Here is a 115,343-nt window from a genome sequence, read left to right on the forward strand (position 1 = left end):
CGGGGAGCGGTCAGCCGGGTCGGGTCCGGGGTGAAGCCCGCCGGGTCGGCCGGGGACGCCGCCGAGCCCGCGGCCGGACCGTCCGGGCCGTCCGGGGGCGGGCGGGCGGGGGGGGGGGGGGGGGGGGGGGGGGGGGGGGGGGGGGGGGGGGGGCGGCGCCCCCCCCCCCCCCGCGGGGGGGCCCCCCCGGGGGGGCCGCCCCCCCCCCCCCCACTGGTGCCGTGCCCAGCTCAGTCGGGCAGGTGCAGGGCCTGGTCCGCGGGACCCTGGGTGTGGCGGGTGGGACCTGGGGCAGGGCTTCCGGGTCAGGGCTTGAGGACCAGGCGGATCGGGTTGCCCTCCTTGCGCTCCAGCGCCTCGACCGCGCGGGCGGCGTCGGCCAGCGGGAAGGTGCCGCTCACCGAGCGGGCGAAGTCCAGCCGGCCGCCACGGACCAGGTTGACCAGGTCGATGACGTCCTGGCCGTCGGAGCCGTAGTGGCCCAGGATCTGCTGGCGCAGGTAGCTGACCAGGGTGCCGTTGGTGATGGTCAGCGGCTTGTCGGTGAGGCCGACGAGCACCAGGCGGCCGCGCTCGCCGAGGGTGGCCATGGCCTGCTCGCGGACCGGGGCGACGCCGGCGAAGTCGAAGGCGGCGGAGAGCGGCCGGCCGCCGGTGGCCGCGCGCAGGTGCTCGGTGAACTGGGGGTCGGCCGGGTCCAGTGCGGTGTCGGCGCCGAAGGCGAGGGCGCGCTCGCGGGCGGCCGGGAGCGGGTCGACGGCGACGATCGGGAAGGCGCCGATCGCCCGCAGCAACTGGATGCCGTGGGCGCCGAGCCCGCCTACGCCCCAGACGCCGACCGCCTCGGCCGGGCGGACCGCACCGGTGGTGGTGATGGCGGCCCAGGGGGTCGAGACCGCGTCGGGGATGAAGCAGGCCTGTTCGAAGGGGAGCTCGTCCGGGATCGGCACCAGCGTCGTGGCGGTGGCGAGCGCGTACTCGGCCCAGCCGCCGTCGTAGTCCACGCCGCGGGTGAGCACCCTGCCGTCGCGGTGCTCGCCGGCCTGCAGCAGCACCCGGTCGCCGACGGCGGCGCCGGTCACGCCCTCGCCGAGGGTGTGGACGGTGCCCGCGACCTCGTGGCCGAGGGTGACCTTGTCGCCCTTGAGGAAGAACGGCTTGAGGGTGCCGTCGATCAGGTGGACGTCGGAGAGGCAGACGCCGGCGGCCTCGACCTTGATCAGCACCTCGCCCGGGCCGGGCACCGGGACGGGCACCTCCTCGACGGCGAATGCGCCCTTGGTGACGTCGAGGCGGCCGGCGAGCATCGTGGCGGTCATGGGGAGTTCCCTTCTGCCGGGGGCGGCGGGCCGGGGAAGTGTCACGCCATCCCGAACTTGCTTGTTAGCCAACAAGCAAGTTCGACCCTAGCATGGTGCCATGCCCACGCACGATGAAGCGGTCACCCCCGGCGCAGCTCCGCAGGAGACACCATCCCGCCGCACCCAGGCGGAGCGGCGCGCCCACGCCGAGCGTGCGCTGCTCGCCGCCGCCGCCCGGCTGATCGCCGAGCACGGCAGCACCGGGGTCACCCTGGCGCGGGTGGGGGAGGAGGCCGGCTTCAGTCGCGGCCTGGCCACCCACTACTTCGGCTCCAAGGCCGCACTGCTCGCCCGGCTCCAGGAGGAGGCGCTGGCCGAGGCGATGGCGGCGGCCGCGCCCGAGCGCAGCGGCGCCGGGGCGGCGGAGGAGCTGTGCGGCTTCGCCCGGGGCTGCCTGGAGGGCGTACGGAACCCGACCGATCTGGGCCGGGCCTTCGTGGTCCTGGGCGCCGAGGCGCTCGCCGGCGCCTCCGAACTGACGGCCGCGGTGGCCGAGTTGGACGCCAGGACGCGCGACTGGGCGGCGGACGTGGTCGGCCAGGGGCTGGCCGAGGGGGAGGTGCGGGCCGGGGTGGACGCGCGGGCCTTCGCGTTCGCCTTCGTGGGGCTGCTCAAGGGGCTGGTGGTGCAGGCGGCGGCCGCGCCGGAGGCCTTCGACGTGGCGGTGGCCACGGCGGAGGCGGAGCGCTGGATCCGGCTCGCGCTGCCGGCCGGCTGAGGGGGAGATCCCGGGGGTGCCCGGAAACGCCGCGCGCCGCGCCGGAGGGCCGGCGCGGCGCGAGGTTCGCAGCGAGGTCAGGCGGCGGGCTGCAGCCGGGCCGCGAGGGCGTCGGTGTCCGCGAGGAACCAGATGTGGGAGCCCTGGTTCGACTCGAGGACGAGCGAGCGCAGCGCCGAACTGGCCTCCAGGTGGCGGGAGATGTCGCCGAGGATGGCCAGGCGGACGTGGTAGTTGACGAACTTCTGCATCACCTCGCCGGCGAACCCGGTGCTCAGGACGAAGAAGGTGTCGTCCAGCCGGTCGGCGGGCACGGCGACCATCTCGGCGCCGTCGTACGTCGCGCCGATGAGATCCAGTGCGTCCTGCACGGTGGTGATCGCGGGCCCTGCTGGGTCGCACACGAGCACCTTCACCCCGCTCAGTTCCTGCACTGTGTCTGCCATGGCGCTCTCTCCTGCCGGTCGAACGTACGCGGGCCGGATGTGATCATCCGGCTACGAGCCTCAACCTAGACCAGGCGGAGGGCCGTTCGGAAACGATTTACCGCCCGGTGGCGGCTACTTCCGCTATTGCGGCTACTTCCGGGACCGGCCGCGGCCGGTCGGCGCGGCGATGCGCACCCGCGTGGTGGGGGCCGCCTGCTCCAGATCCTCCAACTGGGCCAGGACGGTGGCGCGCAGGTCGTCGTCGTCCTCGAAGTGGTGGTCGTTGAAGAGCGTGTAGCCCGTCCACATCAGGTTGGCGCACACCCGGGCCGGCACCCGCCCGGTCTGGGCGCCCATGCCGACCAGCGCCACCGACCGGATGCTGCCCGGCGCCAGCCGGTTCTGCCGGTGGACGGCCTGGAAGGCGGCCGCGCAGGCGAGGGCCACGTTCAGGGTCTCGCTCACGTTCTGCGAGGAGGTCTGCATCGTGGGCGCGGATATCAGGAACTTCGGGTTGACGGCCCCGGACGGCACGCAGACGGCGCTGCCGACCGGCAGCACGCCCGCGTACCGGTTGCGTATCGCCCGCTGCACCTTCAGCTGGATGCCCGCCCCGAGGTGTCGCTTGATCGCCGCGTCCGTCCCGCCGTCCATCCGGCCGCGGGAGTTGGTCGGGCTGACCCAGGCGTCGACGTTCTCGGCGAGGATCGAGCCGTGCCGGATCTCGACGTCGGGGACGTCGGCGAAGGCTGCCCGCCACGACTCGACCACCGTCGCGTTGAGGTCTGTCAGTACCACCCTGAGCGGGGACTGCGCGCGGTCCGTCGTCATGCTGCCACTCCTGTCGTTCGTCGAGCTGTTTCCCGCTGTCGATCAGGAAGCTAGCGCGCGGCACTGACAATCCGTCCGCCGTCGGCCGGCCACCCCGGATTGTCAGTCCCGGCTGTTAGGAATGTGTTGTCCGCCAGGGAGCTGACGAGCCGTCATTTTGTTTTTCCGTGATCCCGATCCAGCCGGAGTACCGCCATGAGCGCTGCCGAATCCTCCACCCCCGTCCAGGCCGACCCGAACGACCCGCTGGCCCTCGCGGAGCTGTTCCAGGGCGGCGGCGAGCCGTGGCTCCCGGTGCTGAAGCCCGTCATCGAGGCGCAGCCCGGCGCGGCCTCGTTCATCGGCCCGGGCCGCAGCCCGGAGGTCGTGCCCGTCCGCGAGCTGACCTTCCAGGCGCTCAAGCCGCACGCCCCGCACCAGTGGAAGGTCGTGGTCTTCGGCCAGAACCCGTACCCGCGGCCGGAGAGCGCCACCGGCATCGCCATGTTCGACAACGCCTTCCACGACTGGAAGGACAGCCAGTTCGGCCGGGTGATCAGCATCCGCTGCATCATCAAGGCCGCGGCGATGTGGAAGTACGGCATCCCCAAGAAGACGCCGATCGCGGACATACGCGCGCTGCTGAAGAAGGAGGAGACGGTCCAGCCGCCGGAGTGGTTCCAGGCGATGCTGACCCAGGGCGTGCTGCTGCTGAACGCGGCGCTCACCGCCAGCGCCGACGGCTCGATGGGCCCGGACGAGCACACCGGATTCTGGCGGCCCGTGGCCGAGCGGATCGTCGAGGAGATCCTCCGGGCCAAGCAGCAGGCGGGGGAGGAGGACCGGGGCGTCGTCTTCGCCTGGTGGGGTGCGCAGGCGCGCAGCCTGAAGAGCGTCGTGCGGCGGCTGGAGAAGAAGTACCCCGACGTCCAGGTCCGCCACATCGACCACGCCAACCCGGCGGCCCAGGGTGACATCTTCTGCGACAACGACCACTTCGCCACGGTGAACTCCGCCCTCGCCTCGCTCGGCGCGGACGAGATCGACTGGCTGCCCAGCAAGGGCTGGAACGCCGCCGCGGCGCAGGGCGAGGGCGCGGACGGCGGCGTCGCCGAGCGGATGGGCGCGTTCATCGCCTCCACCATGGAGCTGCACCAGCTCTACCTGGACCGGCTCGCGAGCGTCAAGGACGAGGGCCTCGAACTGCCCGCGATCAGCGGGGTGTTCGACACTCCGCTGATGGACTTCCGGGAGGCCGTGGCCCCGGTCGCCGGGCTGCTCCGCGGCCTGGACCGGCACGTCGCGCTGTCGCACGACTTCGGCAAGCGGCGGGCGGACGAGTCGGCGGCCTCCGGCCTGTCCGCCGACGCGATCGCCGCGCTGTACCTCTACACCTGCGAGTCCGCGTTCTACCGGGAGATCAACGCGGTGCTGCGCTCCCCGGACCGCGGCCGGCTCGTCCCGTACCTGCCGTACCTGCGGCTGCTGTTCGCGGCCGTGGCGCAGCTGCCGGTCCGCACCGAGCCGCTCTGGCGCGGGGTGTCGCTGGACCTGCGCAAGCAGTACCCGCTCGGGCGGACGGTGACGTGGTGGGGCGTGTCCTCCTGCACGTCCGAGCTCGGCGTGGCGAAGTCCTTCCTCGGCAGCCGGGGCAAGCGGACGCTGTTCGAGGTGCGGCCGCTGCGCGCCACGGGCATCCAGCGGTTCTCGGCGTTCACGGGGGAGGAGGAGTACATCCTGCTGCCCGGCACCCAGCTGGAGGTCACGGACGTGCGGGCCCAGCGCGGCGGGCTGTGCACCGTCACGCTGACCGAGATCGCGGAGGGGCCGCTGGTGTCCTGAGACCTCACGTTCTGACCAAGTCAGAATCTTTACCAAGTTAAGTTAGATGGTTCCTCCGAACAGCAGCCGAGCCGAGCGCGGAGGAAACGATGACGTCAGAAGCCCTGGGCCTCGACGGTGAGTTGGCGCGCGAGCGGAGCTACGTCGAGGTCTGCCGGGCGGCGATGGCCCGGCAGGTCGAGGACGCCGACCACCAGGTCATCGCCGCCGAGGACGTCTCGGGCGACGGCGCGAGCGCCGAAGCCCTGGGCCGGTACCTGCGGACCCGCGCCAAGCGGATGAAGGAGCTGCCGGAGAGCCCCGCCTTCTTCGGCCGCCTCGACTTCGGCGACGCCCCCGAGGCGGGGGACCACCGGGGGCAGCGCTACTACGTCGGCCGTCAGCGCGTCTCCGAGGACCCGACCGTGCCGCCGCTGGTGATCGACTGGCGCGCCCCGGTCTCCCGGGCGTTCTACCGGGCGAGCGCCCACGACCCGCTCGGACTCGCCGGGCGCCGTCGGTTCGGCTGGGCGCCGTCGAGCCCGGGCCGGCCGGAGGACCTCACCGGACTGGAGGACGAACACCTCGGCGACGCCGGGCAGCACACGGCGAACGGGCCGGGCGGCATCCTCGCCGCCGAGATCGAGCGCCCGCGCACCGGGCCGATGCGCGACATCGTCGCCACCATCCAGCCCGAGCAGGACGAACTGGTGCGCGGCGAACTGGGCGAGTCCGTCTGCGTTCAGGGCGCCCCCGGCAGCGGCAAGACCGCCGTCGGCCTGCACCGCGCCGCGTACCTGCTCTACAGCTTCCCGCAGCGGATCCGCCGCAGCGGCCTGCTGGTCATCGGTCCCAACCGGACCTTCCTGCGATACATCGCCGCAGTCCTCCCCGCCCTCGGCGAGCTCGACGTCTCCCAGCGCACCGTCGAGGACCTGGTCGCCACCCGCCCGGTCACGGCGGTGGATGGCGAGCGGGCCGCCGCGATCAAGCAGGACGCCCGGATGGCTGTGGTGTTGCGCCGGGCGCTGTACGGCCGGATCCGGGCGGCCGGCTCCGAACCGCTGGTCGTCCCGGAGGGCTCCTACCGCTGGCGGGTGCCCGGCGAGCGGCTCGACCGGCTGGTCGCCGAGGTTCGGGAGCAGGCGCCGCCGTATGCGATCGGGCGGGAGAACGTCCGGGCCCGGGTGGTGGCGCTGGTCCAGCACCAGGCCGAACGCCGGACCGACGTCAAGAACGCCACCTGGCAGGGGAAGGTCGGCCGCTGCCGGCCGGTCGCGGCCTTCCTGGAGGCCGCCTGGCCGGCGCTGCGCCCGGAAGCGGTGGTGGCCGCGCTGCTCGGCGACCCCGCCGCGCTAGCCGAGGCCGCGGACGGCGTGCTCGACGCCGAGGAGCAGGCGGCCGTCCTGTGGCGCAAGCCGCCGCGCTCGGAGAAGAGCGCGAAGTGGTCCGAGCACGACCTGCTGCTCCTCGACGAGGTGGCCGGTCTGATCGAGCGGCCGGCGAGCTTCGGCCACGTGGTGGTGGACGAGGCTCAGGACCTCTCCCCGATGCAGTGCCGGGCGATCGCCCGCCGCAGCGCCTTCGGCTCCCTCACCGTGCTGGGCGACCTCGCCCAGGCCACCGCCCCCTGGTCGGCCCGCGACTGGGCCGAGCAACTCGCCCACCTGGGCAAGCCGCAGGCGGCCCTGGTGCCGCTGACCACCGGCTACCGCGTCCCGGCCGCCGTCATGGCGCTGGCCAACCGACTGCTGGGCGCCCTGGACGTGGACGTGCCGCCGGCCGTCTCACTGCGCCGGGACGGCGAGGTGACCGTCCGCCCGGCGCCCGACCTGGACGAGGCCGTCGTCGCCGCGGTGCGGGCCGCGCTGGCCCGGGAGGGCTCGATCGCCGTGATCGCCGCCGACCACACGCTGGCCCGGGCCACCGCAGCGCTCCGGGCCGCCGGGATCCCGAGCGCCTCCGCCGAGGACGCTGGCACCACCGCCCGGGTGACGGCCCTGCCCGCCTCGCTGGCCAAGGGCCTGGAGTACGACCATGTGATCGTTCTGGAACCGGCCGCCATCGTCGAGGCCGAACCGCGCGGACTGCACCGGCTCTACGTGGTGCTGACCCGCGCGGTGTCCCGGCTGGACCTGCTCCACTCCCGCCCGCTCCCGGGCCCGCTGACGGCCTGACCCTCCAGGGGATCAGAGCACCCGGTGCAGCCAGCCGTGGGTGTCCTCGGTGCGTCCGTACTGGATGTCCAGGATGTGTTCGCGCAGGGCGAGGGTGTGCTTGCCGGGGGCGCCGGTGCCGATGGTGAACTCGTAGCCCCGGCCCTTGAAGGCGATGATGGGGGTGATCACGGCGGCGGTGCTGGCGGCGAAGACTTCGGTGATCGTGCCGTCGGCGGCTCCGCTGCGCAACTCGGCGAGGGTGATGGCGCGTTCGACCGGGGTGAGGGCGAACTCGTGGGCCAGGGCGAGGACGGAGTCCCTGGTCAGGCCGTCGAGGATGGTGCCGAGGGCGGGGGTGACCAGCTCACCGGCGGCGGTGATCAGGCAGAGGTTCATCGTGCCGGACTCCTCCAGGCCGCCCTCGCCGCCGGTCTCGTCCAGGAACAGCACCTGGTCGCAGCCGTGCTGCTGCGCCTCCGTCTGCGCGGCCAGGCTGGCGGCGTAGTTGCCGCCGCACTTGGCGGCGCCGGTGCCGCCGCGGCCGGCCCGGGTGTACTCGGTGCTCACCCAGAGGGAGATGCCGGTGACGCCGGAGGGGAAGTAGGGGCCGGCCGGGCTCGCGATGACCGAGTAGGTGACGTGGTCGGCCGGGCGGACGCCGAGGAAGGCCTTGGAGGCGAACATGTACGGCCGGAGGTAGAGGCTGCCCTTGCCGTCGGCGGTCGGCACCCAGGCCTCGTCCGCGCGCACCAGCTCCTCGACGCTGGTGAGGAAGTCCTCCTCGGACAGCTCGGGCAGGGCCAGGCGCCGCGCGGAGCGGGCGAAGCGGCGGGCGTTGAACTCGGGACGGAACAGCCAGACGCTGCCGTCGGCGTGGCGGTAGGCCTTCAGGCCCTCGAATATCTCCTGGGCGTAGTGCAGTACTGCGGCGCTCGGGTGCAGCGAGAACGGGGCCAGCGGCCCGATCCGGCGGTCGTGCCAGCCGGTGGCGGAGGTCCAGACGGCGGTGGCCATGTGGTCGGTGAAGAACCTCCCGAACCCCGGTGCGGCGAGGATGCCTCGGCGGTCCGTCTCGGAGGCGGGATCGGTGGTCCGGGACAGCGGGAAGGCTCCGCTCATCGTCAACTCCTCGGGGCGGTGGCAGGTCCGCCGCGGGCGGGCGGGCGGACCTGCGGGCGGGCAGGCGTGCGGACGGACGGACGGACGGACGGGCGGGGCCGGTGCTCGGCGCCGCCTCGGCATGCTAACGCCCGTTCGCGTCGGCGGCGCCGGTTCGGTCGGGTCGTGGACGGACCGACCCGGCCGCCCCGGCCCCGCACGGGCGGGTCGCGTCCGCCCGGTGGCGCCGCGGGACGCGTCGACGGATAACCCAATGCGAGTTCCCCGCGAGTTGCACCCCGATTCCCCACCGGGGTGGGCCGGTTGTCGAATCGGCCCATTCAGGAGGGGGCGCTGCCACGCAGTTGGCCGATTATCGCCAACTATTGAGCGTGCTCACTCAGCTGAGGTACAGTCATCAGCGGTTGATCGGCACACAATTCATCATCCTCGATGGCAGAACCGACCAGGCGGCACAACCGGCCTCCGCAGAGCGGCGATCCAGTGGCGGATCGAATGAGTTCTGGCATCTTTTCCAGAAAGGCCGCTTCGGAGACCATGGACTTTCCGGACGACCTCGGGCCCAAAGCCGGACTTCCTGGATGGCGCCCGTGAACGGCCAGATACTCCCCGACAAATGGTTCGTTTCCCGAGAATTGCGTCCGGAGGCGCCGGTCAGGCTCGTCTGCTTCCCCTATGCCGGCGGCGCCACGGCCATCTACACCCGCTGGCCGGCCGCGCTCGGCCCCGACGTCGAGGTCACCGCACTGGCCCTGCCGGGCCGCGAGCGCCGCATCGGCGAGCCCGCGGCCGTGGACGTGGAGCAGATCGCGGCGGCCGTCGCGGCCTCCGCCGACCGGCCGTACGCGCTCTTCGGCCACTCGATGGGCGGCCTCCTCGCCTTCGAGGTGGTCCGCCGGCTGCGCCGGGACGGGGCCGAACTGCCCGTCCACCTCTTCGTGTCGGGCTGCGCCCGGCCCGACCAGCCGCGCGGCGACGACATCTTCGACGGCCTGTCGGAACTCCCCGACACCGAGATGCTGGAGCGGCTGGTCCGCGGCGGCGGCCTGCCCGCCTTGGTGCTGGACGAGCCGGACCTGCTGGAACTCGTACTGCCCGTCTGCCGGGCCGACTTCGGCTGGCTGGACGCGTACGACTGCGGCGACGAACCGCCGGTGCCGGTGCCGATCACCGCCTTCGTCGGCGCCGAGGACGCCTCGGCCCGCCCCGAGGACGCGGCCGGCTGGGCCGCGCACACCACCGGACCGTTCGCCCAACACGTGGTGCCGGGCGGCCACTTCTTCCTCGACGACAACCTGGACGCCATCAGCCGGGCGATTCGCGCCGGGATCGGGAGCCCGGTGGCTTGACGGGCGCCGCGGCGTGACGGGCCCGGTGGCTTGACGCGCGCCGGGGTGTGACGGCCCGGTGGCATGACGCGCCCCCGTGTCCGACGGGATCCACGAGACGAGCCCCGGTCCGCGACAGGTTGGAACGACGAGATCAGGAACTGTGATGGCGGATGGAACCACCGGGTCGGCCGTGCCCGGCGCGGGCGGGGAGCGCATCGCCCGCGCGGCCCACGGCCAGGAACTGGTCTGGCTGACCGGCCGCCGTTCCCAAGGCCTGCTGCTCCAGCACGTGGCCGACACCTTCCGGCTCGGCGCCGCGATCGACGAGGCCCGACTGCGCGCCGCCCTCGGCGAACTGGCCGCCCGGCACACCGCCCTGCGCACCTCGCTGCGGGTGCTGGGCGGTGGGCTGCGCCAGGTCGTGCACCCGCGGATCGACCTCCCGGTGGAGTTCACCGACCTCGGCGGGCCGGACGACGGCAAGCGGGCCGAGCGGCTGGCCGAGCTCGCCGACCAGGCGGTGGCGCAGCCCTTCAACCCGGGCCGGGCACCGCTGTGGCGGGCCGTCGCGGTCCGGCTCGGCGAGGCGGACTGGGCGGTGGTGCTGGTCGCCCACCAACTGGTCTGCGACCAGGCCTCGTTGTTCCTGCTCAACGCCGAACTCGCCGAACTGTGCGCGGCTTCGGAGCAGGGCCGTGCCCCGGTGCTGCCGGAGCCGCCGATGGACTTCGCCAGCTACGCGGACCACCAGCACGCCGGGCCCGGCGCCGAACGCCGGGCGCAGGACGATGAGTTCTGGCGCCAGCAGCTGGACGGCCTACCGCACGGGCACGGCATCCCGCTGGACCGGCCGCGCCCGGCTGTACCGGCCTTCGCGGCCGCAGAGGTCCGCTCCGAGCTCCCGCCCGGCCTGCCGGCCGCGCTGCGGACGGGCGCCGACCGGCTCGACGCAGCGCCCGCCGTGCTGCTGCTGGCCGCCTACGCGGCACTGCTGCACGACCGCTCCGGCCGGACGGACCACGGGATCGGGGTACCCGTCTCCGGGCGGCACCGGCCGGAGACGCTGTCGCTGGTCGGCGCCCTGGCCGGCACGGTGGTGCTGCGCCTGGACACCTCCGGCGACCCGGCCTTCGCCGAACTGGTCGACCGGGCCCGAGGCGTTGCGTCGGCCGCCTGGGAACACCAGGACCAGGCCTTCCGGCCCGCGCGGCAGATCGCCTTCACCCTGACGGACGGCCCGGACCCCGGCCCCCCGTGCGGCTTCGCCGAGGACGACCTGCTGCTCGAAGTCGCCGGGCGCGCCGCCCGGTTGGTCTACGACCCCGCGCTGTTCGCCCCCGCCACCGCCCGCGGCCTGCTCGACGACTACCTGGCGCTGCTCGCGGCCGCCCTCGCCGAGCCGGCCACACCGCTGTCCCTGCTGTTGTCCCTGCTGCCCGGAGCCGCCGCGACCCGGCCGCCCCGACCGGCCCACGACGAGCGGACCGCCGGTTCTCCCGCCGGCGGCCGCGGACCGTCCGGGCCGGAGGCCCCCCACGGGGGCCGGGCCGCCCCATCGGTTCTTCTGAGGAGCACGACATGACGGTGACCGGTCGGATCGTCGGCATACCGAGTGAGGTGTGGCACGAGGAGGTGCTGGCACCGCAGTTCGCGTACGAGGCCGAGCACCTGCTGCGGCACTACGTGGCGATCGAGAAGGTGCTGCTGCTGGAGTACCGGCGGATGGAGCTGGTCGACGACGCGGGCACCGCCGCGATCGCGGCCCGGTTGGACGGGGTGTCGGCGGAGACCGTCCGGGCGAACCCGCGCGAGAACATGTCGGACATCTCCTTCGCGCTGGAGCGGCACGTCGCGGCGGGCCCGCTCGCGCCGTTCGCGGCCTGGCACGTCGATCGAAGCCGCAACGACCTCCAGGTGTGCGCCCAGCTGCTGTCCGCCCGTGAGCAGGTGCGGGCGCTGGCCGCCGATCTGCTCGCCTTCGACGCGGCGGTCCGCGAGCTGGCGGCGGGCGCGGTCGAGGTGCCGATGCCCGGTTACACCCACGCCCAGGCCGCCCAGGTCGTCAGCCCGGGCTTCTACCTGGCCGCGCTGTCCAGCGAGACGCTGGCCGCGGTGCGCCGGCTGCTGGCCGCGTACGACGAGATCGACGCCTCGCCGCTGGGCGCCGGCAGCATGGCCGGCCAGGAACTCGCCTGGGACCGCACCCGGATGGCCGGGCTGCTCGGCTTCGCCCGGCCCCAGCCGCACGCCCTGGTGGCCGTCGCCTCGCGCGGCTGGGCGCTGGCCATCGCGGCCGAGGCGGCGAACTTCGCCGTCGCGCTCAGCCGCTTCACCACCGACCTGATGGCCTGGGGCGGCAGCGCCCACGGCTTCCTGGACCTCCCGGACGAGCTCTCCGGGATCTCCGCCGCGATGCCGCAGAAGAAGAACTTCCCGGTGCTGGAGCGGATCCGCGGCCGCTGCGCGCTGGTGGCGGGCAGCGCGGCCGAACTGGCGGCGGCGCAGCGCAACACCCCGTACACCAACACCGTGGAGGTCTCCAAGGAGGCCGGCGCGCACCTGCGGGTGCAGACCGAGGCGCTGCGCTCGACCCTGCGGCTGGCGCACGCCGTGGTCACCGGGCTGGAGTTCCGCACCGACCGGATGCGCGCGGCCTGCGAGGGGGAGTTCCTCGGCGGCTTCACCCTCGCCAACCGGCTGACCCTGGACGAGGGCGTGCCGTGGCGCACGGCGCAGATCATCGCGGGCCGCTACATCAAGGCCGCACTGGACAAGGGGCTGGCCCCGGCCGACGGGGAAGCCGCGCTGCTCTCGGCGATCGCGGAGGAGGCCGGGCACCGACTGGCCGGCCCCGGGGCGCTGTTGGCCGCGTCGTTGACCGTGGAGGCGGGGCTGCGCGCCAAGACCTCGGTCGGCTCGACCCACCCCGATCAGGTCCGCGCGACCCTCGCCGAACTCCTCGGCGAGCACGAGCGGTTGACCGGGCGGTGGGCGGAGCGGGACGCCGCCGTACGGGCGGCGGCGGACCGGGTCGCGGCGCTGCTCGCGCCCTCGGCGGGCACCTCGGCGGAACGGCCTTGACCCCGCCGCCGCCCCAGCCCTTGACCCCGCCGCCGCCCCGGCCCGTGACCCCGGCCGAGCCCCCGCGCCGCCCCTCCTTCGCCTCCCCCCGCCCCGGCGTCGACCTGCGGACCGGTTCGGCCCGCGCCTTCGGCACCTTCGGCGAGCTCCTCCAGGGCGCGCTGCCCGGCGGCCCGGAGTTCCTGGTGACGCTGCCGGTCGACCGCTGGGCCCGGGCCCGCTTCCGCCTCGACCCGGGCGGCCCGCTGCGGGTGTTCCCCTCGCACAAGACCAAGACCCGGCGGGTCGCCGAGGCGATGCTCGCCTCCTGCGGCCGGCCGGCCGGCGGGGTGCTGCTGCTGGACGGCGATCTGCCGGTCGGCAAGGGGATGGCCAGCTCCTCGGCCGACCTGGTGGCCACCGTACGGGCGGTCGGCGCCGCGGTTGGCCTGGACACCTCCCCGGCCACGGTGGAGCGCTGGCTGCGCCCGATCGAGCCGACCGACGGGGTGATGCACCCCGGGGTGGTGGCCTTCGAGCACCGCGAGGTGCGGCTGCGCGAGCGCCTCGGCGGCCTCCCGGCGGCGACGGTGGTCGCGGTGGACGAGGGCGGGCTGCTGGACACGGTGGCGTTCAACCGGGTGCCCAAGGTGTTCTCCCCGGCGCACTGCGCCGAGTACGCGGACCTGCTGGCGGAACTCGCCGCGGCGGTGCGGGCCGGCGACCTCGCCCGGGTGGGGGCGGTGACGACCCGCAGCGCGGTGCTGAACCAGCGCCTGGCGCCCAAGCGCAACCTCGACGCGATGCTCGCGATCGCCGAACGGATCGGCGCCGCGGGGGTGGTGTGCGCGCACAGCGGCACCCTGCTGGGCCTCCTGCTGGACGAGAACGACGCCGACCACGGGCCCCGCCTGGCCGCCGCCGTGGCGGCCTGTTCGACCCTGCCCGGCACCACCACCACGGTCCGGGCCCTGACCCTTCAGGACATGGAGCTAGCTCATGCGGCATGAATCGATCGTCGAGGCCATCGGTCACACGCCACTGGTCCGGTTACGGGTGCCCGCGCCGGAGGGCGTCGAGGTGTACGCGAAGCTGGAGCTGGCGAACAACTTCGCGATGAAGGACCGGGTGGCCCGGCAGGTCGTCACCGAGGCCCGCCGTTCCGGGGTGCTGAAGCCGGGCGCGCCGATCGTGGAGAGCTCCTCGGGGACGATGGCGCTCGGCCTGGCGCTGGTGGGCACCCACCTGGGCCACCCGGTGCACATCGTCACCGATCCGCGGATCGACCCGATCACCCTGGCCAAGCTGCGCACCCTGGGCTGCGAGGTGCACGTGGTGTCGGCGATGGGCGAGCAGGGCTGGCAGTCGGCCCGGCTGGACCTGCTGGCCGAGCTGATGACCGGTCTGCCGGGCGCCTTCTGGCCGCAGCAGTACTCGAACCCGCAGAACCCGGCGGCCTACCGCGGCCTGGCCGAGGAGCTGGTCGCCGACCTCGGGACGGTGGACGTGGTGGTGGGATCGGTCGGCAGCGGCGGGTCGCTGTGCGGGACGTCCCGGGCCCTGCTGGAACGTTTCCCCGAGCTGAAGGTGGTCGGCGTCGACGCGGTCGGCAGCGTGTTGTTCGGCCAGCCCGATGTGCCCACCCGCCGTCAGTCCGGCCTCGGCAACAGCCTCTACCCGGACAACATCGACTACCGGCTGATCGACGAGGTGCACTGGCTCTCCGACGACGAGGCCTTCGCCGCGACCCGGGCGCTGGCCCGGGAGCAGAAGATCTTCGCCGGGAACACCTCCGGCTCGGTCTACCGGGTGCTGACCCACCTGGCGGCGAACGCCGAGCCCGGCACCCGGCTGGTCGGCATCATGCCGGACCGCGGTGACCGGTACGTCGACACCGTGTACGCCGCCGCCTCCACCGCCTCCGTCACCCCCGACGCCGTCGAGCCCGCGGTGGCGACCGAGCCGGTGCCCGTCCGCTACGGCGAGCTGGTGCACAGCTGGTCGTACGCCGAGATCCCCCGCCGGGAGCGCCCGCTGCTGCTGTTCGTGGAGTCCAACACCACCGGCACCGGCATGCTCGCGCTCACCACGGCCGTTCGGCTCGGCCTGGAGCCGGTGCTGTTCGTGGTGGACCCGGCCCGCTACCAGGGGCTGGCGGAGACCGGCTGCCGGGTCGTGGTCTGCGACACCGACGACCCGCAGACGCTGCGCAAGGCCGCCGAGGAGGCGGCCGGCGACCGCGAGGTGGCGGGGGTGACGACGACCAGCGAGTACTACCTCGTCCAGGCGGCCGCGCTGGCCGAGGGGCTCGGGGTGGCGGCCAACCCGGCGTCGGCGCTGGCGGCCTGCCGGGACAAGTCGGCGACCCGGCGCACGCTGCTCGCGCACGGGGTGCGCCAGCCCCGGTTCGCCGAGGTGCGCGACCCGGCCGAGGTCGAGGCGGCCGTCGCGGCGGTGGGCCTGCCCTGCGTGGTCAAGCCGGTCGACGAGTCCGGTTCGCACGAGGTGCTGTGGTGCGGGGACGTCGCCACCGCGACCGGGCAGGCCCGCAAGCTGCTGGCGGTCACCCGCAACGTGCGCGGCCAGGCCAGCGCCGGGACGGTGCTGGTGGAGGAGTTCCTGACCGGGCCGGAGTTCAGCGCGGAGATGTTCTGGGCGGACGGCGAGGCGGTCTGCGTCGGCATCACCCAGCGCACCGTCAGCGAGCTGCCGTACTTCGTGGAGACCGGGCACCTGTTTCCGGCGGTCCTCCCCGTCGAGACGGCCGCGGCGATGGCCGACACCGCCCGGCGCAGCCTGGAGGCCGTCGGGCTGAACCGCGGCCCGGCGCACGTCGAACTGCGGCTGACCGCCGACGGACCGGCCGTCATCGAGATCAACGCCCGGCTGGCCGGCGGCATGATCCCGGAGCTGATCAGGCCCGCGACCGGCATCGACCTGCTGGGCCAGCAGATCCGCGCCGCCGCCGGCCTGCCGCTGAATTTGACCCCGGAGCGGTCGCGCTCCGCCGGGATCCGCTTCCTGATCGCCGCCGAGGCGGGCCGGCTGGACGCGGTCGAGGGCGTCGAGCGGGCGGGCGCGGTCGCCGGGGTTGAGCGGGTCACCGTGACGGCGGCCGTGGGCCGCCCGGTGCGGCCGGTCCGGGAGGCGTACGACCGGCTGGGCCACGTGATCGCGGTCGGGGACGGTCCCGAGCAGGTGGGCGCGGCCCTGGACGCCGCGCTGGCCGAGCTCGCGGTCGTGGTCGAGCCCGAGGAGAAGTAGGGCGTACGGCAGCGCCGGCGGACGGCGGGAAGCGGTCCGCCGGCGCTGCCGTACCGGGGCTCAGGACCCCTGAGCCGGGCGGCGGCGGCGCACCACGGCCGGCTCCGCCGTGTCGGGCCGCGGTGTCCGGTCGATCCGGGCCGCCAGCGCCGCGATCGTCGGGTGCTCGAAGCAGGCGCTCAACGGCAGTTCGACGCCCAGGCCCTGGTGGATCTCGGCGAGCATCCGGACCGCCGCCAGCGAGTGGCCGCCGAGGACGAAGAAGTCGTCGTCGACCCCGATCCGCTCGGTCTGGAACAGCCCCTGCCAGATCCCGCACAGCGCCCGCTCGGTGGCGGTGCCGGGCGGGCGGCGGAAGCCCTCGGCGCCCTCCTCCGGCGGGACCCGCAGCGCCTTGCGGTCGGTCTTGCCGGACGGCAGCGTCGGCATCGCGCCGAGCACCACGAACCGGGCGGGCGTCATGGCCCGGGGCAGCGAGCGGGCGCAGTGCGACCGCAGCTCGGCCGGGGTCGGCCGGGCGGCCGGATCGGCCGGGTCCACTGGGGTGACGAAGGCGACCAGGCGCGGCCCCGAGGACACCGAACCGTCCACCACCACCGCCGAGTTGGCGACCTTGCGGTGCGCGCCGAGGACGGCCTCGATCTCGCCGAGCTCGATCCGCACCCCGCGGATCTTCACCTGGCCGTCGCCCCGGCCCAGGTACTGCAGCTCGCCGTCGGCCGTCCACCGGGCCAGGTCGCCGGTGCGGTACATCCGCTCACCGGGCGCGCCGTACGGGCAGGGCAGGAAGCGGTCCGCGGTCAGGTCGGGGCGGCCCAGGTAGCCGCGGGCCAGGCTCGCCCCGGCGAGGTACAGCTCGCCGGTGACGCCCGGCGGGACGGGCCGCAGCGCCTCGTCCAGGACGAACAGCCGGGAGCCGGTGATCGGCTCGCCGAGCGGCGGGCTGACCGTCCCGTCCAGCGGGCCGGACAGGGTGCCCAGGACGGTCGTCTCGGTCGGCCCGTAGGCGTTGTGCAGCCGGCGACCGCGCCCCCACTGCGCCGCCAGGTCGGTGCCCATCGCCTCGCCGCCGCTGACCACCGCCCGCAGCTGCGGGAACGCGCGGGCGGGCAGCGCGGCCAGGGCGGTCGGGGTCAGCACGGCGTGGCTGATCCGCCGCTGTTCGAGCAGGACGGCCAGCTCCTCGCCCAGCACCGGGTGCGCGGGCGCCACCACCAGGGTGCCCCGGGACCGGAAGGCCATCAGGAGTTCCAGGACATACATGTCGAAGGTGGGGGACACCTGCTGGAGCACCCGGGGCTGCTCCCCGTGGCCCCCCGCCATCACCACCTCGTGCAGTCGCTCGCCGAGCGGGGTCAGCCCGGTGTGGGTGACCACGACGCCCTTGGGCTGCCCGGTCGAGCCGGAGGTGTACAGCAGGTAGGCGGCGTTCGCCGGGTCGACCGGGGCGGTCGCCGGGCGCTCGCCGGAGTGGTCGGCGAGCGCGTCCAGCAGGTCGGGGTCGTCCAGCAGCAGCGTAGTCGGGGCGCCGACGGGCAGGGCGGAGGCGCCGGCCGAATCGGTCAGCACCAGCGCGGCCCGCGCGTCGGACAGGATGAACGACAGCCGCTCGACCGGGAACTGGACGTCCAGCGGCAGGAACGCGCCGCCGGCCTTGGCGACCGCCAGCACCGCGAGCACCAGCTCGCCGCTGCGCGGCAGGGCGAGCGCGACGGTGCGCTCCGGGCCGATCCCGCGGGCGACCAGTTCGGCGGCCAGCCGGTTCGCCTGCTCGTCCAGTTCGGCGTACGAGAGGGTGATGTCGCCCGCCTCCAGGGCCGGCGCGTCCGGGGCCGCCGCCACCGCCCGCTCGAACTGCTCGGCGAGGGTGGCCGGTTCGGGAGCGGCCGCACCGGTGCTCCACTCGCCGAGGACCGCCTCGCGCTCGCCCGGGAGCAGCAGCTCCCACCGGGAGATCGGCAGGTCGGGCTGCTCGGTCGCGATGGCGAGCGCGAGCAGCAGCCGCCGGGCCAGCGCCTGCCCGGCCGCCTCGTCGAACCGGTCGGCGCTGACCGTCAGGACGCCGCCGATGGTGGCGCGGGCGCGGTCCTCGGTCAGCTCGAAGGTCAGGTCGAAGGGGGTGGCGGGGGTGCCCAGGTCGAAGGGCTCGGTGGGCAGCCCGCCGAGTGCCGGCACCGGCTCGGGCTCGCCGTTGAGGCTCGCCATCACCTGGAACAGCGGGTTGCGGCCGTTCTGGCGGGGCGGGTTGAGGGCGGTGACGATCTCGTCGAAGGGCAGCTCCATGTGGTCGTGCGCGGCGAGGTTGGTCTCCCGCACCCGGGCGATCAGGGTGCGGAAGCTCGGGTCGCCGGAGGTGTCGGCGCGCAGCACCGCGGTGTTGATGAAGCAGCCGATCAGCTCGTCCAGCGCCTGGTCGGAGCGCCCCGCGGTGGGGGTGCCCAGCGGGATGTCGGTGCCGGCGCCGAGCCGGGTGAGCATCGCGGCGATCGCGGCCTGCAGCACGATGAAGACGCTGGCGCCGTGCTCGTGGGCCGCGGCGGTGATCCGCCGGTACAGCTCGGGGCCGGCCTCCACCCGGGTGGGCAGGCCGCGGAAGGTCGGCGTGGCAGGGCGCGGCCGCGCCCCCGGCAGGGCGAGTTCCTCGGGCAGCCCGGCCAGCGCCTTGGCCCAGAACTCCAGGCTGCGCCCGAACGGGCTGCCCGGATCCTCGGCGCGGCCCAGCTGCTGCGCCTGCCAGAGCGCGAAGTCCGCGTACTGGATGGGAAGTTCGTGCCAGCCCGGGGCCTGCCCGGCGGAGCGGGCGGCGTAGGCGGTGGCCAGGTCGCGGCAGAGCGGGGCCAGCGAGAGGCCGTCGCAGGCGATGTGGTGGACGTCCACCAGCAGCACGTGGGAGCGCGGGCCGGTGCTGAACACGTGCAGCCGCAGCGGGACTTCGACGGTCAGGTCGAACGGGGTCTCCAGCGCGTCCCGCAGCGCCTGCTGGAGGCCGTTGGGGTGGATGGCGCTCGCCCGGACCACCTGGGCGACGGCCTCGGGCGGCTGCACCGACTGGCGCGGCACGCCGCCGTCGGCCGGGAAGACCGTGCGCAGGATCTCGTGCCGCCGGCCGAGGTCCGCCGCGGCCGCGGTGAGCGCGGCGAGGTCCAGCTCGCCGTCGATCCGCACCGCCAACGGCATGTGGTAGAAGGCCTGTTGCTGACCCAGCCGGTTGACGATCCAGATTCCGCGCTGGGCCATGGACAGCGGGAGCGCCTCGGGCCGGGGGCCGGAGGCGGCCGGGATCGCGCTGCGGGCGGGTGCCTCGGCGGGGGTCGCGGCGGCCTCGTCCAGCAGCTTGGCCAGGTCGGCGAGCACCGGGGTCTTGAGGATGTGGCGCACCGAGAGCTTGACCGACCACTGCCGCCGGATCCGGGCGACCAGCCGGGTGGCCAGCAGCGAGTCCCCGCCGTCCCGCAGGAAGTCGGTGTCCCGGCCGACCTTCTCGGTGCCCAGCAGCCGGGACCAGATCGCCGCGAGCGCCCGCTCGGTCTCGGTCGCGGGGGCGTTGGAGCCGTCGGCGGATCCCACGGCGGGGCGGGCGAGCGGGACTCGCGGGTCGGCGGCGTACTCGACGGTGCCGTCGCCCAGCACCCGGGCCCGGCGGCCGCTCGGCGTGCCCGCCAGCAGCAGTTCGCCGTACACCCCGGCGGGCGCCCGGTTGCCGTACCGGTCGCGGACCTCCGCCTCGGCGCCGTCGACCTCGGCCGGGCCGTGCGCGCCCAGCGGAACGCCGCCGACGCTGGCCGCGCCCTCGGCCAGGAAGGCCTCCAGCAGGGCCAGGTAGTCGGCGGCGAGCCGCTCCACGGTCGCCCGCTCGAACAGGTCGGTGGCGTAGTCGAAGGTGAAGCCGACCTCGTCCGCCGTGTAGCTGACCGCGAGTTCCAGGTCGAACTTGGCGGAGTCGTTGCGCATCTCCACGATCTCGACGGCCAGCCCCGGCAGCTCCGGCGGCGGAACGACCTGGTTGACGCTGCACATCACCTGGAACACCGGGTTGCGGGACGGGTCCCGGACCACGCCGAGCGCCTCCACCACCCGGTCGAACGGCACGTTCTGGTGCGACAGCGCCTCCGCCGCCACCGTCCGCACCTGGCCCAGCAGTTGGCGCAGCGTCGGATCCCCGGCCAGGTCGACCGGCACCGCCAGGGTGTTGGCGAAGTAGCCGATGACCGGCTCCCACTCGGCCCGCGGCCGGTTGGCCACCGGCACGCCGACGACCACCCGCTCCTCGCCGTTGTACCGGTGCAGCAACGCGGCCAGCACCGTCACCGCGGTGGCGAACAGCGAGGCCTCGTGCCCCGAGCCCCAGGCGGCCAGCCGCCGCTGGAGGTCCGCCGGGACGGGCACGGTGACGCTGGCGCCCTCGCCGCTGAGCAGGACCGGCCGCGGCAGGTCGGCCGGAATGCCGGCCTCCTGTGGCAGCCGGGCCAACTGCTCGCGCCAGAAGGCGAGCTGGCCGCGGTAGAGCTCCACCGTGGCCGGTTCGGCCTCCCACGCCGAGTAGTCGGCGTAGCGCACCGTGAGCGGGGCCAGGTCTGCGGGCGCGCCGCCGACCCGGGCCGTGAAGCAGGCGCCCAGCTCCTGGAAGAACAGGCCCTCCGACCAACCGTCGGTGATCGCGTGGTGCATGGTGACGGCGAGGTAGTGCACCGATGCCCCGGCCCGGATCAGCTTCGCCCGGAACAGCGGCCGGCCGGCCAGCGCGAACGGGATCCGGCTCTCCTCCTCGATCAGCCCGATCACCGCCGCCTCGCCGAGGTCGGTCAGGTCCAGCTGCTCCCAGGGCAGTTCGTCCGGGTCGAGCAGCAGTTGGAAGACCTCGTCCTCGTCCCCGGTGAAGGTGGTGCGCAGGCCCTCGTGCCGCGCCACCAGGTCGCCGACCGCGAGCCGCAGGGCGTCGGTGTCGAGCTCGCCCGCCAGCCGGAGCCGGAACGGGACGTTATAGGTGCTGTTGAGGCCGTTCAGCTGCTCCAGGAACCAGAGCCGCTTCTGCGCCAGCGACGCGGGCGCCCGCCCGTCGCCCGAGCGGGCGGTCGGCACGGCGGCGGACGCGGGGGCGGCGGCGGTCGAGGCGGTGGCCTCCTCCGCCAGGGCGCGGGCGAAGACGGCGTCCAGTGTGGCGCGGCCGACCGCATCGGTGTCGTTCAAGAACCTTCCTGGCCTTCCTGGTCGTGGGGGAAACCACACCTGACGTAACGTCAGACTGTGACGGCGGCGGTGGGGAGTTCGGTGGGGATGCCGGACACCTTGCGGACCGGGGAGAGGCCGAGCAGCAGGGCGGCCAGGCCGAGGCCGCCGGCGCACAGCACGATCGCCCACTGGGTGCCCAGCAGGGAGCCGAGCCCGCCGCCGGCCATGGCGCCGAACGGGGTCCCGGCCATCACGATCATCCGGGTGGAGGCGTTCATCCGGCCCTGCATGTCGTCCGGGGTGATCGCCGCACGGTAGCTGCGGATGTTGATGCTGCTGGAGATCACCAGTGCGGCGTAGGCGACCTGGACGAACATCAGCATCACGAAGGCGATGCCCTTGGGCATCAACGTCGCCGCGGGGATGACCAGTTCGACGGCGGTCATCGCCACGGTGATCCAGACCACCATCCGGCCGAAGGGCAGCAGCCGGCCCAGCCAGGCCGCCAGCAGGGCGCCCATCAGCGAGCCGACGCCCGTCCCGGCCAGCAGTGCGCCGACCAGGATGCCGGGCAGGTCCAGGGTGCGGGTGATGAAGACCAGGAACACCGGGTCGATCGCGATGGCGGAGAAGTTCACCAGGAAGGTGACCAGCACCAGGGTACGCAGCGTCGGGTCGCCGAAGATGAAGCCCAGGCCCTCGCCGATCTCCTTCCACATCGAGGACGGCCGGCCGTCGGCGGGCCGCTCCGGCACCGGCTCGCGCTTGCGGATGCGCAGGGTGCAGGCGGCCGCCAGCCCGAAGGCGAAGACGTTGACCATGATGACGACCGGGCCGGTGAGCAGCTGAACCAGCAGGCCGCCGAAGGTCCGGCCGCCGATGTTGGAGACCGAACTGCTCATCTCCAGCTTGCTGTTGCCCTCGACGAGATCCTCGCGCTCGACCAGGGCGGGCAGGATCGAGGCGTTGCCGATGTCGGAGACGGTGCTGCAGGCGCCGGTGCCGAACACCACCGCCAGCAGGAGGGGGACGCTCAGCAGGTGCGCCCAGGACAGCAGCGGGACGGAGATCAGGATCAGCGAGCGGACGGCGTCCGCCGCCACGATGATCAGCTTCTTCGGCCGCCGGTCCAGCCAGACCCCGACGAACAGGCTGATCAGCAGGTAGGGCAGGAACTCCGTGGCGAGCAGCAGGCCCATCTGGAATACCGAGGCGCCCAGGCTGACGGAGGCGATCAGCGGGACGGCCACCGCCACCATGTTGGTGCCCAGCATGGACAGGGTCTGGCCGGCCCAGAGTCTGCGGAAGTCCGCGTGGTCCCACAGTCCGGTGAGCTTCACGCCGCCGCTCCTTCCTGGGTCATCGCGCGGCCCATCAGGTCGAGCAGCGGCTGCGGGGCGGCGAGGAAGGCGTGGTGCCCGCCGTCCAGCAGGTGCTCGTGGTGGCGGCCGGGCGGGACGTACCTGGCCCAGCCGCCGAGCTGCTCCGGGCGGATCTCCACGTCGTGCTTCCAGCCGACCGCGTGCACGGCGCAGGCCAGCGGCTCGGGGGCGGCGAGCTGGTAGCGGCGCTGGGCCGCGAGGTCCTCCTCCAGTACGTCCAGCGCGACGTCGAGGAAGTCCGGGTCCATCCTGGTCCCGGCCGCCTCGGCGAGGATGTTCAGCTCGACCGCGAGGTCGTCCCGCTCGAGCCACAGCCAGCGGCCGAACGGGTCCTCGTGCGGGGCGAGTTGGGAGGACATGAAGAGCGCGGTCAGCTTCTTGCCGTGCACCCGCTCCAGTTCCAGCGCGGTGGCGAAGGCGGAGAGGGCGCCGCCGCAGTGCCCGAAGAAGCCGGTCGGACGGTCCACCAGCGGCGCCAGGGCCGCCGCGGCCGCCGTGGCCAGGTTCTGGTAGGTGACCGGGTGCGGCTCGCGCATGCGGTTCTCCCGTGCGGGCAGCTGCACCAGGCACACCTCGACCTCACCGATCCGCTCGGGCCAGGCGCGGTACATGGACGCGCCCGTGCCCGAGTACGGGAAGAGGAAGATCCGTGCCGGGGCGTCCTCGGATGGTTGGCGGAACAGCCATTTGCCCGCGTCGGTCTGCATGGCGCCGTGAACTCCTTGCTCCCGCCGTTGCGGTGTCGGGGTGGTCGGTGATGTGGCGGTCGGTCGGTGGGGCCGGAACGGCCGGTCAGTCGCCGAGCGCGGCGGCGCCGAGGACGCCGCCGACGGCCCGGACGTGCGGCTGCCTGATCAGGCCGTAGTGATCGGTGTCGAGCCGGTGGACCCGGAAGGCGCCGGCCACCGATGCCCGCCAGGCCTCGGCGCTGCCCAGCGCCTGGCCGTCCCGGCTCTCCAGGTAGACCACGTCGCCGGGGTGGCGGCGCGGCCGGTAGGCGTGGTGGGCCCGCAGGTTGGCGGCGAAGACGCGGTGACGGGCCGCCCAGGCCCCGCTGCCGGACTCGGCGGGCGGGGCGCCGGTGAGCGCCAGGGTGTCCCGGAGGAGCGCCTCGGTGGTGCGGGCGTCGTCCAGGCCGGCGAGCTGCTCGGGGGCGGGGAAGGCGGCGTCGATCATGCCGAGGGTCACCTCGCGGCCGGCCGCCGTCAGCAGGCCCGCGGCCTCGAAGGCCAGCACCGCGCCGAAGGACCAGCCGGCCAGGTGCACCGGTCCGGACGGGAAGTCCCGCCCGATCCGGGAAACGGCGGCCGCGGCCATCTCCTCGACGGTGGAGCCGACCGGCTCGGCGCAGTCCAGCCCGTACACGGCCAGTCGCGGGTCGAGCGCGGCCGTCAGGGCCAGGTAGCCCAGGGCGCTGCCGCCGACCGGCGGGAACAGCCACAGCGGCGCGGCGCCGGACGGGCGCAGGGCCAGCACGTCCCAGCCGTTAGGGGATTCCGGTGAGGGTGCCTCCAGCAGGGCGGCCAGCCGTTCGACCGTGTCGTGGGCGAACAGCTCGGCCACGCTCAGCCGGCGCTCGAAGTCCCGGCGCAGGCGCCCGATCAGCCGGACGGCGGCCAGCGAGTGCCCGCCGATCCGGAAGAAGCCCTCGTCGAGGCCGAAGTCCGCGGTCTCCAGCACGTCCGTCCAGGCGGCGGCGACCAGGCGTTCGGCGTCGGTGAGCGGCCGGGCGGGCGCGGTGGACTTCTCGGTGTTCGAGGGGGTGGGAAGCCGCTTGCGGTCCACCTTGCCGCTGCCGGTCAGCGGCAGCTCGGCGAGCGGCTGCCAGGCGGCGGGCACCAGGTGCCGGGGGAGCAGGCGTTCGGCGTGCCGGCGCAGCTCCTCGACCGGCAGCTCGGCGCCGGGCCGGGCGGTGAAGTGGCCGATCAGCCGGTCGCCGTCGAAGGTCACGGCGGCCGAGCCGCAGTCCGGGTGCGCGGACAGCACGGCCTCGACCTCGCCCGGTTCGACCCGCATGCCGCGGATCTTCACCTGGGCGTCGGTGCGGCCCAGGTACTCGATCGCGCCGTCCGGGCGGCGCCGGGCGAGGTCCCCGGTGCGGTAGAGGCGCTCGACGGCGCCGTCCGGCAGGGTGTGCTCGCGGAAGCGCTCGGCGGTCAGCTCGGGCCGGCCGTGGTAGCCGTCGGCCAGGCAGACGCCGCCGATGAACAGCTCGCCGGCGGTGCCGACCGGGACGGGGTGGCCGGACGGGTCCAGCAGGTGGATCCGGGTGTTGGCGATCGGGCGGCCGATCGGCACGGTGCCCGCGCCGTGGGGCCCGTCGGGGGTGTCTTCGGGGGTGCAGTGCCAGTACGTGACGTCCACGGCGGCCTCGGTGGGGCCGTACAGGTTCGCCAGCGCGGCCTTGGAGCGGTCCAGGAAGTCCCGCTGGAGATCGGCCGGCAGCGCCTCGCCGCTGCACACCACCTGCCGCAGCGCGGTGGCGGCGGAGAGGTCGGCGGCGTCCAGGAAGGCCCGCAGCATGGAGGGGACGAAGTGCGCCACGGTGATGGACTGCCGGGCCAGCACCTGTTCGAGGTAGCCCGGGTCCCAGTGCCCGTCGGGCTCGGCGACGACCAGCCGGGCGCCCTCGCGCAGCGGACAGAAGAACTCCCAGACCGAGACGTCGAAGGTGTACGGCGTCTTCTGCAGCACCCGGTCCTCGGCGGTCAGCCGGAACTCCTCTGCCATCCAGTCCAGCCGGTTGGCGATCGCCCGGTGGGACACCACCACGGCCTTGGGGCGGCCGGTGGAGCCGGAGGTGTGGATGACGTACGCCGGGTCGCCCGGCCCGACCTCGACCTCCGGGCCCCGCTCGCTCCGCGCCGGGCCGTCCGGCACGAACTCGACCTGAATGCCCGGTGGTCGGAGATCACCGGTGCCGGCGGCGGTCAGCACCAGCCGGCAGCCGGACTCGGCGAGCAGGCCGGCCGTGCGCTCCGCCGGGTCCGCCGGATCCAGCGGGACGTACGCGCCGCCCGCCTTGAGCACCGCGAGCAGCGAGACCACCAGCTCCGCCGAGCGGTGCTGGACGATCCCGACGTGGTCGCCGGGCCGCACGCCGAGCGCGACCAGCCGGTGCGCCAACCCGTTGGCCCGGCCGTCCAGTTCGGCGTAGCTCAGGACGCGGTCGCGGAACAGCACGGCGGGCGCCCGCGGGGCGGTCGCGGCCCGCCGCTCGATCGCCCGGTGCAGCAGCCGCGGGCCGGGGTACTCCCGCTCCGTCCGGTTCCACTCGCGCAGCTCGGCCAGCTCCGCCCGGCCCAGCAGCGGGACGGCGGTGGGCGCGGCCGCCGGATCGGCCAGCATGGCCCGGATCACGGACACGTGGTAGCCGAAGTAGCGGTCGGCGTCGGCGGGGGCGATCCGGTCGGCGTCGTAGCGCAGACCGAGGCCGATCAGGTCGGTCGCGGTGTCGCGGGAGAACTCCGAGCCCAGCAGGAAGTCGGTGGGGGTGTGGCTGCGCTCCTCCAGTACCTCCAGGCCGCTGGTCGGGACGGCCGACTCGTTGCGGAAGTGGGTGTAGTTGAAGAAGGTCTCGAAGGCGGCCGCGCCGGCCACCCGGCCGCGCAGCTCGGCCATCGGGAAGCGCCGGTGCGGCTGGACGGCGAGGTCCGTCGCGGCGACCTGCCGGATCAGCTCGGACCAGCTGTCGACCGCCAGCCGGCAGCGCACCGGCAGGGTGTTCAGGAACAGGCCGACCACCCGGTCCCCGTCCGGCTCGGCGATCCGGCCGTTGTAGACCGCGCCCGAGACCACGTCCTCGGAGCCGGTCAGCAGCGCGATCACCCGCAGGTGCACGGTGAGCAGCACGATCCGCACCGGGACCCGCAGCCGGGCCGCCAACGCGACCAGCCCGGCGGACAGTTCGGCCGGCAGCTCGCGCGGAACCACGGCCATGTCCGGCACCCCGGTGCCCGGGGCGGCGGGCACCGATCCGAGCGCGACGCCGTCGAGCTGCTCCCGCCAGAAGGCGAGCTGCTCCCGGTCCCGCACGGCGGCGCGCTCCAGGGCGACGAAGGAGCGGTAGTGGGCGCGGGGCGGCGGCGGCAGGGCGGCCGGGCCGCGTCCGAGCGCGGCGAGGTAGAGGGAGAGCAGTTCGCCGAACAGGACGCGCTCGCTCCAGCCGTCGATCACGGCGTGGTGGACCACCGTCCACAGCTGGACCTCGTCCTCGGCGAGCCGGGCGAGGTGGTAGCGGATCAGCGGCGGCCGCTCCCAGTCGAAGAGGTCGCGGCCCTCCCAGTCGGTGCGCTGGTCGATCAGGGCCCGCTGCTCCTGCTCCGGCAGGCCGCGCAGGTCCTCGAAGCTCACCGGCGGGTGGGCGATGCGGCGGTGGACGATCTGGAGCGGTTCGCGGAAGCCGCCGGGGGCGAAGGAGGTGCGCAACAGGTCGTGGCGGTCCAGCAGTTCGGCGACGGCGGTGCGCCAGGCCTCGGCCGAGAACTCGACCCGCAGCCGGGTCAGCAGCACGTCGTGGTACATCGCGGTGTGCGCCTGCTGGCCGCTGCGGTAGAGCATGCCGGACTGCAGGGCGGTCAGCGGGTAGGCGGCGACGGCGTCGGAGGGCAGCCGCGGCCGGTCCTCGGCGTGGACCAGCTCGAACGGCCCGGTGGGCGCGGGGCCGTCGGCAGGCCCGGCGGTGCGCACCAGCGGGGCGAGTTCGCGGACGGTCTGGTTGCGCAGCAGGTCGCGGACCCGGAAGCCGAGGCCGCGGGCGCCGGCCCGGGCGACGATCTGCACGCTGCTGATGGAGTCGCCGCCGAGCTCGAAGAAGTTGTCGTCGATGCCGACGGCGGGGTGCCCCAGCACCTCGGCCCACACCTCGGTGAGCACCCGCTCGGTCTCGTCGCGCGGCGCGGACTCCACGGTGGCGGTTGGCTGTCGGGCGGCGGTGACGGGCTGCGGGGCCACGGCGGTACGGTCGACGGCCTGCGGTGCGTCGACGCCGAGGAAGTCCGTCAGCGGCCGGTCCGGCTGTTCGGCGGCCAGTTCCAGCACCCGGGCGTAGCGTGCGGCGAAGTCGGCGATCCACTCGGGGGTGAACCGGTCGGCGCGGTACTCGAACTCGGCGACCGGCCCGTCCGCGGTCCGGTTGACCTGCAGGGACAGCTGGTACTTGGCGGTGACCGACGGGACCTCGACCGGGCGGAACTCCAACTCCCCGGCCCGGACGGGCTGGAAGAAGTCCTCGCCGACGGTGAAGGCGACCTGGAAGATCGGCGAGTGCCCCGGGTGCCGGGGCGGCCGGACCTCCTTGACCACCGTCTCGAACGGCACGGCCTGGAGGTCCTGGGCCCGTAGGACGGCGGAGCGCACCCGCTCCACCAGCTCCCGGAAGGTCCGCGGCCCGGTGAGGTCGGTGCGGACCGCGACCATGTTGACGAAGCAGCCGACCGTCGCCTGGAACTCGGTGCGGCTGCGGTTGACCGCGGGCGTGCCCACGACGAGGTCGCGCAGCCCGGTGCGGTCGGCGAGCAGCAGGTCGTAGGCCGCCAGCAGAACGGTGAACAGGGTGGTGCGTAACTCGGTCGCCAGTAACGCGAGTTGTTCGACGGCCGGGGCGGGCAGCGGGACGTCCGCGGTGCCGCCGGGGGCGGTGGCGGAGTCCGGGTCGGGCGGCGGGAGGTCCCCCGGCAGCTCCAGCACCGGCAGCTCCCCGGCGAGCAGTTCGGCCCACTCGTGCCGGGCCCGTTCGCCGGCCGGGCTCGCCAGCCACTCGTCGTGCCAGAGCGAGTAGTCGCCGTACTGGTAGTCCACCTCGGGCAGTCCGGGTTCCGCCCCGGTGGTGAACGCCCGGTAGTGGGCCGCCAGTTCGTCGAGCACCAGCTTCGCCGACCAGCCGTCGAAGACCGCGTGGTGGGCGCAGAGCATGACCACGTGGCTGTCGTCGGCGCAGCGCAGCAGCCCGGCCCGCACCAGGGGGCCGCGTTCGAGGTCGAAGGGGGCGCGGGCGTGCCTCGCCATCCGCAGTTCGCGTTCCTCGGCGTCCCGGCAGGTGGCGAGGCGCCATTCCCACCGCGGTTCCGGATGGACGACCTGGAGGAGCCCCTGTTCGTGAATGCGGAAAGTGGTGCGCAGCGCCTCGTGCCGGGTGAGCACGGCACTGAAGGCATTGCGGAGCGCCGGGATGTCGACCGGTCCCCGGACTTCCCAGAAGCACGGGATGTGAAAGGTCGGTGCGTCACCGACGGTCTGCTGCGCGAGGAAGAGTTGCTCCTGAACCTTCGACGCCGGGAACGGATCCTCGTCCGCGGCGTCCGATTGGGCGGGGAACTCGCTGTCCACGGCTCGTAGACGCCCTTTCCTCCTGGGTGTGGAGACACGGATCGGCGTGCCCCAGGAACGTCAGCATACAGGCGGGAATTGGCTCGGCAAGGGGTGAGATCTTGCCGTGCCCGTAAGGGATTTGACCTCTGTCATGATCGCATCGAGTAGGGTAGTCTCGCCGCATCTTGCAGCGATGAGAGCGGGGGATCCACCCATGCCCGACCGTGTCGTTCCCATCTCGCCGCAGCAGCGCAGGCTGTGGCTCCTGCACAGCCTGCATCCGCGGCTCCCGCTCTACAACGGGCCCGTGGCGCACGAGATCCGGGGCGAACTCGATGTCCCGGCGCTGGAACAGTCAATGCGTGCACTGATATCCCGTCACGCCGCGCTGCGGACCGGTTTTTCCGTAGTGGACGACCAGCCCGTACAAGTGGTCGCCGACCGGCTGGAGTTCAGCCTTCCCGTGCACGACCTGAGGGGGGATCCCGATTCCCTCCGGGCCCGGGTGCGGGAGGCCGCCGCCGAGCCGTTCGACCTGGAACGCCCCGGGGTCTTCGACTTCCGGCTGTTCCGGTCGGCGGACGAGGAGTGGACGCTGCTGCTGAACCTCCATCACATCATCACCGACGGCTGGTCCAACGCGGTGATCGCCGAGGAGATCGGCCGCGGCTACGCGGACGCGCTGGCCGGCCGCCCGCCCGCCGCCGGCGAGGCCGGGAACGGGTACGCCGAGTACGGTGTCGCGCTGGCCGACCGGCTGGCAACGGGCCTGGCCGAACGTCAACTCGCCTACTGGACCGAGCACCTGTCCGGCGCCCCCGACCTGCTGCGACTCCCGCTGGATCGGCCCCGGCCGGCCCGTCAGCGCTTCCGCGGCGAACTGCTGGACTTCGCGCTGGACGCCGAGCTGGCCGAGCGGGTGCGGCGGACCGCGGCCCGCCACCGGACCACGGACTACGTGGTGCTGCTGGCCGCCTTCACCCTGCTGATGCACACCTACACCGGCGAGCCGGACGTGGTGGTGGGCGCGCCGGTGTCCAACCGGGACGACGAGGCCCTCGACCGGACCGTCGGATTCTTCGTCAACATCCTTCCGCTGCGCAGCCGGAGCCGACGCGGTGAGAGCTTCTCGGAGTATCTCCAGCGCTGCCGGGCGACGTTCATCGGCGGATTCCGCAACCAGTCGGTGCCTTTCGACGAAATCGTCAAGGTGACGGACAGTCAGGGCGCGCTCGGCCACTCGCCGCTGGTACAGGCCGTATTCGGATACCACCAGGAGACCGCGCCGACCCTTCCGCTGGACGGCCTGCGGACGAGCCGCTGGAACGTGCCGACCGGATTCGTCCAGACGGACCTGGAGTTCGACCTCGCACGAGCTGCGGACGGTTCCGTGGCCGGAATCATCGCCTATGACAGCGACCTGTTCGACGAGGCGACGATCGCCCGGCTCGGCGCGAATTACCGCGCCCTGCTGGAGGGGGCGTTGGCCGATCCGCAGACACCGCTGGCCCGGCTCGAACTGCGTTCCGCGGAGGAAATTCGGTTCGACCGCGAGGTGAACGGAACCGGGGCCGAGTTTCCCTCGGACGCCTGCCTGCACGAGCTGTTCGAGGCTCAGGTCGAGCGCACCCCGGACGACATCGCCGTGGTCTCGGAATCGGCCCGGCTCAGCTACCGCGAACTGGACGCCCGGGCCGAGGCGTTGGCCCGGCAGCTGCGGGCGCGGGGCGTCGGCCCCGAACGGGCGGTCGGCATCTGCCTGGAGCGCTCGGTGGAGATGGTGGTGGGGCTGCTCGGCATCCTCAAGGCCGGTGGCGCCTACCTGCCGCTGGACCCGGCCAGCCCGCCGGCCCGGATCCGGCAGATCCTGGCCGACGCGGCCGCGCCCGTACTGCTGGTGGACCAGGCGCTGGGGGAGGAGATCGACGCGGCCTCGGTCGGCGCCCAGACCCTGGATCCGGCGACCCTGGATCCGTTGGCCCTGGACCCGGTGGCCGTGGACCCGTCGGCCGTGGATCCGACGAGCCCGTCCGGAGGCCCCGCTCGCCGCCCGCACCCCGAGAACTTGGTCTCCGTCTACTACACCTCCGGCTCCACCGGCATGCCCAAGGGCGTGGCGAGCCGCCACCGCGGCTGGGTGAACCGGATGGTCTGGATGCAGCGCCAGCACCGGCTGGCCCGGGGCGAGACCGTCCTGCACAAGACCACGCTGACCTTCGACGACTCCGCCCTGGAGATCTTCTGGCCGCTGTCGGTCGGCGGCCGGGTGGCCGTGCTGGAACCCGGCCGCCACCGGGACCCGGTGGCGGTGCTGGAGGCCGCCACCCGCTACGAGTCGGTCTACCTCCAGGTGGTGCCGAGCATGCTGAGCGCGGTGCTCGACCTGGTGGAGCAGGCCCCCGAGCAGGTGCCGCCCCGGCTGCGGAACACCACCTCCAGCGGCGAGGCGCTCACCTCGGCGACGGTCGAGCGCTTCCACCGGCTGATGCCGGGGGCGCTGCACAACACCTGGGGCGCGACCGAGGTGTCGATCGACTCGACCTGCCACACCTGCGGTTCGGCCGACGAGACCGCCGCCGGGCCGGTGAGCCTGGGCCGTCCGTTCGACAACAACACCGTGCACGTGCTGGACCGCGAGCTGCGGCCGGTGCCGGTCGGCGTGGTCGGCGACCTGTACATCGGCGGCCTCGGGCTGGCCCGCGGCTACCTCAACGACCCGGCCCGTACGGCCGGCGCCTTCCTGCCCGACCCGTTCCGCCCCGGGGAGCGCCTTTACCGCACCGGCGACCAGGGCTTCCTGCACCCCGACGGCGGCTTCCGCTTCGTCGGGCGCAGCGACCACCAGGTGAAGATCCGCGGCATGCGGGTCGAACTCGGCGAGATCGAGACCGTGTTGCTCGGCCACCCGCAGGTGAAGGACGCCGTGGTGGTGATCGCCGCGGAGGGCCCGGTCCAGCGGCTGGTGGCCTTCGTGACCGCCGTCGACCCGGCCGACCCGCCGGGCTTCGACGCCGTCCGGGAGCACGCCAAGGAGTGGCTGCCGCACTACATGATCCCGGCCCAGCTGGTGGTCGAGGACTCCTTCCCGCTCAACGCCAACGGCAAGGTCGACCGGCGGGCGCTGAAGGTCCCCGAGCCGCCGGCCGGTTCGGAGGCCACCGGGGGCGAGGCGCCGCGGACGCCGTCCGAGCAGTTCGTCGCCGGAGTGTGGCGGGAACTGCTCGGTGTCGAGCGGATCGGCGCCGAGGACGGCTTCTTCATGCTCGGCGGGCACTCGCTGATCGCCACCCGGTTCACCGCGCGGGTGCGCCAGCGGCTCGGCGTCGAGTTCCCGTTGGTCACGCTCTACTCGGAGCCGACCGTACGGGCGACGGCGAGGACGCTGGAGGAGCTGGTCGCGGAGAAGCTCGCCGAGGCCGAGCGGTGAGCGGCGGTTGGGACGCCGTGGTGGTCGGTGCTCGCGTGGCGGGCGCCGCCACCGCGCTGCTGCTGGCCCGGCGCGGTCACAAGGTCCTGCTGATCGACCGGGCCGCGTTCCCCTCGGACACCATGTCCACCCTCTACATCCACCAGCCCGGCGTGGCCAAGCTCTCCGAGTGGGGCCTGCTCCCGGCGCTGCTGGACTCCGGCTGCCCGGTGCTGGACACCATCAGCTACGACGTCGGCGGCGTCCGGCTGGCGGGCCCGGCCCCGGTGATGCCGGGCGCCCCGGCCGCCTTCGCACCGCGCCGTCTGGTGCTGGACCAGCTGCTGGTCGACGCGGCCGTCAAGGCGGGCGTCGAGTTCGTGGACCGGGCCAACCTCCAGGAGCTGGTCCACTCCGAGGGCCGGGTCACCGGTGTCCGCTTCCGCACCGCGAGCGGCGTCCGCACCGAACGGGCCCGGCTGGTGGTCGGCGCCGACGGGATGCGCTCCCGGGTAGCCCAACTGGTGGATGCACCCGAGGAGTTGAGCGACCCGAGGGCCAGCTGCGTGTACTACACGGGCTGGGCGGGGATCAGCACCGGATTCGGCTTCCACGAGAGCCCCGGCAACTGGATCGTCCGGATCCCCACCCACGACGACGTGACCCTGATCTCCACCTACTTCCCGCAGGACCGGTTCGCCGAGATCAGGCAGGACCCGTACCGCCACCACCTGGCGGCCGTGCGCAGCACCGCACCAGAGCTGTACGAGCAGATCGCCGAGGCCGAGCAGGTCGAGCAGATCACCGGCACCGGTGACCAGCAGAACTACTTCCGCCGCGGGCACGGCCCCGGCTGGGTGCTGGTCGGCGACGCCGGTCACCACCTGGACACCATCAGCGCCCGCGGCATCACCAACGCCCTGCTCCAGGCCTCCTTCCTGGCCGAGGAGTTGACGGACCGGGTGGACGACCCGGCCGCCCTGGCCCGATTCACCCGGCGCCGCGACGAGGAGCTGACCGAGCCCTACCAGAGCACGCTGGAGCTCGCCAGGCTCACCGTCACGCCCTCGCGGCTGGAGCTGCTGCGCGACATCGGCGCGTCCCCCGAACTGACCGGCCGCTACTTCGCGGTCGTCGCCGGGATGCTCGGCATCGACGAGCTCTTCGACGACGACGGTCTCGATGACGACGACGTGTTCTGATCCCACCTCTGGAGGAACCGCAATGAGTCCCGCTCCACTTTCGCTCTGGGGCGGCGAGTCCCAACCGCCCTGCCTGCTGGCCGCGTTCCACGACCAGGCCGTCGTCCGGGGACCGCAGACCGCCGTCATCGACGGCGGCCTCGGCCTCACCTACAGCGAGCTGCTGGCCCGGGTCCGGGGCATCGCCGAGGGCCTGGTCGCGGCCGGGATCGGCCCGGGGGACCGGGTCGCGGTCACCGGGCGGCGCAGCGCCGCGGTGGTGGCCGCGATGCTCGGCACCATGTGGGCGGGCGCCACCTACCTCCCGCTGGACAGCGAGTACCCGGCGCCCCGGCTCGCCCATATGCTCAAGGACAGCGGCGCCGCCCTGCTGCTGTACGCGGACGAGCCGCCGGAGTTCGAGGTGCCGGTGCCCAGCCTGCCGATCGCCGGCCTGCCGACCAGCGGGACCGTCGACGCGGTGGCCTGCCGGCCCGAGCTGTGGACGTACATCATCTACACCTCCGGGTCCACCGGCCTGCCCAAGGGCGTGGCCGTGCCGCACAGCTGCCTGGACACCATGGTCGACTGGCAGCGCAACCACTCCGTCTGGCCGTACGTGCGCACCGCTCAGTTCGCCCCGCTGAACTTCGACGTGTCCTTCCAGGAGGTGCTGGGCACCCTGTGCGGCGGCGGCACGCTCGTCGTGGTGCCGGAGCGGCTGCGGCAGGACCCGTTCGAGCTGCTGGAGTGGCTGGGCGTGAACCGGATCGAGCGGCTCTTCCTCCCCTACGTGGCACTGCAGATGCTGGCCGTGGCGGCCGCGGAGGAGGAGTCGCTGGACCACCTGGCGCTGGCCGAGGTCAACGCAGCCGGGGAGCAGCTGGTCTGCACGCCGGACATCCGCGAGCTGTTCGCCCGGCTGCCGCGGTGCCGGCTGAACAACCACTACGGGCAGAGCGAGTCCGCGATGGTCACGGCGCACACCCTGACCGGCCCCAGCAGCTCCTGGCCCGCGCTGCCGCCGATCGGCGCGCCGCTGCCGGGCTGCGAGCTGCTGATCGACCCGCTGGACGCGGCCGAGCCGAACGTCGGCGAACTGCTGGTGGCCGGTGCGCCGTTGTCGCCCGGCTACCTCAACCAGCCGGAGCTGAACGCCAAGCGCTTCATCACCGTCGACCCGACCCCGCACGGGCACACCGCCGCCTTCCGCACCGGCGACCTGGTCCGGCTGGAGGACGGCGCGGTGACCTTCCTGGCCCGCCGGGACAAGGACGTGAAGATCCGCGGCTACCGGGTCAACCTGCTGGAGATCGAGGTGCGGCTGCTGGAGCTTCCGACCGTCTCCGCCGCGGTCTGCGTGGCCCTGGACGACGGGCAGGGCTCGCGCTCGCTGCACTGCGCGGTGACGGTCGACGCCGGTGCCGAGCCGCTGGACGGCGCCCGGGCGGCGGACGAGCTGCGCCGCAACCTGCCGGACCCGTACATCCCGCGCTCCTTCACCACGGTGGCCGCGCTGCCGCGCACCCACAGCGGCAAGGTCGACCGGGACGCGGTGGCCCGTACGCTCGCCGGGCGCTGACCCCACCCGCCCGACCACACGCCGAAAGGGCCGGCCGCCATCGTGGCGGCCGGCCCTTCCGGCACGGGTACGTGCGGTCAGCGCAGCGACGGCCGGGTGCTGGTGCCGCGCCGCTCGGTGACGATGGCGGCGACCTTGGCGACGGTGTCGGCGGCGATCAGATCGGCCACCTTCAGCGCGGTGCCGAAGCGCCGGTTCAGTCGGCCGACGACCTGGATCGCGGCCAGCGAGCTGCCGCCGAGGTCGATGAAGGAGGCGGCGGCGCCCGGGACTTCGGCCAGGCCCAGCACCTCGTGCCAGGTCTCGCCGACGGCGGTGCGGACGGCCGGGTCGGCGGTGTCGTCCGCAGTGACAACCGCGGCCTCGGCGGCGAGCCGTTCGAGCTCCGGCCGGGCGATCTTGCCGTTCTGGTTCACCGGCAGCTCGGCGAGCACGAACACCCGGGCCGGGACCATGCTCTCCGGCAGGCGCTCGCGCAGGTGGGCCCGGAGGCCGTCGACCGAGGCCTCGGCCGCCTCGGCCACCGACACGTAGGCGGCCAGTGACTGGGCGATGCCCGCCGAGTCGCGCACCGGCACCACGATGGCGTCCGCCACCGCCGGGTGCTCGCGCAGGCAGGACTGGATCTCGCCGAGCTCGATCCGCACGCCGCCGATCTTCACCTGGTGGTCGACCCGGCCGATCAGCTCCAGCTCGCCGTCCGCCCGCAGCCGGGCCAGGTCGCCGGTGCGGTACAGCCGGGCGCCGGGGACGGCCGAGAACGGGTCGGGCAGGAAGCGTTCGGCGGTGAAGGCCGGGCGGTCCTGGTAGCCCCAGCCGACGCCCAGCCCGCCGAGGAACAGCTCGCCGAGCTGGTCCACCCCGGCGGGCGTGCCGAAGGCGTCCAGCACGTGGGCGCTCTGGTTGGTCATCGGCCGGCCGTACGGGATCGAGCGCCAGCGCGGGTCGACGGCGACCACGTCGTAGTAGGTGCTGTCCACCGAGACCTCGGTGGCGCCGCCGAGGCTGATGAAGCGGGCCTGCGGGAACGCCTTGCGGGTCGCCTCGGGCTGGGCCAGCGGGATCCAGTCCCCGCCCAGCAGGAAGGCCCGCAGCGCGCCGGTCCGGGCGGTGCCCCAGGTGCGCAGGAACTGCGCCAGCGAGGACGGGACGGAGTGCCAGACGGTGATCCCGGCGTGCTCGACCAGCTCGGCCCAGTGCTCGACGTCGTTCTCCCGCCCGCGCTCCGGCAGGACGAGGGTGGCGCCGGTCATCAGCGCGGCGAACACGTCGTAGACCGTCATGTCGAAGCTGGGCGAGGAGACGCCGAGGATGCGGTCGCCGGGGCCGAGGCCGTAGCGGGAGCTGAGGTCGAGGATCATGCTGGTCCGGCCGACGTGGTCGAGCAGCGCGCCCTTCGGCTCGCCGGAGGAGCCGGAGGTGAAGATCACGTACGCGAGGTCCCGGCCGGTCACGTCGACCTTCGGCAGCGCCTCCCGGTCGGCGGTCGGCAGCTCCTCGACCGGGCCGAGCGGGATCACCGGCACACCCGTGGTCGTGTGCGCGGCGCCCGCGGCGTCGGCGACCACCACGTCCACCCGGCCCAGCCGGTGCAGCACCTCGCGGCGGTGGGCGGGCAGCATCGGGTCGAGCGGGACGAAGGCCGCACCGGTCTTCAGCGCCGCGTACGCCGCCACCACCAGCTCCGCGCTGCGGGTCGCCGCCACGCCGACCCGCCCGCCGGGCCCCACCCCGTGCCCGGCGATCCGGACGGCCAGGGCGTTGGCCCGGGCGTCGAGTTCGCCGTACGTGAGGCTCAGCGAACCCTGGACCACGGCGATCCGCTCCGGGGCCGCGGCCACCTGCTGCTCCACCCGGTGGTGCAGGCAGACCGGCTCGGCGAGCGGCGGCCGCGGGCGGTTCACCTCCGCGACCAGCTCGCGTTCGGCGGCGGTGAGGTGCTCGACCTGGTCGATCCGCAGCTCGTCGGGGGCGGCGAGGTAGGCCGCGAGGTGCGCGGCGATCCGGGCGGGCGCGTGCTCGTCGTCGGGGCGGGCGGCGGCCCGCAGGCGCAGCGTCCAGGTGCCGTCGTCGGCGGGGGAGAGGGCGAACACGGCCGGCGAGGACCGCGGATCCACCGACAGCTCCAGCCCGCTCCCGAACGCCACACCGCGCCGGGCGAAGGCGGCCCGGCAGGCCCGCAGGGTGGGCGTGGAGGATCCGGTTCCGGCCAGTTCGGCGGGCTCGATCCGCCACGCCGTCCAGGCCTCCGCCTCGCCTGCGCGGCCCCACAGGGTGACCGGCCGCACCCCGCCGTAGCGCAGCACCAGCGCGCACAGCCCGGCGGCGAGGTCCGAGGGCGCGGCCGCCCGCAGGCCGCTCAGCGGCTCGGACTCGACGGCCCCGGTGCGGTCGCCCCACAGCACCGGGAGGACGGGATCGGCGTGCTCGGTCATCGGGAGGCTCCCTGGTGGGGTTGGTGAGGGGTGCGGGCGACGGCGGCGAGCAGCCGGGAGGCGCGGGCGCCGGGGCGGTCCGAGGCCGCCCGGAGCAGCCCCCGCAGCTGGTCGGCCAGGCCGGCGGCCCACGGCGCGTCGAACGCCTCGGTCGAGTACTCGATGCTGAGCAGGAAGTCCGGGCCGTCCTCGATGAAGGTCACCGTGGCGTCGAAGGCGTGCTGCCCGGGGTACAGGTCGACGTCCTCGCAGGCCACGCCCGGCAGCTCCGGGCGGCCCGGGGCGCTGCCGCCGGTGCGCAGCTGCAGGGTGACCTGGGCCAGCGGGTTGCGCCCGGGCCGGCGGGCGGGGGCGAGGCGGCGCACCACACTGCCGAACGGCACCTCGTGGTCGATGGCCCGCAGGTTGGCGGCATTCAGCCGGGCGGCCAGCTCGCCGAAGGCCGGGTCGTCCGCGAGATCGGCGCGCAGCACCACCATGTTGACGAAGTAGCCGATCAGCGGTTCGAGTTCCGGCTCGCCGCGGCCGGCGAACAGGGTGGCGAAGGCGGTGTCGGGGCGGCCGGTGCGCTCGGTCAGGGCGAGTGAGAAGGCCGCGCCGAGCCACGAGAACAGCGACACCCGGGCGGCCCGGGCCAGGTCGGTCAGCGCGCGGTGCAGCTCCGGGTCGAGCCGTACGAGGAGGCGGTCGGCGGCGAAGGACGGCCGCCGGGGGCGCGGCCGCCCGGCGGCCAGGTCGACGGCGGGAACGCCGCGCAGCGTCTCCTCCCAGTGGCCGAGCAGCTCCTCCAGCTCCGGGCCCCGGAAGCACTCGCGCTGCCACTGGGCGTAGCGCCGGTACGGCACCGGCAGCGGCGGCAGCATCGCCTCGGGGTCCTTTCCGGCCAGCAGCGCGGCGTATCCGGCGGAGAGTTCGTCGGTGAGCAGCCGCAATGACCAGCCATCGGTGGCGATGTGATGCATCACCAGGCTGAGCACGTGCTCCTCGGGCCCGAGCCGGAACAGCCGCAACCGGAACGGCCGGCCGGCGGCCAGGTCGAAGGGCTCGCGCGCCTCCCGGTGCAGCGCGTCGGCGAGTTCGGCCCCGTCGGTGACCTCGCACAGCGGCAACTCGGCCTCGGCGGGCGGGAGCACCAGTTGGTACGGCTCGCCGTCGTCCTCGCGGAACGCGGTGCGCAGCACCTCCTGGCGGCGCACCACCAGGGTCAGCGCGGCGTGCAGCAGGTCCGTCCGCAGCGGGCCGCGCAGCCGGAAGGCGAGCGGGACGTGGTAGGCGGCGGTGCCGGGCACCAGCTGCTCGAACATCCACAACGCCTCCTGACCGGAGGACAGTTCGTACCGCTCGGCCGGGTCGATCCCGTCGACGGAACCGGGCATCGTGCTCCCATCGCTGAAGGGGTCGGACGTCTGGAGGAGGGCCGGGTGCGTTCGGGGGCCGGGATGTCGCGAGGCCGCCGCGTCGCTTTCGGACGCCGGGACTTCGCTGCCCTGGAACCCGGGGCGAAAGGGCGCGCCGGCCGGCGGGCGATCACGGCCCAGTCTGTCAGTCGTACGCACTCTGCGGAAGATCCTCCCCGGGGGTGGGCCGGAAAGCTTCCGGAGCAATGGGAGTTGGTTGTCATAGATCGGCGTCTGCGGTATCCCTTGATCTCGAACCTGTCCGGTGCATGCTCACTTTCAGGAGTCGCGAATGACCGGCACACACATCGCCGGCGGCCTCGTCACGACGGCGGCCGTGGGTATGGTGCGGTTGCCGTGCGATCGGTGGCTCGCCAATCAACCGGTCCAACGCGGCAGTTCGCGTACGCATCCGCTCCCAGCGCCGATCCTGGCGCGATTCCTGAGCCTGGCCGAAGAGCCGACCGGCAGCCCGGACGCCGGGCTCGCGGCCGTGCTCGCGGTGCTGCTGCACCACTACGCCGGGCAGCAGGACGTCCGGCTGACGCTCGACCGGGCGCAGGTGCGGATCGGCCTCGCGGAGGACGCCGGTCTGCGCCGGATCTGGCAGGCCTTGGACGACCAACTGGCCGGTCAACGCACCGAAGTGGCCGAAACCGACGCCCCGCTCACGATCCGGCTGCGCCCGGACGGCACCGGTCAGGACGCCGCCCCGGATGCCGTCCTCGAAGCCGCCTACGACCCGGCCCTGCTCGACGAGCCGACCGTCGCCCGCGTCCTGGAGCACGCCGCCCGGCTGCTGGAAGCGCTGGTCGCCGACCCCGACGGACCGGCCCGGCGCGCCAGGTTCGGCTCGGCGGAGGAGCGCGAGCGGATCCTCGCGGACTGGAACGGGACGCGGACGCCGTACCCGGACTCGACCGTGGTGGCCGCCTTCGAGGAGCAGGTGCGGGCGACCCCGTCCGCGCCCGCCGTCGAGTTCGAGGGCGCCGTGCTCAGCTACGCCGAACTCGACCGGCGGGCGGGCCTGGTGAGCCGCCGGCTTCGGTCCGGTCAGAGCGACGGCTTCGTCGGCATCCACCTGGAGCGCTCGCTGGAGCTGGTGGTGGCGATCCTCGGGGTGCTCAAGGCCGGGCTCGCCTACGTCCCGCTGGACCCCGAACTGCCCGCCGACCGGGTGCGCTACATGATCGAGGACTCCGGCGCCCGCACCGTGCTGTGCCGTCCCGAGGACATCGAGGCGCTCTCCGGCTTCGGAACGGAGACGCTGACCGTCCAACAGGCCGTCCAGGAACCGGCGGAGGAGACCGCGCGCCGCCCGGAGATCACCGGCGACACCCCGATCTACCTGATCTACACCTCCGGCTCGACCGGCCGCCCCAAGGGCGTGCTGAACCGCCACGCGGGCGTGTTCAACACCGTCCACTGGCGCCGACAGCGCTTCGAACTGAGCCAGCACGACCGGGTGTTGCAGAAGACCCCGTTCGGATTCGACGTCTCGGCCTGGGAGTTCCTCTGGCCGCTGGTCTCCGGCGCCTGCCTGGTGGTCGCCCGCCCGGGCGGCCACCGGGACACCCGCTACCTCAAGCGGACCATCCGCGACCGGGGCATCACCGTCGTCCACTTCGTGCCGTCCATGCTCGACGCCTTCCTGGAAGAGGACGAACTGGCCGCGCACTGCGCGAGCCTGCGCCTGGTCTTCGCCAGCGGCGAGGCGCTCGCCCCGCCGACCATCCGGGCCTTCTTCGAGCAGCTGGGCTGCGAACTCCACAACCTCTACGGCCCCACCGAGGCCTCCATCGAGGTCTCGCACTGGCAGGCCGGGCCCGGGTTCGCCGGGCGCGACGTGCCGATCGGCCGCCCGATCGCCAACACCGCCCTGTACGTCGTCGACGAGCGGCTCGAACCGGTGCCGATCGGCGTGGCGGGCGAACTGTGCATCGGCGGCGTCCAGGTCGCGCTGGGCTACCACCGGCAGCCGGAACTGACCCGCGAACGGTTCGTCGCCGACCCCTTCACCCCGGGGGCCCGGCTGTACCGCACCGGCGACCTCGCCCGGTACCGCACCGACGGGCAGATCGAGTACCTCGGGCGGCTCGACGACCAGGTCAAGATCAGCGGCTTCCGGATCGAACCGGGCGAGGTCGAGACCGTGCTGCGCGGGCTGCCGGGGGTCGGGCAGGCCGCGGTGCTCCCGGTGGGGGAGGACGGCGCCCGGCGGCTGGCGGCCTTCGTGGTGCCCGCAGGAACCACCCCCGTGGACCCGGAACCCCTCCGGGCCGCGCTGGCCCGCGCGCTGCCGGCCTACATGGTGCCGAAGCAGTTCACGGCCCTCGCGGCGCTGCCCACCTCGACGAACGGCAAGCTCGACCGCCGTGCCCTGGCCGAGCTCGCCCGGCCGGCCGATCCGGCCCAGGCCCCCGCCGACGACGCCGGGGACGCCGACGACGCCGGGTCCGATCTGGAGACGACCCTGCGCGCGCTGTTCGCCCAGTCGCTGGGCGTCGCCGAGGTCGGCCTCCACGAGGACTACTTCGAACTGGGCGGCCACTCGCTGGCCGCCGTGAAGCTGGCGACCCGGATCCGGGCCGCGCTCGGAGTGGACCTCGACGTCTGGACCCTGTTCGACTTTCCCACCGTGGCCGAGCTGGCACGCGAACTCGCCCGGCCGCTCTGACGAAGGACGTCCCCCCATGACAGCATTACCCTCCCCCGGCCTCGCCGCGGAGGACACCGACGACGCCGAGGACCCCGTGCGCGACCTGCTGGTCGCGGGCGCCGAGCGGCTCGCCGCCGACGACCCGGTGCTCCACCGGGTGCTGGCCCGCGAGCAGGCCCGGCAGAACGCCACCCTGTCGCTGGTCGCCTCCTCCAGCGTGGTCGACCCCTCGGTGCTGGCCGCCCAGGCCTCCACCGCGGTGAACGTGACCGCGGAGGGCTACCCGGGCCGCCGCTACCACGCCGGCTGCGGCGTCATCGACGACATCGAGAGCCTGGCGATCGAGCGCGCCAGGAGCGTCTTCGGCGCCCGCTACGCCAACGTCCAGGCGCACTCGGCGACCACCGCCAACTACGCGGTGCTCTCCGCCCTGCTCGACCCGGGGGACACCCTGCTCGGGATGAACCTGGCCGAGGGCGGCCACCTGACCCACGGCAGCCCCGCCGCGTACGCCGGGCAGTACTTCGACGCCGTCGGCTACGGGCTGGACGCGGACGGGCTGATCGACTACGGCCAGGTCGCCGAGCTGGCCCGGGAGCACCGCCCCAAGGTGATCATCTGTGGGGCGACGGCCTACAGCCGGATCGTCGACTTCGCCCGCTTCCGGGCCATCGCCGACGAGGTCGGGGCCTACCTGATGGCCGACATCTCGCACGTCGCCGGGCTGGTCGCGACCGGCCTGCACCCGAGCCCGGTCGACCACGCCCACATCACCACCGCCTGCACCCACAAGCAGCTGTTCGGCCCGCGCGGCGGCCTGATCCTGGTCGGCCGGGACCACGACGCCCCGGCGCCGAAGGGCAACGGCGACCTCACCGCCTTCCTCCAGCGCGCGATCTTCCCGTACTACCAGGGCGCCCCCGCGCTCAACAGCATCGCGGCGAAGGCCCGCGCCCTGGCGATCGTGGCGACCCCGGCCTTCGCGGCCACCACCGGGCGGATCGTCGCCTTCTCCCGCGGCATGGCGGCCGAGCTCGCCGAGCGGGGCTACCCGATCGTCTCCGGCGGCACGGACAACCACACCGTCCTGGTGGACCTGCGCGCCCGCGGCCTCAGCGGCCTGGTGGCCGAGGAGGCGCTGGAGGAGTGCGGGATCGTGGTCAACAAGAACCGGGTGCCCGGTGACACCACCCCGCCGCTGGTCGGCGGTGGCGTCCGGCTGGGCTCCAACAGTGCCGCCCACCGCGGGATGTCCGGGGCCGAGGCCGCGCGCTGCGCCGAGCTGATCGACACCGTGCTGTCCGCCGTCACCCCGCTCGGGCCCCGCAGCTACCGACTGCCCGACGACATCCGCTACTCGGTCTCCTCCCAAGTCGCCGAACTGGCGGCCAAGTTCCCCCTGCCCGGCTACGTCACCACCTAGGTTCCCCCAGAAGGCGCCTAGGCTCCCTGGAAGGACATGCACATGAGCGAACTCGACGACGACCGCCGGCACCTGGTGGTCCTCAACGACGAGGAGCAGTACTCCGTCTGGCCGGCCGAGCGGGACGTCCCGGCCGGCTGGCGGGCGGAGGGCTTCGAGGGGACCCGCCAGGAGTGCCTGGACCACGTGTCCCTGGTGTGGACCGACATGCGGCCGCTCAGCCTGCGGCGGGCCATGGACACGGCCCGGGGCTGACCGGCCCGGCGCGGACGCGAAGGCCCGGGGCGGTGGGAACCGCCCCGGGCCCACGCGTCCGCCGTGGACCTCGGCTCACTCGGCGCCGCTGCCCAGCCGCAGGGCCCGCATGGTGTCGGCCACCTCGCGGTGCAGCCCCGAGCCGCTGGCGGCGAACCGGTCCAGCACCCGCTGCTGGACCTCGGGGTCCTTCTCCTGGCTCAGCTTGAACATCACGTCGACCTTGGTCACCGTGAAGAAGAAGCCGCCGACCGCGCCGACGATCTGCCGGTGGTACTCCAGCGAGGGCGCGAGGGCCATCTTGTCCCCGAACCGGTCCTCCAGCGTCTGGGCGGTGGTGTGGACGATCGCCAGGGTCTCGTCGTCCCCGGCCAGTTCGACCGTGCCCTCCAGGTGGACCGCCACGTAGTTCCAGGTCGGCGCGACCATGTCGGCGGAGTACAGGCTCGGCGTGACGTATCCGTTCGGGCCGTGGAAGACGAGCTTCGCCGGGCCGCCGCCGTCGGCGGCCAACTGCTGCCAGTGCGGGTTCGCCCGGGTCAGGTGGACCCACAGGCGCATGCCCAGCAGGGCGTCCTCGGGAGTGGCGTCGGGCGGCGCGATCACCGGGACGTGGGTGGCGTTCGGCACCGGGGCCCCGTTGCTGACGAGCACCGCGAGCGGGTGCCGCTCGATGATCCGCAGGGGCCAGTCGTCCCCGTCCACCTGGTAGAGCTTCGGTGTGAACACTCGTCCTCCTCGATGTCAGCGGGTCAGCGGGTCAGCGGGTCAGCGGGATCAGCGGGTCAGCGGGACCGCGGGCCGCGGGTCAGCCGGACAGCGCCTTGACGAGCATGTCGCCGATCTCGCCGGCCCGGACCGCGGAGAGGGACAGCAGGGTCTCGGAGAGCCCGTGGCTGTGCTCGCCGAAGCCCTGGACGTAGATGCCGCAGTGCACGCTCTCGTCGGTCACCACCCGGTGCTCCCGGTCGAGCCGCAGCCGGCCCTGGTCGTCCAGCCGGCAGTGCGGCAGCAGGCCGTCCAGGAAGACGGCCGGATCGGTGCGGGTGTATCCGGTCGCGCACACCAGCGCCTGCGCCTCGACGATGGTGCTGGTGCCCGAGGACAGCGATTCGACGTCGATCCGCAGGCCGTCCGGAGTTTCCGTCACTTCGCGTACCCGGGAGACGTTGTGGAAATTCAGCCGGGGATTTCCGGCCACCTTTTCCAGATACGCCTGCTGGAACAGCGAGTGCAGCAGATCGGCGTCCACCACCGAGTAGTTGGTGGACGCGTGATAATCGATGAGGCGCTGCCGGACGTCCTCCGGCGCGGTGTGGAAACGGTCCACCGCCTCGGGGTTGAACACCTGGTTCGCGAACGGGCTGTCGTCGGCGACGCTGAAGCCGTACCGGGCGTGCACCGAGTGGACCTGCGCCCGCGGGAAGCGCGCGTGCAGGTGCTCGATGGCCTCCGCGGCGCTCTGGCCCGAGCCCAGCACCACGAAGGAGCGCGGGTCCTGCGACGCGATCCGGTCCACCTCCGGCAGGAACTCGGCGGTGTGCCAGATCCGCGGCGAAACCGGCAGGTCGGCGGGCAGCCGGGGCGCGATCCCGGCGGCTATCACCAGGTTGCGGGCGCGCTGGAGCTGCCGGGTGCCGTCGGCGGCGACGAAGACCACGTCGAGGAACTCGACCCCCTGCTCGCCGGCGACCGGCTCGACCGACACCACCCGCGACCCGTACGAGACGAGGTCCGCGAAGCTCTCCGCGACCCATTCCAGGTAGTCGTGGAACTCCACCCGCAGCGGGTAGAAGGACTTGGTGTTGATGAAGTCCGCCAGCCGGCCCCTGGCCTGCAGATAGCACAGGAAGGAGTACGGACTGGTCGGATTCCGCATGGTCACCAGGTCCTTGAGGTACGAGACCTGCATGGTCGCGCCCTCGATCAGCATGCCCCGGTGCCAGCCGAAGCGCGGCTGCGCCTCGAAGAAGCGCGCGCTCACCGGTGCCTCGCCGGCGGTCTCCGCGATGGCGGCCGCGAGGGCCAGATTCGAGGGGCCGAAGCCGATTCCGGCCACGTCGACGATGCCGGTCCCGGCGACCACGCCGGAACGTTGCCGCTCACCCACGGACTTCCCTGCTCTCTCCCTTTTGGGGATGGCCTGTCTGGGTCGACGATCAGTCCGGTCGACCGATGGCGGTGGCCAGGGCAGCATGTTGCCGCGGCTCCTGATCACTCCATGACAGTAGGAGCTGCCCCACCGGCTGTGCAAGCAATTGGGGGAATCCCGACTCCGGGTGGGGAGTTGACGTTCCGATCGGAGATCGATCGGGTTCACCCTTGACGGCGCATCGTCACGCTGAATAGCATCCGAAGCGTTCGAGGTGGGCATAGCCGTACCCCAAGTCGACGACTCGGCAAAAGAGTTCGTTACCGGCAATCCGAACTCCATTCACTGACTTCTCGTCAAGAACTGACAAGGGCAAGGTTTCGCGCGAAGGGATCCGCGACCGCACCATGTTGGAATCATCGAGCATGACCGAGTCGGATCCCGGGCAGGGGTGGACCCTCGCGAGTCGCTTCTCCGCCGTCGCGGCGGCCTCCCCGGAGGCGATCGCCGTCCGCAGCGAGACCGGAGACCTCCGCTACGCCGAACTGGACGCGGCCGCCGACGCCCTCGCCGCCCGGCTGTACGGGCGCGGCGTGCGCCGCGGCGACCGGGTCGGCGTCCTGCTGGAACGCTCGCCCCGACTGATCGTCGCCCTGCTCGGCATCCTCAAGGCCGGCGCCGGGTACGTCGCCGTCGACCCGGGCGACCCGGTCGCCCGGCTGCGCACCGTCCTCGGCGACGCCGAGGTGGTGCTGGTGGTCACCGACGACACCCAAGGTGCCAAGGTGGACGGCGAGTTCCGGCACCTGGACGTCCAGGGCGACCAGGCCGCAGACGCCTGCGCACCCCTCGTCGAGCAGACCCCCGAGGACCTCGCCTACGTCGCCTACACCTCCGGCTCCACCGGCCGCCCCAAGGGCGTCTGCGTGCCGCACCGGGCCGTGCTGCGCCTGGTGCTGGACGCCGCCTTCCTGCGCGCCCGGGCCGACGACGTCTTCCTCCAGCTCGCCCCCGTCGCCTTCGACGCCTCCACCCTGGAGATCTGGGGCGCCCTGCTGAACGGCGGCTGCCTGGCCCTCGCCCCGGCCGGCCGGCTCGGACCGGCGGAGATCGTCAAGACCGTCCGCGACACCGGCACCACCGTGCTGTTCCTCACCACGGCGCTGTTCCACCAGGCGGTGGAGGCCGGCCTGACCGACCTGCCCGCCCTGCGCGCGCTGTTCACCGGCGGCGAGGTGCTCTCCGCCGAACTCGTCGACCGGGCAGTCACCGCCCTGCCCGGCACCGTGCTGTCGGCCGCCTACGGCCCGACCGAGAACACCACCTTCACCAGCACCCACCCCGTCCGCGAACCGCTCGGCGCACGCGGCGTCCCGATCGGCGGACCGATCGACGGCACCGGCATGGTCGTCCTCGACGAGCGGCTGGACCCGGTGCCCGACGGCACGGTCGGCCGGCTCTTCGTCAACGGAGCCGGCCTCGCCCACGGCTACCTCAAGCTGCCCGGCCTGACCGCCGACCGCTTCCTGCCCGACCCGTACGCGACCGCCCCCGGAGCCAGGATGTACGACACCGGCGACCTCGCCCTGCGGGCCCCCGACGGCGCCTTCGAGTTCGCCGGGCGCGCCGACGGCCAGCTGAAGGTCAACGGCGTCCGGATCGAGTCCGACGACATCGAGGCCCGGCTGCGCCGCCACCCGGACGTCCAGGACGCCGCTGTCGTCCTCCAGGACCACGGCCCCGGCGACCGCCGGCTGGTCGCCTTCTACAGCGGCCCGTACGCCGTCTCCTCGGTCGAGCTGCGCCGGGGGCTGGCCGAGGACCTCCCGGCCACCATGATCCCCTCCGCCCTGGTCTGGGTCGACCGGCTGCCGCTCAAGGCCAACGGCAAGGTCGACCGGACCGCCCTCGCCGCCCGGCGCGGCCGGACCCGCCCGGACAGCGAGGTGCCCTACCGCGAGCCCGGCGACCAGGTCGAGCGGCGGCTCACGGTGCTCTGGCAGGAGATCCTCGACGTCGAACCGGTCGGCGTCGACGACGACTTCTTCGACCTCGGCGGGCACTCGCTGACCGCCAGCCGGATCACCCGGGAGATCACCGCCGAGTTCGAGGCGGTGATCCGGGCCCGGGCCTTCTACCTCAACCCCACCGTCGCCGGGCTGGCGGAACACATCAGGACCCAGCGGCCGGAACTGGCCACCGATGCCCGGTCGGTTCCAGCCGCCGCGCCAACGCCCGTTGAGGCGGCGCAGTGAGGATCACCGTCCCCGGCGGCGAGCCGGAGCACGATCCCGAACAGACAGACCTGAGCGACCCCCACTTCTACGCCACCGGCGACCCGCACGCCGTCTGGCGGCACTACCGGCACAAGGCCCCGGTGACCAGGCTCGCCGTGCCCGGCGGCCGCACCTACGTCTCCGTCACCAGCCACGCCGAGACCAGCACCGTCCTGCGCGACCACGCCCGGTACACCTCGCGGCGCGGCAACATGCTGTCCGTCCTCGGCGAGCAGGACCCGGCGGCCGACCGGATGATGGTCGCCAGCGACCCGCCCGTTCACGGCTACCTGCGCCGCCCCGTCGCCCAGGCGCTCTCCGCGCGCGAACTCGCCGCCCGCCGACCGGCCATCCGCCGGATGGCCCGGCTGCTGCTGGAGCCGCTGACGGGCGGCGAACCCTGGGACCTGGCGGCGGCGATGACCGCCTTCCCGATGATGTTCACCGGCGCCCTGATGGGCCTGCCCGAGGCCGACTGGCCCGAACTGACCCGGCTCACCACGATCGCGATCGCCCCCGCCGACCCGTCCTCCCGGGACGACTCCGGCGGCCACCAGCTGGTCTCCGCCCACCACGAACTCTTCGACTACTTCGCCGAGGTGGCGGCCGCCCGCACCCCGCGCGAGGACCTGATCGGACTGCTCCAGCAGCTCACGGTCGGCGGCCGGACGATCCGGCTCGACGAGGTCATCTACAACTGCTACAACGTGCTGCTCGGCGCCAACGTCACCGCGCCGCACGTCATCGCGACCACGGTGAACGCCTTCCTGGAGCACCCGGAGCAGTACCGGCGGGTGCTCGACGGCGCGGCCACCGTCGCCTCCACCGTCGAGGAGGGCCTGCGCTGGGCCTCCCCGGCCACCCACGCCATGCGCTACGCCACCGAGGACACCCGCCTCGGCGGCGAACCGGTGCGGGCCGGCGAGGCGGTGGTCGCCTGGCTGGGCTCGGCCAACCGGGACGAGAGCGTCTTCGACGACCCGTACCGCTTCGACGTCGCCCGGACCCCCAACCGGCACGTCGCCTTCGGGTTCGGGCCGCACTACTGCGTCGGCGCGCCGCTCGCCAGGATCGCCCTGGCCGAGTTCTTCACCGAGGTCACCGGCCTGGTGGAGCGGTTCGAACCGGCCGGCCCGGTCGAGCACCTGGCCTCCAACTTCATCGCCGGGATCAAGCACCTCCCGGTGACCGCCCGGTTGCGCTGACCGCCTCCCCCGCCCGGAACACAGGCACTTCGCAACGAACGCACCACGCGACGAGAGGACCTTCCTGCCGTGATCGAGATGCGCAGTGACACCTTCACACTGCCCACGCCCGAGATGCTCACCGCGATGACCGAGGCGGAGCTCGGCGACGACGTCTACGGCGAAGACCCGACGGTCAACGAGCTCGAACGCCGCTCCGCCGAACTGACCGGTAAGGAGGCGGCCTGCTTCTTCCCCAGCGGCACCATGGCCAACCTGGCCTCGATCATGGCCCACGCCCCGCGCGGCACCAAGGCCGTGGTCGGCACCGAGAGCGACATCTGGCTGTACGAGGCGGGCGGCGCCTCGGTCTGCGGCGGGGTCGTCTACGAGCCGGTGCCGAACCGGCCCGACGGCACGATCGCGCTGGCCGACCTCGCCGCCGCCTTCCCCGCCTACCCGGACGACCCGCAGTTCGCGCTGCCCTCGCTGATCTGCCTGGAGAACACCCACAACCGCTGCGGCGGCGCGGTGCTGCCGCTCGACTACCTGGCCGAGGTGCGCCGCTTCGCGGACGAACGCGGCGTCGCGGTGCACCTGGACGGCGCCCGGGTGGTCAACGCGGCGATCGCCGCCGGGGTCGAGGTCGCGGAGATCACCGCGCACGTCGACTCGGTGCAGTTCTGCCTCTCCAAGGGCCTCGGCGCGCCGGTCGGCTCGATGGTGGCCGGCAGCGCGGAGTTCGTCGAGAAGGTCCGCCGGCTGCGCAAGATGCTCGGCGGCGGGATGCGCCAGGTCGGCCTGCTGGCGGCCGCCGCCCTGGTCGCGCTGGACACCCGGGACCGGCTCGCCGAGGACCACGCCAACGCCCGGCGGCTGGCCGAGGGGCTGGCGCTGATCCCCGGCGTGGAGCTGGACCTCGACACCGTCGAGACCAACATCGTGATCTTCAAGGTCACCGACGAGCGCTTCAGCTGGCGCACCTTCCTGACCTCGGTGGAGCAACACGGCCTGGCGGTCACCGAGTTCGGCCACGGCCGGATCCGCGCGGTCGTCCACAACGGGGTGAGCGCCGAGGACGTGGCGGCCGCCGTCGGCATCGTGGCCCGGGTGCTCAAGGAGGGCCCGACGGCCGGCTGAACCGGCCGCCGGGGTGCCGCGGGCGGCGGGTCACGCCGCCCGCAGCACCTGCGCCACGAACGCGTCCAGGTTGGCGACCGTACGGGAGACCTGCTCCTCCAGTGTCAGGGACTCCTCCGGCCGGCTCACCGAGGCCGACCGGCGCTTGCCGCGCACGTACAGCGAGCAGCCCAGGTCCGCGCAGATGTAGGTGCCGACGGTGTTCCCCTCGCGCCCGGCGGCGCCGGCCCGCCGGGCGGAGAGCAGCGCCACCCCGCTGCCGCCGTGGATGGTGATGCACAGCGAGCAGACGTTGGTCTTGGTCAGGCTGCGCCGGACGTTCGGCGCGCGGAGCGTGATCCCCACCAGGCCCTCGCCCCGCGCGGCGACCAGGTAGCCGCGGTCCGGCGCGCCCGGATCCCGCCAGCCCAGGAAGTCCAGGTCGCCCCACGGGAGTTCGGACAGGTTGCGGGGAACGCTGAGCCTGCGCGCCTCTCCCTTCGAGCAGTTGACGAAGGATTCACGGATCTCGTTCTCGGCAAGTGGACGCATCCGTCAGAGCCTAGTCGGCCGCGGGCCGGGCCGGTTCAGCGGACGGCCACCCCGACCAGACAGGTGTCGTCGTCCGTGTCGGCGCTGCTGTACTGCAGCAGATGGTCCAGCTGTCCTTCGAGACCGTCCGTGCCGGTGGCCGACCTGTGGTGGGCCCGCTCCACGAGGGTCATGAGGTTGCTCAGCGAGGCCTGGAGGGATTCGTCCCGGCGCTCGATCAGTCCGTCGGTGTACATCACCAGCGTGTCGCCGGTGCGGAGGACGAACTCGTCCTCCTGGTAGTCCGCTTGGTCCAGGGCGCCGAGCAGGATGCCGCCGACCTGTGGGAGGGTCCTCGCCCGGCCGTCCCGCAGCAGGACCGGCGGCGGGTGGCCCGCGCGGGCCCAGCGCAGCCGGCGCGTGGCGGGCTCGTAGAGACCGCAGACCGCCGTGGCGGTGACGTTGTCGGTGAGGTGGTGGGTCACGCTGTTGAGCCAGCTCAGCAACTGGGCGGGCCCGGCACCGGTGGCGGCCAGGCCGCGCAGGGCGTTGCGCAGCGCGACCATGCCGGTGGCGGCCTCGATGCCGTGCCCGGCGACGTCGCCCACGCACAGCAGCACGTCGCCGGTCGGGAGGGCGAGGGCGTCGTACCAGTCGCCGCCGACCAGGTGGTCCTTCTCGGCCGGGCGGTAGCGCACGGCGACCTGGAGGTCGTGCAGGTCCAGCGGCCCCCGGGCGGGCGGCATGATGGCCTGCTGGAGCTGGAGGGCGAGGCGGCTGCGCTCGGCGGCCTGCTGCTCGCTCTGGGCCAGTTGGTCGCGGGTGGCGGCCAGCGCGACCTCCGTCCAGTGCTGGGCGGAGATGTCCTGGTAGGCGCCGCGGATGACGGGCGGCCCGTCGTCGGGATCGTGCACCGGCTCCGCCACGACGCGGATGTGCCGGGTGACCCCGTCGGGGCGCTGGAGCCGGAAGGCGGTGGAGGCCGGACGCCGGTGGTGCAGGAGGGTGCGCAGGAACCGGCCGATGGTGTGCCGGTCGTCCGGGTGGGCGTGCTCGGCCAGCTGGTCGAGGGCGATCGGCTGCGCGGTGGGGGCCAGGCCGTGCAGCTCGAACAGGGTGTCGTTCCAGGCGATCTGGCGTGTGCGCAGGTTCTCCTCGAAGCCGCCGATCCGGCCCAGGCGCTGCGCGTGCTGGAGCAGGCGGGCGACCCGCGGGGTGCCGTCGTCGAGCCGCCAGACGACTACCAGGTGGGTGCCGTGCCGGCTGATGCTCACCTGGGCCCGGGTGGTCAGCGGCACGCCGTCGACCAGCGCGGCGAGCCGCATGTCCTGGGTCCGGAAGGGTTCTCCGGTGGCGAAGACGTGCTCGACCTTCTCGGCCAGGCCGCCCGGCTCGGCCGCCAGCGGGTACGCCTCCAGCAGGCGGGTGCCGACGATGGCGCCGGTGGGCCGGCCGGCGAAGTCGACGAAGGAGGGGTTGACGTGCCGGATCACGAACCGCGGCGGCAGCTCGACGTCGTCCGGTGCCACCCGCAGGACCAGACAGGGGTCGAGCAGACCGTCCGTCAGCTGCCGCAGCTCGTCGAACTGCGCGTCGGCGGGGTCGGTGGCGGAGAACTCCCGGTCGTCCCAGGACTCCAGGGTGGCGGCCACCACCTCCGCGAGCGCCTCGAACTGCCGTTGCAGGGGCTGGGAGCGCTCGGGCAGTTCCTCGCGCCAGCAGATCTCCAGGACACCGATCAGCCGGCCGCCGACGCCGGCCGGTACGGCCAGCCGGCCGCCGTGGATCTCGTGCTGGCCGATGGAGGGGAGCGAGGCGTCGGCGAGGGTGTGGTAGGCGACGGTCGCGCGTTCGTCCAGGGCCCGGCGGGCCGGTGTGGGGACGCCCGGCGGGACGTGACGCCAGCGGCGGGCCTCCTCCTGCTGGAAGCCGGCGCTTCCCGCCAGCGACAGGGAGAGGTCGGGGTGGGCCGCCCAGACGGCCACCGCGGCCACGCCGAGCGGCCGCAGGGCGTGCTCCAGTATGGAACGCGCCGCCGTCGCGGCGTCACCGCCCGCGAGGGTGTCCGCCTCGATGCTGCGCAGCCGGACGGCGACCGGAGCCGCGGGCCGGACCGCCGCACCGGCGACGAACTCGCGGGCGAGCGCGGAGATCCGGTCCGCCGCGACCTGGTTGACCAGGTCGGCGGCCAGCGCCAGGGTCGTCACCCCCGCCTGCTCGGAGAGGCCCTCCAGCTGCCGGACCGCCTCGGTGGGGCCGCACCGCAGGCGCTCCACCAGCACGCCGGCGGCCAGCTCGATCACGGCGCGGCCCGCCGAGTCGGCCTGGGCCTGGTCCAGTTCCTGCCGGAGCCGTTCCACCGTGCTGGCGAGCCGGCCGACCGCCGTCGCCGTGCGGTCCGGTTCCTGGCCGGCCGGTGACCGGGCGTCGGCCGGGGTCCGCTGGGCGCCGATCCTGGGGATTCCGGCGCCCGCTTCGGCCGCCGGGGTGGGGCCCGTGGCGGGTCGCTCCTGGGGGTGCTGCACGCTCATGGCTCCTGGGTGTGAACTGCGGTTCCGGTCGGCGGTCACCGGGTGAGGTGGTGGGTGATCCGGTTGATCACCTCGTCGGCGTCGACCGGCTTGGTGATGTAGTCGCTCGCTCCCGCCGCCAGGCTCTTCTCCCGGTCGCCGATCATCGCCTTGGCGGTCACGGCGATGATCGGCAGTCCCTCGTGCTCGGGCATGGCGCGGATCGCCGCGGTGGCCGTGTACCCGTCCATCTCGGGCATCATCACGTCCATCAGGATGACGTCGATGTCCGGGTGGGAGGTCAGCGACTCCAGCGCGGTGCGCCCGTTCTCGGCCTGGAGGACCCGCATGCCGTGGAGTTCCAGGATGCTGGTGATCGCGTACAGGTTGCGGTCGTCGTCGTCGACCACCAGCGCGGTCCGGCCGGAGAGCGCCGGTCCGGCGTCGGGGCTCCAGGCGGGGACGCGGTCCGCCTCGCGCGCCGGCGGCAGGGCGCCACCGGGGTGGTCGGCGCTCATGTGGAGGGCGATCCGCTCGCGCAGCTCGTCGAGGCTGGCGAGGAACTCCAGCGGTCGCTCGCCCGGCCTGCCGACGACATCCGCCTGTTCCGCGGTGAGGCCCCGGTTGTTGTTGTGCGCCAGCACCGGGACGGTGTGCAGGGCCGGGTCGCCCGCCATCTGGGAGAGCAGCGTCGAGGCCGTTCCGTCCGGCAGGTCCAGTTCCAGGACGACGCAGTGGCAGGGGGCGGTGGCGAGGGCGCTGGCGGCCTCCTGGGCGCCGACGGCGGTGACGATCTCGACCTGTCGGTGCCCGCCGGAGTAGCGGGCGAGGTCGGCGACGGCGTTCTCCGCCACCAGGGTGAGCAGGCCGTTGGGACGGCCCTCCACCACCAGGAGGCGGCGCGGGCGCCCGGGGGAGGCGTGGTCCGCGGGGCCGTGGGCCTGGGCCGTGACGGGCCGGGTGGCGCTGCCGCCCAGGGGCCCGGACGCCGCCGGGGGCTCGGTCGCGGCGATCTGGGAGTGTTCCACGGGCAGGTAGAGGGTGAAGACGCTGCCCCTCCCCAGGGTGCTTTCCACGGTGATCGCGCCGCCGAGCAGGTAGGCGATCTCGCGGCTGATGGACAGCCCCAGGCCGGTGCCGCCGTACTTGCGGCTGGTGGTGCCGTCGGCCTGCTGGAAGGCGCCGAAGACGGTCTCCAGGTGCTGGGGCGCGATGCCGATGCCGGAGTCGGTGACGCGGAAGGCGAGCATCGGCGCGCCGCGCCGGACGCCGTCGGGCAGCTCCGCCTCGACGGCGGGCTCTATGCGCAGTTCGACCCCGCCGTGCTCGGTGAACTTGACGGCGTTGGAGAGCAGGTTGCGCAGCACCTGGCGCAGCCGGTAGTCGTCGGTGCGGAGTTCGCCCGGCACCCCGTGCGCCGTCCGTACGGTGAAGGCGAGGTTCTTCTGCCCGGTCATCGGGCGGAAGGTGGCCTCGACGTAGTCGAGCAGGGTGTGCAGCGGCACCGCGTCGATGTTCAGGTCCATCTTGCCGGCCTCGACCTTGGACAGGTCGAGGATGTCGTTGATGAGCTGGAGCAGGTCGGAGCCGGCGGAGTGGATGATGCCGGCGTACTCGACCTGCTTGGCGCTCAGGTTCCTGGCGGGGTTCTGGGCGAGCAACTGGGCCAGGATCAGCAGGCTGTTGAGCGGGGTGCGCAGTTCGTGGCTCATGTTGGCCAGGAACTCCGACTTGTACTTCGAGGCGAGGGACAGCTGGTGGGCGCGCTCCTCCAGCTCCTGGCGGGCCTGTTCGATCTCCAGGTTCTTGGTCTCGATGTCGCGGTTCTGCGCGGCCAGCAGCTCCGCCTTGTCCTCCAAATCGGCGTTGGAGAACTGGAGTTCCTCCTGCCGGGCCTGCAACTCGGCGGATCGCGCCTGGAGTTCGGCGGTGAGCCGCTGGGACTCGCCGAGCAGCTCATCCGTCCGGGCGTTGGCGATGATGGTGTTGACGTTGACGCCGATGGTCTCCATCAGCTGGTCCAGGAAGTCCCGGTGGACCTGGGTGAACGGCTTCACGGAGGCCAGTTCGATGACGCCGAGGACCTGCTCCTCGACGACGATCGGCAGGACCATCAGGGACAGCGACTCGGTGCGGCCGAGGCCGGAGGAGGCGGCCAGGTAGCCGGGCGGGAGGGCGTCCACGGAGATGGTCCGCCGGCTGCGCGCGGCCTGGCCGACGAAGGACTCGCCCAGGCGGAAGCGGGTGGGGCGCTCGCCGTCGGGGAAGGCGTACGAGCCGACGAGCTGGAGCATCGTTCCGTCGCGGCTGTCCTCGGCGAGGTAGAAGGCGCCGCACTGCGCGCCGACCAGCGGCGCGAGTTCGTCCATCACGGACTCGGCGACCACCCCGAGGTCGCGCCTGCCCTGCATCAGCGCGGAGAAGCGGGCGAGGTTGGTCTTCCGCCAGTCCTGCTCCTCGTTGGCGCGGGTCGTCTCGCGCAGCGACTCCACCATGAAGTTGACGTTGTCCTTGAGGTCGGCGACCTCGCCGGAGGCGTCCACCGTGATCGAGCGGGTGAGGTCGCCGGCCGCGACGGCGCTGGTGACCTCGGCGATCGCCCGGACCTGCCGGGTGAGGTTGCCGGCCAGCTCGTTGACGTTCTCGGTGAGCCGCTTCCAGGTGCCGGAGACGCCTTCGACCTTGGCCTGGCCGCCGAGTCGGCCCTCGGTGCCGACCTCGCGGGCGACCCGGGTCACCTCGTCGGCGAACGAGGACAGCTGGTCGACCATCGTGTTGATGGTCTCCTTCAGCTCCAGGATCTCGCCGCGCGCGGTGACGGTGATCTTCTGCGAGAGGTCGCCCTGCGCCACCGCGGTGGCCACCTGGGCGATCGCGCGGACCTGACCGGTGAGGTTGCCGGCCATCGAGTTCACCGAGTCGGTGAGGTCGCGCCACGTCCCCGAGACGCCCTCGACCCTGGCCTGTCCGCCGAGTCGGCCCTCGGTGCCGACCTCGCGGGCGACCCGGGTCACCTCCCCGGCGAACGAGGACAGCTGATCGACCATCGTGTTGACGGTGTTCTTCAGCTCCAGGATCTCGCCCCGGGCGTCGACCTCGATCTTCTGGGTGAGGTCGCCGCGGGCCACCGCCGTGGTCACCTGGGCGATGCCGCGCACCTGCCAGGTGAGGTTGCCGGCCATCGCGTTGACCGAGTCGGTGAGGTCCGCCCAGGTGCCCGACACGCCCGGCACCTGCGCCTGGCCGCCGAGGCGGCCGTCGGTGCCGACCTCGCGGGCGACCCGGGTCACCTCCGAGGTGAAGTGCGACAGCTGGTCGACCATCCCGTTGAACACCGAGGCGATCTCGCCCAGCAGCCCGTGCTCGTCATCGGGCAGCTTGGTGCTGAAGTCGCCGTCCCGGACGGCGGTGAGACCCGCCAGCAACTGCCGGAGTTCCGGCTCGTTCACCAGCGCGGAGTCCGGCAAGCCTCTCGGGCGGTGCTCCGAGTCGTCGGTGGTGGTCGGGACAGCCATCGGACGTCGCCTCCGTAGAACGCGGGGCCGTGGCCCGGCATCCGGTCGTGGGCACAACCGGGGCCGACCGGCAGGACTGCTTCGGTCGATGCTCCGGATGGGTGAGTACCGCCACGGAGGCTACCCCAGGGCCCGTACCACCGGAAACGTCTGCTGCCGGGGCGGAAGGCCACCGTCCGCTCCCGGGCGGCGGCCGGGGTAGGCATAATCCCGGAGCCGCCGGGAAGCCGAGCTGCCAGAGCGTCGTCGATCCGGAAGGGTGCCCTCACATGACGATGAGCCGGGGAGCCCTGGACGGCGACCCGCACCGGGCCGGGCTCGTGCCGCCCGGCGGCGGCCAGCGGCGGCGGTTGCCCCTCGTCGGGCTGCCCAAGCCGGTCGCCCGCGCCAGGGCCCACACCGTCGGGGCGCTCGGCGACTGGTGCGCCCCCGCTCCGGAGCAGGGCGCCGGCGGCGGGATCGCCGAGGACGTCGTCCTGGTGGTCGCCGAACTCGTCGGCAACGCCATGCTGCACGGCGGCGGCCCGCTCGAACTGGTCCTCGACCTGACCGGGGCCCGGCTGCGGATCGAGGTCAGCGACCGCACCGCGGACCTGCCCGCGCCACACGAACCGCACCACCCCGCCCTGCCCGGCGGCCACGGTCTGTTCATCGTCCAGCGGACAGCCGACCGTTGGGGCGCCGAGCCGCACGCCCTGGGCAAGACGATCTGGGCCGAGTTCGACGCCTCGCGCCTCCGGGGCGTCTGACCCGGCGCTCGCGGGGGCGACGCGGTCAGGACGCCCTCCGCAGCGCCGGCAGCAGGGTCTCCCGCGCCCAGTCCAGGAAGGCGGGCCGGGGCGTGTGCCCCGAAGTCGGCGGTCCTCACGAGGGCGCGCAGGCACCGGCCGCGCTCCCGGCGGAACGTTCACGAATCGATGGCACCGGGTAGTCGGATGGGTGCGATGAGTATTCAAGTGGGGGGTGATGCAGGGAGCGACGATGCCGGAACACGAGGAGTTCGGCGCCCGGGCCGAAACGGCAGGTCCGGCGAGCCGACGCGTGCCGCCGCAGGGACGACCGGATGAGGCCGAGCGGGCCGACCCCGTCTCCGGAAGACCGCCCGGAGCCCCGGCACCGCCGCCCGGGGCCGGTACCGGCGCGGCCGGAGCGGCCGGAGCGGAGAGCGCGGGCAGCGAGGCCGACGCCACGGTCCGCTGGCCCGACCTGATGCTGCCGCTGCTGCGCACCCCGACCACCTCCCGTCCGCTGATCGGCGACTACGGCGGGGCCGGCACCGGCGCGGACGAGCCGGGGCCCGCCGAGGTGGCCGCCGTGCTGGACCTGGCCCTGCTGGTGGGCGAGCTGATGCTGGCCTGCGGCGAGGCCGCGGAGGACGTCGAGGCGGCGATGCTCGCCGTCGCCCGGACGTACGGCGCCCGGCCCTGCGATCCCCAGGTCACCTTCACCCGGGTGGCGATCTCCTACCAGCAGGGCCCGGGCGGGCCGCCGGTGACGTCCGAGCGCTCCGTGCACCACCCCGCCGGGGACTACGCGGGGCTGGCGGCGCTGTTCCGGCTGGTCACCGAGATCACCGCGGGCCGGCTCGCCGTGGACGTCGCCCACCAGCGGCTGAGAGCCGTGCGCCGGGACTGCCGCCACTACCCGGCCTGGGCCCTGGCGCTCTCCTCCGGCCTGCTGGCCGGCGTCGCGACGCTGCTGATCGGCGGCCGGGCCGACGCCCGGGCCTGGCTGGTGTTCGTCGGCGCCGTCGTCACGGCCATGGCGGGCAACCGGCTCGCCGCGCTGGTCGGGCGCCACGACCTGCCGGAGTTCTACCGGATCGCGACGGCCGCGACGCCGGCCGCGGTGGTCGGCATCCTGATGTCCTTCAACCAGCTGCACCTGCGCGGCTCGGTGGTGATCACCGGCGGGCTGTACGCACTGCTGCCCGGGTGGCCGATGGTGGCGGCGGTGCAGGACGGCCTCGCCGGCTTCTACCTCACCGCCGCCGCGCGGCTGCTGGAAGTGCTGTACCTGCTGGCGGGGGTGGTCGTCGGGGTGATGTCGGTGCTCTACGTCGGCGTCAACAACGGCGCCGACCTGGCCGCCCAGAGCGTTCCGGCGTCGCTGTCGAACCCGCCGCTCCAGCTGGCGGCGGCGATCCTGCTCGCCCTGGCCTTCGCGGTGCTGCTCAACACCGAGCCGGGCACGCTGCCGGCCGTCCTGGTCAACAGCATGGCCGGCTGGACGACGTACGCCGTACTCATCGACGCCGGCGGGGAGCCGATCATGGCGACCGGCCTCGCCGCGGTGCTGGTGGGCCTGTCCGGTCAGCTCATGGCCCGCTACCGGGGCAGCTCGGCGCTGCCGTTCGTCACCGCCGCCCTGGGGCCGCTGCTGCCCGGATCGCTGCTGTACTTCGGGCTAGTCGCCTTCGTCCGGGGCGAACCCGAGACCGGGCTCAGCGGTCTCGGGCGCGCCACGGCCACGGCGATGGCCCTCGCCATCGGCGTCAACCTGGGGCGCGAGGCGGCCCGGCTGTTCCTCCCGGCGCCGAGTGCGCCTCCGGCCGCCTACCGGCGCGGGGGCCGCCACCGCCGCCGGGGAGCGGCCGACGGGCATGAACGCGCGGGACGGGGTTAGACGGGTGGTGCCCCACTTCGACAGGTGGGGCACCACCTCGACCGGAAGGATCCGCCGTGGCCGACCTCTCCCGCCTGCCCGAAGCGCCCGAGCACGACCGGGACCCCGAGCGGGACCCCGAGCGGGACCCCCGGCCGGAGGGCGCCTGCCGCACCGTGGACGGCGCGATCCCCTTCCTCGCCGCCCTCGCTGCCCCCGAGCAGCACGGCGTCGCTGCCAGGGAACAGGAGGAGGCGGCGAAGGCGGTGTGCGTCGGCTGCGCGGTCCGGGTGGAGTGCCGCCGTCGCGCGCTCGCGGTGCGGGAGCCGTACGGCGTCCTGGGCGGGCTGACCGCGGAGGAGCGCCGGGCCCTGTTCACCAGCGACCCCGTGCCCCGGGCCGCCTGACACGGGAGGCCGGTCGGGGGTTTGCCGGGCGGATGCGGCGGTAGACGCGGCTCAGGGCCTGGCCGGAGAAGTGACGGCTCCGCCACCCGGGGACGGCTCCGGCGCCGAGCGCGCCGTAGCCGGCCTCCCCGACCGCCGTCCCCGCACCAACCGGGAGGACATCGTGATCGTCCTTGGCGTCATCCTGCTCATCGTCGGGTTCCTCATCGGACTTCCGATCCTGTGGACCATTGGAGTCGTCCTGGTCGTCATCGGCCTGGTCCTCTGGGTCGCCGGGGCCGCCGGACACGCCGTCGGCGGACGTCGGCACTACTACTGACCCGCCCCGGGCGGGCCGCGAACACAGGGTCGGGGGGGGGGGGGGGGGGCGGGCGCCGCCGCGCCCCCCCCCCCGCCCCCCCCCCCCCCCCCCCCCACCCCGGCCGTCCGCCCATGCACCCGCCGTGCCCGCGGACAACGCTCTCCTCAGGGCGCCACGGCGTCCGCTGCGGGCGGCTCCGGCTCGTCGTCGTCGCCCTCGGCCTTCTTCCGGACGTCGGCCGGGGTGGGGGCCGTGATCGAACGCTCCTCGGCGGACCGCTCCCGGTCACCGACCCGTCCCTCGGCCTTCTTCCGGACGTCGGCCGGGGTGGGGGCCGTGATCGAACGCTCCTCGGCGGACCGCTCCTGCGCCGGTTCGTCCGGTCGGGTCCCGTTCTCGTCGCGCGTGGTCATGGCTCGCTCCCTTTCCGAGGTGTCAACGGGTGGGACATCCGGCGGCTGCCCCGAGAGCCCGGGCCCGAACCGGGCGGCGGACGGAACCTCCGCCGGGGCACGGCATCCGCTCGGGGCACGCCGGCTCTCCGACCGTAACCCGGCGCCGCACGCCGTGCCGCCGGATCAGGCGACGGCGTCCGGCTCCAGGTCGTCCGGGCTCGCGTCCGGCCCCCTCACCCCTCGTGCAGCGCCCACCGGCTGCCGTCGACCCGCGCCGTTCCCGGCAGGGCGATCAGCTCGGGCTTGAACAGCGGTGGCGCGCCCATCGCGGGCTCCCAGGTGGCCAGCTTCTCGTCCTGGGGGACTTCGATCCGCCGGTCGGCGGCGAGGTCGGTGACCACCTTCAGCAGCAGCCGCACGCCGAGCGGCGCCAGGTGGTCGCGCCACAGGCTCCGGGCCGTCGAGCCCGGGGGCACGAACAGGTGCTCCTGGGCGGCGATCGGGCCGCCGTCGGTGCGCTCGGTGAGGTGGTAGACGCTCCCGCCGGTCACCTTGTCGCCGTCGCGGATCGTCCACCGGATCGCGTCCCGGCCGCGGTGCAGCGGCAGCAGGCTGGGGTGGTAGCCGATGGTCGCGACGGCGGCCCTGGCGCGGGTCTGGCGGCCGAGGAAGGCGTGCGAGTGCGCGGCGAGGATGATGTCCACCCCGTCCGGGACGTGCCGCGCGCGCAGTTCGGCCGAGTCCGTCCAGGGGATGTCCCGGGGGTACGCCCAGGAGCGCAGGCGGTCCCAGCACATCGCGTTGCCCTCATCGGACTGGCCCTTGCGCAGCCGGGGGGCGGCCGCGCCGACGATCTTGTGCCCTTCGTCCAGCAGCGCCTCCGCGACCTGCACCGCGAACGCGCCCTGCCCTGACAGGTAGATGTGCATCGTCACTCCTTCAGCCCGGCGGGATCGGGCTCGAACCGCACCGGCAGCGTGGAGAAGCCGGTCAGGAAGTTGGACCGGATCGGCAGCGCCTCGCCGGTCTGCTCGAACCCGGTGGTGAAGTCCCGCAGGGCGGTGAGCAGTTCGGCGATCTCCACCTTGGCCAGGTACGAGCCGACGCAGAAGTGCGGGCCGTAGCCGAAGGCGAGGTGCCGGTTGGGGGTCCGGCCCAGGTCGAACACCTCGGGCCGGTCGAAGACCCGCTCGTCCCGGTTGCCGGAGGCGTGCCAGAGGGTGACGATCTCGCCCGGCCGCAGCCGCACGCCGTGCAGTTCGGTCTCGCGGACGACGCTGCGCCCGAAGTGCATGGTGGGCGACGCCCAGCGCAGCACCTCGTCCACCGCGGTGTCGACGGCGACCTCGCGCTGCTTGAGGCGCCGCCACTGCCCGGGTTGGGCGGCGAGGGTGCGGACGCAGTCGATCATCGTCAGCCGGCTGGTCTCGTCGCCCCCGATGATCAGGCTGTAGCAGTTGAGCACCACGTCCTCGTCGGTCAGCGGCACGCCGTCGACGGAGCTGGCGATCAGCATGCTGATCACGTCGTCGCCGGGCGTTTCGCGCCGTTCCTCGGCGAGGTCCATGAAGTACATCAGGATCTCGTTGCGGGCCACCTCGGAGTCGACCTCGTCGACGTCCTCGTCGTCCGCGGACAGCGCGGTCTTGGTCAGGCTGAGCAGGTAGTCCTGGTCCTGTCCGGGCACGCCGAGCAGGTTGGAGATGGTGGTCATCGGGATCCGGGCGGCGATCTGCTGCGCGAAGTCGCAGCCGCCGGACTCGACGGCCTCGCGGATCCACTGCCGGGTGTTGGCCCGGACGGTCCGCGCGACCTCGTCGAGCACCCTCGGCGAGAGCACCCGCTGGAGGATCTTGCGCAGCTCGTGGTGCCGGTGCCCGTCGGTGACGGCGAGCATCCGGCCGGCCCCGGCGTCGCCGCCGCCCAGCAGGGTGACAAGGACGTTGCCGCGTTCGGAGGTGAAGTTCAGGTCGTCCCGGTAGGTGGTCATGATGTCGTCGTGGCGGGAGAGCACCCAGAAGCCGCGACGGCCGTCGACGGGTGGGTTCCAGTGCACCGGGGCGGTGTCCCGCAGGGTGCGCCACAGCTCGTTGAGGCCGGGGCCGTCGGGGTCGTGGCCCGCGAAGGTGGCCGGGTCGCCCAGGTCCAGGGTGGCCGGTGCCGGTGCCGGTGTGCGCACGGTCACCAGTCCTGACGCCAGAACCGGCGGGGCTGGAACGGGTAGGTGGGCAGCGGCACCCGGTGGCTGGTCTCGCCCACGTGCAGGGCGTCGAAGTCCACCTGCCGGCCGGTGACCCAGGCGGCGGCCAGCTCGGACAGCGCCCGCTCGTCCCGGCCGGACGGCACGATCCCGTGGTCGGTGCGGGAGAAGGCGTCGGCGTCGGTCCGCGGGGCGGCGGCGGTCGTGGTGGCCGAGCCGCGGGCGACGTCCTCGGACAGCGCCGCGATCAGCTCGGCGCGGCTGCGGACCACGGCCGCCCAGCGGCGGGGCATCACCCTGCGGCCGAGGTTGAGGCTGAAGCAGACGTCGTCCAGCCGGAGTTCGGGATTCGCCTCCAGCCAGTCCCGGAGCCGCGCGCGCTGCCGGGCCAGGGCGTCGTCGTCCAGGGCGGACAGGGTGGCCAGCCGCGGCCGGCCCTCGACCTCGGGGGCGCGCCCGGCCGCCGTCGGCGCCTCCTCCAGCAGCAGGTGGGCGTTGTAGCCGCCGCCGCCGATCGAGGTGATGCCGGCCCGGCGGATGCCCGCCTCCGGCTCCCAGTCGGCCCCTTCGAGCTGCGGCACGAAGGGGGTGCCGGGGAAGTCGAGGTCCGGGTTGACCTCGGTCAGGTTGATCGTCGCCGGGAGCTTCCGGTGGTACAGGGCCAGCGCGGCCTTGATCGCGCCGAAGCCGCCCGAGACCACGCCGCCGTGGCCCACGTTGCCCTTGACCCCGCCGATCGAGGTGGTCGCGATCTGCTTCCCGAACGCCATGCTCGCCGCGTGCACTTCGAGTTCGTCGGTCATCGGCAGGCCGAGCCCGTTGGCCTCGTACATGGACACCGTCTCGGGGGCGACGCCGCCGACTTCCATGGCGCTCGCGATGCAGGCGCTCAGCCGCTCGGGCTGGGCCAGGCCGTACGCCATCGCGCTGACCCCGTTGTTGTTGACGGCCGAGCCCTTGACCACGGCGTAGATGTGGTCGCGGTCGGCGACGGCGTGGTTCAGCGGCTTCAGCAGCACGGTGACGACACCGCTGGACAGCGCGGTGCCGGTGCCGTTGGCGTCGAACGGCCGGCAGTGGCCGTCCTTCGACAGGACGCGGTTCTCCTCCCAGAGGTGGCCGCGGGGGTGGGGCAGCCGGACCATCGCGCCGCCGGCGATCGCCATGTCGGTCTGGCCGAGCAGCAGCGACTGACAGGCCAGGTGCACCGCGTAGTGGAAGCCCGCGCAGACCGCGGCGACGGTGACGGCCTCGCCGGTGAGGCCCATGTAGTACAGGGCGTTGGAGGTCATGGTGTCCGGCGACCACGCCAGGCTGGCCTCGATCGCCTCGGGGCCGACCGACACCCGGTCCGGCGGGGAGCCGTAGAGTGCGGCGGTCTGCGGGTTGTTGGCGCCGTACATGCCGATCTCGGCGCGGAGCCGGTCCGGGTCGTAGCCGCCGTCCTCCAGCGACTCCCAGGCGCTCTCCAGGAACAGCCGGTTCTCCGGGGTCATCGCGGCCGCCATCCGGTCGCTGATGCCGAACACCGACGGGTCGAACTTGTCGTACGTGTCGAGCACGCCGCAGGCCCGGACGTAGAACGGGTTGTGGATCAGCGTCTCGTCGACGTGGATGTCGTCCTTGGCGAGGAAGGAGATGGACTCCCGGCCGTGGACGAGGTTGTCCCAGAACTGCTCCTTGGTGCGGGCTCCGGGCGCCCGTAGGGACATGCCGATGACGGCCACATCGCCCGGGTCGTAGTCGTGTTGGGGGTTGTCGGTCATGGGAGGGTCTCTCCTGCTCCGTTGTCGAGTGAGGGTGGCTCAGCGGCTCAGCGGCTCAGCGGCTCAGCGGCTCAGCGATCAGCGGCCGGCGCCGCCGCGGCCGCGCAGTGCGGCGCGACGGTTGCCGGCGCGCTCACGGGCCGACCGCACCACCTCCGGGGTGGCACCGCTCTCGTCGTCGAGCCATCTGGCGAGGGAGGAGATGTCGCGGAAGCTGAAGAGGTCGGGCACCCGGACGCGGCGCTCGAAGCGCCGGGTCATCAGCCGGGCCAGCCGGACCAGCAGCAGCGAGTCGCCGCCGAGGTCGTAGAAGGCGGACTGCACGTCGATGCTCGACGGTTCGAGGCCCAGCAGCTGGCCCCAGATCTCCGACAGGGCCACCTCGGTCGGTGTGCCGGCGGCCGTCAGCGTCCCACCGGTCCCGGCGGCCGGCGGCTCGGGTAGCGCGTTGCGGTCGAGCTTGCCGCCCGGCCCGAGCGGCAGGGCGGGCAGCAGGACGAGCGTCGCGGGCACCATGTAGTCGGGCAGTTCGACGGCGAGCCGGCCGGTGACGGCGCTCTGCAGCGCGGCGTCCAGCCGGGGGCCGTCCGGCTCGGCGCCCTCGCCCGCGGGCACGACGTAGCCGACCAGCCGGTTGCCCCGGACGACGGCGGCGGCCTCCCGGACCTCGGGGCAGCCGGTCAGCCGGGCCTCGACCTCCTCCAGCTCGATGCGGTAGCCGCGCAGCTTGACCTGGTGGTCGGTGCGGCCGAGGAAGCGCAGTTCGCCGCCGTCGGTGAACTCGACGACGTCCCCGGTGCGGTACATCCGCTCGCCGCTGCGGAAGGGGTCGGGAAGGAAGCGTTCGGCCGTGGTGCCCGGCCGGTTGACGTAGCCGTGGGCGAGGCCGACGCCGCCGAGGTAGAGCTCGCCGGACGCACCGGCCGGGAGCTGCCGCAGCTGCTCGTCGAGCACGTAGGCCCGGGCGGTGGCCGTCGGCGGGCCGATCGTCGGCTCGCCGGTCCCGTCCGCGGGGACCGGCCCGAAGGAGCAGAACACGGTTCCCTCGGTGGGGCCGTAGGCGTTGAACACCCGCTCGGCGCCGGTCTCCCGGTACGTCCGGTCCACCAGCTTGCGGCGCAGCGCCTCGCCGCCGAACACCACCGAGCGCACGTTGGGCGGCAGGGCCCCGGCGTCCAGCAGGCCGTTCATGACGGACGGGACGACGTTCAGGTGGGTGATCCGGTCGGCGTACCGGCTCTCCGCCAGGTGCACCGCGCTCTCGACCAGCACGACGGCGCCGCCGCGGCAGAGCGCGTTGAAGATCTCCATCACGGACATGTCGAAGCAGACCGAGCTGGCCGCCGAGACCCCGCTCAGGTCGCAGCCCTCCAGGACCCGGTCCAGCTCGGCGAGCATCGCCGTGCAGCCGCCGTGCCGGACGGCCACGCCCTTGGGCTTGCCGGTGGATCCGGAGGTGTAGATGACGTACGCGGTGTCCTCGGGCACCACCGGCACGGGCCGCGCGCCGGGCTCGGTGCGCACCGTTTCCCCCAGTACGACCACCGTCGGGCCGGGCGGGCAGGCGGCCCGGGAGGCGGGCGTGGTGAGCAGCAGACGGGCGCCGCTGTCCTGGACCATGAAGGTCAGCCGGTCGGCGGGGTAGTCGGGGTCCAGCGGCAGGTAGCAGGCGCCGGCGCGCAGGGCCGCCAGGATGCCGACCAGCAGGTCGGGGGTGCGTTCGACGCAGATGCCGACCGGGACGCCCGGCGCCGCGCCGGCGGCGGCCAGCTGCTCGGCCAGCACCCGGGAGCGCTCGTTCAGTTCGCCGTAGGTCAGGACGCCGGAGTCGGAGTAGACCGCGGTCGCGTCGGGGCTCTTGACGGCCTGCTCCAGGAACTCGGAGTGCAGGGTCGCGGTCACCGGTCGGTCTCCTTGGGCAGTGTTCCCCCGGTCAGTGTTCCGTCGGGCGGTGTTCCCTCGGGCAGGCCGGCGGACGTGATGTCGCCGAGGGGCAGGTCGGGTCGGGCGATCGAGTCGAACAGCACGCTGCGGTACAGCGCGAGCAGTGCGGTCACGGTGGGCCTTTCCAGGTAGCTCGGTTTGAACTGGACGTGGCCGGCCACCTCGCCGTCGATGTCGGCCATCGAGATCTCCAGGTCGAACTTGGCGAGGTGCCTGCGCACTTGGAGCGGCTCCAGCGGCAGCGCGCCGTCGGGCGTGAGGGTGGTGCCGACGCCGTGGAAGAGCTTGACGGAGCGGGGGAAGGCGTCCGAGGACAGCCAGTTCACCACCACGTCGAACCACGGCGAGCGGCCCTCGGCGCGCGGCGGCTTCAGCTGGGAGGCCAGCAGGTCGAGCGGGTAGTTCATGTGCTCCAGCAGGCCGAGCGAGAACGCGTGGACCTCGCGCAGCAGTTCGCGGAAGGTGCGGTCGGCGGCGGGGTTCGCCCGGACCAGCACGGTGTTGAGGTAGTAGCCGATGGCGGATTCCCAACCCGGCTCGGCGCGTTGGGCGATGGCGGTGGCCAGCACCGAATCCTCGGTGCCGACCGCCCGGTTGAGCGTGGCGAAGAACCCGGCGAGGACGACGGTGCTGATCGACACGCCCTCGCGCACCGCGAACTCCCGCAGCAGGCGGGTCTCCTGGGCGCTCCAGCGGAACGCCAGGTCGCGGCCCTCGTAGGTGACGCCCGGCGGCCGCTCCTTGGCGGACAGGTCGAGGTGGGCGGGCGGATCGGCGAGCTTCTCCGACCACCAGTCCAGCGCCGCGTCGGCCGCGGGGCCCGCCAGCCACTGCCGCTCCCAGGCGACGAACTCGGTGTACGGGGCGACGGGCGCGCCGGCGGCGGGGTCGGCGCCCTCGTAGTACTCCTGGAGTTCGCGGATCATGACGTCGGCCGAGGCCGCGTCCGAGGCGATGTGGTGGACGAGCACCAGCAGGTAGTGGTCGGCCGGTCCGCGCGTCAGGAGGACGACCCGCACCAGCGGCCCGTTGTCCAGGTCCAGCGGCCGGTGCCCGTGCCGGGCCAGCTCCTCGCGGGCCTGTTCGTCGTCCAGGTCGGAGCCGTCCACCACCAGGAACTCGTACACCGGCTCGTCCAGGATCACCTGGTACGGGCTGCCGCCGGCCTCCACGAAGAGTGTGCGCAGCGCGGGGTGGCGCGTCATGACGGCCCGTACGGCGCGGTCCAGGGCCTTCTCGTCGACCGTGGCCCGGATCCTGGCCGTCACCATGAAGTTGTAGGGCACGGCGTCCGGCGAGACCATCTGCATGAACCACAGCGAGGCCTGGCCGTGCGAGGCGGGCGCCAGTTCGAGGCCGAGGCCCCCGGCGCGCAGCTGGTCCAGCGCGGGTGCGTCGGTGGCCTCCAGCAGGCCGCGGGCGTGCAGCTCGTCGAGCAGCTCCTCGGCGTCCAGTTCGGACAGTTCCGCCGGGAACATCCGGGGCGGTACGGCCTCGCCGGCCTCGCCGGCCTCGCCGGCCTCGCCGGCCTCGCCGGCCTCGCCGGCCTCGCCGGCCTCGCCGGCCTCGCCGGACGCGCCGGACGCGCCGGACGCGCCGGACGAGACGGACGTGACCGGAACCGGGACGGGCTTCACCGGCTCCGGCACGGCGGCCGGTCCGGCGGTCAGCTCGACGAAGTGGCCGACGACCTCGGAGATCGCCCGGCCGTCCAGGAACACCACCGGCGACACCCGGTGCCCGAACAGCGACTGCAGCTTGTTGACGAGCCGGATCGCCAGCATCGAGTCGAGGCCGAAGTCGAGCAGGCTGGCGTTCGGGTCGAACCGGCCCACCGGCACGCCCAGCGCGTCGGCGAGCTCGGCGAGGACGACCTCCGCCACCGGCCGGCTCTCCGCCGGCTGCTGCTCCACCGGCCGGGCCTCGGACATGGCCACGGACACGGGCGCGGCCACGGTTTCGACGGCCGGGGTGCGGAGCTCGGTGTCGATCCAGTAGCGCTCCCGCTGCCACTGGACGAGCGGGGTCTCCACCACCTCGACGTCGTCGGCGAACAGCCCGTCGAAGGCCAGCGGCAGGCCCCGGACGAACAGCGAGGCGACGGCGCCCAGCAGGCAACGGAGGTCGCTCTCCTCGCGCCGCAGGGAGTTGATCGCGTGCACCCGGGCACCGCGGGTCAGGGCGATCTCCTCGACCGCGCCGCGCAGCGTCTCGTGCGGGCCGATCTCGATGAAGGTGCCGACGCCCTGGTCGACCAGCGCGCCGATGGTCTCGGCGAACCGGACCTGGTTGCGCAGGTTGTGCACCCAGTAGTCGGCGTCGGCGACGGGGTTCACCGCGCCGGACACCGCGGTGGAGTGGAAGTCGAGGCCGGGCGACAGCGGGGTGATGCCGTCGAGGGCCGCGCGCAGCGGCGGAATCAGCGGGTCCATGCCCGGGCTGTGCACCGGCCGTTCGACCCGGATCCGCCGGACGGAGATCCCGTCCCGCTTGAGCTCGGCCTCCAGGGCGTCGATCGCCTCGGGGGAGCCGGAGACCGCCGCGCTGGTGGGGCTGTTGACCACGGCGACGGCCGCGTGCTCGGCGTACGGCGCGAGCCGCGGCAGCAGCTCGGCCTCCGGCAGGTCGACCGAGATCATGGCGCCCACGGCGGCCTCGCGCTCCAGCAGGTGCGAGCGGGCGACCACGACCCGGGCGGCGTCCTCCAGGGACAGCGCACCGGCGACGCAGGCGGCCGCGACCTCGCCCAGGCTGTGCCCGACCACGGCGGTCGGCTCGATGCCGAGGCCGAGCCAGACCTTCGCCAGCGAGACCTGCAGGGCGAACAGCACCGGCTGCTGGAAGTCCATCTCCTCGTACCGGGCCTCGTCGGCCGGGGCGGCGAGCTGCTCCAGCACCGAACAGCCGCCGGCCGCGCGCACGGCCGCGTCGCAGGCGTGCATCCAGCTGCGGAAGCCGGCGTGCGAGCGCAGCAGTTCGCGGCCCATGCCGACCCACTGGGTGCCGCCGCCGGAGAACACCAGCGCCACCCGCCGGTCGACGTTGCCGGAGACCGTACCCGTGAGGACGTCGTGGTGCGGCTGATCGGCGGCGACCCGGGCGAGCCCGTCCAGGACGTCCTGCCGGTTGCGGGCGAACAGCGCGATCCGGTGGCCGTGGTGGCTGCGCCGGGCGGCGAGCGTGTAGGCGAGGTCGGAGACCCGCAGGCCGGGGTCGCGTTCGACGTGGTTGGACAGCTCCCGGCAGGTGTCGGCCAGCGCCTCCGCCGTACGGGCCGTGACGGGCACTAGGTGCACCTGCTCGTCGGCCGCCGTCCCGGCGCGGCTCGGCGCTACGTGCCGCCCCCGGTCGCCGGCCAGGAACGGATGGGCGGCGACGGGCAGTCCGGCGGTGTACAGGGCGCCGAGCGAGCCGAGCAGGGTCGCGGCCTCGTCGGCGCCGCGGCGCATCGAGGGCAGGGTGGTCGCGGTGAGGATCTCCGACGCCGACTTCAGCAGCAGCGGGTGCGGGCTGAGTTCCACCACCGCGTCGACGTCGTGGTCGCGCAGCCTGGTCAGGGCGTCGACCATCCGGATCTCCCGGCGCAGGTTGTCCGCCCAGTAGTCCGGCCCGAGTTCGGCGCCGTCGACGGCCTCGCCGGTGACGGTCGAGATCATCGGGATGCGGGCGGTCCGGGGCCGGATGCCGTCGAGTTCGACCTTCAGCGGGGCGAGGACGTGGTCGACCAGCGGGGAGTGCGGGGCGTGGCCCATCCGCACCCGGTGGTTGGTGACGCCCGCGTCGGTCAGCCGCCCGACCAGCTCGTCGATCTCCTGCGGGGGGCCGGTGACGAGCGTGGAGCGCAGGCCGTTGCGGCCGGAGAGGGTGAGCCCGCCGGTCAGGTACGGGGTGACCTCGTCGGCGGCGGTCATCACCACGATGCCCTCGCCGCGCCCCACGGCCAGTTGCTGGAGCAGTCGGCCGTGGTGGGCGGCCAGCCGGGAGGCGTCGTCGAAGTCGAGCGCACCGGCGATGTGGGCGGCGGCGAACTCGCCGACGCTCTGCCCCACCACGACGTCCGGCTCCACCCCTAGCGAGCGCCAGGCCTCGGCCAGGGCGACCTGGAGCGAGAACAGCAGCGGCTGGAAGACGTCCATGTCGTCCAACCGGCCGTCGGGGGAGAGCAGTTGGTCGACCAGCGAGAAGCCGAGCAGCTCCCGCATCCGCCGGTCCGACCTCATCATGGACCGGCGGAACACGGGCAGACCGGCGAGCAGTTGCCGGCCCATGCCCACCCACTGGGAGCCGTTGCCCGAGAACAGGAACGCCACCCGGGGCTCAGCGCCTGTCGCCTCCCCGACGCTCAGCCCGTCGGCCCTCGCACCGCTGCCGAAGGCGTCGAGGCTTGACCGGAGTTCGGCCATGTCGCGGGCCGTGGCCGCGAGCCGGAACGCGCCCTCGCCGGGCGTCCGGCCGCACAACGCGCGCAGGTCGCTCTCGTCGCGCAGTGCCCGGGCGCGGTCCGCCAGCTCCTCCCGGGAGTCCGCGGCCAGCAGCAGCAACGAGGCCTCTGGGCGGGGCAGTTCCTCGACCGCTACGTGGCAGATCGCACCGCCGAAGCCGAACGAGCTGACGCCGCCCCGGCGGGCGTCGGAGCGCCGCGGCCACGGCGTCAGCCGGTCCTGGACGGTGAGGTCGTACTCGTCGAACATGATCTGCGGGTTCGGCGCGCTGTAGTGCAGGCTCGGCGGCAGCACGCCGTTGCGCATCGACATCGCCAGCTTGACGAGGCCGACGATCCCGGCGGCCGCCTCCAGGTGCCCGACGTTGGACTTGACCGAGCCGAGCCGCAGCGGTTCCGTCCGGTCGCCGCCCAGCACCGCGCCGATGGCGTTGGCCTCGATCGGGTCGCCGAGGGGCGTCGCGGAGCCGTGGCACTCGATGTAGTCCACCAGGTGCGGTGCGATGCCCGCCCGCCGGTACGCGGTGCGCAGCATCTTCTCCTGCGCCTGGGGGTTGGGCGCCGTCATGCCGTTGCTCAGGCCGTCGTTGTTCGAGGAGCTGCCCTTGATCAGGCAGTAGACCGGCAGGTCGCGCTCCAGGGCGGTGCTCAGCGGGGCGAGCACGACGACGCCGGCGCCCTCGCCGCGGACGTAGCCGTTGGCGCGGGCGTCGAAGGACTTGCAGCGGCCGTCCGGGGCGAGCGCGCCCATCTGATCCATGGCGGTGTAGTAGTCGGAGACGAAGCTCAGGTTCACGCCGCCGGCGAGCACCAGGTCGCTCTCGCCCAGCTGGATCGACTGGCACCCCACGTGCACCGAGACCAGCGATCCGGCGCAGGCCGCGTCGATGGCCATGCTGGGGCCCTGCAGGCCGAGCAGGTAGGAGACGCGGTTGGCGATGATGCCGTCGTGCATGCCGGTCGCGGTGTGCGGGGTGATCTGGCTGTCGGGGCCGCGGTAGTGGGCCAGCGCGGCGTAGTCGCCCCAGCAGGAGGCCATGAACACCCCGGTGTCGCTGCCGACCAGGCTGTGCGGCGCGATGCCCGCGTCCTCCAGCGCCTCCCAGGACAGCTCCAGGATCAGCCGCTGCTGGGGGTCCATCTGGACGGCCTCGCGGGGCGAGATACCGAAGAACAGCGGATCGAAGCGGTCGATGCCGTCGATGAACCCGCCCCAGCGCACCCGGTCGTTGAGCAGCTCGCGCCGTGCGGCCGGCACCGGTCCGACGGCGTCGCCGCCCTCGACCAGCAGCCGCCAGAACGAGGCCGGGTCCGGTCCGCCGGGGAAGCGGCAGCCGATGCCGACGACCGCGACGGGCTCGTGCGCGCTCGTACGGCGGCCGCTGCGCCGGCCGCCGTCCGGGGCGGGCTCGGTGGCACGCGGACCGTCGACCAGCGCGCGGGCCAGTTCCTCCACGCTCGGGTACTGCCACAGCCAGGTGGCCGGGACGGGCCGGCCGACGAACTCCGACAGGGCCGCGGCGAGGGCCACCGACTTCGCGGAATCCAGTCCGTACCGGTGCATCGGCGTCCGGCGGTCCACCGCGTTCGCGGGCACGGCCAACAGCTCGGAAACACGGGAGAGCAGGAATTCCGTGACGGCGGACATGTCTCGCACTGCGCGTTCTTGGGGCATGGCGACTCCCTGGGCAGGGCGGATGGAATGGGGGGTGCGGAGCTTCACTGCCGACCGGGGCCCGGCGCATGGACGGCCCGCGGTGGCCGAATTCAGCCGCGTTCGGAATCCCGGAGCACGAGCGTCAGGACAGCTCGGGTGATCGCGGGTCAGCGGCCCACTGTGAAGTTCTCGCCGACGCGTGCGGCTCCTGCCGATCGGTCCTTCGGCACGTTCGCCTGCCGAGGATTCCGCGGCGCTGCTGTCTCGATCCGCCCCTGGGCGGAGAACGGGGGAATCACGGAAACCCCCGCCGGGGCAGGGGGGATTCGGTGTGGGTGGGCGTCGAGGTCGATAGTGTCAAGCGCAATGAAAACGCGAATCGAAGTGCATCGGATCACCAGGTATTCACCGACCAGTGGGTATGAGAGTGCCACTTGGTGAATGGCGAGACAAGCGTCGTTCGAGGGATGGGTGGGGCACTGGCGGGATCCGATCGCCAAAGTGTCCGATTCGATCTGCTTGCGAGCTCGGCGGACGAACGGGTGCACCAGCGCCACGAGTTGGCGGACGCGGAGAAGAACGATCCGCACACGACGGGCAGTTGAACCAGGCGGCCCCACCGCGAGCGCGGGGCGGGGTGGACAGCGGTCAAGTCACCCGGGCAAGCTGATCCACATGCCAGTTGCGAGCCTTGAGACGGCGTCAGTCGGTACGGACCGCTCCTTAGCCGGTCGGCACTTCCCGCAGCGCAGGGTGGTCACGCCCGCCGGTGCGGCACGGCGTGGCGACCACCCCGCCCGGACCCGCACCGGTCGCGGCAGCGAGGGCGGGCTCGTATGACCGACACCGCGGTCGCGCCGCTGACCCGACCGGGACTGGCCCTCGGAGTGCTCGCCGGGGCGCTCGCTCTGGACGTGAGCGGCCTCGGGGTGCTCAACGCCGCCCTGCCGTCCGTCGGCACGCGCTTCGACCTGGGTGACACCACACTCCAGTGGGTCATGACCGCCTACGCCGTCACCTTCGCCGGCTTCCTGCTGGTGGGCGGCCGACTGGCCGACGTGCTCGGCCGGCGCCGGGTGTTCGAGGTGGGCGTCGCGGTCTTCACCGCCTCCGCGCTGGTCGGCGCGGTCGCACCGAACATCGGCGTACTGCTGGGCGCGCGCGCCGTCCAGGGCATCGGCGCCGCCCTGTCCGGGCCGGCCGCACTGGCCCTGCTCTCCGAGGCGTTCCCGGCCGGTCCGGCGCGCAACCGGGCGTTCAGCGTCTACGCGGCCGTCGGCGCCGCGAGCTTCAGCGGCGGGGTGCTGCTGGGCGGCGTCCTGACCCAGTTCTTCGGCTGGCGCTCGGTGCTGTGGTTCTCGGTGCTGCTGGGGCTCGCCGTGCTGGCCGTGACCCGCATCGGACTGCCCGACGGCGCCGGGCACAGCGGCCGGCTGGACCTGCCCGGCGCGATCTCGGGCACCCTCGGCCTCACCCTGCTCGTCGTCGGCGTGAGCAGCGGCGGCGCGACGGCCTGGATCGTGCTCTCCGCCGCGGCCCTCTTCCTGGTGCTGTTCGTCGTCCGCGAGCACCGCACCGCCGACCCGGTGCTGCCGCTCGGCCTCTTCCGGCTCGCCCCGGTGCAGTCCGCGAGCCTGGCCGCGTTCCTCCAGTACATGGGCTCGGTCGGGATGCTCTTCTTCGCGCCGCTGTACCTGCAGGGGATGCTGGACTACTCCCCGTTCGAGTCCGGACTCTCGCTGGTGCCGATGTCCCTGGCCGTGTTCCTCACCGCCAACTTCGCCACCGGACGGCTGCTGGCCCGGTACACCCCGCGCACCCTGATGGCCGTCGGCCTGGTGCTGATCGGCGTGGGCACCGGCCTGTGGCTGGCCACCCCACATGAGGGCGGCTATGTGACGTACGTGCTGCCCGGCCTGGTGCTCAGCGGCGTCGGCCAGGGCCTGAACTTCCCCTCGATGACCTCCGCCGCGCTCACCGGCGTCCCGGCCGAGCAGCAGGGCGTGGCCGGCGCGGTGAACGTGGTGACCCAGCAGATCGGCGCCAGCATCGGCGTGGCGCTGATGGTCCTGGTGGCCGGGACCCGCGAGGACCAACTCGGCGGCTACCATCTCGCCTACATCACCGCCGCCGTCGCGTGCGTGCTCGGCGCGGCGGTCATCGCCCTCAGGCGCCAGCACTGAGGGGAAAGGCCAGGCCCCATGACCTCCCTGCTGCTCTCCCGCCGCGACCTCGACTTCCTGCTGTACGAATGGCTGGACGTCCCCGCGCTGACGAAGCGGCCGCGGTACGCCGACCATTCGCGGGAGACCTTCGACGCCGCCCTGGAGCTGAGCGAGCAGGTCGCCACCCGGCACTTCGCGCCGCACAACAAGCGGAACGACGCCGAGGAGCCGCGCTTCGACGGCGAGCGGGTCCACCTGATCCCGGAGGTCCGGGAGGCGCTGACCGTCTTCGCCGGCACCGGCCTGCTCGGCAGCGCCATGGACCACGAGGTCGGCGGCGCGCAGCTGCCCTGCGTCGTGGCCAACGCGTGCTTCGCCTGGTTCCAGGCCGCCAACCCCGGCACCTCGGGCTACCCGTTCCTGACCGTCGGCAACGCCAACCTGCTGCTGGCGCACGGCAGTCCGGAGCAGATCGACACCTACGTCCGGCCCATGGTGGAGGGCCGGTTCTTCGGCACCATGTGCCTGTCCGAGCCGCAGGCCGGCTCCTCGCTGGCCGACCTCCGCACCCGCGCCGAACCGCAGGACGACGGCACCTACCGGCTGTTCGGCAACAAGATGTGGATCTCCGGCGGCGAGCACGAACTGTCCGAGAACATCGTCCACCTGGTGCTGGCCCGGATCCCCGGCGGGCCGCCCGGGGTGAAGGGCCTCTCGCTGTTCATCGTGCCCAAGGTGCTGGTCGGCGCGGACGGCTCGCTCGGCGAACGCAACGACGTCGTGCTCGCCGGGCTCAACCACAAGATGGGCTTCCGGGGCACCACCAACACGCTGCTCAACTTCGGCGAGGGCGTTCACCGGCCGGGCGGCGAACCCGGCGCCATCGGGCACCTCGTCGGGGAGCCGCACTGCGGCCTGGCGTACATGTTCCACATGATGAACGAGGCCCGGATCGGCGTCGGGCTCGGCGCCACCGCACTCGGCTACACCGGCTACCTGCACGCCCTCGACTACGCCCGCACCCGCCCCCAGGGCCGCCCCCTCGCCGCCAAGAGCGCGGGCGGCCCGCAGGTGCCGATCATCGCCCACGCCGACGTCCGCCGCATGCTGCTGGCCCAGAAGTCCTACGCGGAAGGGGCGTTGGCCCTGGTGCTGTACTGCGGCCGGCTCCTCGACGAGGAGCGCACCGGCGCCTCGCCCGAGGACCGGGCCCGCGCCAAGCTGCTGCTGGACGTCCTCACGCCCATCGCCAAGAGCTGGCCCTCCCAGTGGTGCCTGGAGGCCAACAGCCTCGCCATCCAGGTGCACGGCGGCTACGGGTACACCCGCGAGTACAACGTCGAGCAGTTCTACCGCGACAACCGGCTCAACCCCATCCACGAGGGCACCCACGGCATCCACGGCCTGGACCTCCTCGGCCGCAAGGTCGTCATGGACGGCGGCGCGGGACTGCGGCTGCTCGCCGAGACCGTCTCCGCGACGACCGCACGCGCCAAGGCCACCGGCGGTGACGCCGCCGAGTACGCGGAGCGGCTTGACGAGGGTGTCCAGCGCATCGTTTCGGTCACGAAGCGACTGTGGGGAACCGGCGACCCGGAAACGGCTCTGGCCAACGCCAGCGTCTACCTCGAAGCGGTCGGCCACACCGTCGTCGCCTGGCTCTGGCTGGAACAGCTCCTCGCCGCCGAGAACGGCAACGAGCCCTTCCACGAGGGCAAGCGGCACGCCTGCCGCTTCTTCTTCCGCTACGAACTCCCGAAGACCGAGGCCCAGTTCCAACTCCTGGAGAGCCTGGACCGCACCACGGTCGAGATCCCCGACGACGCATTCTGAACCCGGTCAGACACCTCATTCCCGGTCCAGGTCGAAGGCGACCATGTCCCGGCAGGCGGGGTGCGGCGCGTCGGCGGGGGAGTACCAGTCGCCGGGGTGGGCGGACCGCGTCCCGTCTGATCTGCGGTTTCTGACGTGGTCATGTCCCGCCGGCGGGACGGCGGGCAGGGCCGCGGACGGGGCGTAGGGCAGGGCCGTCCGGGCGTGGCGGTTCTCGATGGCTGGTCTAGACCTTGAAGCGGCGCCGTTCCCTTCCCCAGAATGATCGACTGTTGCTGAACAACGGGGAGGCAAGGATGCGAGGGGCGGATCGGCAGGATCGTGTGAGGATCGTGGGCAGGCGCGCCGGGCGGAATTCCGAACTCTCCCGGGACCAGACCTCGCTCGCCCTCCCGGCAAGACTCCCGATCGACGTGTGGACGCGCATCGGGCAGGATCTCGGCGCCGCCGCGGATTCCGTCACCTGGTGGCTCGGCGACTGGCTCGTCTACGGCCAGGACCGGTATCCGGAGCGCTACCGGAGGGCCATCGACGAAACCGCACTCGACTACCAGACGCTGCGGAACTACGCCTGGATCGCCCGGAAGTTCCCGCCCGGGCGCCGTCGGCCGGCCCTGAGCATGCAACACCACGCCGAAGTCGCCTCGCTGGATCCCGAGATGCAGGACAACTGGCTGGACCGGGCCCAGCAGGGCGGCTGGTCGCGCAACGAACTCCGCCGCCGGATCCGCGCCGCCACGACGCCGGGCGCGGGCGCGCGACCCCTTTCCGTCGAACTCAGGCTCGCCGTCACCCAGGCCCGCCACGGCCTCTGGGAGGACGCCGCGGACCGCGCCAACTGCGACCTGTCCGTCTGGATGCTGGCCGTCCTGGACGCCGCCGCCCGCCACGGTGCGGAGGGCCGCGACCGGATGCGGATCGCCGACGCGGGCTGACCCAAGCCCCCGGGCCACCCGGTGTGAATACCGTCCGACAGCCGGACCGGAACCGGAATACGAAATGCGACGGCGGAATGCGGCCCGCCGTGCTCCGCCATGCTCGCGCGGCCCCGGCCACGGCGCATTCCACCAACCCGGACCGTACAAGGGAAAGGACCATGCCATGACAGTGAGCGCACACCTCGACCTGGTCAGTGCATTCCGGGAGGACGGATTCGTCTTCGCCGGGACCCTGCTCACCGCGGACGAGGCCGAGGCGTACCGGGAGATCTACGACCGCTTCCTCGCCGGTGAGATCGAGAGCGGCGACAAGCGCTCCGACCTCGGCTCGCACGCACCGAGGGCGGACGGCGTCCAGGCCGGCGTCGAGAACATCACCCAGATCATGTGGCCCTCCGCGCTCCACCCGCCGATCCTCGACCTGCCGCTGCACGGGCGGGGCCTGGCGCTCGCCCGCGCGCTGATCGGCGACGACGCGATGCTCGACTTCGACATGCTGATCCACAAGGCGCCGCACACCGCGGTGCCCACCCCCTGGCACCAGGACGCCGCCTACTGGATCGACCTCCCGGACACCCGGGCCGTCTCGATCTGGGTCGCCCTCGACGACGCCGGGCCGGACAACGGCTGCATGTGGTACGTCAAGGGCTCGCACACCCGGCCGCTGCGCCCGCACCGCCCCACCAGCGACGGCAAGAACATCGAGTGCGACTGCTCGGAGGACGAGCCCGGAGCGACCCCCGTGCCGGTGCGGGCCGGGCAGGGCGTCGCCCACTCCGGCAGCACCCTGCACTACTCCCGCGGGAACACCAGCGACCGGCTGCGGCGGGCGTACATCCTCAACTACCGTCCCGCGGCGATGATCCGGCTGGAGCGCGAGCAGGGGGCCGACCACGGCCTGAACGTGAACGAGCGCAAGGTCCGCAACACCGGCGCCGACCAGGCCGCCGACTGACCCGTCCGCACCGATCCTCCACCCCCCACAGCGAGGTAGTCCGATGGATGCCAGTAACGAACCGGATATCAGCACCGAACCGGCGCAGGTACGGCTGAGCGGCGCGGTGATGAGCCACCCCAAGCGCGCGGCGGAGGCCCGGCGGCTCGCCGACGCCGACCCCCGGGGCCGCGTCCGCGTGGTCATGGACCCCGAGCCGGACGGCCGCCCGACCGCCCTCCGGGTGGCGCCGCTCTCCTGGTCCTGCGTGGCGCCCGACGCCACCCACCACCTGGTGCTGCAGGACGACGTGGTGCTCGCCGAGGGCTTCTACGAGCACGCCGAACGCGCCGCCGCGGCGGCCCCCGGCGAGGCGATCGCCCTCTACGCGGGCTGGGAGGCACGCAACGGTGCCGTCGCCCGGCTCGCCGCGCTCACCGGCGAGCCCTGGGCGTACACCCTCCAGGAGCACGTGCCCTGCCAGGCGCTGATCCTGCCCGCCGAGGCGGCCCGCGGGTACGCCGCCTTCCAGCAGGAGCACGGCGGCGGCTGGCCGTACGACGTGGTGGTGCAGCGCTACCTGAACGCGATCGGCATGCCGGTGCGGTTCTGCACCCCCAGCACGGTGCAGCACGACGACCTGCCCAGCCTGGCCGGCAACACCTACCACGGCTTCCGTCAGGCCACCCTGTTCACCGGCGAGGCGGGCCGGGCGGACGCCGACGGACCGTGCCCGCGCTTCCCGGTGGTGCCCTTCTACCAGTACGGCGACGCCCGCTGCGCGGTCCTTAGGGGCACCGAGTGGGAGTACCTGGAGACCGAGCGGCACCTCGCCCGCGACGGCCTGCTGGACGCCTGCCTGGCCGCCCTCCGGGCCGCGGGCCCGGACGCCGCGGCCGGACTCCCGGACGGCGCCGGCCGGGCCGTGTGGCTGACCGCCTTCGCCCTCGGCACCGTCACCGCCGACGCACCGGAGCCGGACCCGCAGCTCGCCGCCGCCGTCATGGAGACCCTCGGGCCGGGCGGCCTGTGCGAGGAGTTCACCGCGGCCGAACTGCTCGCCATGGCCCCCGCGGTGCGCGACCTCGCGCTCACCGCGCTCGCCGCAGGCCGGCGCGCCGGTGCGGACCCGGCCGTCCGCACGGCCCGCCCGGAGCCCACCGCCCGGGTGGCCGTCACCGGCGGCGACCCGGCCTTCACCCGGCAGCTGGCCCGGCTGCTCGCCGACGCCGGGCACGAGGCCCGGCACCCGGCCGGGCGCCCGTCCGCAGAGGACCTCGACGGCGTCCGGCACGTGGTGCACCTGGGCCGCCCCGAGGAGGACGGCCTGCTGGCCGACGTACTCGCCGCCGCCGCCAAGGCCGGGGTGGAGCGCCTGGTCTACGCCGGCTCCTCGGCCGTCTACCGCGGCAGCCGCGAACGGACCGTCACCGAGGAGGCGCCGGCCGAAGCCCCGGCCGACCCGGTGGCACTGGCCTGGTGGCGCGAGGAGCGGGCCGCCCGCGCCTGGGGCGCCGACCACGGCGTCCCCGTCCAGGTGCTGCGGCTCGCCGATCCGGTCGGCCCGTACGCGCCGGCGGACAGCCCGCTGGTGCGGTGGGTCAATCTGGCCTGGACCCGGCGCCCGCTCGCCCTGAACCCGTCGGGCCGCCACCAGGTGCTGGACCACCGCGACCTCGCCGACGCGCTGCGCGCCGTCCTGGCCGCCCCGCCCGCGCAGCCGGTGTTCAACGTCGCCTCCGCGGCCTTCGACGAACAGGAGCTCGCCGGGTTCCTGGCCGACGTCTCGCGGCGCACGCCCTGGGAGTGGGTCCAGGACCCGACGGTCGATCGCTGGACCATGGCGACCGGGCTGATCGAGACCGAACTCCACTGGCACGCCTCGGCCGTGCTCCGCGAAAGCATGCGCGCCCTCGCCCAGTGGTGGGCCTGCGACATCCACGGCGACTACTCCCTCCCGGACCCACGCCGGTAGCCGCGCCGGCCGGCGGCGCCCCGTCCGGTGCCGCCGGCCGCGCGCGCGCCACCCGTGACCCCTCCCACCCGTCAACGCCCACCCCCTGGAGTACCGCATGTCCGCCATAGCCGGCTGGGTCGACTTCTCCCGCGACACCGTTGACGGGTCTGACGGGTCTGACGGGTCGGACGTCATCCGGGCCATGACCACGGCACTGGCCCGGCGCGGACCGGACGGCGAGGGCCTGTGGAGCTCCGCGCACGCCGCCCTCGGCCACCGCCGCACCGCCCGCGACCCCCACCCGCAGCCGCTGACCGCCCCCGGCGACACCGGCCCGCACGCCGTGCTCTCCTTCGCCGGCCACCTCACCAACCCGCGCCAGCTGCGCGACCGGCTCACCGCCGCCGGGCACCGCGCGGTCACCGGCGGCGACGCCGAGGCCGTCCTCCAGGCCTACCTGGCCTGGGGCGAGGAGTTCGTCACCCGGATCGAGGGCGGCTACGCGCTCGCCCTCTGGGACCCGCGCCGCGAGGAACTGCTGCTGGTCCGCGACCGGATGGGCGTCAAGCCGCTCTTCTACGCGCCCACCCCGGACGGCGTGCTGTTCGGCTCCGAGCCCAAGGCCGTGCTCGCCCACCCCGGCTTCCGTCCGGCCCTCGACGCCGACGGCCTGCGCGACATCCTGTCCGTCGCCCGGGTGCCCGGCCACGCGGTCTTCCGGGGCCTGCGCGAGGTCCTGCCCGGCGCGCTGCTGCGGGTCGGCCGCGCGGGCACGGCCGAACGGCGCTACTGGCAGCTGCGGGTCGCCGCGCACACCGACGACCTGGACACCACCGTCGACACCGTCCGCACCCTCCTGGAGGCCGCGGTCGCCCCGCACCTGGACGGCGACGAGCTGCCCTGCTCGCTGCTCTCCGGCGGCCTCGACTCCAGCTCGCTCACCGCGCTGGCCGCCGCCCTCGCCCGCCGCCAGGGCCGCGGCCCGATCCGCTCGCTGGCCGTCAACGACCAGGAGCCGGGCGCCGACGGCGCCGCGGCGCAGGGCAACGAGGACCACCGCTACGCCCGGCTGATGGCCGAGCACGCCGGCACCGAGCACCGCGAGATCCCGCTCGCCGGCCTGGACCTGCTCGACCCGGAGCTGCGGGCCTCGGTGCTCGCCGCGTACGACATCCCGATCAACAAGGGCGACCAGTACGCCTCGCTGCGGCTGCTGTTCGGCGAGGCGCGCGGGCACGCCGCGGTCGCGCTGTCCGGCGAGTGCGGCGACGACGTCTTCGGCGGCTACAACTGGAACCGGCTGCCCGAGTGGATCGCCGAACCGACCTTCCCCTGGGTGGCGGAGGGCCGCCCGCGCTTCCTGGGCACCGACGTCGTCTTCGACGCCGGACTGCTCGGCAAACTCGACCTGGCCGGTTACGAGCGGGACTGCCACAGCGCCGCCGTCGCCGAGATCGCCGCCGCCGACGCGGTCGACGACCCGGTCGAGGCCCGCTACCGCGAGGTCACCTACCTGGCGCACACCCGCCACACCCGGGTCCTGTTCGACCGGCTGGACCGCCTCGGCACCGCCGCCGGGCTCGACATCCGGGTGCCGTTCGCCGACGCCCGGCTGGTCGAGTACGCCTTCAACATCCCATGGGCGATGAAGGCGTTCGACGGCCGCGAGAAGAGCCTGCTGCGGGCCGCGATGAGGGACCTGCTGCCGGACGCGGTGGCGATGCGGGTCAAGACGCCGTACCCCAACCTGCGGGACGCCCGCTACGACCGGGTGCTGCGGGAGCGGCTGGCCCGGGTCGCGCTGGATCCGGACAGCCCGGTCGCCCCGCTGCTCGCCCCCGCGCTCCGGGCCGCGGTGGCCCGCGACGGCGCGGACGCCCTGGTCGCGGGCGTCGGCCGGGCCGCGCTGGAGACCGCCCTGCAGACCGACGCATGGCTGCGCGCCTACCGGGTCGAGCTCGACCTCTGAGCCCTGCCACGACCGAGCCCCGCCGCGGCTGAGGTCTGCGACTGAGCCCCGCGACGACTGAGCCCCGCCACGACGCCCTGCCGACGAAGGAGTCCCATGGCCGCGACCCTCGCCGCGCCGCCCGCCCCGCCCGCCCGTCTGTGGACCCGCAACTTCGGGCTCTACTTCACCGCCCGCACCGTGGCGGTGCTGGGCGACACCATGATCCCGGTCGCGACGACCGTGGCGATGCTCGCGCTCGGCTTCGGGGTGGGTGCCGTCGGCGTTGCGCTGGGCGCCTGGATGGGGGCGTTCGCCCTGTTCGTGGTGTTCGGCGGGGTGTTCGCCGACCGGTTCCGACCCCGGCCGCAGATGATCGCCGCGGACGCGCTGCGCTGCGCGATCCAGGCCGGCCTCGCGGTCTGCCTCTGGCTCGGCCACCCGCCGCTGTGGCTGCTGGTCGTCGGGTCGGTGCTCGGCGGGCTCGCCACCGCGATGTTCCAGCCGGGCCTGACCAGCCTGGTGCCCCAGGTCGCGGCCGACCCGCAGCAGGCCAACGGCGTGCTGCGGGTCAGCCAGGGCGTAGCCACGATGGCCGGCCCGGCGATCGCCGGCACCCTGGTCGCCGCGGTCTCCCCGGCCTCGGTCTTCGCGGCGACGGCGGCCACCTTCGTCGTCAGCGGGCTCTGCCTGGCGGCCCTGCGGCTGCCGCACGTCGAGCCCGACCGCACCGCCTCCACCCTGCAGAACCTGCGGGAGGGCTGGACGGCGTTCCGCTCCCGCTCCTGGCTGTGGTCGGTGATCCTGATCTGGTGGGTCCTCGGCGTCTCGGTCTGGGGCCCGATCACCCCGGTCGGCGCGGTCTCCATCGTCGACGCCCACGGCAAGGCCGCCTTCGGCTGGGCGGAGAGCTCCTTCGGCGTCGGCTGCGTGCTCGGCGGCCTGGTCGCGATCCGGCTGCGCCCGGCCCGTCCACTGTTCGGCGGGGCGGTGGCGATGCTGCTCTTCCCGCTGATGCCGCTGTCCGCCGCCCTGGTGCCGCCGGTGCCGCTGCTGATGCTCGGCTACCTGGCCAGCGGCATCGGGTGGGCGTTCTGGGGCGTCCAGTGGGCGACCTCCGTCCAGACCCAGATCCCGGAGGACAAGCTCAACCGGGTCGCCGCGTACGAGATCGCCGGATCCATCCTGGCCGTCCCGCTCGGCCAGGCGCTCGCCGGGCCGGTCAGCGACCTCGTCGGCGTGCACCGGCTGCTGTTCCTCGGGGCCGTGGTCGGCCTGGGCTGCGCCCTCGCCCTGCTCGCCGTCCGGCCCGTCCGCCGGCTGCCGCGGGCCGCCGGCTGAACCGGGCCGCCGGGATCCCCGCCACCCGCCAACTGCCGTGACGCTGCGGATCGGCGCACGGATCCGAGGACACCGGTATCTAAGCTGGCCCAGTGCGTCGGGTGGCCCGACCCGTTCGCCGCCCGGTGACTCCGGCGAGAGGTGGGACTGGCGGTATGACGACGGCCGTGGTGGTCGGCAGCGGGCCGAACGGGCTCGCCGCCGCGATTCGCCTCGCCCAGGAGGGCGTGCGGGTACGGGTGCTGGAGGCACGGGAGACCATCGGCGGCGGCACCCGGTCCGGTGAGCGGACGTTGCCGGGGCTGATCCACGACGACTGCTCCGCCTTCCACCCCACCGGCGTCGCCTCGCCGTTCCTGCGCTCGCTCGGCCTGGAGGAGTACGGGCTGCGGTGGCTCTGGGCCCAGGCGGAGCTGGCCCACCCCCTGGACTCGGGAGCGGCCGGGGTGTTGTGGCGCGACGTGGACCGGACGGCCGAGCACCTGCCGCCGGCGGACGGCAGGGCGTGGCGGCGCGTTTTCGGCCGGCTGTCGAGCCGCTTCGACCGGCTCGCGGACGACGTCCTCGGTCCCCTGCCGCACGTGCCCTCTTCGCCGCTCGCCCTGGCCGAGTTCGGCGTCCAGGCCCTGCTGCCCGCCCCGTGGACCGCCCGGAGGTGGAGCGGCGAGCAGGCCCGGGCGCTGTTCGGCGGGGCGGCGGCCCACGCGTTCAGCTCGCTGCGCACGCCGTTCGGCAGCGCCATCGGCCTGATGCTGATCGCCGTCGGCCACGCCCACGGGTGGCCCGTGGCGGAGGGCGGCTCGCGGGCGATCACCACCGCGATGGCGCGGCTGCTGGAGCGGCTCGGCGGCGCCGTCGAGACCGGAGTGGAGGTCGTCGACCTCGACCAGCTCGACCGGCCCGATCTCGTCCTGCTGGACACCGGCCCGCACGCCGCCGCCCGGATCCTGGGTGACCGGCTGCCGCGCCGGACCGCCCGGGCCTACCGCCGGTACCGGTACGGCCCCGCGGCCTTCAAGGTGGACCTGGCCGTCGAGGGCGGCATCCCGTGGACCAACGAGCACTGTCGGGCGGCGGGCACCGTCCATCTCGGCGGAACGTTCGAGGAGGTGGTCGCCGCCGAGGAGGCGACCTTCCGCGGAAGGATGCCCCGCCGGCCCTTCGTCCTGGTCGGTCAGCAGTACCTGGCCGACCCGTCCCGCTCGGCCGGGGACCTCCACCCGGTCTACGCGTACGCCCATGTCCCGCACGGCTACCGGGGCGACGCGACCGAGCCGGTCCTGGACCAGATCGAGCGGTTCGCCCCCGGCTTCCGGCCGCGGGTCCGAGCACGGTACGTCCGTACGGTGGCGCGGTTGCGAGCGGACAACGCCAATCAGGTCGGCGGCGACATCACCGGGGGAGCCAACACGGTGCGCCAGCTCGTCCTGCGCCCCCGCCCCGCCGTGGACCCGTACGCGACCGGGGTGCCCGGCGTGTACCTGTGCTCCGCCGCCACCCCGCCGGGCGCCGGAGTGCACGGGATGGCCGGCTTCCACGCGGCGGAGTCGGCCCTGAGGCACCTGGCGAAGCGGTGACGCCGACCGGGGCGAACGGAAGTCAGTCCGCGGACGCCGGGGCGGGTTCGGGGGTCGCGGTTCGGCGGGCGACGGCGGGGCCGAGGAGGAGTTGGCCGACGGCGGCGAGGAGGCCGATGCAGGCGCAGGTGAGCCAGAGGGCGGAGGAGCCGTGGTCGAGGAGCCAGGCGCCGGCGACGGGGGCCGGCAGGCCGCCGAGGGACCAGGCGAAGCCGTAGACGCCGCTGTAGCGGCCGCGGAGGTGGGGCGGGGCGAGGGCGACGGCGGTGGCCGCGCTGGCGCCGGTGAAGGCGATCTCGCCGAGCGACCAGATCACGGTGGTGGCGCTGTAGCCGAGGGGTGAGGCGGCCAGGGCGTTGAGGCCGAAGCCGAGGCCGACCAGCGCCCCGCCGATCAGGACCCCGGCGGTGTAGCCGAGGTTGACCGCCCAGAACAGCAGGCTGTAGGCGCGGGTGCGGTGCTGCTCCGGGTGCACGGCATCGCCCGCGTGCGCGAGAAGCCACGGCTGTGGGAACAGGCCGTCCTCATCGCCGACGCCTTGCGCGGTCCGGGCGGCCTGCTCGGCGACCTCCCCGGATGGGAGGAGCCCGAGCTGGTGCCCGTCCAACTCCCCTACCGCCGGAACGACCACTGGTTGGGCATGGAGTTCGCGGCGGGCACCGAGATCAAGGAGGACCGGGTGCTCTTCACGGCGCACTACGCTCCCGAGCCGATGCTGGGCGTCAACCGGCACTGCGGGCTCCTGCTCGACGAATGGACGGAAGTCGTCCCCGCACGGCAGGAGACCACCGGGATCGCGTTCCACTACAACGGCCCGGACGCGGAGCCGCCGCAGGCCATGCTTCTCGTCACCCCACCGCAGCAGACGGGCAACTGGAGCGCCGACGACCTGCTCGATGCCGTTGGCGAAACCCTCGACCTGGCCAAGATCCGCGCCGTCGAGCCCGCGCACCTGGATACCACCCCCTACGCACAACTCCTGCCCGCGACGGTGATGTCGGCGACCCGGCGGCCGATCACCATCAGCACTGATCTCGCAACCGCCAACCTGCGAGGAAAAGCCGATGCCTGAGCCAACCCGTATCGAGAACCTCCGTGCCGCGCTCGACCAGCGGCTGTTCCCCACCGTCGGACTCTGGAACCGTCTGGCCAGCGTCATCGACGGCAAACCGGTCCGGCCGCACACGAGTCTGCTCAGGGAGGGCATCGACGCGGGAAATCCCTACTTCATCAACGAGGAGGAAGTGCCTCCGACAGGAACCACGCTCGCCCTCGCCTACAGTCGCACCCGCTGGTACGACGGCCGCGTTTCCGTCTGGCTTGGCGCCCAACGCGGCGTCGGCCGCGGTGAGGGCTCCAGCGGGCTGGTCTTCGACACCCTCGTCGACACCACTTACCCATGAGGCACCGACCGTGGTCGGCCGCACCCGGCGCGGTCGTGCCTGACGTGAGAGAGGCCGGAATCGGTGTGAGACTGAGCACGGAAGGGGTGATCCCCGTGTCGGATCCACCGCACGCGTCCGGCGGTCCCGACACCGTCGTCGACGAGATTCGGCTGGAAGAGCTGATCATCGAGGCGCAGACGGCCCTGCCGGTCGACCTGCCCGTCCTGGCGAACCGGTGCGCTGCGGCCCTCGGCCTGGACACCGCGCTGATCTACCTCGTCGACCTGCAACAACGGCTGCTCGTCCCACTCGACGAGGCCTTGGAGCCGCTGCCGGTGGACCGCTCGCCGGCCGGCTGGGCGTACCGCAGGGTCTCCCCGCAGGTGGCAGCCGACGACGGCGGCGTGATCGTCTGGATGCCGCTGGTCGACGGTGCGGAGCGGCTGGGCGTGCTGCAGGTGCGGACTGCCGCGCTCGACGGGGTGCGGATGCGCCGCAGCCGGATGCTGGCCCATCTGGTCGCCATGCTGATCACCTCCAAACGCACCTACAGCGACTGGCTCGCCTCCCTCGCCCGCACTACGACCATGGGGTTGCCCGCCGAGATGCTGCGGGCCTTCCTGCCTCCCCACACCGTCGGCAGCACCAGGTGCGTCTCGACCGCGGTCCTGGAACCGGCCTACGACGTCGCCGGCGACGCCTTCGACCACTCGGTGGTCAAGAACGTGCTGCACACCATGATCCTCGACTCCATGGGTCACGATCTGACCGCCGGCCTGACCACGTCGGTCGCCATGGCAGCGGCGCGCAACGCCCGCCGCGCCGGCGGCGCCCCGGCCGATGTCGTCGGCTCCGTCGACCAGGCGCTCGCCCGGTGGCTGCCCGACCATTTCTGCACCGGCGTGCTGTGCCGGCTCGACGCGGAGACCGGGGTGCTGCACTGGGTCAACTGCGGTCACCCACCGCCGCTGCTGATCCGTGCCGAGCGGGTGCTCCACGGAGCGCTGGACAGCCCCCCGCAGCCCCCGATCGGCTTGGCCGGCCAACTCGTTCCGGGAGCCCGGCAGGTCCACGAGACGAGACTGGAACCGGGCGACCGCGTCCTGCTGTACACCGACGGCGTCGTGGAGGCACGCGACACGGACGGTGAGGAGTTCGGCCTCGACCAGTTCGCCGACTTCATCATCCGCTCCTCGGCCGCCGGCCAGCGCCCGGCCGAGGTGCTGCGGCTGCTCATCCACGCCATCCTCGACCACCAGCGCAACCACCTGCGGGACGACGCGACCATCCTGCTCTTCGAATGGCGCCCGCAGCGCCCGTGACGTGCTATCCGTCGGTGCGTGGCGCGGCCGTCGACGCGGCGGGCCGGGGGGCTCAGGGGACGATCTTCACCGACTCGGCCCGTGGGTGGTGGAGCCGGTGGAGGCCGACGTAGGCGGGGCTGCGGGCGAGGAGTTCCTCGTGGGTGCCACGGGCGGCGAGCAGGCCTTGTTCGAGCAGGACGATCTGGTCGGCGTCGCGGACCGTGAGCAGGTTGTGCGAGATGATGATCGTCGTGCGGCCGGCCATCAGCACACGCATCGGGCCCATGATCCGCCGGGCCGACTCGGCGTCCAGGCCAGTGGTGGGTTCGTCCAGGACGAGGACGGGCGCGTCCCGGATCATCGCACGGGCGATCGCCAGACGCTGGCGCTGGCCGCCGGAGAGAAGCCGTCCGCGCTGGCCGACCACGGTGTCGTAGCCGTCGGGCAGCAGGCTGACGAACCCGTGGGCGTCCGCCGCCCTGGCGGCCGCCAGGATCTCGGCCTCGGTCGCCTCCGGGCGCCCGTACGCGATGTTGTCCCGGACGGTGCCGTGGAAGACCAGGGTCTCCTGCAGGACCACGGCGATGTTCTCGCGCAGCTCGGTGAGCGACAGCTCGCGCAGATCGACACCGTCGAGCCGGACCGCGCCGGCGGTCGGGTCGTAGAAGCGGAGCAGCAGCTTGGCGATGGTGGACTTCCCCGCGCCGCTGGCACCGACCAGGGCCAGCGTCTTTCCCGGCGCCACCCTGAAGGACACGCCGGACAGCGCGGGCGTTGCCGCCTCCGGATAGCTGAAGGTCACGTCGTCGAACTCGATCCCGCCGTGGGCCCGGCCGATCGCCCGCGGGGCAGGGGGTTCGCCGACCTGCGGGCGCTGGTCGAGCAGTTCGATGATCCGCTCGGCTGCGGCGGAGGCGCCGTAGAAGGTGTTGCCGAGCCCGGACATGCCCCGGATCGGGCCGTAGAGCCGGCTGAGCAGGGCGAGGAAGACCATCAGGCCGCCGAGGGTGAGCCGGCCACGGACCAGCTCCCAGGTCCCGAGGCCCATCACCGCCAGGCCGCCGAGCAGCTCGATGAACTCGACCGTCGGTCCGTAGAGCGCTCCGATCCGGGTCGAGGCCATCGCGGCGTGGTACCGGCCGATGCTCTCGCGCTGGAACCTGGCGTGCTCCCAGTCCTGGCGGTTGTACGCCTGGACGAGGGCGATGTTGCCGAGCGCCTCCTCGGTGACCGCGCTGATCGAACCGCCGCGCCGGCGGCGTTCGCGCGAGGCCGCCCGGATCAGCTTGGCGAAGCGGCGGGCGGTGAGGAAGAAGAGCGGCGCGGCGACCAGTGCGGTCAGTGTCAGGTCCCAGCGCAGCGCCAGCAGGAGGCCGACGTAGATGCCCAGCCGCGCCACCTGGCCGATCGCGCTGACGATTCCGGAGAGCAGGAAGGTCTCGACCGCGTCGACGTCGCCGGTCACCCGGGACAGCACGTCGCCGAGCTGCCGCCGCTCGAAGAAGCCCAGTGATAGGCCCTGGACGTGCCGGAACACGTCCGATCGGAGGATGAGCAGGAAGCGCTCGCTGACCCAGGTGGAGGTCACCCGGCGGGCGAAGCCCAGCGTTCCGGAGAGCAGGGCCAGCCCGGCGTAGGCGAGGGCGACCGGCAGGAACAGGCTCAGCCTGTGCGGGATGAGCATGTCGTCGATCACGATCTTGAACAGCCAGATCTCCGCCGCCTCGATCGCCGGGCCCACCGCGACCAGGAGCAGCAGCACCACCAGCCAGTGGCGGCCGCCCTTGGTGTAGGGCCAGAAGCGCCGGAAGACCTCCCGGAGCGGGACCGGCGGTGCGGCGGCGACCAGGGCGTCGGAACTCTCGACGACGAGTAGCCCTCGCAGAGCCTCTCGAAGGGTCCGCTTTCGCGTCATCTCACGGTCTTCCCGCGTGCTGCCCGGCACCGGTCACCCCGCTGAACCCCGCCCCGAGCCCGGAACCCGCCGGGTGGCGCGGGTCGGACGGACCGGGCGGGGCGGCAACAGGCCGGGCACGAAGCATGCCCGGCCTGCTGCCGCAACGGATTGGAAGCGTCCGGCTACCGCTGACGTCAGTAGCCGAAGTCGCCGTAGCCGCCGTAGCCGCCGCGGTCGCCGTGGTCTCCATAGTCGCCGCGGTCGCCGCGGTCGCCGCGGTCGCCGAAGTCGCCGCGGTCTCCTTCGTCGAAGCCGCGCTCACCGAAGTCGCCGCCGTGGTCCTCATCACGGCTGAACTTGCCGAGGTCACGGAGGTTTTCGAGGAGTCCCATGATCAAACCTTCCTACGATTCCCCCTCAGACCATCCTCGATCCGAGCGCATGGATCAGCAAGCACAATCCGCGAAAAATTGAAGATTAAAAAAATAGGAATGATATCGCAATTGATGGCCAGTCAAGTGATTTTTTTGGCAAAAAGAATGTCAAGTCTTTGGTGAACTCAAACCAAGGTGCCGGACCGTGACCGACTGTTCGCGCCGTGCGGTCGTCGCGTGACGGGGCATTGCGCTTCTTCAGCTCCAACAGCCCGGAACAGCAGGCAGGTTCGATGAACCCGCCGCTGGCCGGCGGCGGGTGCGAATCTTCGCCGGGGTCGCTGCGATGGATTTCAGGAAACCGCGAGAGGGCCCGTGCCACGCGGATTGCGCGGGCACGGGCCCTCTCGGGTCATCCCAGTGGTCCCTGTCCGGCCCCCGGGGTGAGGGGGAGGATGGTCAAGGTCTCGGGTGTGGTACTTGGCCGAGGGGTCGGCTTAGTACCAGTGGTGGTTCTGCCAGAAGGCCCAGGCGGCGTTCGGGCTGCCGTAGCGGGAGTTCATGTAGTCCAGCGCCCACTTGATCTGGGTGGCCGGGTTGGTCTTCCAGTCGGCGCCGGCGGAGGCCATCTTGGAGGCCGGCAGCGCCTGGCCCAGGCCGTAGGAGCCCGAGCTCGGGTTGGTCGCGGTCACGCTCCAGCCGGACTCGTGGGAGATGATCTGGCTGAACGAGGCCAGCTGGTTCGCCGGGACGATCTGGGCGGCGATGGCCTGCGGGGAGGCGTCCGCAGCCGAGGCCACGGTGGGGACCACGGCGGCACCCAGGGCGGTCAGACCGGCGGCGCCGGCAAAAATCGCGGCAGAGGTACGCATACGCAGCTTGAAAGTGGGCATGTAGAGCAAGACCTCAATCGGGTTGGGCCGAGTCACACCCCGTCCTGGACCGTGGCCGGACAGGGGCCATGACGGTCGCGGGGCGTGACTTGGCAGTAAAGCCGTTCACCGGCGGGACAGGTGCCGGTGTGGCGATGCAGCAATTGAGCCAGGTGGGATCGGTTGTCGACAAGACCCCCCTTGCTACGATCCGCTGTCGTATTCGGGGGGCGGCCGGCATTGATTCGCGGGCCGGGTTGTGCGGTCGGGCACCGTGCTGAGCTGGGCAAATGTCGCGATCGGGGGTCGCGGACGGCGCTTGGAGCCGCCACTATCGCCCGTCGTGGACCCTTTCAGGTGTGAGCGGGCTCACGGTTTATGGCATGGTTTGCCCGATTTGTTCGTTACTGACCGGATCGTCACCCGTGCTCTGAGTGCAGGCGATCTTCCCGGGCTGAGGCCCGCGTCACACTCGGATGCGCACCCCCGCCGCGCGGCCTCCTCCGTCTCGGCCACCCGGACGTTGCTGTGCACCGCCGGCTGCATCCCCACGTACCGGTCGGCGTCGCGGAGGGCCGGGCGAGCCGACGGTGCATCGCCGTCCTATCGTGTTCGAAGGGGCAAGCATGCCGAGGAGCTGCCATGGCTACGGCGAAATGGTTCTTCGAGCCGGGTCACACTGCGGCGGAGTTCAGCGCCAGGCACATGATGGTCACCTACGTACGCGGACAGTTCAAGAACGTCCACGGCTTCCTGGTGATCGACCCGGACGACCCGGAGAAGGCCCAGGTGGAGGCGACGATCGACGCGACGCAGGTGTACACCGGGCAGCCCGACCGTGACGCCCACCTGCGCAGCGCCGACTTCTTCGATGTCGAGCGCTATCCGACGTGGACGTTCACCGGGTCCCGCATCCGGCAGGTGAGCGCGAACGACTTCGAGGTGACGGGCGACCTCACCATTCGCGGAGTGGCACGCTCCGTGACGTTCGATGTGACGTATCTGGGACAGTGGGACACCCCCTGGTGGGAGGACGGCCAGGATCTGGGACCAAGGCGCCGGGCCGGATTCGTCGCCAGATCACGCATCAACCGCCATGACTTCGGCGTGAGTTGGAACGACGTGGTCGACCGAGGCGGTGTCGTCGTGGGCGACATGGTCGACGTCACGGTCGATGTCGAGGCAGTCCTGGAGCCCACAGCGACGGCAGGCTGACGGCGGTCTGACGACCGCCACGTGCAGCCGCCCGGTGAGCACGCCGCAGGCCGTCCGTTCGCCGACCGGCACGGGAACCGCACAGGGGAGAACCCTGGGCGCGTTCTCAGGGAGGCGCGCGCCCAGGGTCTCGGGGGGAGGGTCAGCCGTCGGAGCCGGCCGGGGTCGAGGTGCTGGTGATACCCAGAGTCTTGTCGGCCGCCTGGGCGAACTCGTTGGTGAAGGTCTTGCCCAGGTCCACCGAGTCCACGTTCTTCACACCGACCAGCTTCTCGGTCGCCAGGGCGTTCTTCGGGCCGTCGGCCGGCATGATGCCGTCCGGGAGGAACTGGCCCTTGTCCTGGGTCAGCGCGGTGATGTAGTCGTCCTTGGTCACCGCGCCGTTGGAGGTGAAGGCGGGCGGCAGCGCGTTGGCGATGTCGGCGGCGGAGTGGGTGTTGATCCACTGCATGGTGGCGACCAGAGCGGTGACCACCTTCTGGGCCGCGTCCTTGTGGGAGTTGACCCAGTCGGTCTGGGCAAGGACGCTCGCGGACGGCCAGAGGCCGCCCACGGCCGCCTTGGCACCGTCGGTCGTGGCCAGGTCGACCGCCGAGTAGCCGATGCCTCTCTTCTGAATGGCCGTCACCGTGGGCTGCGTGGTCATCACACAGGCCGCCTTGCCGTTCTGCAACGCGGCGATCGCCGTCGCTCCGGCGCCGACGCCGATCCGGTGGTACTGGTCGGTGCTGAGCTTGTTCTGGGCCGCGATGAACTCGGTGAGGGTGTCGGTGCCCGAGCCCAGGTCGGTGACACCGAGGGTCTTGCCCGCGAAGTCGGCCGGCGAGTGGACACCACTGTTGTTGGCGCACATCTCTCTCTCACCTGGCGCGCCGGACAACTGCACGATGTCCTCGACCGCCTTGCCCTTCGCCGCGAAGTCGATGGTGTGGATGTACCAGGCACCCGCCATGTCGACCTGGCCGGAGGCCATCGCGTCCTCGGCGCCGACCGCGTCGGACTCGGTGCTGAGCACCACGTTGACGCCGTACTTCTGGTAGAAGCCGAGTTGCTGGGCGAGTTGGAAGGGCAGGTAGATCTGCTTGTCGATACCGCCGACCATGATCTTCACGGTCTGGGTGCCGCCGGCGTCCGAGCTGTTCCTGGAGCCGCTGGAGGAGCAGGCGGTGAGGGTGAGGCCGAGGGCGAGGGCGCCGACGACGGTGCCGGTGAGAGTCCGCTTGAACATGGCTGTCCCTTCGGGGAGGTAGTGCGTGGGGGATTACTCGGGGTGGCGAGCTGTGCGGACTAGATGACCGCGCTCTCGGACGGAGACGGCGGACGCCACGAGAGCAGCCGTCGCTCCAGCTTGGTGATCAGCCACTCGGCGATCAGGACGATGACCGCGATGACGGCCATCGTGGCGAACACGCCGTTGGGGTCGAACTGGTTCTGAGCGGTCTTGATGACGAGGCCGAGGCCGGCCTGCGCACCGAGCACCTCGCCGACCAGCGCACCGACGATGGCGAACCCGAAGGCGGTGTGCAGGCTGGCGGTGATCCAGGTGAGCGCCGAGGGCAGCACCACGTGGCGCACGATCTGCAGCGGCGAGGCGCCCAGCACCCGGGCGTTGTTGAGGATGTTCCGGTCGACCTCCCGGACACCCTGGAAGGCGTTGAAGAAGACCACGAAGAACACCAGCACCGCCGCGAGCAGGACCTTCGGCGTCTCACCGAGGCCGAACGCGACCAAGAAGATCGATCCGAGCACGATGCGCGGAACCGCGTTCACGATCTTGATGTACGGGCTCAACACGTCGGAGAGGAACCGGTTCTGACCGAGCAGGACACCAAGGATGACTCCCGCGACCGTGCCGACCGCGAATCCGAAGACCGCCTCCCGGAGCGTGGTCCCGATCTGCATCCAGTACGAGCCGAACTCGGTGGCCTGCTCTCCCTCGGTGAAGTAGTCGACCAGGCGCTGGGCGATGCCGCTGGGCTGCCCGTAGAAGAACGGGTCGAGCCACTTCCAGGTGGTGACCAGCTGCCAGCCGCCGATCACGAAGACGGCCAGGCCCAACTGGGCCGTCAGGACCAGCAGCTTGCGCTTGCGAACCGCGCGCTTCCCGGCACTCGCGGCAGTGGCGTCCCTGGCCGGGCTCTTGGTCCCGGTCGGAACAGTGGAGGAGACGTTGCTCATGACTTCTTCTCTCCCGTCGTGTCGGCGTAGGCGCGCTCGACCTCCTCGCGGAGCGAGGCCCAGATCTGGTGGTGGAGTTCGAGGAACCGGGGCTGGAAACGGATGTCCTGCACCGCGCCGCGCGGACGCGGCAGGTCGATGTCGTAGACCGCCTTGATCGAGCCCGGGCGGGAGGTCATCACCACCACCCGGTCGGCGAGGGCCACGGCCTCCTCCAGGTCGTGGGTGATGAAGATGACCGAAGGACGCAGCTGCTCCCACAGGCCCAGCAGCTCGTTCTGCATGATCGCTTTGGTCTGGACGTCCAGGGCGCCGAACGGCTCGTCCATCAGCAGGATCTTCGGCTCGTTGATCAGCGCGGCCGCCATCGCGACACGCTTGCGCATACCGCCGGAGAGCTGGTGCGGGTGGTGGTCCTCGAACCCGGCGAGGCCGACCCGGCGCAGCCAGTCCCGGGCGGCGGCGTTGGCCTTGGCCTTCCCCGCGCCCTTGAACATCGGGCCCATCGCCACGTTGCCCAGCACGGTCTTCCAGGGGAGCAGTGCGTCCGCCTGGAACATGAAGCTGATGCCGTCCGTGATGCCGTCGACCACCTGGCCGCCGACCGAAACCGTGCCCTCGCTCGGGCGGTCCAGGCCGGACACCATGCTCAGGGTGGTCGACTTGCCGCAGCCGGTCGGTCCGACGACCGCGCAGAACTGACCCGGCTCGACGGTGAAGCTCACATCCCGGGTCGCCGTGAAAGCCTCACCGCTCGGGGTCAGGAACCGCTTCGTCACACCCGAGATCTCGATCCGGGCATCGGTTGGTCCTGCGGCCGGGCTCGTCGCGACGTCGTTTCGTGAAGCCATCGAATCCGCCTCCTTGGTCTCCTCTGCCACCCCTTCCGTGTTTCCGGGGTGTTGCGTGGTGCCGAGAAGATATGACCGCCATGCGGGGCGGCGGGAGTCTTGCGAACATTGCGCGGCTTCATGACATTGCGGCGAGTTCTGCTCGTTCTGCGCACGGGCGCGGGGCTGGGCAAACGACGTTTCACCAGGCACACTCGCCTACACGCTCGCCGAGCCGGAAGAGCACGGCGAAGGAGGCGTGAGCGGTACGGAGGTGGCCGGATGGCCCGAAGACGTGGCCAGGGCAGGAAGCTCTCGGCCCGCATCCTGGTCAGCCAGCTGCTCATCCTGGCCATCACCAGCGCCATCGGCTTCGTCATGCTCACCTACGCGCAGCGTGACGAGCTCGACCACGAGTACCAGCAGCGCGCGCTCGACATCGCCCGGACCGCCGCCGGTGACCCCCAGATCGTCCAGGCCATGGCCGACGGAACCGGCGGGGACGTCGTCCAGACGGTCGCCAGCCGGATCGAGAAGGCCTCCGGGGCGACCTATGTGGTGGTCATCGGCCTGAACCACATCCGGCACTCCCACCCGTTCCCGGATCTCATCGGCAAGGCCGTGGAGGAGCCGATCGCCGTCCTCGACGGCCGCACCCACACCGGTATGGACAACGGTGCGACCGGTCGCTCCGCCAACGCCAGGGTCCCGCTGCGCGGCTCCGCCGGCGAGGTGATCGGCGAGGTGTCCGTCGGCATCGCCGAGAAGCAGGCGGTCGGCCAGCTCATCCGGGAACTCCCCACCTTCGGCCTCTTCGCGGCGGCCGCCCTTGCCGTCGGCTCGATCGCCTCGTACGTCCTGGCCCGGCGGCTCAAACGGACCACCTTCGGACTGGAGCTGGAGGAGATCGCCGGACTGCTCCAGGACCGCGAGGCGATGCTGCACGGCATCAAGGAGGGCGTGATCGCCTTCGACCCGCAGGGCAGGATCAGCGTGGTCAACGACGAGGCCCGCCAGCTGTTCGGCCTCGGCACCGCCCTGGGCTCGCGGCTCGACGAGATCCTCCCCGACGGCCGGCTGCGCCGGGCGCTGGACGGCAGTCTGGAGGGCGTCGACCTGACCGTGCTGACCGACAGCCACTGCCTGGCCGTCAACCGGATGCCGGTCGTGTTGCACGGCCGCGAACTCGGCGCGGTCGTCACCGTCCGCGACCGAACCGAGCTGGTCGGCCTGCTGCGCGAGCTGGACTCCGTCCGCGGCCTCACCGATGCGCTCCGTGCCCAGCAGCACGAGTTCGCCAACCGGATGCACACCCTCGCCGGCCTGCTCGAACTCGGCGACCACGAGGCCGCGCTGGAGTACGCCGTCGAGCTCAGCCACAGCGAACCCGCTCGGACCGAGGCCGTCCGGGACCGGATCGCCAACCCCTTCATGGTCGGACTGATCGTCGCCAAGACCGCCGTCGCCGCCGAGCGCGGGGTACGGATCACCCTGAGCGAGGACTCCCGGCTCACCGAGCAGCCCGGCCACCTCAAGCGGCTGCTCACCATCGTCGGCAACCTGCTGGACAATGCGGTGGAGGCGGTCGGCAACGGCGGCGAGGTCAGCCTCTCGCTGGTCGAGGAGAAACACGCGATCACCCTCCGGGTCGCCGACAACGGTCCCGGCATCCCGTCCGGCGCCGCCGATTCGATCTTCGAGGATGGCTGGTCCACCAGCCCCGACCGGGGCACCGCCCGGCGCGGCCTCGGACTGGCCCTGGTCCACCGGCTGGTGCAGCAGCACGGTGGCACCATCACCGTCAGTCAAGGGCCGGGCGCGGTGTTCACGGTCGTCCTGCCCCTGCCGGACAACGACCCGGCACCCCTCGGCGCGGTGTTCACGGTCGCGCCCGCAGTACTGGAAGGTGCGCTGTGATCAGGACACTGGTGGTCGACGACGACTTCCGGGTGAGCGCCATCCACTCCGCCTACGTGGGCCGGGTGGACGGCTTCGAGGTGGTCGGCCAGGCCGGCTCGATGGCGGCCGCCATGGACGCCTTCCGGGAGTTGCGCCCCGATCTGCTACTGCTCGACCTCTACCTGCCCGACGGTAGCGGCCTCGACCTGCTGCGCCGGCTGGTGGCCGAGGAGGCCGAGCCGAGGCCCGACGCCCTGATGATCACCGCGGCCAGCGACGTCGCCTCGGTCCGCTGCGCGATGCAGCTCGGCGCCACCGGCTACCTGGTCAAGCCGTTCGGCTTCGCCGCCCTGGAGGAGCGCCTCGGCGCCTACCGGGAACTGCGCGACCGGGTGGACGCCCTCGACCCCGACGCGGACACGGCCCAGGCCGAGGTCGACGCGCTGTTCAGTGCCGTCCGCCCCAGCACGCGGCCCACCGTGTCCGCCAAGGGGCACTCGGCGCCCACGCTCGCACTGATCCTGGCCGCACTGCGCGGCGCCCGCTGCGACCTCTCCGCAGCCCAGGTCGGCCAGCAGACCGGGGTGTCCCGCGCCACCGCGCAGCGCTACCTCTCGTACCTGGTACGGGAGGGGCTGGTCCGGCTGGAGCTCAAGTACGGCACCACCGGCCGCCCGGAGCACCGCTACCGGACGACCTGACAGATCATCCGGACGTCCGTGCGGGACGGGTTCGCCGCGGCCTTGTCATGGCTCTCCAGGCGGGGCGGGCGGAGCAGGGCGGGAACGGCACGGTCGGCGCCCTCACCGCGCCACCGGCTCCAGGGCACCAACCTGCCCGGCGGTCTGGTCGGCCCTCCAACCGCTCAGGGCATGCGCATCTCCGGGCGGGGTGGCAGCGTGGAGGTGAGACCCGGATGCGCCGGGACGGCCTGCATGCACAAAGTGGACAGCCACGCCACTGGGGGCACGGAACCCGGCGGACCGGGGGAACACCGGTCCGCCAGGGGGCGGCTGCGCTCGCGGCGGTGGGCACGCAGTGTCGCCGGGCAGGTGTTCCTGTGGTTGCTGGTCGTCGTGGTGCTGCTGGTCGGTGCCGGACTGACGGCGCTCATCCTGCAGGCCCGCGGCTACGCCACGAGTGATGCCGTGCACCGCACGCGCGCCGCGGCCGTCACCATGGCGCAGGTCCCCACGGTGGTGGACGCTCTGGACAGCGCCGACCCGACCGCGGTGCTGCAGCCGCTGGCCCTGGACGTCATGAAGAAGGGCGGCTTCGACTACGTCGTGCTCGCCGGCCCCGACGGGACGCGCTACGCCCAGACCGCCCAGCCCGACCTGATCGGGAAGCACCTCGTCGGCCCGTACCAGCAGGCCCTCAAGGGGCCGATCACCATCAGCTTCACCGTGCCCATCGGACGGGTCGTGGAAAGCAGCGCGCCGGTCACCAGGCCGGACGGCTCGGTCGCCGGCCTGGTCCAGGTCGGCTACACCGTCGCGCACGCGGGCAGTGCGGTGAGCCGGCAGTTGCCGGTCCTGATCGGCGGCACGGTCGCCGCGCTCGCCGTGGGCACCGGCGGGGCAGTGCTGGTGCGGCGGCGGCTGCGCCGCCAGACCCACGGCCTGGGCCCGGCCGAGATGACACGGATGTACGAGCACCACGACGCGGTGCTGCACGCGGTGCGCGAGGGCGTGCTGATCCTCGGCGGGGACGGGCGGGTGCTGCTGGCGAACGACGAGGCCCGGCGGCTGCTGGAGCTGCCGCCCGAGGTGGAGGGGCGGCCGGTCACCGAGCTCGGGCTCGATCCGGGGCTGGCCGAGCTGCTGGCGTCCGGGCGGGCCGCCACCGACGAGGTGCATCCGGCCGAGGACCGGCTGCTCGTCGTCAACAACCGCCCCACGGCGCCGTTCGGCGGCGGGCCCGGTAGCGTCGCGACGATCCGGGACACCACCGAGCTGCGGGCGCTGGCCGGGCAGGCCGAGGCGGCCCGGGCCCGGCTGAAGCTGCTCTACGACGCCGGGCTGCGGGTCGGCACCACCCTGGACATCGTGCGGACCGCCCAGGAGCTGGCGGATGTGGCGGTTCCCCGGTTCGCGGACTTCGCCACCGTCGAGCTGGCCGAGGCGGTGCTGCGCGGTGACGAGCCGCTCCCCGGCACGGGCATCGCGGGAGGCCCGCGGATCCGCCGGGTGGCCGCCGGCGGCGTCCGCGAGGACTGGCCGTTCTACCCGGTGGGCTCACAGATCAGCCCGCTGCCCGGCACACCGGAAGAGACCGCCCTCGGGAGCGGGCGTGCCACGCTGGTGGCCGACCTGCGTCAGGCACACGCCTGGCGGGCACGCGACCCGCAGACCGCCGACCGGATCCTCGCGTACGGCGTCCACTCGCTGATCTCCACGCCGGTGAAAGCGCGCGGCCTGGCCCTGGGCACGGTCAGCTTCTGGCGGGCGGGGCGCTCGGAGCCGTTCGGGCCGGAGGACGTCACATTCGCCGAGGAACTGATCGCCCGCGCGGTGATCTGCGTCGACAACGCCCGCCGTTACACCCGCGAACGCCGGATGGCCGAGACACTGCAGCGCAGCCTGCTGCCCCGGGGACTGCCCGAGCAGAGCGCCCTGGAGGTGGCCTACCGCTACCTGCCGGCACTGAGCAGGGTCGGCGGGGACTGGTTCGACGTCATCCCGCTGCCCGGCTTGCGCGTGGCACTGGTCGTCGGCGACGTCGTCGGCCACGGCCTGCACGCCGCGGCCACCATGGGCCGACTGCGCACCGCCGTCCTCAACTTCGCCGCCCTCGACCTGTCCCCGGACGAGTTGCTCGCCCGCCTCGACGAACTGGTCGCCCGGCTCGACCAGGACGAGGCGGGGGCGGGAGAAGGCGACATCGAGGGCCAGGACGAAGGCGAGGGCGAGCGGGCGGTCACGGGCGCCACCTGCCTGTACGCGATCTACGACCCGGTCTCCGGACACTGCAGCATGGCGCGGGCGGGTCACCCACCGCCCGCCCTGGTACACACCGACGGCAGCGTGGAGTTCGTCGACCTGCCCGCCGGGCCACCACTCGGCGTGGGCGGCCTGCCCTTCGAAACCACCGAACTCCAGCTGGCACCCGGCGCCGTCCTGGTGCTCTACACCGACGGACTCGTCACCAGCCGCGACCGCGACCTGGAGAACGGACTCGCCGGGCTGCACCGTTCCCTGGCGGACGCCCAGACGGACGCCTCCCCGGAGGAGATCTGCCGGGCCGTGTTCGACGCGCTGGCCCCGCCGCGTCCGAGCGACGACATCGCACTCCTCGTCGCACGCACGCAACTGCTCGCGCCCGATCAAGTGGCCACCTGGGACGTACCCGACGACTTCGCCGCCGTCTCCCGCATCCGCAACGCGTGCAACGACCAGCTCACCGCCTGGGACCTGGAGGAACTGACCTTCACCACCGAGCTGATCCTCAGCGAACTGATCACCAACGCCATCCGCTACGGCACCGAGCCCATCCGCGTCCGCATGCTGCGCGACACCACCCTGGTCTGCGAGGTCTCCGACGCCAGCAGCACCGCCCCCCACCTGCGCTACGCGGACACCACGGACGAGGGCGGCCGGGGCCTGTTCCTGGTGGCCCAGCTGGCCGAGCGGTGGGGGACCAGGTACACGGCACGCGGCAAGGTCATCTGGTCCGAGCAACCACTGACCGCACCCGAGTTCCAGTTCGAGGCGATGCTGCTGTGACCGGGGCACCGGGAGGCCGGTCCTGGCAGGCGAGGGCGACGTATTCGGCAGGGACGAATCCTGCTCGCGGCGCCGCCCGTATGGCGTCGAGCAGCCGCTCGTCGCGGACCCCGGCCAGCAGGACGGCCTGGACGAGATCTCGGGGTGCGGGAGGAGCCTCTCCGGTCACGTCCGCTCTCCTCGCGTCGGCCGGAGGCCGAGCATGCCGTCCGGACCGAGATCGATGCGTGAGCCGAAGTCGCGGCTGACCCGGTCGAGAATCTCCCGTACCCACTGGGAGTCGTTGTGTGATGCGGGCGTAAGGCGCATCTGTCGAGCCTGCACGGGCGCCATGCACGCGCCGACCAGCTCTCCGGTGTCCGGCTCGACCGAGGCGAAGTACAGCAGGCGCAAGTCGTCCCGGTACTCCTCGTAGCCGGAGATGCCCTCGTAGTCGTCGATGAAGTCCCCGCAGCCGTAGAGGATGAGCTTCCCGCGGTAGACCTCGACGGGACGGGGATGGTGCGAGGAGTGCCCGTGCACCACGTCGACGCCTGCGTCGATCAGCGCATGCGCGAAGCGGATCTGGGCGTGGGAGACGTGGTAGCCCCAGTTGGACCCCCAGTGGATCGATACGACCACGATGTCGCCCGGTTGCTTCACCCGCCGTACTCGGTCGGCGACCTCGGCGGCGTCCGCGTCCGAGGTTTCCGATACGAGGGCGAGGCCGGCGTGGTTGCTGGCCGCGGCCCACGTCGGCGGAATCCCGCTGGACGCTGTCCCGAAGGCGAAGATCAGGACCCGCCTGCCGCCGTCGACCGGGACGATCGCGGGCCGCCGTGCCGCGCCCGCGTCCCGTCCCGCCCCCACCGCCCGCAGTCCCGCGTGCGCCAGGGTTCCGAGCGTCTCTTCGAGCCCGAGGCGCCCGAAGTCCAGTGCATGGTTGTTGGCCAGCACACAGGCGTCGGGCCGGGCCGCGGCCAGGCAGGGGAGATTGGCAGGAGCCATCCGGTAGTGCACCTGCTTACGTGGTGCGAAGTCGTCGCTCCGGGTCACGCTCGTCTCCAGATTCACCACCCGGACGTGGGGCGCGGCATCGTCGAGGAGCCGCAGGGTCTCCCCCCAGGGCCAGGAGAAGTCGACCGGACGAGGAATCGGGCCGTTCACCGCCTCCGCCGACTCGACGTAGGTCAGTGCGTCCCCGACGCACGGCTCCCGCAGGGTCGGATCGCCCGGGTGGGGGAGGATCTGGTCGACACCCCGCCCGAGCATCACGTCGCCGCAGAGAAACAACCTCACCGGATCGGTGCCCATGCTTCAACGCTAGGCACAAACCGCCGACTCCGGGAGCCGGCCCGTGTGCCAGGACCGATCATTGTTGACATGAATGGGAAGAGTCGGTGATCGTTTCCCGGCTGTCCGCTTCGGCGACTTCGGCCGGCATGGACCGGGTGCACCCGCATTCCGGCCATCGGGCAGGGTAGACGGCTATCAACTCTCAGTCGCTTTCGGCGAGTTCCGATGCACCGGGCCCACAGACGCGGCCGCCGTCGGGACGGGTTGCCGCCGAAGGTGGAGATGCCGTTGGCCGGAAGCGCGTCCATCAGCGTGCCGTCCGCGTGTTCGCGTTCCCGGCCGAGCCCGGCGTCCCGCACACGATCGCCTGCCAAGCCACGTCACTGATCGGCGAGCCCCTGTTGCCGTGGCCGATGGGCCGCTGGAGTGATGTGCGGCGACATGGTCGTCAATGTGGTCGTGAATAGTTTGCGGAGCCATTTCCTGCACCGCATGATCGGCCGTGTTCGGTCTTTTTCGATCTCGGGCAGTCGGTGCGGTCTCCCGTGCACCCGCTTCCGGCCGGGCGCACGGGAGTCACGGTCCATGTCAGAGAGGGACGGCATGTCGCAACGCTTCGGCAGGACTCGCTGGAAGCGCTTCGCCGTCATCCTGCTGCCGTCTCTCGCGGCCACCGCGGCCCTCGTGGCCGGGGTGGCCCAGAACGCGCTCGCCGCGTCTTTCCTCATCTCCGGCGAGGAGTTCAAGCTCTCCGTCGAGGAGCTCCATGGCGAAGGCTTCAGCCTGTACGGCACAGTGGACTTCACCCGCGAGCACGACCCGGTGCCGGTCATGGTGACGGGGTTCGAGTCCGCCACGATCCACGGGCTCTGCCAGTCGGCCGTCTTCCCGATCCCGGTGCTCGGCACCTTCACGCTGCGGCTCACCGGTGACAAGCGAGCGGCCACCGCGAAGGGGTTCTTCATCGACGCGAAGCACTTGGCGGCCGACCAGTCGAGCGCCCATCACCTCGACATCGGGGTCGCCGCCGGAGCGCTCACCAAGGGCGAAATCAGCCAGGGCGATCGGGACTCGCGCTTCTTCAACCCCAACAGCCCGGCACAGCAGGCCAGTTCGATCAACCTGACCGACGTGCGGGTGACCGCGGTTGCGGTAGCGGCCGGCAGCTTCGATGTTCCCGGTCTGGGCGTTTCGCTGGTGCGCGGCCGGGACGAGTGCTTCTGACCTGCCGATCCGGTACCCCGATAGCCCGTCTCAATCCCACTGACCGCACAGGGAGTTGCCACGTGTGGAACAGAACCACGGCCCCGTGGTCCCAGCCGCGCGAGGCGATCGCCACAGCCCGACGGGAGTTCCGCGTCTGGCGCGGCACCCGCCCCTTCTGGGCCGGCCTGCTGACATTCAGCGGTGGCCTGCCGATCCTCTACTTCCCCTTCCCCTACGCCCACCTCAACCTGGGCGGTCTCGGCCTGGCGCTCTCCACCACTGCGGGCGCGGGCTCACTCCTCATCGGGTGCCTGCTGATCACGCTGGGTGTCACGCTCTGGCTCCAGCAGCAGGTGCGGATCTTCGCCGGCGTCACCGCGATCCTGCTCGCACTGCTCTCCGTGCCGGTCGCCAACTTCGGCGGCTTCTTCCTGGGCCTGCTGCCCGGGCTCATCGGCGGCTCGCTGGCCTGCGCCTGGGCACCACCGGACAACGGTGGCCTGGTGGAGCCGGAGATTCCGGAGTGAACCGCGAGAGGGCCCGTGCCACGCGGATTGCGCGGGCACGGGCCCTCTCGGGTCATCCCAGTGGTCCCTGTCCGGCCCCCGGGGTGAGGGGGAGGGAGGTCAAGGTCTCGGGTGTGGTGCTTGGCCGAGGGGTCGGCTTAGTACCAGTGGTGGGTCTGCCAGAAGGCCCAGGCGGCGTTCGGGCTGCCGTAGCGGGAGTTCATGTAGTCCAGCGTCCACTTGATCTGGGTGGCCGGGTTGGTCTTCCAGTCGGCGCCGGCGGAGGCCATCTTGGAGGCCGGCAGGGCCTGGCCCAGGCCGTAGGAGCCCGAGCTCGGGTTGGTCGCGGTCACGCTCCAGCCGGACTCGTGGGAGACGATCTGGCTGAACGAGGCCAGCTGGTCCGCCGGCACCATCTGGGCGGCGATCGCCTGCGGGGAGGCGTCCGCGGCGTTCGCGGTGGCGGGGACCACGGCGGCACCCAGGGCGGTCAGACCGGCGGCGCCGGCAAAAATCGCGGCAGAGGTACGCATACGCAGCTTGAAAGTGGGCATGTAGAGCAAGACCTCAATCGGGTTGGGCCGAGTCACCCCCGTTTTGGACCGTGGCCGGACAGGGGCCATGACGGTCGCGGGTGTGACTTGGCGGTAGGCCATTCACCGGCGGGACAGGTGCCGGGGTGGCATGCAGCAATTGAGCCAGGTGGGATCGGTTGTCGACAAGACCCCCTTGCTACGATCCGCTGTCGTATTCAGGGGTGAACCGGCGTTGATTCGCGGGGCGGGTCGTGCGGTCGGCGACGGTGCTGAGCTGGGCAAATGCCGCGGTCGCGGGTGACGGGTGGCGCCGGGAGCGACCACTATCGCCCGTCGTTGACGTCTTCAGGTGTGAGCGGGCTCACGGTTTATGTCGGGATTTGTCCCATTTATCCGCTACTGACCGAGTCGCCATCCGTGCTCTGAGTACAGACGATCTTCCTGGGGCTGAGACCGGCGTCACACGCGAACGCACGTCCGTACAGGACGAGGTGGACGCGTCGCCCCAGCCACAACGTCGCGGAGTCGATCGGGTCCAGGCCGTTACGAGGATGCACGCAACGGGCGCCGGCGGAGGGCGATCACGCGTCGCTCACGTCGTCGGCACGGCTGCGACGATTGACATGTCGACCGTTGCGGCGTGACAGCGCGGGTGATCGTGACGGCGACGTCATGCCCCGGCGTCGTACCGCAGTCGGGCCTGCTCGACCTCGTTGATGTGCTGCTCCGCCCATTCACGCACGGCCGCCAGCGGGCCGTCGAGGGTGAGGCCGAGCTCGGTGAGCCGGTACTCGACCCGGGGCGGCACCACGGGGTGGACCTCGCGGCTGACCAACCCGTCGCGTTCCAGGCTGCGCAGCGTCTGGGTCAGCATCTTCTCGCTGATGCCCTCGATCTCGTCCCGCAGCTCCCCGAAGCGTCTCGTGCCGCAGGCCAGCTGGCCCACGATGAGCGCGGTCCACTTGTCTGCGATGCGGTCCAGAGCGGCCCGCGAAGGGCACGGGGCGCTGTACACGTCCGCGGCGTGACCGTCGGGCAGAAGCACGGGCGCCCGACCGGGAGTTCCGGGACGCGGCCGGCGGCGAGAGAGTGAAGTCGACACCGCTGCAAGCTAACTGATGGGAAGTGAAGAGGCCAGAGCCCACTTCCAGGTCCGCGACTGACTTGCAAGTGCGTACTTCCCAACGGGTGGCCACGCTCCGAAAGTGAGTGGCGGACAAGACAACGCTCTCCCCGGAGGTCCTCATGACCCACCCCGCACCGCGCGCCCGGCTGAACGTCGGCAGCACCGCCGTCACGTTCCTGCCCGACGGCTACGGACGCATCAACCCCTCGGCCTTCCTCCCGGGCAGCGCCCCCGAGGGCTGGGCCACGCACGGCGCGCACCTCGACCTCGACGGCCGGTTCACCGTCAGCATCGGCTCGTTCCTGATCCGCACCGTTGACGCGCGCAACCTCCTCGTCGACCTCGGGCTGGGGCGCGTCGAGTTCACGGTTCCGGGAGTGGCCGACTTCCACGGCGGATCCCTCCTCGACTCGCTCGCCGACGAGGGCCTGACACCCGCCAACATCGACACCGTGGTCTACACGCACCTGCACCACGACCACGTCGGCTGGACCAGCCCGTTCGCTCCGGCCCCCGGCCTCGCCCCGGACCGGCCCGTCACCGAGCTGGTTTTCCCCCGCGCCCGGCACCTGACCACCGAGGCCGAGTGGAACCACTGGTCCGGCACCGCCGACCCCGCCGGCCCCGATCCACTGGCCGTCCAGGCGCCCCTCGCCGACCGGATCGGTTTCGTCGCCGACGGCGAGGAGATAGCTCCCGGGGTGCACGTGCTGGACACCGCCGGCCACACCCCCGGACACCTCAGCCTGGTCGTCACCGACCCCTCGGGCAAGGACCCCCGGCGCCTGCTCATCCTCGGCGACGTCATGCACACCCAAGCCCAGGTCACCGAAACCCACTGGACCTGCGCGTTCGACCACGATCTCGCCGCGGCCACCGCGACCCGGGAACGCGTCCTCAAGGAACTCGAGGACCCGGACACAGTCCTGGCCGACGGACACTTCTCCGGCAGCGTGTTCGGCCACGTCCTCCCCGCGACCACACGCCGCGCATGGGCGCAAGGCGCGAGCCGATGACCGGTACGCCTTGCCGCTGCCGCTCGGCCGACAACACCTCGACCAACACCCCGACCGCGGTCCGCGCCGCCGCAGGGAACTGTGTCATGGTCCGAGTTCAAGCTCGGCCGCCCACCGCCGCGACCACTCGGTGAGCGGACGCAGGGCCTTGTGGGCGTCCTGGCCGAGGGAGGTGAGGGCGTACGCCGTCAGGCAGCCGTTCGACGAGGCGGGCCTCCTGGAGCTCCGTGAGCCGTTGCCGAAGGACGCTTGACGACATGCCGTCGCAGCGTTGCTGCAGCAGCCGGAAGCCGAGTGGCTCGTGCCGTACCCGACCGCGCAGCAGGTCGGGCCGCATGGTCTCCAACGCCCGTGCGGGCACCGAGAACAGCGACCCCGAAGTCCGAGCCATTGACCGGTGCAGTGGGTGACGCCCCTCCGCACCGGTCCGACGGCCCGCTCCACCCCGGGCGTGGCGGTGCTACCGCGCCGCCGCCGCCCGCCCGCCGGCCGGGACCGCACCTTCGGGGTCCCGGCCGGGCAGGGCCCGCAGGATCGCCTCGACGCTCTGCTTGGCGTCGCCGAAGAGCATGCCGGTGTTGTCCCGGAAGAAGAGCGGGTTCTGCACCCCCGCGTAGCCGGAGGCCATCGAGCGCTTGAAGACGACCACCTGCTCGGCCTCCCACACCCGCAGCACCGGCATCCCGGCGATCGGGCTGGCCGGGTCCTCGGTGGCGGCCGGGTTGACGGTGTCGTTGGCGCCTATGACGAGGACGACCGAGGTCGCGGCGAAGTCGTCGTTGATCTCGTCCATCTCCAGGACGATGTCGTAGGGCACCTTCGCCTCGGCCAGCAGCACGTTCATGTGCCCGGGCAGGCGCCCGGCGACGGGGTGCACCCCGAAGCGGACCTCGACCCCGCGATCGCGCAGCCGCTGCGTCAGCTCGGCCACCGGGTGCTGGGCCTGCGCCACGGCCATGCCGTAGCCGGGGGTGATCACCACTGACCGGGCCCGGTCGAGCAGCCCGGCGACCTCCTCGGCGTGGACCTCGCGGTGCTCGCCCTGCTCCTCGCTCCCACCGGACTGGGCCTCGATGCCGAACCCACCCGCGATCACGGACAGGAAGGAGCGGTTCATGGCCTTGCACATGATGTACGAGAGGTAGGCGCCGGAGGAGCCGACCAGCGCCCCGGTGACGATGAGCAGATTGTTGTCGAGCAGGAACCCGGAGGCGGCCGCGGCCCAGCCCGAGTAGCTGTTCAGCATGGAGACCACCACGGGCATGTCGCCGCCGCCGATCGAGGCGACCAGGTGCCAGCCCAGGGCGAGCGCCAGCACGGTGACCGCGACCATCAGGACCGGGCCCGGGCTGGCGGTGAACCAGACCGTCAGGCCCAGGAAGGCGGCCAGCGCGCCCAGATTGAGGGCGTTCTTCCCGGGCAGTGTCAGCGGACGCGAGGCGATCCGGGCGGACAGCTTCAGGAAGGCCACGATGGAGCCGGTGAAGGTGACCGCGCCGATGAAGACGCCGATGAAGACCTCGGCGTGGTGGATGCCGAGCAGGTCACCGGCGATCCGGGTCTGGCCGGACCCGTGGGACTCGACCTCCAGGTAGCTGTTCCAGCCGACCAGGACGGCGGCGAGACCGACGAAGCTGTGCAGGACGGCGATCAGTTCGGGCATCTGCGTCATCTCGACCCGCCGCGCCCGCCACAGCCCGGCCGCACCGCCGAGCGCCATCGCGATCACGATCAGCGCGACCGCGCCGGCGGTGATGCTCTGCGCCGTCACCACCACGGTGGCGACCAGCGCGAGGGCCATGCCGGCGATGCCGTAGACGACACCGGCCCGTGAGGTCCGGTGCTGGGAGAGCCCGGCGAGGCTGAGGATGAACAGCAGCGCGGCGACCAGGTCCGCGGCGTGCGAGGCCGTCGTGGAAGTCATCGGGCTCAACGCCTTTCGGGGGAGGTCGAGAACATCGACAGCATGCGGCGGGTGACGGCGAAGCCGCCGAAGATGTTCACGCTGGTCAACAGCACGGCGATGAAGGACAGCAGGGTCACGACGCGGCTCTCGTGGCCGATCTGCAGTAGGGCCCCGATCACCACGATCCCGGAGATCGCGTTGGTCACCGACATCAGCGGGGTGTGCAGGGCGTGGTGCACCTTGCCGATGACGTAGTAGCCGATGACCACGGCGAGTGCGAACACCGTGAGGTTCTGGGCCAGTTGGGCCGGCGCGAAGGCGGTCAGCAGGAAGCCCGCGAGCATCCCCGCGCCGATCAGGCCGAAGCGCGCCGCGGGGCCGAGGCGGGGCCGTCCCGGTTCCGCCGTGGACACCGGCGCGGCGGGTTGCGCGGCCGGAGCGGCCGACACCGCCACGGGCGGCGGCGGCCAGGTGATCTCGCCGTCGCGGACGATCGTCACGGCCCGCTGGATCACGTCGTCGAAGTCGAGGACCAGCCGGCCGTCCCGGTCGGGCGTCAGCAGCTTCAACAGGTTGACCAGGTTGGTGCCGAACAACTGCGAGGCCTGTGCGGGCAGTCGGGCCGCCAGGTCGGTGTACCCGATGATGGTGACGCCGTTGTCCGTGACCACCGTCCGGCCCGCCACCGTGCCCTCGACGTTCCCGCCCTGTGCGGCGGCCATGTCGACGATGACGCTTCCGGGCCGCATCGCCGCCACGTCCTCGGCCGTGACCAGCCGCGGGGCCGGGCGGCCGGGGATCAGCGCGGTCGTGACGATGATGTCCACGTCCTTCGCCTGCTCGTGGTACAGCGCCGCGGCGGCGCGGTCGTACTCGGCGGAGGTCGCCTTGGCGTACCCGTCGGTGCTCGCCTCCTGGGCGACCTTCACGGCCAGGTACTCGCCGCCCAACGACCGTACCTGGTCGGCCACTTCGGGCCGCGGGTCGGTCGCCCGGACGATCGCGCCCAGGCTGGACGCGGCGCCGATGGCGGCCAGGCCGGCCACACCGGCACCCGCCACCAGGACCTTCGCCGGCGGGACCTTGCCCGCGGCGGTGACCTGGCCGGTGAAGAAGCGCCCGAACACGTGGGCCGCCTCGATCACCGCCCGGTACCCGGCGATGTTGGCCATCGAGCTGAGCACGTCCATCGACTGCGCCCGGGAGATCCGCGGGACGGCATCCAGCGCCAGCGCGGTGACGCCGCGGTCGGAGAGCGCCTTGAGCAGCTCGGGGTGCTGTGCGGGCGCGATCAGGCCGGCCAGGGTGGTGCCCTCGCGCAGCCGGGCGATCTCGTCGTCCGTCGGGGCGTTGATCTTCAGGACCACCTCCGCCGCCCAGGCGTCGCCGATGCGCGCCCCGGCCTCGGTGTAGGCGGCGTCGGTGAAGCCGGAGGCGGCACCGGCCTCCGGCTCGACGACGACGTCGTAGCCGAGACCGAGCAACTGCCGCACGGTCGCCGGTGTCGCCGCGACGCGGGTCTCCCCGCTGGACGACTCGGCGACCACGCCGACGGACTGGGGTGGGGGCTGGGACGGGACAAGTACAGACATGTCTGGTGTCTTTCTCGTCGGAAGCGCTGCTGACCGGGGGGTGCGCGGTCGGGGGAGGATCCCCAGCCGTTGGTCGAAGGAACGTACTCCTACCCAGTCTGCGAACCGATGGCGCGAACCAGTGATGAGCCTCACTCACCCGTACGGAGGATGGCCGGACGCGACCGGGGTCTCTTCCTTCGGCCCCGGGTCTCAGGTGGATCGAGCCGGGGCTGGTGTGACGATCGCGCACGCGTGCAACCACTGCGATCGCATGCGCGGGATTGATCAAAAGTGATTGTGTGCACTATAAAACAAGCATCTATGAGCACCAATGCTCATCATTGCGCACGAGAGGATCACCATGAGCCATGTCGAGCAGGAGATCGTCAGCCAGCCGGAGTGCTGGCGCCGGGCCCTGGAGCTGAAGCCCGCCGGCCTTCCGGAGAACGGCGAGCGGGTGGCCGTGATCGGCTGCGGTACCTCGCTCTACATCGCGCAGGCGTACGCGTCGCTGCGCGAGGCCGCGGGTCTGGGGGAGACCGACGCGTTCGCGGCCTCAGAGTTCCCGGCCGCCCGCGGCTACGACCGGCTGGTCGCCATCAGCCGCTCCGGCACGACGACCGAGGTGCTCGCCGCCCTCGCTCGCGCCGGGCACATTCCGAGCACGGCGCTCACCGGTGATCTCGACACGCCGATCAGCACGGCTGCGAACACCGTGGTGGACCTGGAGTTCGCGGACGAGAAGTCGGTGGTGCAGACCCGCTTCGCCACCACGGCACTGGCGCTGCTGCGCGGCCACCTGGGCCTGGCTCCGGCCGACCTGCCCGAGCAGGCCGCGCGAGCGCTGGCCGAGCCCTTGCCCGAAGGGGCCGCTGCCGCGGGCCAGTTCACCTTCGTCGGCACCGGCTGGACGGTCGGCCTGGCCAACGAGGCGGCGCTCAAGCTCCGCGAGGCCTCCGGCGCCTGGACCGAGTCCTACCCGGCGATGGAGTACCGGCACGGCCCGATCAGCATCGCCGCCCCGGGCCGGGTGGTGTGGTTCTTCGGCGAGCCGCCGACCGGGCTGCTGGGGCAGGTCCAGGGCATCGGCGCCATCACCTCGGTGACCGACCTCGACCCGCTGGCGGACCTGGTGCGCGCCCAGCGCCTGGCCGTGGAGCTGGCCAAGGCCGGCGGTCTGGACCCCGACCGGCCGCGCAACCTGACCCGCTCGATCGTGCTGGCACAGCCGCGACCAGAGTGATCGCCCTCGATGTCGGCGGCACCTACATCAAGGGCGGCGCGGCCGACGAGGACGGCGTCCTGCGGGAGACCGACCGGTGGTTCACCGGCGCCGAGCGGGGCCCGGACGCGGTGCTGGAGACGGTGCTGGCGGCCGCCCGCGAGCTGGCCGACCGGCACGGTCCGGCGGCGGGCATCGCGGTGCCCGGCATCGTCGACGAGACGTCAGGGCATCGGTCCTCGCGGCCAACCTCGGCTGGCGGCAACTGCCGGTCCGGGACTGGCCGAAGCACGTATCGGCGCTGGGCGCGGCAGCCGGGACTTCCTCTTCGTCCCGGTCGTGATCGGCGGCGGCCTCGCCCGGGCCGGCGATCCGTACTTCACCCCCCTGCGCGCGGCGGTCGCCGAACGGCTCACCTTCCAGACGCTGCCGCAGATCCTCCCCGCCGAACTCGGCCACGAGGCCGGTTGCCAGGGCGCCGCCCTGCTGGCCCACGACCTGCTCCAGCGAAAGGCCGGCCGGTGATCCTGACCGTCACGCTGAACGCCGCGCTCGACGTCACCTACTGGGTCGACCGGCTGCGCCCGCAGGGCAGCAACCGGGTGCGGGCGAAGGCCGAGCGGGCCGGCGGGAAGGGCGTCAACGTCTCCCGGGTACTGCACGCCCTCGGCCGCGAGACCGTGGTCACCGGCTTCGCCGGAGGAACCGCGGGCGCGACGCTGCGGCGCGAGCTCGCCACCGCCCGCCTGCCCGAACACCTACTGCCGATCGCCGGGGAGACCCGCCGCACGGTGGCGGTGGTGGATGAGAGCGCCGGGGACACCACCATCCTGCTCGAACCGGGCCCGGCGGTGTCCAGCGAGGACTGGGCCCGGCTGCTCGACCACCTCGCCCGGCTCCTGCCCCGGGCGGCGGCCGTCGTGTTCTCCGGCAGCCTCCCGCCGGGCGCGCCCGAGGACGCGTACGGCCGGCTGGTCCGGCTGGCCCACGCCCACCGGGTCCCGGCGGTGGTCGACGCGGACGGTGCCACTCTGCGGGCCGCGCTGGCGGCAGGCCCGGACCTGGTCAAGCCGAACGCCGACGAACTCGCCGCCGCCACCGGCCTGACGGACCCTGTCGCCGCCGCCGCTGCGCTGGTCGACGGCGGAGCCGGAGCGGTGGTCGCCTCGCTCGGCCCGGACGGTCTCATCGCCGTGACACCGCAGGGGAGTTGGCGGGCCGCACCGCCGGAGCACCTGGCTGGAAACCCCACCGGGGCCGGCGACGCCGTGGTGGCCGCCCTGACGCTCGGCCTGGTCGACGCCACCGCCTGGCCGGAGCGGCTGGCCGAGGCGGTGGCCCTGTCCGCTGCCGCCGTGCGCGCCCCGCTGGCCGGCGACTTCGACCCCGACGTCCACCGCCGCCTGCGAGAGCTGGTGGACGTCCACCCCCTCCACCCTCAGAGGAGATCCTGATGCCCTTGACCGGAACCGGCGCCATCGTCACCCCCGCGGCGGACGCCGCGCGCGGCATCGGTGCGTTCAACGTCATCCAGCTCGAACACGCCCAGGCCATCGTCGCGGGCGCCGAGGCCGCCGACGCGCCGGTGGTCCTGCAGTTGAGCGAGAACGCCGTCCGCTACCACGGGGCGCTCGCCCCGATAGCATCCGCCGTGCTCGCCACCGCCCGCACCGCCTCGGTGCCGGTCGCCGTCCACCTCGACCACGCCACCTCCACCGACCTCGTGGCCGAGGCCGTCGAACTCGGCTTCTCCTCGGTCATGTTCGACGCCTCCGTGCTGCCTTACGAGGAAAACGTGCGCGCCACCGCCGACGTCGTCGCCCGCTGCCACGCGGCGGGCGTGTGGGTGGAGGCCGAACTCGGCGAGGTCGGCGGCAAGGACGGCGTCCACGCCCCCGGCGCCCGGACCGACCCCGCCGAGGCCGCGGCCTTCGTCGCCGCCACCGGCGTAGACGCGCTCGCCGTCGCCGTCGGCACCTCCCACGCCATGCTCACCCGCGACGCCGTCCTCGACTACGACCTGATCGCCGCATTGCGCGTGGCCGTCCCGGTCCCGCTGGTCCTGCACGGCTCCTCCGGCGTCGCCGACGAACACCTGACCCGCGCCGTCGAGCACGGCATGACCAAGGTCAACATCGCCACCCACCTCAACCAGGTCTTCACCCACGCCGTGCGCCGCACCCTCGACGACGACCCGTCGCTCGTCGACACCCGCCGCTACCTCGGCTCCGGACGAACCGCCATGGCGACGGAGGTCGCCCGCCTGCTGGGCGTCCTCAACGCGTCTGCGGTCTGAGGACGTTGACGAGCCGAGGCCCGTCCCGGCTGGGACGGGCCTCGCTGTCGTGCTGCTCGGGGCGCGGCTCAGGCAGGCTTCACGGTGGTGAAGGTCTCGCCGCCGTGGACCCACCGGCCGCGGCGCATCACGGCGACCAGGTCGTAGCTTTCGGAATCGACCACGACTAGATCGGCGAGCTTGCCGGCCTCCAGCGAGCCGACCGAGTCGCCGAGCCTGAGCAGCCGGGCCGGGGTCGCCGAGAGCGACTCGACAGCCTGAGTGAGAGTCAGCCTCCCAATCGTGACGGCCCGTTGGAAGACCCGGTCGAGAGTCAGGGTCGATCCCGCGATGGAGCTGCCGTCGGGGAGCATGGCGACGTCGTCCTTGACTTCGACCTGGAGGGGGCCGAGGGGGTAGAGGCCGTCGCCCATGCCGGCGGCGCCCATGGCGTCGGTGATCAGGGCGACGCGGGCGGGGCCGGCGGTGCCGTAGGCGAGGTCGAGGACGGAGGGGTGGAGGTGCACGCCGTCGTTGATCAGCTCGACGGTGACCCGCTCGTCCTCCAACAGGGCCACCACCGGCCCCGGGGCGCGGTGGCCGATGCCCGGCATGCCGTTGAACAGGTGGGTGGCCACCGTCGCCCCGGCCTCGATCGCCGCCAGCGCGGTGGCGTAGTCGGAGTCGGTGTGCCCGACGGCGGCGATCACGCCGAGGTCGGCCAGCATCCGCACCGAGTCCAGGCCGCCGGGGAGTTCGGGGGCCAGGGTCACCATCCTCGCGTGACCGCGGGCGGCGTCGACCAACTCACGCACCAGCGACGGATCCGGGTCACGCAGCAGGTCCGGCCGGTGCGCACCGCACCGGTGGTGCGAGATGAACGGGCCCTCGAAGTGGATGCCCGCGAGCACACCGTCCTCGACCAGCTCGGACAGCACGGCCGCCTGGCGGACGAGGTCGTCGATCTCCCCGGTGACGGTGGAGGCCACCGTCGTCGTGGTGCCGTGCTCCAGGTGGGTCCGGGCCACCAGCAGCGCCTCCTCCGCGACACCGGAGGCGTAGGCGGCGCCGCCGCCGCCGTGGACGTGCAGGTCCACGAAGCCGGGCACGACCGTGTAGCCGGTCAGGTCCAGATCACCGGGCTCGGTCTCACCGCTGGTGATGGCGGCGATCCGGGATCCCTCGACAGCGAGGAGGCCGCCCTCGACGACGCCGCCGGGCAGGACCAGCCGGGCACCGGCCAGGGCAATGCGCCCCGTGACGATCACGCTCGTCTCCACTTGATGCTTAGAGTTGATCGGATATCCCACAGTATAAACAATTGTGAACAATGATGGGCGGTGCGCCTGGACGACCGGCAGGGCACGCTTCAAGCGTGTTCATCGGCGGCGGGATGGGCGCCCGCCTGTACGGGACACGCGCCATGTGGGCGAGCGCTACCCCTCGTGGGGCCCTGGACCACCCTCGTGCTGCGGGACGGCCAACGGCTGGCGGCGGATGCGCAGTTGATGCTGTGACCGCAGTAGGTGGTGCGTGCGGGCCTGGTGATGCCGGGCGGGGGCGGGGCGTCCCTGTCGTGCTGGACCTCGCACGGCACCCGGTGGGCGGGCCGGCGGTCGAGCCAGTGGTCCGTCACCCTGGAGGTGCCGATCCCGGTGGCCTGGTGGCCATCCGTCACGCGCCCGTCGTGGACGCGGACACCCAGGCCGCGACACCGTGGATGGCGACCGCCTTCGTGGTCGGCGTCCCCGGACGGTCTCCTCGGGCAGCGGGCCGTGCCGGGCCACCGCCTGTTGCAGCGGACGGCTTGGCCGACCTCATCGCTGACGCCGAGGGCCAGGCTCCTCCGGCGATGTGTTCTGCCGGGTGCGGGCAGGTGACTATCAGCACTGCTCCGACCACATGAGGGAAACCTTGCGCCACTCCGGCGTGTCCGCTTTGCGCGCTTATCCAGCCAATTCTTGAGCGTGGCGCAGGAGTACGCCGGGATGTCGGGGTGTGCGGTGGCGGTTGTTACCGGCTTGGGGCGCGGCAGCGGCCTGCGACACCATGGCGGCCGAGGCCAGGAATTTGGGTAGCCGTTTTTCACCGTACGCCGCTCAGGGGGCCGGTCCTTGT

General features: G+C 72.9%; 76 protein-coding genes and 1 pseudogene. 43 read left to right on the forward strand and 34 right to left on the reverse strand.

The window, feature by feature from the left end:
* Positions 1-305: 305 nt before the first annotated feature.
* Positions 306-1,319, reverse strand: a complete 1,014-nt coding sequence (locus ACIG5E_RS14445) for a zinc-binding dehydrogenase (protein WP_396533724.1) — start codon at positions 1,317-1,319, stop codon at positions 306-308.
* Between the two features lie 100 nt (positions 1,320-1,419).
* Between ACIG5E_RS14445 and ACIG5E_RS14450 the strand changes: the two genes are divergently transcribed.
* Positions 1,420-2,079, forward strand: coding sequence for a TetR/AcrR family transcriptional regulator (locus ACIG5E_RS14450; RefSeq protein WP_396533725.1), 660 nt, complete (start codon positions 1,420-1,422; stop codon positions 2,077-2,079).
* 77 nt (positions 2,080-2,156) lie between these two features.
* On the opposite strand, the gene ACIG5E_RS14455 is transcribed toward ACIG5E_RS14450, so the two are convergent.
* Both ACIG5E_RS14455 and ACIG5E_RS14460 read right to left on the reverse strand, forming a co-directional pair.
* Positions 2,157-2,525, reverse strand: coding sequence for a DUF4180 domain-containing protein (locus ACIG5E_RS14455; RefSeq protein WP_396533726.1), 369 nt, complete (start codon positions 2,523-2,525; stop codon positions 2,157-2,159).
* Between the two features lie 132 nt (positions 2,526-2,657).
* Positions 2,658-3,338 carry a macro domain-containing protein gene (locus ACIG5E_RS14460; protein ID WP_396533727.1) on the reverse strand — a complete coding sequence of 227 codons (681 nt, stop codon included), beginning with the start codon at positions 3,336-3,338 and terminating at the stop codon, positions 2,658-2,660.
* A 195-nt stretch (positions 3,339-3,533) separates the two neighbouring features.
* Here ACIG5E_RS14460 and ACIG5E_RS14465 point away from each other — a divergent pair, with 195 nt between their 5' ends.
* Positions 3,534-5,159 (forward strand): ADP-ribosyltransferase domain-containing protein, encoded by a 1,626-nt coding sequence (locus tag ACIG5E_RS14465; RefSeq protein ID WP_396533728.1) that lies wholly within the window; start codon positions 3,534-3,536, stop codon positions 5,157-5,159.
* Positions 5,160-5,248: 89 nt separating this feature from the next.
* On the forward strand, positions 5,249-7,315 hold the full coding sequence (locus tag ACIG5E_RS14470; RefSeq protein WP_396533729.1) for a HelD family protein: 2,067 nt from the start codon (positions 5,249-5,251) through the stop codon (positions 7,313-7,315).
* 12 nt (positions 7,316-7,327) lie between these two features.
* Here ACIG5E_RS14470 and ACIG5E_RS14475 read toward each other — a convergent pair whose 3' ends face one another.
* Entirely contained in the window at positions 7,328-8,416 is a 1,089-nt protein-coding gene (locus ACIG5E_RS14475) for a branched-chain amino acid aminotransferase (RefSeq protein WP_396533730.1), read from the reverse strand.
* A gap of 590 nt (positions 8,417-9,006) precedes the next feature.
* Between ACIG5E_RS14475 and ACIG5E_RS14480 the strand changes: the two genes are divergently transcribed.
* The 5 genes from ACIG5E_RS14480 (at position 9,007) to ACIG5E_RS14500 (ending at position 16,071) form a co-directional block, all read left to right on the forward strand.
* Entirely contained in the window at positions 9,007-9,765 is a 759-nt protein-coding gene (locus ACIG5E_RS14480) for a thioesterase II family protein (protein WP_396533731.1), read from the forward strand.
* A 145-nt stretch (positions 9,766-9,910) separates the two neighbouring features.
* A complete protein-coding gene (locus ACIG5E_RS14485) occupies positions 9,911-11,329 on the forward strand; it encodes a condensation domain-containing protein (protein ID WP_396533732.1) in 1,419 nt (472 codons plus the stop codon).
* Positions 11,326-12,828, forward strand: coding sequence for a lyase family protein (locus tag ACIG5E_RS14490; RefSeq protein WP_396533733.1), 1,503 nt, complete (start codon positions 11,326-11,328; stop codon positions 12,826-12,828). Before ACIG5E_RS14485 ends, ACIG5E_RS14490 begins: the two co-directional genes overlap by 4 nt.
* A gap of 44 nt (positions 12,829-12,872) precedes the next feature.
* On the forward strand, positions 12,873-13,817 hold the full coding sequence (locus ACIG5E_RS14495; protein WP_396533734.1) for a kinase: 945 nt from the start codon (positions 12,873-12,875) through the stop codon (positions 13,815-13,817).
* A complete protein-coding gene (locus ACIG5E_RS14500) occupies positions 13,807-16,071 on the forward strand; it encodes a pyridoxal-phosphate dependent enzyme (RefSeq protein WP_396533735.1) in 2,265 nt (754 codons plus the stop codon). Before ACIG5E_RS14495 ends, ACIG5E_RS14500 begins: the two co-directional genes overlap by 11 nt.
* A 60-nt stretch (positions 16,072-16,131) precedes the next feature.
* On the opposite strand, the gene ACIG5E_RS14505 is transcribed toward ACIG5E_RS14500, so the two are convergent.
* The 4 genes from ACIG5E_RS14505 to ACIG5E_RS14520 form a co-directional block, all read right to left on the reverse strand.
* A complete protein-coding gene (locus tag ACIG5E_RS14505) occupies positions 16,132-21,258 on the reverse strand; it encodes an amino acid adenylation domain-containing protein (RefSeq protein ID WP_396533736.1) in 5,127 nt (1,708 codons plus the stop codon).
* 50 nt (positions 21,259-21,308) lie between these two features.
* A complete protein-coding gene (locus ACIG5E_RS14510; protein WP_396533737.1) occupies positions 21,309-22,580 on the reverse strand; it encodes an MFS transporter in 1,272 nt (423 codons plus the stop codon).
* Positions 22,577-23,329: a thioesterase II family protein gene (locus ACIG5E_RS14515; protein WP_396533738.1), complete on the reverse strand. Its 753-nt coding sequence runs from the start codon at positions 23,327-23,329 to the stop codon at positions 22,577-22,579. The genes ACIG5E_RS14510 and ACIG5E_RS14515 overlap by 4 nt, the downstream gene beginning before the upstream one ends.
* A gap of 85 nt (positions 23,330-23,414) precedes the next feature.
* The gene (locus ACIG5E_RS14520; protein ID WP_396533739.1) at positions 23,415-28,949 is read right to left on the reverse strand and encodes an amino acid adenylation domain-containing protein; all 5,535 of its coding nucleotides are present in this window, start codon (positions 28,947-28,949) and stop codon (positions 23,415-23,417) included.
* Between the two features lie 196 nt (positions 28,950-29,145).
* Between ACIG5E_RS14520 and ACIG5E_RS14525 the strand changes: the two genes are divergently transcribed.
* Genes ACIG5E_RS14525 through ACIG5E_RS14535 form a run of 3 tightly spaced genes read left to right on the forward strand, consistent with a single transcriptional unit; the run spans position 29,146 to position 35,100 of the window.
* Positions 29,146-32,358, forward strand: coding sequence for an amino acid adenylation domain-containing protein (locus ACIG5E_RS14525; protein ID WP_396533740.1), 3,213 nt, complete (start codon positions 29,146-29,148; stop codon positions 32,356-32,358).
* Complete coding sequence (locus ACIG5E_RS14530; protein ID WP_396533741.1) at positions 32,355-33,539, forward strand: NAD(P)/FAD-dependent oxidoreductase; 1,185 nt, start codon at positions 32,355-32,357, stop codon at positions 33,537-33,539. The genes ACIG5E_RS14525 and ACIG5E_RS14530 overlap by 4 nt, the downstream gene beginning before the upstream one ends.
* Positions 33,540-33,561: 22 nt before the next feature.
* Positions 33,562-35,100, forward strand: coding sequence for an AMP-binding protein (locus tag ACIG5E_RS14535; RefSeq protein ID WP_396533742.1), 1,539 nt, complete (start codon positions 33,562-33,564; stop codon positions 35,098-35,100).
* Positions 35,101-35,177: 77 nt separating this feature from the next.
* Here the strand turns inward: ACIG5E_RS14535 and ACIG5E_RS14540 are convergent, their stop codons facing one another.
* Together ACIG5E_RS14540 and ACIG5E_RS14545 are read right to left on the reverse strand one after the other, a co-directional pair.
* A complete protein-coding gene (locus ACIG5E_RS14540) occupies positions 35,178-37,535 on the reverse strand; it encodes an amino acid adenylation domain-containing protein (protein ID WP_396533743.1) in 2,358 nt (785 codons plus the stop codon).
* The gene (locus tag ACIG5E_RS14545; RefSeq protein ID WP_396533744.1) at positions 37,532-38,911 is read right to left on the reverse strand and encodes a condensation domain-containing protein; all 1,380 of its coding nucleotides are present in this window, start codon (positions 38,909-38,911) and stop codon (positions 37,532-37,534) included. Before ACIG5E_RS14545 ends, ACIG5E_RS14540 begins: the two co-directional genes overlap by 4 nt.
* Positions 38,912-39,224: 313 nt before the next feature.
* Between ACIG5E_RS14545 and ACIG5E_RS14550 the strand changes: the two genes are divergently transcribed.
* The 3 genes from ACIG5E_RS14550 to ACIG5E_RS14560 are packed head-to-tail and all read left to right on the forward strand — an operon-like array spanning position 39,225 to position 43,269.
* On the forward strand, positions 39,225-41,609 hold the full coding sequence (locus ACIG5E_RS14550) for an amino acid adenylation domain-containing protein (RefSeq protein WP_396533745.1): 2,385 nt from the start codon (positions 39,225-39,227) through the stop codon (positions 41,607-41,609).
* 16 nt (positions 41,610-41,625) lie between these two features.
* On the forward strand, positions 41,626-43,014 hold the full coding sequence (gene glyA / locus ACIG5E_RS14555) for a serine hydroxymethyltransferase (RefSeq protein WP_396533746.1): 1,389 nt from the start codon (positions 41,626-41,628) through the stop codon (positions 43,012-43,014).
* A gap of 42 nt (positions 43,015-43,056) precedes the next feature.
* Positions 43,057-43,269 (forward strand): MbtH family protein, encoded by a 213-nt coding sequence (locus tag ACIG5E_RS14560; protein WP_396533747.1) that lies wholly within the window; start codon positions 43,057-43,059, stop codon positions 43,267-43,269.
* A 75-nt stretch (positions 43,270-43,344) separates the two neighbouring features.
* Here the strand turns inward: ACIG5E_RS14560 and ACIG5E_RS14565 are convergent, their stop codons facing one another.
* Together ACIG5E_RS14565 and ACIG5E_RS14570 are read right to left on the reverse strand one after the other, a co-directional pair.
* Positions 43,345-43,998 (reverse strand): FMN-binding negative transcriptional regulator, encoded by a 654-nt coding sequence (locus tag ACIG5E_RS14565; protein ID WP_396533748.1) that lies wholly within the window; start codon positions 43,996-43,998, stop codon positions 43,345-43,347.
* A 79-nt stretch (positions 43,999-44,077) separates the two neighbouring features.
* On the reverse strand, positions 44,078-45,379 hold the full coding sequence (locus tag ACIG5E_RS14570; RefSeq protein ID WP_396533749.1) for a lysine N(6)-hydroxylase/L-ornithine N(5)-oxygenase family protein: 1,302 nt from the start codon (positions 45,377-45,379) through the stop codon (positions 44,078-44,080).
* A 407-nt stretch (positions 45,380-45,786) separates the two neighbouring features.
* Between ACIG5E_RS14570 and ACIG5E_RS14575 the strand changes: the two genes are divergently transcribed.
* The 3 genes from ACIG5E_RS14575 to ACIG5E_RS14585 all read left to right on the forward strand — a co-directional run bounded on the left by ACIG5E_RS14575 (position 45,787) and on the right by ACIG5E_RS14585 (position 49,961).
* Positions 45,787-47,616: an amino acid adenylation domain-containing protein gene (locus tag ACIG5E_RS14575; RefSeq protein WP_396533750.1), complete on the forward strand. Its 1,830-nt coding sequence runs from the start codon at positions 45,787-45,789 to the stop codon at positions 47,614-47,616.
* Positions 47,613-48,842, forward strand: a complete 1,230-nt coding sequence (locus ACIG5E_RS14580; protein ID WP_396533751.1) for a cytochrome P450 — start codon at positions 47,613-47,615, stop codon at positions 48,840-48,842. The genes ACIG5E_RS14575 and ACIG5E_RS14580 overlap by 4 nt, the downstream gene beginning before the upstream one ends.
* Positions 48,843-48,920: 78 nt before the next feature.
* Positions 48,921-49,961 carry a GntG family PLP-dependent aldolase gene (locus ACIG5E_RS14585; protein WP_396533854.1) on the forward strand — a complete coding sequence of 347 codons (1,041 nt, stop codon included), beginning with the start codon at positions 48,921-48,923 and terminating at the stop codon, positions 49,959-49,961.
* Positions 49,962-49,991: 30 nt separating this feature from the next.
* On the opposite strand, the gene ACIG5E_RS14590 is transcribed toward ACIG5E_RS14585, so the two are convergent.
* From ACIG5E_RS14590 to ACIG5E_RS14600, 3 genes are read right to left on the reverse strand one after another with little or no spacing between them, the layout of a single operon-like run.
* Positions 49,992-50,492: an FBP domain-containing protein gene (locus tag ACIG5E_RS14590; protein ID WP_396533752.1), complete on the reverse strand. Its 501-nt coding sequence runs from the start codon at positions 50,490-50,492 to the stop codon at positions 49,992-49,994.
* 35 nt (positions 50,493-50,527) lie between these two features.
* Positions 50,528-53,002, reverse strand: a complete 2,475-nt coding sequence (locus tag ACIG5E_RS14595) for a SpoIIE family protein phosphatase (protein WP_396533753.1) — start codon at positions 53,000-53,002, stop codon at positions 50,528-50,530.
* Positions 53,003-53,037: 35 nt separating this feature from the next.
* Positions 53,038-56,496 carry a HAMP domain-containing protein gene (locus ACIG5E_RS14600; protein ID WP_396533754.1) on the reverse strand — a complete coding sequence of 1,153 codons (3,459 nt, stop codon included), beginning with the start codon at positions 56,494-56,496 and terminating at the stop codon, positions 53,038-53,040.
* Positions 56,497-56,765: 269 nt separating this feature from the next.
* On the opposite strand from ACIG5E_RS14600, the gene ACIG5E_RS14605 reads away from it, so the two are divergent.
* The 4 genes from ACIG5E_RS14605 (at position 56,766) to ACIG5E_RS14620 (ending at position 59,826) form a co-directional block, all read left to right on the forward strand.
* Entirely contained in the window at positions 56,766-57,245 is a 480-nt protein-coding gene (locus ACIG5E_RS14605; RefSeq protein ID WP_396533755.1) for an ATP-binding protein, read from the forward strand.
* 232 nt (positions 57,246-57,477) lie between these two features.
* Positions 57,478-59,121 (forward strand): threonine/serine exporter ThrE family protein, encoded by a 1,644-nt coding sequence (locus tag ACIG5E_RS14610; protein ID WP_396533756.1) that lies wholly within the window; start codon positions 57,478-57,480, stop codon positions 59,119-59,121.
* 56 nt (positions 59,122-59,177) lie between these two features.
* Complete coding sequence (locus tag ACIG5E_RS14615; protein WP_396533757.1) at positions 59,178-59,507, forward strand: WhiB family transcriptional regulator; 330 nt, start codon at positions 59,178-59,180, stop codon at positions 59,505-59,507.
* 163 nt (positions 59,508-59,670) lie between these two features.
* Positions 59,671-59,826 carry a DUF6131 family protein gene (locus ACIG5E_RS14620; protein WP_396533855.1) on the forward strand — a complete coding sequence of 52 codons (156 nt, stop codon included), beginning with the start codon at positions 59,671-59,673 and terminating at the stop codon, positions 59,824-59,826.
* Positions 59,827-59,972: 146 nt separating this feature from the next.
* Here ACIG5E_RS14620 and ACIG5E_RS14625 read toward each other — a convergent pair whose 3' ends face one another.
* From ACIG5E_RS14625 to ACIG5E_RS14650, 6 genes are all read right to left on the reverse strand, one after another.
* The gene (locus ACIG5E_RS14625) at positions 59,973-60,221 is read right to left on the reverse strand and encodes a hypothetical protein (protein ID WP_396533758.1); all 249 of its coding nucleotides are present in this window, start codon (positions 60,219-60,221) and stop codon (positions 59,973-59,975) included.
* A gap of 215 nt (positions 60,222-60,436) precedes the next feature.
* Complete coding sequence (locus ACIG5E_RS14630) at positions 60,437-61,132, reverse strand: formyltransferase family protein (RefSeq protein WP_396533759.1); 696 nt, start codon at positions 61,130-61,132, stop codon at positions 60,437-60,439.
* Positions 61,133-61,134: 2 nt separating this feature from the next.
* Positions 61,135-62,388: a cytochrome P450 gene (locus ACIG5E_RS14635; RefSeq protein ID WP_396533760.1), complete on the reverse strand. Its 1,254-nt coding sequence runs from the start codon at positions 62,386-62,388 to the stop codon at positions 61,135-61,137.
* Positions 62,385-64,169, reverse strand: coding sequence for a beta-ketoacyl synthase N-terminal-like domain-containing protein (locus ACIG5E_RS14640; protein WP_396533761.1), 1,785 nt, complete (start codon positions 64,167-64,169; stop codon positions 62,385-62,387). Before ACIG5E_RS14640 ends, ACIG5E_RS14635 begins: the two co-directional genes overlap by 4 nt.
* 78 nt (positions 64,170-64,247) lie before the next feature.
* Positions 64,248-66,071: an amino acid adenylation domain-containing protein gene (locus tag ACIG5E_RS14645; RefSeq protein ID WP_396533762.1), complete on the reverse strand. Its 1,824-nt coding sequence runs from the start codon at positions 66,069-66,071 to the stop codon at positions 64,248-64,250.
* Complete coding sequence (locus ACIG5E_RS14650) at positions 66,068-72,202, reverse strand: acyltransferase domain-containing protein (protein WP_396533763.1); 6,135 nt, start codon at positions 72,200-72,202, stop codon at positions 66,068-66,070. Before ACIG5E_RS14650 ends, ACIG5E_RS14645 begins: the two co-directional genes overlap by 4 nt.
* A gap of 845 nt (positions 72,203-73,047) precedes the next feature.
* Here ACIG5E_RS14650 and ACIG5E_RS14655 point away from each other — a divergent pair.
* The 8 genes from ACIG5E_RS14655 to ACIG5E_RS14690 all read left to right on the forward strand — a co-directional run bounded on the left by ACIG5E_RS14655 (position 73,048) and on the right by ACIG5E_RS14690 (position 84,904).
* A complete protein-coding gene (locus ACIG5E_RS14655; RefSeq protein WP_396533764.1) occupies positions 73,048-74,394 on the forward strand; it encodes an MFS transporter in 1,347 nt (448 codons plus the stop codon).
* A gap of 18 nt (positions 74,395-74,412) precedes the next feature.
* Positions 74,413-76,209 (forward strand): acyl-CoA dehydrogenase, encoded by a 1,797-nt coding sequence (locus ACIG5E_RS14660; protein WP_396533765.1) that lies wholly within the window; start codon positions 74,413-74,415, stop codon positions 76,207-76,209.
* Positions 76,210-76,541: 332 nt separating this feature from the next.
* Positions 76,542-77,144 (forward strand): LmbU family transcriptional regulator, encoded by a 603-nt coding sequence (locus tag ACIG5E_RS14665; RefSeq protein ID WP_396533766.1) that lies wholly within the window; start codon positions 76,542-76,544, stop codon positions 77,142-77,144.
* Between the two features lie 166 nt (positions 77,145-77,310).
* Positions 77,311-78,102: a phytanoyl-CoA dioxygenase family protein gene (locus ACIG5E_RS14670; RefSeq protein WP_396533767.1), complete on the forward strand. Its 792-nt coding sequence runs from the start codon at positions 77,311-77,313 to the stop codon at positions 78,100-78,102.
* Positions 78,103-78,145: 43 nt separating this feature from the next.
* Positions 78,146-80,056, forward strand: coding sequence for an NAD-dependent epimerase/dehydratase family protein (locus tag ACIG5E_RS14675; protein WP_396533768.1), 1,911 nt, complete (start codon positions 78,146-78,148; stop codon positions 80,054-80,056).
* A 97-nt stretch (positions 80,057-80,153) separates the two neighbouring features.
* Positions 80,154-82,007 (forward strand): asparagine synthase (glutamine-hydrolyzing), encoded by a 1,854-nt coding sequence (gene asnB, locus ACIG5E_RS14680; protein ID WP_396533769.1) that lies wholly within the window; start codon positions 80,154-80,156, stop codon positions 82,005-82,007.
* Positions 82,008-82,103: 96 nt separating this feature from the next.
* On the forward strand, positions 82,104-83,327 hold the full coding sequence (locus tag ACIG5E_RS14685) for an MFS transporter (protein WP_396533770.1): 1,224 nt from the start codon (positions 82,104-82,106) through the stop codon (positions 83,325-83,327).
* A gap of 155 nt (positions 83,328-83,482) precedes the next feature.
* Positions 83,483-84,904 (forward strand): phytoene desaturase family protein, encoded by a 1,422-nt coding sequence (locus ACIG5E_RS14690; RefSeq protein WP_396533771.1) that lies wholly within the window; start codon positions 83,483-83,485, stop codon positions 84,902-84,904.
* Between the two features lie 22 nt (positions 84,905-84,926).
* Here ACIG5E_RS14690 and ACIG5E_RS14695 read toward each other — a convergent pair whose 3' ends face one another.
* Positions 84,927-85,379, reverse strand: coding sequence for a hypothetical protein (locus ACIG5E_RS14695; RefSeq protein ID WP_396533772.1), 453 nt, complete (start codon positions 85,377-85,379; stop codon positions 84,927-84,929).
* Here ACIG5E_RS14695 and ACIG5E_RS14700 point away from each other — a divergent pair.
* The 3 genes from ACIG5E_RS14700 to ACIG5E_RS14710 all read left to right on the forward strand — a co-directional run bounded on the left by ACIG5E_RS14700 (position 85,374) and on the right by ACIG5E_RS14710 (position 87,611).
* Entirely contained in the window at positions 85,374-85,976 is a 603-nt protein-coding gene (locus ACIG5E_RS14700) for a hypothetical protein (protein WP_396533773.1), read from the forward strand. The two genes, ACIG5E_RS14695 and ACIG5E_RS14700, sit on opposite strands and share 6 nt — an antisense overlap.
* Positions 85,969-86,307 carry a hypothetical protein gene (locus tag ACIG5E_RS14705; RefSeq protein ID WP_396533774.1) on the forward strand — a complete coding sequence of 113 codons (339 nt, stop codon included), beginning with the start codon at positions 85,969-85,971 and terminating at the stop codon, positions 86,305-86,307. Before ACIG5E_RS14700 ends, ACIG5E_RS14705 begins: the two co-directional genes overlap by 8 nt.
* Before the next feature lie 86 nt (positions 86,308-86,393).
* Positions 86,394-87,611, forward strand: a complete 1,218-nt coding sequence (locus ACIG5E_RS14710) for a PP2C family protein-serine/threonine phosphatase (RefSeq protein ID WP_396533775.1) — start codon at positions 86,394-86,396, stop codon at positions 87,609-87,611.
* A gap of 52 nt (positions 87,612-87,663) precedes the next feature.
* Here ACIG5E_RS14710 and ACIG5E_RS14715 read toward each other — a convergent pair whose 3' ends face one another.
* The 3 genes from ACIG5E_RS14715 to ACIG5E_RS14725 form a co-directional block, all read right to left on the reverse strand.
* Positions 87,664-89,508 (reverse strand): ABC transporter ATP-binding protein, encoded by a 1,845-nt coding sequence (locus tag ACIG5E_RS14715; protein WP_396533776.1) that lies wholly within the window; start codon positions 89,506-89,508, stop codon positions 87,664-87,666.
* Positions 89,509-89,684: 176 nt separating this feature from the next.
* The gene (locus tag ACIG5E_RS14720) at positions 89,685-89,882 is read right to left on the reverse strand and encodes a hypothetical protein (protein WP_396533777.1); all 198 of its coding nucleotides are present in this window, start codon (positions 89,880-89,882) and stop codon (positions 89,685-89,687) included.
* Positions 89,883-90,361: 479 nt separating this feature from the next.
* Positions 90,362-90,736 carry a transglycosylase SLT domain-containing protein gene (locus tag ACIG5E_RS14725; RefSeq protein ID WP_396533778.1) on the reverse strand — a complete coding sequence of 125 codons (375 nt, stop codon included), beginning with the start codon at positions 90,734-90,736 and terminating at the stop codon, positions 90,362-90,364.
* Between the two features lie 642 nt (positions 90,737-91,378).
* Between ACIG5E_RS14725 and ACIG5E_RS14730 the strand changes: the two genes are divergently transcribed.
* The gene (locus ACIG5E_RS14730; RefSeq protein ID WP_396533779.1) at positions 91,379-91,951 is read left to right on the forward strand and encodes a YceI family protein; all 573 of its coding nucleotides are present in this window, start codon (positions 91,379-91,381) and stop codon (positions 91,949-91,951) included.
* A 142-nt stretch (positions 91,952-92,093) separates the two neighbouring features.
* On the opposite strand, the gene ACIG5E_RS14735 is transcribed toward ACIG5E_RS14730, so the two are convergent.
* Genes ACIG5E_RS14735 through ACIG5E_RS14745 form a run of 3 tightly spaced genes read right to left on the reverse strand, consistent with a single transcriptional unit; the run spans position 92,094 to position 94,980 of the window.
* Positions 92,094-93,179, reverse strand: a complete 1,086-nt coding sequence (locus ACIG5E_RS14735; RefSeq protein ID WP_396533780.1) for an ABC transporter substrate-binding protein — start codon at positions 93,177-93,179, stop codon at positions 92,094-92,096.
* A gap of 59 nt (positions 93,180-93,238) precedes the next feature.
* Positions 93,239-94,129, reverse strand: coding sequence for an ABC transporter permease (locus ACIG5E_RS14740; protein WP_396533781.1), 891 nt, complete (start codon positions 94,127-94,129; stop codon positions 93,239-93,241).
* Positions 94,126-94,980 (reverse strand): ABC transporter ATP-binding protein, encoded by an 855-nt coding sequence (locus ACIG5E_RS14745; protein ID WP_396533782.1) that lies wholly within the window; start codon positions 94,978-94,980, stop codon positions 94,126-94,128. The genes ACIG5E_RS14740 and ACIG5E_RS14745 overlap by 4 nt, the downstream gene beginning before the upstream one ends.
* Before the next feature lie 261 nt (positions 94,981-95,241).
* On the opposite strand from ACIG5E_RS14745, the gene ACIG5E_RS14750 reads away from it, so the two are divergent.
* The 3 genes from ACIG5E_RS14750 (at position 95,242) to ACIG5E_RS14760 (ending at position 100,583) form a co-directional block, all read left to right on the forward strand.
* Entirely contained in the window at positions 95,242-96,876 is a 1,635-nt protein-coding gene (locus tag ACIG5E_RS14750; RefSeq protein WP_396533783.1) for an ATP-binding protein, read from the forward strand.
* Positions 96,873-97,559 (forward strand): response regulator, encoded by a 687-nt coding sequence (locus ACIG5E_RS14755; RefSeq protein WP_396533784.1) that lies wholly within the window; start codon positions 96,873-96,875, stop codon positions 97,557-97,559. The genes ACIG5E_RS14750 and ACIG5E_RS14755 overlap by 4 nt, the downstream gene beginning before the upstream one ends.
* Positions 97,560-97,910: 351 nt before the next feature.
* Positions 97,911-100,583 carry a SpoIIE family protein phosphatase gene (locus ACIG5E_RS14760; RefSeq protein ID WP_396533785.1) on the forward strand — a complete coding sequence of 891 codons (2,673 nt, stop codon included), beginning with the start codon at positions 97,911-97,913 and terminating at the stop codon, positions 100,581-100,583.
* A gap of 165 nt (positions 100,584-100,748) precedes the next feature.
* On the opposite strand, the gene ACIG5E_RS14765 is transcribed toward ACIG5E_RS14760, so the two are convergent.
* Positions 100,749-101,876 (reverse strand): CapA family protein, encoded by a 1,128-nt coding sequence (locus ACIG5E_RS14765; RefSeq protein WP_396533786.1) that lies wholly within the window; start codon positions 101,874-101,876, stop codon positions 100,749-100,751.
* 567 nt (positions 101,877-102,443) lie between these two features.
* Here ACIG5E_RS14765 and ACIG5E_RS14770 point away from each other — a divergent pair.
* Together ACIG5E_RS14770 and ACIG5E_RS14775 are read left to right on the forward strand one after the other, a co-directional pair.
* Positions 102,444-103,082 (forward strand): DUF6230 family protein, encoded by a 639-nt coding sequence (locus ACIG5E_RS14770; RefSeq protein ID WP_396533787.1) that lies wholly within the window; start codon positions 102,444-102,446, stop codon positions 103,080-103,082.
* Between the two features lie 62 nt (positions 103,083-103,144).
* Complete coding sequence (locus tag ACIG5E_RS14775) at positions 103,145-103,591, forward strand: DUF6114 domain-containing protein (protein ID WP_396533788.1); 447 nt, start codon at positions 103,145-103,147, stop codon at positions 103,589-103,591.
* 137 nt (positions 103,592-103,728) lie between these two features.
* Here ACIG5E_RS14775 and ACIG5E_RS14780 read toward each other — a convergent pair whose 3' ends face one another.
* Both ACIG5E_RS14780 and ACIG5E_RS14785 read right to left on the reverse strand, forming a co-directional pair.
* A complete protein-coding gene (locus ACIG5E_RS14780; protein WP_396533789.1) occupies positions 103,729-104,103 on the reverse strand; it encodes a lytic transglycosylase domain-containing protein in 375 nt (124 codons plus the stop codon).
* 673 nt (positions 104,104-104,776) lie between these two features.
* Positions 104,777-105,121, reverse strand: coding sequence for a winged helix-turn-helix transcriptional regulator (locus ACIG5E_RS14785; protein ID WP_396533790.1), 345 nt, complete (start codon positions 105,119-105,121; stop codon positions 104,777-104,779).
* 194 nt (positions 105,122-105,315) lie between these two features.
* Here ACIG5E_RS14785 and ACIG5E_RS14790 point away from each other — a divergent pair, with 194 nt between their 5' ends.
* A complete protein-coding gene (locus ACIG5E_RS14790) occupies positions 105,316-106,248 on the forward strand; it encodes an MBL fold metallo-hydrolase (RefSeq protein ID WP_396533791.1) in 933 nt (310 codons plus the stop codon).
* A 460-nt stretch (positions 106,249-106,708) separates the two neighbouring features.
* Here ACIG5E_RS14790 and pntB read toward each other — a convergent pair whose 3' ends face one another.
* Both pntB and ACIG5E_RS14800 read right to left on the reverse strand, forming a co-directional pair.
* Complete coding sequence (gene pntB, locus ACIG5E_RS14795; RefSeq protein ID WP_396533792.1) at positions 106,709-108,172, reverse strand: Re/Si-specific NAD(P)(+) transhydrogenase subunit beta; 1,464 nt, start codon at positions 108,170-108,172, stop codon at positions 106,709-106,711.
* A 5-nt stretch (positions 108,173-108,177) separates the two neighbouring features.
* Positions 108,178-109,746, reverse strand: a complete 1,569-nt coding sequence (locus ACIG5E_RS14800; RefSeq protein WP_396533793.1) for a Re/Si-specific NAD(P)(+) transhydrogenase subunit alpha — start codon at positions 109,744-109,746, stop codon at positions 108,178-108,180.
* 343 nt (positions 109,747-110,089) lie between these two features.
* Here ACIG5E_RS14800 and ACIG5E_RS14805 point away from each other — a divergent pair, with 343 nt between their 5' ends.
* The 4 genes and pseudogenes from ACIG5E_RS14805 to ACIG5E_RS14820 all read left to right on the forward strand — a co-directional run bounded on the left by ACIG5E_RS14805 (position 110,090) and on the right by ACIG5E_RS14820 (position 113,246).
* Positions 110,090-110,971, forward strand: a complete 882-nt coding sequence (locus tag ACIG5E_RS14805) for an SIS domain-containing protein (protein WP_396533794.1) — start codon at positions 110,090-110,092, stop codon at positions 110,969-110,971.
* A 26-nt stretch (positions 110,972-110,997) separates the two neighbouring features.
* Positions 110,998-111,475, forward strand: a pseudogene (locus ACIG5E_RS14810) (hypothetical protein).
* A complete protein-coding gene (locus tag ACIG5E_RS14815; protein WP_396533795.1) occupies positions 111,472-112,404 on the forward strand; it encodes a 1-phosphofructokinase family hexose kinase in 933 nt (310 codons plus the stop codon). The pseudogene ACIG5E_RS14810 and the gene ACIG5E_RS14815 overlap by 4 nt, the downstream one beginning before the upstream one ends.
* Positions 112,404-113,246 carry a ketose-bisphosphate aldolase gene (locus ACIG5E_RS14820; RefSeq protein WP_396533796.1) on the forward strand — a complete coding sequence of 281 codons (843 nt, stop codon included), beginning with the start codon at positions 112,404-112,406 and terminating at the stop codon, positions 113,244-113,246. The genes ACIG5E_RS14815 and ACIG5E_RS14820 overlap by 1 nt, the downstream gene beginning before the upstream one ends.
* Positions 113,247-113,314: 68 nt before the next feature.
* Here ACIG5E_RS14820 and nagA read toward each other — a convergent pair whose 3' ends face one another.
* Positions 113,315-114,493, reverse strand: coding sequence for an N-acetylglucosamine-6-phosphate deacetylase (gene nagA, locus ACIG5E_RS14825; RefSeq protein WP_396533797.1), 1,179 nt, complete (start codon positions 114,491-114,493; stop codon positions 113,315-113,317).
* Positions 114,494-115,343: the final 850 nt, after the last annotated feature.

It is taken from the genome of Kitasatospora sp. NPDC053057, from assembly GCF_044546945.1.
In the GTDB taxonomy this organism is placed as follows: domain Bacteria; phylum Actinomycetota; class Actinomycetes; order Streptomycetales; family Streptomycetaceae; genus Kitasatospora.

What these genes read in the sequence shown, in the direction of transcription:
- ACIG5E_RS14455 (WP_396533726.1), bottom strand. Translation starts at nt 2,525, where the DNA reads ATGGCAGACACAGTGCAGGAACTGAGCGGGGTGAAGGTGCTCGTGTGC.
- ACIG5E_RS14690 (WP_396533771.1), top strand. Translation starts at nt 83,483, where the DNA reads ATGACGACGGCCGTGGTGGTCGGCAGCGGGCCGAACGGGCTCGCCGCC.
- ACIG5E_RS14715 (WP_396533776.1), bottom strand. Translation starts at nt 89,508, where the DNA reads ATGACGCGAAAGCGGACCCTTCGAGAGGCTCTGCGAGGGCTACTCGTC.
- ACIG5E_RS14730 (WP_396533779.1), top strand. Translation starts at nt 91,379, where the DNA reads ATGGCTACGGCGAAATGGTTCTTCGAGCCGGGTCACACTGCGGCGGAG.
- ACIG5E_RS14805 (WP_396533794.1), top strand. Translation starts at nt 110,090, where the DNA reads ATGAGCCATGTCGAGCAGGAGATCGTCAGCCAGCCGGAGTGCTGGCGC.
- ACIG5E_RS14750 (WP_396533783.1), top strand. Translation starts at nt 95,242, where the DNA reads ATGGCCCGAAGACGTGGCCAGGGCAGGAAGCTCTCGGCCCGCATCCTG.
- ACIG5E_RS14445 (WP_396533724.1), bottom strand. Translation starts at nt 1,319, where the DNA reads ATGACCGCCACGATGCTCGCCGGCCGCCTCGACGTCACCAAGGGCGCA.
- ACIG5E_RS14800 (WP_396533793.1), bottom strand. Translation starts at nt 109,746, where the DNA reads ATGTCTGTACTTGTCCCGTCCCAGCCCCCACCCCAGTCCGTCGGCGTG.
- ACIG5E_RS14600 (WP_396533754.1), bottom strand. Translation starts at nt 56,496, where the DNA reads ATGGCTGTCCCGACCACCACCGACGACTCGGAGCACCGCCCGAGAGGC.
- pntB (WP_396533792.1), bottom strand. Translation starts at nt 108,172, where the DNA reads ATGACTTCCACGACGGCCTCGCACGCCGCGGACCTGGTCGCCGCGCTG.
- ACIG5E_RS14540 (WP_396533743.1), bottom strand. Translation starts at nt 37,535, where the DNA reads ATGACCGAGCACGCCGATCCCGTCCTCCCGGTGCTGTGGGGCGACCGC.
- ACIG5E_RS14610 (WP_396533756.1), top strand. Translation starts at nt 57,478, where the DNA reads ATGCCGGAACACGAGGAGTTCGGCGCCCGGGCCGAAACGGCAGGTCCG.
- ACIG5E_RS14670 (WP_396533767.1), top strand. Translation starts at nt 77,311, where the DNA reads ATGACAGTGAGCGCACACCTCGACCTGGTCAGTGCATTCCGGGAGGAC.
- ACIG5E_RS14630 (WP_396533759.1), bottom strand. Translation starts at nt 61,132, where the DNA reads ATGCACATCTACCTGTCAGGGCAGGGCGCGTTCGCGGTGCAGGTCGCG.
- ACIG5E_RS14465 (WP_396533728.1), top strand. Translation starts at nt 3,534, where the DNA reads ATGAGCGCTGCCGAATCCTCCACCCCCGTCCAGGCCGACCCGAACGAC.
- ACIG5E_RS14780 (WP_396533789.1), bottom strand. Translation starts at nt 104,103, where the DNA reads ATGCGTACCTCTGCCGCGATTTTTGCCGGCGCCGCCGGTCTGACCGCC.
- ACIG5E_RS14535 (WP_396533742.1), top strand. Translation starts at nt 33,562, where the DNA reads ATGAGTCCCGCTCCACTTTCGCTCTGGGGCGGCGAGTCCCAACCGCCC.
- ACIG5E_RS14685 (WP_396533770.1), top strand. Translation starts at nt 82,104, where the DNA reads ATGGCCGCGACCCTCGCCGCGCCGCCCGCCCCGCCCGCCCGTCTGTGG.
- ACIG5E_RS14725 (WP_396533778.1), bottom strand. Translation starts at nt 90,736, where the DNA reads ATGCGTACCTCTGCCGCGATTTTTGCCGGCGCCGCCGGTCTGACCGCC.
- ACIG5E_RS14590 (WP_396533752.1), bottom strand. Translation starts at nt 50,492, where the DNA reads ATGCGTCCACTTGCCGAGAACGAGATCCGTGAATCCTTCGTCAACTGC.
- ACIG5E_RS14450 (WP_396533725.1), top strand. Translation starts at nt 1,420, where the DNA reads ATGCCCACGCACGATGAAGCGGTCACCCCCGGCGCAGCTCCGCAGGAG.
- ACIG5E_RS14720 (WP_396533777.1), bottom strand. Translation starts at nt 89,882, where the DNA reads ATGGGACTCCTCGAAAACCTCCGTGACCTCGGCAAGTTCAGCCGTGAT.
- ACIG5E_RS14490 (WP_396533733.1), top strand. Translation starts at nt 11,326, where the DNA reads ATGACGGTGACCGGTCGGATCGTCGGCATACCGAGTGAGGTGTGGCAC.
- ACIG5E_RS14485 (WP_396533732.1), top strand. Translation starts at nt 9,911, where the DNA reads ATGGCGGATGGAACCACCGGGTCGGCCGTGCCCGGCGCGGGCGGGGAG.
- ACIG5E_RS14470 (WP_396533729.1), top strand. Translation starts at nt 5,249, where the DNA reads ATGACGTCAGAAGCCCTGGGCCTCGACGGTGAGTTGGCGCGCGAGCGG.
- ACIG5E_RS14460 (WP_396533727.1), bottom strand. Translation starts at nt 3,338, where the DNA reads ATGACGACGGACCGCGCGCAGTCCCCGCTCAGGGTGGTACTGACAGAC.
- ACIG5E_RS14585 (WP_396533854.1), top strand. Translation starts at nt 48,921, where the DNA reads ATGCGCAGTGACACCTTCACACTGCCCACGCCCGAGATGCTCACCGCG.
- ACIG5E_RS14575 (WP_396533750.1), top strand. Translation starts at nt 45,787, where the DNA reads ATGACCGAGTCGGATCCCGGGCAGGGGTGGACCCTCGCGAGTCGCTTC.
- glyA (WP_396533746.1), top strand. Translation starts at nt 41,626, where the DNA reads ATGACAGCATTACCCTCCCCCGGCCTCGCCGCGGAGGACACCGACGAC.
- ACIG5E_RS14595 (WP_396533753.1), bottom strand. Translation starts at nt 53,002, where the DNA reads ATGAGCGTGCAGCACCCCCAGGAGCGACCCGCCACGGGCCCCACCCCG.
- ACIG5E_RS14605 (WP_396533755.1), top strand. Translation starts at nt 56,766, where the DNA reads ATGACGATGAGCCGGGGAGCCCTGGACGGCGACCCGCACCGGGCCGGG.
- ACIG5E_RS14500 (WP_396533735.1), top strand. Translation starts at nt 13,807, where the DNA reads ATGCGGCATGAATCGATCGTCGAGGCCATCGGTCACACGCCACTGGTC.
- ACIG5E_RS14745 (WP_396533782.1), bottom strand. Translation starts at nt 94,980, where the DNA reads ATGGCTTCACGAAACGACGTCGCGACGAGCCCGGCCGCAGGACCAACC.
- ACIG5E_RS14735 (WP_396533780.1), bottom strand. Translation starts at nt 93,179, where the DNA reads ATGTTCAAGCGGACTCTCACCGGCACCGTCGTCGGCGCCCTCGCCCTC.
- ACIG5E_RS14650 (WP_396533763.1), bottom strand. Translation starts at nt 72,202, where the DNA reads ATGTCCGCCGTCACGGAATTCCTGCTCTCCCGTGTTTCCGAGCTGTTG.
- ACIG5E_RS14655 (WP_396533764.1), top strand. Translation starts at nt 73,048, where the DNA reads ATGACCGACACCGCGGTCGCGCCGCTGACCCGACCGGGACTGGCCCTC.
- ACIG5E_RS14550 (WP_396533745.1), top strand. Translation starts at nt 39,225, where the DNA reads ATGACCGGCACACACATCGCCGGCGGCCTCGTCACGACGGCGGCCGTG.
- ACIG5E_RS14625 (WP_396533758.1), bottom strand. Translation starts at nt 60,221, where the DNA reads ATGACCACGCGCGACGAGAACGGGACCCGACCGGACGAACCGGCGCAG.
- ACIG5E_RS14475 (WP_396533730.1), bottom strand. Translation starts at nt 8,416, where the DNA reads ATGAGCGGAGCCTTCCCGCTGTCCCGGACCACCGATCCCGCCTCCGAG.
- ACIG5E_RS14675 (WP_396533768.1), top strand. Translation starts at nt 78,146, where the DNA reads ATGGATGCCAGTAACGAACCGGATATCAGCACCGAACCGGCGCAGGTA.
- ACIG5E_RS14820 (WP_396533796.1), top strand. Translation starts at nt 112,404, where the DNA reads ATGCCCTTGACCGGAACCGGCGCCATCGTCACCCCCGCGGCGGACGCC.
- ACIG5E_RS14660 (WP_396533765.1), top strand. Translation starts at nt 74,413, where the DNA reads ATGACCTCCCTGCTGCTCTCCCGCCGCGACCTCGACTTCCTGCTGTAC.
- ACIG5E_RS14705 (WP_396533774.1), top strand. Translation starts at nt 85,969, where the DNA reads ATGCCTGAGCCAACCCGTATCGAGAACCTCCGTGCCGCGCTCGACCAG.
- ACIG5E_RS14545 (WP_396533744.1), bottom strand. Translation starts at nt 38,911, where the DNA reads ATGCCCGGTTCCGTCGACGGGATCGACCCGGCCGAGCGGTACGAACTG.
- ACIG5E_RS14770 (WP_396533787.1), top strand. Translation starts at nt 102,444, where the DNA reads ATGTCAGAGAGGGACGGCATGTCGCAACGCTTCGGCAGGACTCGCTGG.
- asnB (WP_396533769.1), top strand. Translation starts at nt 80,154, where the DNA reads ATGTCCGCCATAGCCGGCTGGGTCGACTTCTCCCGCGACACCGTTGAC.
- ACIG5E_RS14640 (WP_396533761.1), bottom strand. Translation starts at nt 64,169, where the DNA reads ATGACCGACAACCCCCAACACGACTACGACCCGGGCGATGTGGCCGTC.
- ACIG5E_RS14740 (WP_396533781.1), bottom strand. Translation starts at nt 94,129, where the DNA reads ATGAGCAACGTCTCCTCCACTGTTCCGACCGGGACCAAGAGCCCGGCC.
- ACIG5E_RS14515 (WP_396533738.1), bottom strand. Translation starts at nt 23,329, where the DNA reads ATGCAGACCGACGCGGGCAAATGGCTGTTCCGCCAACCATCCGAGGAC.
- ACIG5E_RS14765 (WP_396533786.1), bottom strand. Translation starts at nt 101,876, where the DNA reads ATGGGCACCGATCCGGTGAGGTTGTTTCTCTGCGGCGACGTGATGCTC.
- ACIG5E_RS14525 (WP_396533740.1), top strand. Translation starts at nt 29,146, where the DNA reads ATGCCCGACCGTGTCGTTCCCATCTCGCCGCAGCAGCGCAGGCTGTGG.
- ACIG5E_RS14560 (WP_396533747.1), top strand. Translation starts at nt 43,057, where the DNA reads ATGAGCGAACTCGACGACGACCGCCGGCACCTGGTGGTCCTCAACGAC.